General features: G+C 55.7%; 105 protein-coding genes, 2 tRNA genes and 1 riboswitch (1 of these 108 cut by a window edge). Of the genes, 58 read left to right on the top strand and 49 right to left on the bottom strand.

The window, feature by feature from the left end; translation table 11 throughout:
* Nucleotides 1–78 precede the first annotated feature (78 nt).
* From AC2TDA_RS06920 to AC2TDA_RS06890, 7 genes are all read left to right on the top strand, one after another.
* Nucleotides 79–528, top strand: coding sequence for a CopD family protein (locus tag AC2TDA_RS06920; RefSeq protein WP_480877721.1), 450 nt, complete (start codon nt 79–81; stop codon nt 526–528).
* A 125-nt stretch (nt 529–653) separates the two neighbouring features.
* Nucleotides 654–1,925, top strand: coding sequence for a transcription termination factor Rho (rho, locus tag AC2TDA_RS06915; protein WP_480845013.1), 1,272 nt, complete (start codon nt 654–656; stop codon nt 1,923–1,925).
* Nucleotides 1,926–1,955: 30 nt separating this feature from the next.
* Nucleotides 1,956–3,242, top strand: a complete 1,287-nt coding sequence (mnmE, locus tag AC2TDA_RS06910) for a tRNA uridine-5-carboxymethylaminomethyl(34) synthesis GTPase MnmE (RefSeq protein ID WP_480877723.1) — start codon at nt 1,956–1,958, stop codon at nt 3,240–3,242.
* Nucleotides 3,243–3,254: 12 nt separating this feature from the next.
* On the top strand, nt 3,255–5,123 hold the full coding sequence (mnmG, locus tag AC2TDA_RS06905) for a tRNA uridine-5-carboxymethylaminomethyl(34) synthesis enzyme MnmG (RefSeq protein ID WP_480877725.1): 1,869 nt from the start codon (nt 3,255–3,257) through the stop codon (nt 5,121–5,123).
* Nucleotides 5,120–5,743 carry a 16S rRNA (guanine(527)-N(7))-methyltransferase RsmG gene (gene rsmG / locus AC2TDA_RS06900; RefSeq protein ID WP_480845009.1) on the top strand — a complete coding sequence of 208 codons (624 nt, stop codon included), beginning with the start codon at nt 5,120–5,122 and terminating at the stop codon, nt 5,741–5,743. Before mnmG ends, rsmG begins: the two co-directional genes overlap by 4 nt.
* Nucleotides 5,736–6,539 carry a ParA family protein gene (locus tag AC2TDA_RS06895; protein WP_480845007.1) on the top strand — a complete coding sequence of 268 codons (804 nt, stop codon included), beginning with the start codon at nt 5,736–5,738 and terminating at the stop codon, nt 6,537–6,539. Before rsmG ends, AC2TDA_RS06895 begins: the two co-directional genes overlap by 8 nt.
* A 20-nt stretch (nt 6,540–6,559) precedes the next feature.
* Complete coding sequence (locus tag AC2TDA_RS06890) at nt 6,560–7,456, top strand: ParB/RepB/Spo0J family partition protein (protein WP_480845006.1); 897 nt, start codon at nt 6,560–6,562, stop codon at nt 7,454–7,456.
* Here AC2TDA_RS06890 and AC2TDA_RS06885 read toward each other — a convergent pair.
* The 4 genes from AC2TDA_RS06885 to rph are packed head-to-tail and all read right to left on the bottom strand — an operon-like array spanning nt 7,446 to nt 10,271.
* Entirely contained in the window at nt 7,446–7,799 is a 354-nt protein-coding gene (locus AC2TDA_RS06885) for a YbaN family protein (protein ID WP_480845005.1), read from the bottom strand. The genes AC2TDA_RS06890 and AC2TDA_RS06885 overlap by 11 nt on opposite strands.
* Nucleotides 7,800–7,802: 3 nt before the next feature.
* Complete coding sequence (gene hemW, locus AC2TDA_RS06880) at nt 7,803–8,957, bottom strand: radical SAM family heme chaperone HemW (protein ID WP_480877727.1); 1,155 nt, start codon at nt 8,955–8,957, stop codon at nt 7,803–7,805.
* Nucleotides 8,947–9,561 carry an RdgB/HAM1 family non-canonical purine NTP pyrophosphatase gene (gene rdgB, locus AC2TDA_RS06875; RefSeq protein WP_480877729.1) on the bottom strand — a complete coding sequence of 205 codons (615 nt, stop codon included), beginning with the start codon at nt 9,559–9,561 and terminating at the stop codon, nt 8,947–8,949. Before rdgB ends, hemW begins: the two co-directional genes overlap by 11 nt.
* Entirely contained in the window at nt 9,558–10,271 is a 714-nt protein-coding gene (rph, locus tag AC2TDA_RS06870; RefSeq protein WP_480845001.1) for a ribonuclease PH, read from the bottom strand. Before rph ends, rdgB begins: the two co-directional genes overlap by 4 nt.
* A 112-nt stretch (nt 10,272–10,383) precedes the next feature.
* Between rph and hrcA the strand changes: the two genes are divergently transcribed.
* Both hrcA and AC2TDA_RS06860 read left to right on the top strand, forming a co-directional pair.
* Nucleotides 10,384–11,448 (top strand): heat-inducible transcriptional repressor HrcA, encoded by a 1,065-nt coding sequence (hrcA, locus tag AC2TDA_RS06865; protein WP_480877731.1) that lies wholly within the window; start codon nt 10,384–10,386, stop codon nt 11,446–11,448.
* Nucleotides 11,449–11,458: 10 nt separating this feature from the next.
* A complete protein-coding gene (locus AC2TDA_RS06860; RefSeq protein ID WP_480877732.1) occupies nt 11,459–12,022 on the top strand; it encodes a nucleotide exchange factor GrpE in 564 nt (187 codons plus the stop codon).
* 31 nt (nt 12,023–12,053) lie between these two features.
* Here AC2TDA_RS06860 and mutS read toward each other — a convergent pair whose 3' ends face one another.
* Nucleotides 12,054–14,669, bottom strand: a complete 2,616-nt coding sequence (mutS, locus tag AC2TDA_RS06855; RefSeq protein WP_480878104.1) for a DNA mismatch repair protein MutS — start codon at nt 14,667–14,669, stop codon at nt 12,054–12,056.
* A gap of 163 nt (nt 14,670–14,832) precedes the next feature.
* On the opposite strand from mutS, the gene AC2TDA_RS06850 reads away from it, so the two are divergent.
* A complete protein-coding gene (locus AC2TDA_RS06850; RefSeq protein ID WP_480877733.1) occupies nt 14,833–17,088 on the top strand; it encodes an NADP-dependent malic enzyme in 2,256 nt (751 codons plus the stop codon).
* Nucleotides 17,089–17,091: 3 nt separating this feature from the next.
* Nucleotides 17,092–17,964 (top strand): ribokinase, encoded by an 873-nt coding sequence (locus AC2TDA_RS06845; protein WP_480877735.1) that lies wholly within the window; start codon nt 17,092–17,094, stop codon nt 17,962–17,964.
* On the opposite strand, the gene msrA is transcribed toward AC2TDA_RS06845, so the two are convergent.
* From msrA to AC2TDA_RS06825, 4 genes are all read right to left on the bottom strand, one after another.
* The gene (msrA, locus tag AC2TDA_RS06840) at nt 17,961–18,632 is read right to left on the bottom strand and encodes a peptide-methionine (S)-S-oxide reductase MsrA (RefSeq protein WP_480877736.1); all 672 of its coding nucleotides are present in this window, start codon (nt 18,630–18,632) and stop codon (nt 17,961–17,963) included. The genes AC2TDA_RS06845 and msrA overlap by 4 nt on opposite strands.
* Nucleotides 18,633–18,730: 98 nt before the next feature.
* Nucleotides 18,731–19,012, bottom strand: a complete 282-nt coding sequence (locus AC2TDA_RS06835; protein WP_480877738.1) for an SCP2 sterol-binding domain-containing protein — start codon at nt 19,010–19,012, stop codon at nt 18,731–18,733.
* A gap of 79 nt (nt 19,013–19,091) precedes the next feature.
* A complete protein-coding gene (locus tag AC2TDA_RS06830; protein WP_480878105.1) occupies nt 19,092–19,496 on the bottom strand; it encodes a DUF1810 domain-containing protein in 405 nt (134 codons plus the stop codon).
* Between the two features lie 32 nt (nt 19,497–19,528).
* Complete coding sequence (locus AC2TDA_RS06825; RefSeq protein WP_480877739.1) at nt 19,529–20,755, bottom strand: argininosuccinate synthase; 1,227 nt, start codon at nt 20,753–20,755, stop codon at nt 19,529–19,531.
* Nucleotides 20,756–20,892: 137 nt separating this feature from the next.
* Between AC2TDA_RS06825 and AC2TDA_RS06820 the strand changes: the two genes are divergently transcribed.
* Nucleotides 20,893–21,660: a hypothetical protein gene (locus tag AC2TDA_RS06820; protein WP_480877740.1), complete on the top strand. Its 768-nt coding sequence runs from the start codon at nt 20,893–20,895 to the stop codon at nt 21,658–21,660.
* 57 nt (nt 21,661–21,717) lie between these two features.
* Nucleotides 21,718–22,944 (top strand): threonine ammonia-lyase IlvA, encoded by a 1,227-nt coding sequence (gene ilvA / locus AC2TDA_RS06815; protein ID WP_480844992.1) that lies wholly within the window; start codon nt 21,718–21,720, stop codon nt 22,942–22,944.
* Here the strand turns inward: ilvA and AC2TDA_RS06810 are convergent.
* Nucleotides 22,941–23,270 carry an Hpt domain-containing protein gene (locus AC2TDA_RS06810; RefSeq protein WP_480877742.1) on the bottom strand — a complete coding sequence of 110 codons (330 nt, stop codon included), beginning with the start codon at nt 23,268–23,270 and terminating at the stop codon, nt 22,941–22,943. The two genes, ilvA and AC2TDA_RS06810, sit on opposite strands and share 4 nt — an antisense overlap.
* A gap of 148 nt (nt 23,271–23,418) precedes the next feature.
* On the opposite strand from AC2TDA_RS06810, the gene AC2TDA_RS06805 reads away from it, so the two are divergent.
* Complete coding sequence (locus AC2TDA_RS06805; protein WP_480844990.1) at nt 23,419–24,690, top strand: PP2C family protein-serine/threonine phosphatase; 1,272 nt, start codon at nt 23,419–23,421, stop codon at nt 24,688–24,690.
* A gap of 11 nt (nt 24,691–24,701) precedes the next feature.
* Here the strand turns inward: AC2TDA_RS06805 and AC2TDA_RS06800 are convergent, their stop codons facing one another.
* A complete protein-coding gene (locus AC2TDA_RS06800) occupies nt 24,702–25,148 on the bottom strand; it encodes an NUDIX hydrolase (RefSeq protein ID WP_480844988.1) in 447 nt (148 codons plus the stop codon).
* Nucleotides 25,149–25,224: 76 nt separating this feature from the next.
* On the opposite strand from AC2TDA_RS06800, the gene hslO reads away from it, so the two are divergent.
* The 8 genes from hslO (at nt 25,225) to AC2TDA_RS06760 (ending at nt 34,478) form a co-directional block, all read left to right on the top strand.
* On the top strand, nt 25,225–26,211 hold the full coding sequence (hslO, locus tag AC2TDA_RS06795) for an Hsp33 family molecular chaperone HslO (protein WP_480844987.1): 987 nt from the start codon (nt 25,225–25,227) through the stop codon (nt 26,209–26,211).
* Nucleotides 26,201–26,800, top strand: a complete 600-nt coding sequence (locus AC2TDA_RS06790) for a CoA pyrophosphatase (protein ID WP_480878107.1) — start codon at nt 26,201–26,203, stop codon at nt 26,798–26,800. The genes hslO and AC2TDA_RS06790 overlap by 11 nt, the downstream gene beginning before the upstream one ends.
* Complete coding sequence (locus AC2TDA_RS06785) at nt 26,797–27,951, top strand: CCA tRNA nucleotidyltransferase (RefSeq protein WP_480877744.1); 1,155 nt, start codon at nt 26,797–26,799, stop codon at nt 27,949–27,951. Before AC2TDA_RS06790 ends, AC2TDA_RS06785 begins: the two co-directional genes overlap by 4 nt.
* A 191-nt stretch (nt 27,952–28,142) precedes the next feature.
* The gene (locus AC2TDA_RS06780) at nt 28,143–29,993 is read left to right on the top strand and encodes an ABC transporter ATP-binding protein (protein ID WP_480877746.1); all 1,851 of its coding nucleotides are present in this window, start codon (nt 28,143–28,145) and stop codon (nt 29,991–29,993) included.
* Nucleotides 29,990–31,822, top strand: a complete 1,833-nt coding sequence (locus AC2TDA_RS06775; RefSeq protein ID WP_480877748.1) for an ABC transporter ATP-binding protein — start codon at nt 29,990–29,992, stop codon at nt 31,820–31,822. Before AC2TDA_RS06780 ends, AC2TDA_RS06775 begins: the two co-directional genes overlap by 4 nt.
* Nucleotides 31,823–31,861: 39 nt before the next feature.
* Nucleotides 31,862–33,091 carry a class I SAM-dependent RNA methyltransferase gene (locus AC2TDA_RS06770; protein WP_480877750.1) on the top strand — a complete coding sequence of 410 codons (1,230 nt, stop codon included), beginning with the start codon at nt 31,862–31,864 and terminating at the stop codon, nt 33,089–33,091.
* 21 nt (nt 33,092–33,112) lie between these two features.
* Entirely contained in the window at nt 33,113–33,898 is a 786-nt protein-coding gene (locus AC2TDA_RS06765) for an ion transporter (protein WP_480877752.1), read from the top strand.
* A gap of 61 nt (nt 33,899–33,959) precedes the next feature.
* Nucleotides 33,960–34,478 (top strand): L,D-transpeptidase family protein, encoded by a 519-nt coding sequence (locus AC2TDA_RS06760; protein ID WP_480844981.1) that lies wholly within the window; start codon nt 33,960–33,962, stop codon nt 34,476–34,478.
* A gap of 6 nt (nt 34,479–34,484) precedes the next feature.
* Here the strand turns inward: AC2TDA_RS06760 and AC2TDA_RS06755 are convergent, their stop codons facing one another.
* The 7 genes from AC2TDA_RS06755 to cysQ form a co-directional block, all read right to left on the bottom strand.
* Nucleotides 34,485–35,918 (bottom strand): nodulation protein NodH, encoded by a 1,434-nt coding sequence (locus tag AC2TDA_RS06755; protein WP_480877754.1) that lies wholly within the window; start codon nt 35,916–35,918, stop codon nt 34,485–34,487.
* Between the two features lie 6 nt (nt 35,919–35,924).
* On the bottom strand, nt 35,925–37,625 hold the full coding sequence (locus AC2TDA_RS06750) for a DUF5927 domain-containing protein (RefSeq protein ID WP_480877756.1): 1,701 nt from the start codon (nt 37,623–37,625) through the stop codon (nt 35,925–35,927).
* Nucleotides 37,622–38,608, bottom strand: a complete 987-nt coding sequence (locus AC2TDA_RS06745; protein ID WP_480878109.1) for a glycosyltransferase family 2 protein — start codon at nt 38,606–38,608, stop codon at nt 37,622–37,624. Before AC2TDA_RS06745 ends, AC2TDA_RS06750 begins: the two co-directional genes overlap by 4 nt.
* A 165-nt stretch (nt 38,609–38,773) precedes the next feature.
* Nucleotides 38,774–39,835 (bottom strand): glycosyltransferase family 2 protein, encoded by a 1,062-nt coding sequence (locus AC2TDA_RS06740; RefSeq protein WP_480877757.1) that lies wholly within the window; start codon nt 39,833–39,835, stop codon nt 38,774–38,776.
* A 7-nt stretch (nt 39,836–39,842) separates the two neighbouring features.
* On the bottom strand, nt 39,843–40,826 hold the full coding sequence (gene galE, locus AC2TDA_RS06735; protein WP_480877759.1) for a UDP-glucose 4-epimerase GalE: 984 nt from the start codon (nt 40,824–40,826) through the stop codon (nt 39,843–39,845).
* A complete protein-coding gene (locus tag AC2TDA_RS06730) occupies nt 40,823–41,623 on the bottom strand; it encodes a 3-deoxy-manno-octulosonate cytidylyltransferase (protein WP_480877761.1) in 801 nt (266 codons plus the stop codon). Before AC2TDA_RS06730 ends, galE begins: the two co-directional genes overlap by 4 nt.
* Nucleotides 41,623–42,420, bottom strand: a complete 798-nt coding sequence (gene cysQ / locus AC2TDA_RS06725; RefSeq protein ID WP_480878110.1) for a 3'(2'),5'-bisphosphate nucleotidase CysQ — start codon at nt 42,418–42,420, stop codon at nt 41,623–41,625. Before cysQ ends, AC2TDA_RS06730 begins: the two co-directional genes overlap by 1 nt.
* A 121-nt stretch (nt 42,421–42,541) precedes the next feature.
* Here cysQ and AC2TDA_RS06720 point away from each other — a divergent pair, with 121 nt between their 5' ends.
* Entirely contained in the window at nt 42,542–43,363 is an 822-nt protein-coding gene (locus tag AC2TDA_RS06720) for an ABC transporter permease (protein WP_480844973.1), read from the top strand.
* Here AC2TDA_RS06720 and AC2TDA_RS06715 read toward each other — a convergent pair.
* Nucleotides 43,360–43,962 carry an alpha-ketoglutarate-dependent dioxygenase AlkB family protein gene (locus AC2TDA_RS06715; RefSeq protein WP_480877762.1) on the bottom strand — a complete coding sequence of 201 codons (603 nt, stop codon included), beginning with the start codon at nt 43,960–43,962 and terminating at the stop codon, nt 43,360–43,362. The genes AC2TDA_RS06720 and AC2TDA_RS06715 overlap by 4 nt on opposite strands.
* A 214-nt stretch (nt 43,963–44,176) precedes the next feature.
* Here AC2TDA_RS06715 and dnaK point away from each other — a divergent pair, with 214 nt between their 5' ends.
* The 13 genes from dnaK (at nt 44,177) to radC (ending at nt 55,748) form a co-directional block, all read left to right on the top strand.
* Nucleotides 44,177–46,084: a molecular chaperone DnaK gene (gene dnaK / locus AC2TDA_RS06710; RefSeq protein WP_480844971.1), complete on the top strand. Its 1,908-nt coding sequence runs from the start codon at nt 44,177–44,179 to the stop codon at nt 46,082–46,084.
* A gap of 74 nt (nt 46,085–46,158) precedes the next feature.
* Nucleotides 46,159–47,310 (top strand): molecular chaperone DnaJ, encoded by a 1,152-nt coding sequence (gene dnaJ, locus AC2TDA_RS06705; RefSeq protein WP_480877764.1) that lies wholly within the window; start codon nt 46,159–46,161, stop codon nt 47,308–47,310.
* Between the two features lie 129 nt (nt 47,311–47,439).
* Nucleotides 47,440–47,545, top strand: a riboswitch (TPP riboswitch).
* 45 nt (nt 47,546–47,590) lie between these two features.
* Nucleotides 47,591–48,394 carry a bifunctional hydroxymethylpyrimidine kinase/phosphomethylpyrimidine kinase gene (gene thiD / locus AC2TDA_RS06700; RefSeq protein WP_480877765.1) on the top strand — a complete coding sequence of 268 codons (804 nt, stop codon included), beginning with the start codon at nt 47,591–47,593 and terminating at the stop codon, nt 48,392–48,394.
* Nucleotides 48,391–49,368: an FAD-dependent oxidoreductase gene (locus AC2TDA_RS06695; RefSeq protein ID WP_480877767.1), complete on the top strand. Its 978-nt coding sequence runs from the start codon at nt 48,391–48,393 to the stop codon at nt 49,366–49,368. The genes thiD and AC2TDA_RS06695 overlap by 4 nt, the downstream gene beginning before the upstream one ends.
* Nucleotides 49,352–49,546, top strand: a complete 195-nt coding sequence (thiS, locus tag AC2TDA_RS06690; RefSeq protein WP_480877769.1) for a sulfur carrier protein ThiS — start codon at nt 49,352–49,354, stop codon at nt 49,544–49,546. The genes AC2TDA_RS06695 and thiS overlap by 17 nt, the downstream gene beginning before the upstream one ends.
* 2 nt (nt 49,547–49,548) lie before the next feature.
* Entirely contained in the window at nt 49,549–50,313 is a 765-nt protein-coding gene (locus tag AC2TDA_RS06685; protein WP_480877771.1) for a thiazole synthase, read from the top strand.
* Nucleotides 50,310–50,906, top strand: coding sequence for a thiamine phosphate synthase (locus AC2TDA_RS06680; protein WP_480877773.1), 597 nt, complete (start codon nt 50,310–50,312; stop codon nt 50,904–50,906). Before AC2TDA_RS06685 ends, AC2TDA_RS06680 begins: the two co-directional genes overlap by 4 nt.
* Complete coding sequence (locus AC2TDA_RS06675; protein WP_480877775.1) at nt 50,903–51,868, top strand: HesA/MoeB/ThiF family protein; 966 nt, start codon at nt 50,903–50,905, stop codon at nt 51,866–51,868. Before AC2TDA_RS06680 ends, AC2TDA_RS06675 begins: the two co-directional genes overlap by 4 nt.
* 20 nt (nt 51,869–51,888) lie before the next feature.
* Entirely contained in the window at nt 51,889–52,824 is a 936-nt protein-coding gene (locus AC2TDA_RS06670; RefSeq protein WP_480877777.1) for an ABC transporter substrate-binding protein, read from the top strand.
* Nucleotides 52,821–53,501, top strand: coding sequence for a thiaminase II (gene tenA / locus AC2TDA_RS06665; RefSeq protein WP_480877779.1), 681 nt, complete (start codon nt 52,821–52,823; stop codon nt 53,499–53,501). Before AC2TDA_RS06670 ends, tenA begins: the two co-directional genes overlap by 4 nt.
* On the top strand, nt 53,498–54,226 hold the full coding sequence (locus AC2TDA_RS06660) for an ABC transporter ATP-binding protein (protein ID WP_480844959.1): 729 nt from the start codon (nt 53,498–53,500) through the stop codon (nt 54,224–54,226). Before tenA ends, AC2TDA_RS06660 begins: the two co-directional genes overlap by 4 nt.
* Entirely contained in the window at nt 54,223–54,957 is a 735-nt protein-coding gene (locus tag AC2TDA_RS06655) for an ABC transporter permease (RefSeq protein WP_480844958.1), read from the top strand. Before AC2TDA_RS06660 ends, AC2TDA_RS06655 begins: the two co-directional genes overlap by 4 nt.
* Before the next feature lie 35 nt (nt 54,958–54,992).
* Nucleotides 54,993–55,748, top strand: a complete 756-nt coding sequence (radC, locus tag AC2TDA_RS06650; protein WP_480877781.1) for a RadC family protein — start codon at nt 54,993–54,995, stop codon at nt 55,746–55,748.
* Between the two features lie 3 nt (nt 55,749–55,751).
* On the opposite strand, the gene AC2TDA_RS06645 is transcribed toward radC, so the two are convergent.
* The 3 genes from AC2TDA_RS06645 to secA form a co-directional block, all read right to left on the bottom strand.
* Complete coding sequence (locus AC2TDA_RS06645; protein WP_480877782.1) at nt 55,752–57,308, bottom strand: substrate-binding domain-containing protein; 1,557 nt, start codon at nt 57,306–57,308, stop codon at nt 55,752–55,754.
* 24 nt (nt 57,309–57,332) lie between these two features.
* Nucleotides 57,333–58,256: a hypothetical protein gene (locus tag AC2TDA_RS06640; RefSeq protein ID WP_480877783.1), complete on the bottom strand. Its 924-nt coding sequence runs from the start codon at nt 58,254–58,256 to the stop codon at nt 57,333–57,335.
* 100 nt (nt 58,257–58,356) lie between these two features.
* Entirely contained in the window at nt 58,357–61,074 is a 2,718-nt protein-coding gene (gene secA / locus AC2TDA_RS06635; protein ID WP_480844954.1) for a preprotein translocase subunit SecA, read from the bottom strand.
* Between the two features lie 176 nt (nt 61,075–61,250).
* Between secA and AC2TDA_RS06630 the strand changes: the two genes are divergently transcribed.
* From AC2TDA_RS06630 to AC2TDA_RS06565, 14 genes are all read left to right on the top strand, one after another.
* A complete protein-coding gene (locus tag AC2TDA_RS06630) occupies nt 61,251–62,099 on the top strand; it encodes a peptidylprolyl isomerase (protein ID WP_480877785.1) in 849 nt (282 codons plus the stop codon).
* A 6-nt stretch (nt 62,100–62,105) separates the two neighbouring features.
* Nucleotides 62,106–63,332 carry a bifunctional glutamate N-acetyltransferase/amino-acid acetyltransferase ArgJ gene (gene argJ / locus AC2TDA_RS06625; RefSeq protein ID WP_480877787.1) on the top strand — a complete coding sequence of 409 codons (1,227 nt, stop codon included), beginning with the start codon at nt 62,106–62,108 and terminating at the stop codon, nt 63,330–63,332.
* A complete protein-coding gene (gene mutT, locus AC2TDA_RS06620; protein WP_480877789.1) occupies nt 63,329–63,727 on the top strand; it encodes an 8-oxo-dGTP diphosphatase MutT in 399 nt (132 codons plus the stop codon). The genes argJ and mutT overlap by 4 nt, the downstream gene beginning before the upstream one ends.
* A 13-nt stretch (nt 63,728–63,740) precedes the next feature.
* Entirely contained in the window at nt 63,741–64,130 is a 390-nt protein-coding gene (locus AC2TDA_RS06615; RefSeq protein ID WP_480877790.1) for a hypothetical protein, read from the top strand.
* 241 nt (nt 64,131–64,371) lie between these two features.
* Nucleotides 64,372–66,345: an AMP-binding protein gene (locus tag AC2TDA_RS06610; RefSeq protein WP_480896852.1), complete on the top strand. Its 1,974-nt coding sequence runs from the start codon at nt 64,372–64,374 to the stop codon at nt 66,343–66,345.
* Nucleotides 66,346–66,423: 78 nt separating this feature from the next.
* Nucleotides 66,424–67,242 (top strand): ABC transporter ATP-binding protein, encoded by an 819-nt coding sequence (locus AC2TDA_RS06605; RefSeq protein WP_480877794.1) that lies wholly within the window; start codon nt 66,424–66,426, stop codon nt 67,240–67,242.
* A gap of 29 nt (nt 67,243–67,271) precedes the next feature.
* Nucleotides 67,272–68,258 carry a branched-chain amino acid ABC transporter permease gene (locus AC2TDA_RS06600; RefSeq protein WP_480844944.1) on the top strand — a complete coding sequence of 329 codons (987 nt, stop codon included), beginning with the start codon at nt 67,272–67,274 and terminating at the stop codon, nt 68,256–68,258.
* A gap of 3 nt (nt 68,259–68,261) precedes the next feature.
* Nucleotides 68,262–68,519, top strand: coding sequence for a hypothetical protein (locus AC2TDA_RS06595; RefSeq protein ID WP_480844943.1), 258 nt, complete (start codon nt 68,262–68,264; stop codon nt 68,517–68,519).
* Nucleotides 68,520–68,522: 3 nt separating this feature from the next.
* Nucleotides 68,523–69,599, top strand: coding sequence for a branched-chain amino acid ABC transporter permease (locus AC2TDA_RS06590; protein WP_480844942.1), 1,077 nt, complete (start codon nt 68,523–68,525; stop codon nt 69,597–69,599).
* A 77-nt stretch (nt 69,600–69,676) separates the two neighbouring features.
* Nucleotides 69,677–70,960 carry an ABC transporter substrate-binding protein gene (locus AC2TDA_RS06585; protein ID WP_480844941.1) on the top strand — a complete coding sequence of 428 codons (1,284 nt, stop codon included), beginning with the start codon at nt 69,677–69,679 and terminating at the stop codon, nt 70,958–70,960.
* A gap of 115 nt (nt 70,961–71,075) precedes the next feature.
* The gene (locus tag AC2TDA_RS06580) at nt 71,076–71,909 is read left to right on the top strand and encodes an ABC transporter ATP-binding protein (RefSeq protein ID WP_480844939.1); all 834 of its coding nucleotides are present in this window, start codon (nt 71,076–71,078) and stop codon (nt 71,907–71,909) included.
* Between the two features lie 19 nt (nt 71,910–71,928).
* Nucleotides 71,929–73,146, top strand: coding sequence for a phenylacetate--CoA ligase family protein (locus tag AC2TDA_RS06575; RefSeq protein WP_480844938.1), 1,218 nt, complete (start codon nt 71,929–71,931; stop codon nt 73,144–73,146).
* A 116-nt stretch (nt 73,147–73,262) separates the two neighbouring features.
* Nucleotides 73,263–74,927, top strand: a complete 1,665-nt coding sequence (locus AC2TDA_RS06570; protein WP_480877795.1) for an ABC transporter permease — start codon at nt 73,263–73,265, stop codon at nt 74,925–74,927.
* A gap of 72 nt (nt 74,928–74,999) precedes the next feature.
* Nucleotides 75,000–75,350: a DUF2794 domain-containing protein gene (locus tag AC2TDA_RS06565; RefSeq protein WP_480844935.1), complete on the top strand. Its 351-nt coding sequence runs from the start codon at nt 75,000–75,002 to the stop codon at nt 75,348–75,350.
* On the opposite strand, the gene AC2TDA_RS06560 is transcribed toward AC2TDA_RS06565, so the two are convergent.
* The 3 genes from AC2TDA_RS06560 to AC2TDA_RS06550 all read right to left on the bottom strand — a co-directional run bounded on the left by AC2TDA_RS06560 (nt 75,347) and on the right by AC2TDA_RS06550 (nt 77,915).
* The gene (locus tag AC2TDA_RS06560) at nt 75,347–76,084 is read right to left on the bottom strand and encodes a C40 family peptidase (RefSeq protein WP_480877797.1); all 738 of its coding nucleotides are present in this window, start codon (nt 76,082–76,084) and stop codon (nt 75,347–75,349) included. The genes AC2TDA_RS06565 and AC2TDA_RS06560 overlap by 4 nt on opposite strands.
* Nucleotides 76,081–77,463: a leucyl aminopeptidase family protein gene (locus tag AC2TDA_RS06555; protein WP_480877799.1), complete on the bottom strand. Its 1,383-nt coding sequence runs from the start codon at nt 77,461–77,463 to the stop codon at nt 76,081–76,083. The genes AC2TDA_RS06560 and AC2TDA_RS06555 overlap by 4 nt, the downstream gene beginning before the upstream one ends.
* A 62-nt stretch (nt 77,464–77,525) precedes the next feature.
* Entirely contained in the window at nt 77,526–77,915 is a 390-nt protein-coding gene (locus AC2TDA_RS06550) for a hypothetical protein (protein WP_480877801.1), read from the bottom strand.
* Nucleotides 77,916–78,059: 144 nt separating this feature from the next.
* Between AC2TDA_RS06550 and AC2TDA_RS06545 the strand changes: the two genes are divergently transcribed.
* Nucleotides 78,060–78,710: a carbonic anhydrase gene (locus tag AC2TDA_RS06545; RefSeq protein WP_480844930.1), complete on the top strand. Its 651-nt coding sequence runs from the start codon at nt 78,060–78,062 to the stop codon at nt 78,708–78,710.
* Nucleotides 78,711–78,792: 82 nt separating this feature from the next.
* A complete protein-coding gene (locus tag AC2TDA_RS06540) occupies nt 78,793–79,329 on the top strand; it encodes an SRPBCC family protein (RefSeq protein ID WP_480877803.1) in 537 nt (178 codons plus the stop codon).
* A 27-nt stretch (nt 79,330–79,356) separates the two neighbouring features.
* Here AC2TDA_RS06540 and AC2TDA_RS06535 read toward each other — a convergent pair whose 3' ends face one another.
* The 5 genes from AC2TDA_RS06535 to AC2TDA_RS06515 all read right to left on the bottom strand — a co-directional run bounded on the left by AC2TDA_RS06535 (nt 79,357) and on the right by AC2TDA_RS06515 (nt 85,935).
* A complete protein-coding gene (locus AC2TDA_RS06535) occupies nt 79,357–80,274 on the bottom strand; it encodes an endonuclease/exonuclease/phosphatase family protein (protein WP_480877805.1) in 918 nt (305 codons plus the stop codon).
* 847 nt (nt 80,275–81,121) lie between these two features.
* On the bottom strand, nt 81,122–82,276 hold the full coding sequence (locus AC2TDA_RS06530) for a hypothetical protein (protein WP_480877807.1): 1,155 nt from the start codon (nt 82,274–82,276) through the stop codon (nt 81,122–81,124).
* Between the two features lie 283 nt (nt 82,277–82,559).
* On the bottom strand, nt 82,560–83,582 hold the full coding sequence (locus AC2TDA_RS06525) for an aspartate-semialdehyde dehydrogenase (RefSeq protein WP_480844924.1): 1,023 nt from the start codon (nt 83,580–83,582) through the stop codon (nt 82,560–82,562).
* A gap of 113 nt (nt 83,583–83,695) precedes the next feature.
* Nucleotides 83,696–84,733: a glycosyltransferase family 4 protein gene (locus AC2TDA_RS06520; RefSeq protein WP_480877809.1), complete on the bottom strand. Its 1,038-nt coding sequence runs from the start codon at nt 84,731–84,733 to the stop codon at nt 83,696–83,698.
* A 29-nt stretch (nt 84,734–84,762) separates the two neighbouring features.
* Nucleotides 84,763–85,935: an MFS transporter gene (locus tag AC2TDA_RS06515; protein ID WP_480844921.1), complete on the bottom strand. Its 1,173-nt coding sequence runs from the start codon at nt 85,933–85,935 to the stop codon at nt 84,763–84,765.
* Nucleotides 85,936–86,064: 129 nt separating this feature from the next.
* On the opposite strand from AC2TDA_RS06515, the gene AC2TDA_RS06510 reads away from it, so the two are divergent.
* The 3 genes from AC2TDA_RS06510 (at nt 86,065) to AC2TDA_RS06500 (ending at nt 88,453) form a co-directional block, all read left to right on the top strand.
* A complete protein-coding gene (locus tag AC2TDA_RS06510) occupies nt 86,065–87,219 on the top strand; it encodes a DUF3095 domain-containing protein (protein ID WP_480877811.1) in 1,155 nt (384 codons plus the stop codon).
* Nucleotides 87,220–87,284: 65 nt separating this feature from the next.
* Nucleotides 87,285–87,719: a homoprotocatechuate degradation operon regulator HpaR gene (hpaR, locus tag AC2TDA_RS06505; RefSeq protein WP_480877813.1), complete on the top strand. Its 435-nt coding sequence runs from the start codon at nt 87,285–87,287 to the stop codon at nt 87,717–87,719.
* 353 nt (nt 87,720–88,072) lie between these two features.
* A complete protein-coding gene (locus AC2TDA_RS06500) occupies nt 88,073–88,453 on the top strand; it encodes a shikimate kinase (RefSeq protein WP_480877815.1) in 381 nt (126 codons plus the stop codon).
* 230 nt (nt 88,454–88,683) lie between these two features.
* On the opposite strand, the gene AC2TDA_RS06495 is transcribed toward AC2TDA_RS06500, so the two are convergent.
* Complete coding sequence (locus tag AC2TDA_RS06495) at nt 88,684–89,898, bottom strand: winged helix-turn-helix domain-containing protein (protein WP_480877816.1); 1,215 nt, start codon at nt 89,896–89,898, stop codon at nt 88,684–88,686.
* Between the two features lie 4 nt (nt 89,899–89,902).
* The gene (locus AC2TDA_RS06490; RefSeq protein ID WP_480877818.1) at nt 89,903–90,928 is read right to left on the bottom strand and encodes a LacI family DNA-binding transcriptional regulator; all 1,026 of its coding nucleotides are present in this window, start codon (nt 90,926–90,928) and stop codon (nt 89,903–89,905) included.
* 115 nt (nt 90,929–91,043) lie between these two features.
* Between AC2TDA_RS06490 and AC2TDA_RS06485 the strand changes: the two genes are divergently transcribed.
* From AC2TDA_RS06485 to AC2TDA_RS06475, 3 genes are all read left to right on the top strand, one after another.
* Nucleotides 91,044–91,120, top strand: a tRNA-Arg gene (locus AC2TDA_RS06485).
* 112 nt (nt 91,121–91,232) lie between these two features.
* A tRNA-Thr gene (locus AC2TDA_RS06480) sits at nt 91,233–91,308 on the top strand.
* Between the two features lie 468 nt (nt 91,309–91,776).
* Complete coding sequence (locus AC2TDA_RS06475) at nt 91,777–92,703, top strand: hypothetical protein (protein WP_480877819.1); 927 nt, start codon at nt 91,777–91,779, stop codon at nt 92,701–92,703.
* Between the two features lie 170 nt (nt 92,704–92,873).
* Here AC2TDA_RS06475 and AC2TDA_RS06470 read toward each other — a convergent pair whose 3' ends face one another.
* The 17 genes from AC2TDA_RS06470 to dxs all read right to left on the bottom strand — a co-directional run.
* Nucleotides 92,874–94,823 carry a hypothetical protein gene (locus tag AC2TDA_RS06470; RefSeq protein WP_480877820.1) on the bottom strand — a complete coding sequence of 650 codons (1,950 nt, stop codon included), beginning with the start codon at nt 94,821–94,823 and terminating at the stop codon, nt 92,874–92,876.
* 268 nt (nt 94,824–95,091) lie between these two features.
* Nucleotides 95,092–96,831 (bottom strand): M10 family metallopeptidase, encoded by a 1,740-nt coding sequence (locus AC2TDA_RS06465; protein ID WP_480877822.1) that lies wholly within the window; start codon nt 96,829–96,831, stop codon nt 95,092–95,094.
* A 528-nt stretch (nt 96,832–97,359) separates the two neighbouring features.
* Nucleotides 97,360–99,312, bottom strand: a complete 1,953-nt coding sequence (locus tag AC2TDA_RS06460; RefSeq protein WP_480844907.1) for an HAD family hydrolase — start codon at nt 99,310–99,312, stop codon at nt 97,360–97,362.
* The gene (locus AC2TDA_RS06455) at nt 99,309–101,069 is read right to left on the bottom strand and encodes a glycosyltransferase (RefSeq protein WP_480877823.1); all 1,761 of its coding nucleotides are present in this window, start codon (nt 101,067–101,069) and stop codon (nt 99,309–99,311) included. The genes AC2TDA_RS06460 and AC2TDA_RS06455 overlap by 4 nt, the downstream gene beginning before the upstream one ends.
* Nucleotides 101,070–101,432: 363 nt before the next feature.
* On the bottom strand, nt 101,433–103,202 hold the full coding sequence (locus tag AC2TDA_RS06450) for an ABC transporter ATP-binding protein (RefSeq protein ID WP_480844905.1): 1,770 nt from the start codon (nt 103,200–103,202) through the stop codon (nt 101,433–101,435).
* A gap of 350 nt (nt 103,203–103,552) precedes the next feature.
* Nucleotides 103,553–104,710: a UDP-galactopyranose mutase gene (gene glf, locus AC2TDA_RS06445; RefSeq protein ID WP_480877825.1), complete on the bottom strand. Its 1,158-nt coding sequence runs from the start codon at nt 104,708–104,710 to the stop codon at nt 103,553–103,555.
* Nucleotides 104,711–105,601 (bottom strand): hypothetical protein, encoded by an 891-nt coding sequence (locus AC2TDA_RS06440; protein WP_480877827.1) that lies wholly within the window; start codon nt 105,599–105,601, stop codon nt 104,711–104,713.
* A complete protein-coding gene (locus AC2TDA_RS06435) occupies nt 105,598–106,398 on the bottom strand; it encodes a glycosyltransferase family 25 protein (RefSeq protein ID WP_480844902.1) in 801 nt (266 codons plus the stop codon). Before AC2TDA_RS06435 ends, AC2TDA_RS06440 begins: the two co-directional genes overlap by 4 nt.
* Nucleotides 106,399–106,941: 543 nt before the next feature.
* Complete coding sequence (locus tag AC2TDA_RS06430) at nt 106,942–107,199, bottom strand: hypothetical protein (protein ID WP_480844901.1); 258 nt, start codon at nt 107,197–107,199, stop codon at nt 106,942–106,944.
* 14 nt (nt 107,200–107,213) lie between these two features.
* Nucleotides 107,214–107,915, bottom strand: coding sequence for a NapC/NirT family cytochrome c (locus tag AC2TDA_RS06425; protein ID WP_480844900.1), 702 nt, complete (start codon nt 107,913–107,915; stop codon nt 107,214–107,216).
* 27 nt (nt 107,916–107,942) lie between these two features.
* Nucleotides 107,943–108,377 (bottom strand): nitrate reductase cytochrome c-type subunit, encoded by a 435-nt coding sequence (locus AC2TDA_RS06420; protein WP_480844899.1) that lies wholly within the window; start codon nt 108,375–108,377, stop codon nt 107,943–107,945.
* Nucleotides 108,374–109,306: a quinol dehydrogenase ferredoxin subunit NapH gene (gene napH / locus AC2TDA_RS06415; protein WP_480877829.1), complete on the bottom strand. Its 933-nt coding sequence runs from the start codon at nt 109,304–109,306 to the stop codon at nt 108,374–108,376. Before napH ends, AC2TDA_RS06420 begins: the two co-directional genes overlap by 4 nt.
* Nucleotides 109,303–110,121, bottom strand: a complete 819-nt coding sequence (napG, locus tag AC2TDA_RS06410; RefSeq protein WP_480844896.1) for a ferredoxin-type protein NapG — start codon at nt 110,119–110,121, stop codon at nt 109,303–109,305. The genes napH and napG overlap by 4 nt, the downstream gene beginning before the upstream one ends.
* A gap of 27 nt (nt 110,122–110,148) precedes the next feature.
* Nucleotides 110,149–112,641, bottom strand: a complete 2,493-nt coding sequence (gene napA, locus AC2TDA_RS06405; RefSeq protein ID WP_480844894.1) for a nitrate reductase catalytic subunit NapA — start codon at nt 112,639–112,641, stop codon at nt 110,149–110,151.
* 17 nt (nt 112,642–112,658) lie between these two features.
* Nucleotides 112,659–112,931, bottom strand: coding sequence for a chaperone NapD (locus AC2TDA_RS06400; RefSeq protein ID WP_480877831.1), 273 nt, complete (start codon nt 112,929–112,931; stop codon nt 112,659–112,661).
* Nucleotides 112,928–113,398 carry a ferredoxin-type protein NapF gene (gene napF / locus AC2TDA_RS06395; protein ID WP_480845476.1) on the bottom strand — a complete coding sequence of 157 codons (471 nt, stop codon included), beginning with the start codon at nt 113,396–113,398 and terminating at the stop codon, nt 112,928–112,930. Before napF ends, AC2TDA_RS06400 begins: the two co-directional genes overlap by 4 nt.
* 220 nt (nt 113,399–113,618) lie before the next feature.
* A protein-coding gene (gene dxs / locus AC2TDA_RS06390; RefSeq protein ID WP_480877835.1) for a 1-deoxy-D-xylulose-5-phosphate synthase crosses the window boundary here: on the bottom strand, nt 113,619–115,343 show its 3' portion. 207 nt of this gene lie beyond the right edge of the window; the window shows 1,725 of its 1,932 coding nt (coding positions 208–1,932); its start codon lies off the right edge, out of view; it ends in the stop codon at nt 113,619–113,621.

The raw sequence follows: 115,343 nt of genomic DNA, 5'->3' as shown, positions 1-115,343 counted from the left end.
GCCTCTCTACAAAACCATCATCCTTTTTCTTTTCATATTTTTTTATTAGGGAAGATCAGATCCAAGCCGAGAGTCAGAATGACGGATTTACTTTTCACGCTGTATCCATGGGTGAAGTCCCTGCACATCATGGCGGTGATTTCGTGGATGGCAGGCCTGTTCTATCTGCCCAGACTGTTCGTCTACCACGTTGAGAAGGCACAAGCCGTCAATGGGGCGCAGGAAATCTTCTTTGAAATGGAAGACAAACTGCTGCGCGTGATCATGGGCCCTGCGATGATCGTGGCGTGGGTGTGCGGGCTGATCATGGTCTTTACGCCAGGTATCGTCGGATGGGACTGGACCTGGCCTTGGGTCAAAGGGGCAGCTGTGATCGGGATGACCTGGTTCCATCACTGGCTGATGGCACGGCGCAAGGATTTCCTGGAGGGCCGGAATAAGCTCACAGGACGCCAGTATCGCATGATGAACGAGGTCCCGACCGTTTTGATGATTGCCATCGTCCTAGCGGTCGTTCTGAAGTTCTGAGGGCTATTTGACTCCAGACCTGTTGATGCGTATGTAACGCATAACACGCCCGTCCGGGCGGCGTATCTTCCGTTCTGAAATTTCACTGAAGTGCCGCGATCCATGCGGCCAAGGTTCGTATCATCATGACAACTGAATCCCTGCATCTGGCCGAGCTAAAGGCCAAAAGCCCCAAAGACCTTCTGGCAATGGCCGAAGAGCTTGAGATCGAAAACGCCTCGACCATGCGGAAAGGCGAGATGATGTTCCAGATTCTGCGTGAACGCGCGGATGAGGGCTGGACCGTCGGCGGCGATGGCGTGCTTGAGGTACTGCAGGACGGGTTTGGTTTCCTGCGTTCGCCCGAGGCGAACTATCTGCCCGGTCCGGATGACATCTATGTCTCACCTGACATGATCCGCCTGCATTCGCTGCGGACCGGCGATACGGTCGAAGGGGATATCAAAGCCCCGGATGAGAACGAACGCTATTTTGCGCTGATCAAGGTCACGAAGATCAACTTTGAAGAGCCCGAAAAAGCCAAACACAAAATCCTGTTCGACAACCTGACGCCGTTGTACCCGGATGAGCGCCTGAAGATGGAGATCGAAGATCCCACCATCAAGGACAAGTCGGCCCGTGTAATCGACTTGGTGTCGCCTATTGGTAAAGGTCAGCGTTCGCTGATCGTGGCGCCGCCGCGGACCGGTAAGACGGTGATCTTGCAGAACATCGCGCATTCGATTGAACAGAACCACCCCGAGTGCTACCTGATCGTCTTGCTGATCGACGAACGCCCGGAAGAGGTGACCGATATGCAGCGCTCGGTGAAGGGTGAGGTTGTGTCCTCGACCTTCGACGAACCTGCGACGCGCCACGTAGCCGTGTCCGAAATGGTGATCGAGAAAGCCAAGCGTTTGGTCGAACATAAACGAGATGTTGTTATTCTTCTCGATTCGATCACAAGACTTGGTAGGGCCTTTAACACGGTCGTACCGTCCTCGGGTAAAGTTTTGACCGGTGGTGTTGACGCAAACGCCCTGCAACGGCCCAAGCGGTTCTTTGGTGCGGCGCGGAACATCGAAGAGGGTGGCTCGCTGACGATCATCGCAACGGCCTTGATTGATACCGGCAGCCGGATGGACGAAGTGATCTTTGAAGAATTCAAAGGCACCGGTAACTCGGAAATCGTTCTGGATCGCAAAATCGCAGACAAGCGCGTGTTCCCGGCGATCGACATCCTCAAGTCCGGCACCCGGAAAGAGGACCTTCTGGTCGACAAGGGCGACCTGGCCAAGACCTTTGTTCTGCGCCGGATCCTCAACCCGATGGGTACAACCGACGCGATTGAGTTCCTGTTGTCCAAGTTGAAACAGACCAAGACAAACGGTGAATTCTTCGACTCGATGAACACCTGACATAGGTCTTAACCCACGCGAGGCCTTCGAATGGATACGATATTCGCCTTGGCCAGCGCGCAAGGCAAAGCCGGCGTTGCGGTCATCCGCTTGTCGGGCCCACAGGCGCATACGGCCGCAAACGAAATTTCTGGTGGTGATCTGCCATCGCGCGGTATGCGAATGCGTAGTTTACGGGCCCAAGATGGGTCACCCTTGGATGATGGTCTGGTCCTAACCTTTGAGGCTCCGGCCAGCTTCACTGGCGAGGACGTGGTCGAGTTGCAAATCCATGGCAGCACCGCCTCGGTTAATGCGGTGCTGCGTTGCTTGTCCGAGTTTGAAGATCTTCGTCTGGCTGAACCGGGCGAATTCACCCGCCGCGCACTTGAGAACGGCAAGATGGATTTGGCCCAGGTCGAAGGGTTGGCTGATCTGATCGATGCGGAGACTGAAGCCCAGAGAACTCAGGCCCAAACGATTCTTGCAGGCGCGTTGGGCGCGTTGGCCGAACGCTGGCGCCGAGATTTGATCCGGGCGGCATCATTGTTGGAAGCAGTGATCGACTTTGCGGATGAAGAGGTTCCGACAGACGTCAGCCCCGAAGTTCGTGAGCTGATCGCTGGTGTCATGGCTGATCTCGAGCGTGAATCCCAGGGAGTGAAGATTGCTGAGCGAATTCGAACCGGGTTCGAGGTCGCTATTGTTGGACTGCCAAATGCGGGAAAATCCACACTTCTGAATGCACTGGCTGGGCGTGAGGCTGCTATTACGTCGGAATATGCAGGAACAACCCGCGATGTCATTGAAGTTCGGATGGATCTAGCGGGGCTGCCAGTGACATTGCTGGATACGGCAGGGCTGCGTCAAACAGATGATCATGTCGAAAACTTGGGTATCGAGCTGGCTCGTAAGCGCGCGATGTCTGCCGATTTGCGCGTTTTTCTGACGGATTCGCTGCAAGAGCTGGGTATTGATATTCAGGAGGGCGATATTCAGGTCTTCCCTAAATCTGACCTGAGGGACAGCTCGGTTGGCGGGATATCTGGTAAAACAGGGCAGGGTATTGACCAGTTGATATCCGATATTTCGCGGAAGCTTAGTGTTAAGACCACTAAATCTGGTATTGCGACGCGGGAACGCCACAGAGTGGCAATGCACAAGGCGATGCAGGCACTTGGTGCGGCGCAAACTGTTCTGGAATCGGGTCCGGACATGTATGATATCGCGGCGGAAGAGCTGAGAACAGCAATTCGAGCGCTTGAATCTCTGGTGGGCAGAATAGATGTAGAAACGCTTCTGGACGAAATTTTCGCCAGTTTCTGCCTTGGTAAGTAAGGAGTGTTTCACGTGAAACATTCGAAATTTGATGTCATAGTAATAGGTGCCGGCCATGCCGGAGCAGAAGCTGCACATGCGGCAGCTCGTATGGGAGCGAACACAGCGCTTGTGACATTGTCCGAGAAAGACATTGGAGTGATGTCGTGTAATCCGGCGATTGGCGGTCTAGGTAAAGGTCATCTGGTTCGTGAGATCGATGCTTTGGACGGCGTCATGGCTCGCGTAGCTGACGCGGCGGGGATTCAATTCCGCCTGTTGAACCGACGCAAAGGTCCGGCAGTTCAGGGGCCGCGCGCACAGGCGGACCGTGCTCTGTACCGCTCAGCCATGCAAAAGAGGACATCAGAGCAACCCGGCCTTACGGTTATCACCGGAGAGGTCGTGGATTTCCTCATGGGTGGTGGAAAGGTTTCGGGTGTCATTCTTGGCGACGGCTCAGAGATCCCGGCAAAAGCAGTCATCCTGACATCAGGGACTTTCCTACGTGGTGTCATCCATATTGGCGATGTCTCGCGATCTGGTGGTCGAATGGGTGATCGCCCATCCTTGAAATTGGCCGAACGACTGGATCAGTTCAACCTGCCCATAGGGCGGTTAAAAACAGGTACACCACCACGGTTGGATGGTCGGTCGATTGCCTGGGATATTCTCGAAAGGCAAGAAGGCGACGAAGAACCGGTGTTGTTCTCCTTCCTGTCCAAGGCGGTTACCGCGCCCCAAATCGCGTGTGGTATTACGCACACCAATTCGAGAACACATGAGATTATCGAAAAAAACCTGACGCGCTCTGCCATGTACGGTGGTCATATCGATGGGGTCGGTCCGCGATACTGCCCGTCGATCGAAGACAAGATTGTTCGTTTCGCTGACAAAGAATCTCATCAGATCTTTTTGGAGCCAGAAGGTGTGAATGATCACACCGTTTACCCCAACGGTATCTCTACGTCTTTGCCGCAGGATGTGCAGATTGAATATGTTCAATCAATCAAGGGGCTTGAACGCGCCGAAATCCTGCAACCAGGATACGCAATAGAATACGACTACATTGACCCACGTGTCCTGACTTCCTCATTGTCACTTCACGATGTACCGGGGCTATATCTTGCGGGGCAAATCAACGGAACCACAGGATATGAGGAAGCTGCAGCTCAAGGCCTTGTTGCCGGTCTAAATGCTGCATTGGCAGTACAAGGGCGGGAACCGGTTCATTTTACCAGAGCAGACAGCTATATCGGAGTGATGATAGACGATCTGACAACACGCGGAGTCGCAGAACCGTATCGCATGTTCACGTCCAGGGCCGAGTTTCGTCTTTCACTAAGAGCAGATAATGCGGACCAGCGACTGACACCAATAGGAGCTAGGCTGGGTTGTGTGGGTGAACGACGACGTCAGGTGTTTGAAGAAAAAATGGACAGGTTGAGTACAGTCAAATCTATATTAACCGGGCAAAGCTATACACCAAAAGAAATCCGCTCTGCAGGTATAAGCATAAATCAGGACGGAAATCGCAGAGATGGTATGGCGGTACTCGCGTTTCCAGATGTTTCATTCGAAGATCTAGTCCCCTTAGTTCCGGGCTTGAGTGGGACAGACAGTGACACACGCCGTCAGATAGAACGAGATGCTCTCTACGCCAATTACATAGCGCGTCAGCAAAGAGATGTGGATGCGATGAAACGCGACGAGTCCCACGCGATTCCGATGGACTTCGATTACTTTGCCTTGGATGGTCTTTCGTCAGAAATGAAACAAAAGCTATCCAAAGCCAGGCCGACCAATATTGCTCAGGCGAGTAGGGTTGAGGGCGTTACTCCGGCCGCATTGACTTTGGTTTTGGCGCGGCTAAGGCGTGATCAGAAAGTTCGCAAGGCATGAGTTCGGAAATTGGGCTGAATCCCGACGATTTGAATGTTTCACGTGAAACATTCGAGCGTTTGAAGTTATATGCCGAACTGGTGAAGCGATGGAATCCCAAGATCAATCTGGTTTCGCGTAACAGTCTTCAGGATTTGTGGACGCGGCATATACAGGATTCGATTCAAGTTTTTCGTTGTGCTGACCCCGCGGCCCACTGGGTCGACCTGGGCAGTGGCGGCGGGTTTCCGGGATTGGTATGCGCCATCATTGCAATTGAAGAGGCGCCGGAAACCAGATTTACCCTGGTTGAAAGCGATCAACGTAAATCGGCATTCTTGCGGAACGTGATCCGTGAATGCAAAGCAAATTCTACAGTGATTTCGAAGCGTATCGAGGCGGTTGAGCCATTGGAAGCCGACATTTTGTCTGCACGAGCGTTGGCGGACTTGAAAACACTAATCTCCTTTTGTGACAGACATTTAAGCCATTCCGGTGCGGCCTTGTTGCCCAAAGGCGCAAGCTGGGAAAAAGAGTTGTCGGACGCACGTGAAGAATGGCAATTTCAGGCGGAAGCAATTACAAGCATAACCGAGCCTCAGGCTGTTATTCTGAAGATCAAAGGAGTCACACGTGGTTGATCTGTCTCGTCCTTCTGGTCCCCGAATTATTGCGGTTGCCAATCAGAAAGGCGGGGTCGGGAAAACCACAACAGCAATCAATCTGGCGGCTGGTTTAGCTGAATCTGGATGTAAGGTTCTGGTGGTCGACTTGGATCCGCAAGGAAATGCTTCCACGGGATTGGGTGTCGATGATCGGGATTGGACAACTTACGATTTACTTCTGGATGATGCTCCACTGGAAGCCGTGGTGCAGGATACAGAGATCGAGAACTTACTGGTAGTTCCCGCGACCGTCGACCTTAGTTCGGCAGATATTGAGCTGATTTCAAACGAAAAACGCAGTTATCTGCTGCATGATGCATTGCGGCAGACGGCGATTGATGCGTTTGAATTAGATTTTGTGCTGATCGATTGCCCCCCATCTTTGAATCTGTTGACCGTAAACGCGATGGTTGCAGCGCATTCCGTCCTTGTTCCGTTGCAAAGTGAGTTCTTTGCTCTGGAAGGTCTTTCGCAATTGATGCTGACAATTCGCGAAGTAAGACAAACAGCAAATCCGGACCTAAGAATCGAAGGTGTTGTGTTGACTATGTATGACAACCGCAACAACTTGTCCCGTCAGGTTGAAAAAGACGCGCGTGACAATCTGGGAGAGATGGTATTTAAAACCAAGATACCCAGAAATGTGCGGGTCAGTGAGGCTCCGTCCTATTCCTTGCCCGTGTTGCAGTACGACTCTGGATCTTTGGGTGCGATGGCTTATCGGCATTTGGCACGAGAAGTCTTGCACAAGAATAACAAGGTAGCCGTCTAAACGGCCGTCAGGAGGGCGAAGTGAACGCCAAAAAAGGCAAACCCAGGGGATTGGGGCGGGGATTATCCGCATTGATGGCGGATGTTACGACCGAGGCAGACGGCCGGGTGACATCAGAACCGCGCCGACCAGATTTGAAAGTCCCAATTGAAAAATTGAGGGCAAACCCAGATCAGCCGCGCCGCACGTTCTCGCAGACGCAACTGGACGAGCTCGCTGCCTCGATCAAGGAAAAGGGCATCATTCAACCTTTGATCGTGCGCAGCATTAACGGTGGCGACTATGAAATCGTCGCGGGCGAACGTCGTTGGCGTGCAGCTCAGATGGCGCAACTTCATGACATTCCAGTTATCGTCCGAGACTTCGATGATACTGAAGTCCTTGAGGTGGCGATAATTGAAAACATCCAACGCGCTGACTTGAATGCTGTAGAAGAGGCGGCTGGGTATAGGCAGTTGATGGACCGTTTCGGCCATACGCAGGAAAAGATGGCTGAGGCGTTAGGTAAAAGCCGCAGTCACATTGCCAACCTGTTGCGTCTTTTGTCGCTACCGATGGATGTGCAGGCTTTGGTGGTCGAGGGTAAGCTGTCGGCGGGACACGCACGTGCGCTTATCACGGCTGAAGACCCGTCAGAACTTGCGAAAAAGATTGTTCGGGACGGCCTTTCTGTTCGCGCGACAGAGAATCTGGTTAAGAAGCAACAGCAGTCGGAATCGGACCGGCCTGCACCCAGATCTAGAAATCTGAATGCCGGGAAGGACGCTGATACGCGTGCGCTCGAGAAAGACCTGTCTGCAATTCTCGCGATGAAAGTTGCCATCAACCACAAGGCTGGCAGCGAATCCGGGCAAGTCGTATTAACCTATGAAAATCTTGATCAATTGGACGATCTTTGTGCCAAACTTAGCCGCTAGGGCGGGTCCAGATAAAGAGCATCACGCCGCTCAGAACCACGAACTGAATGATCAGTACATGAGTCGGTGCGGAAAACAGAACTGATAGAGCAAATACGGCGGTAACGGACAAAGTTGCCGCCTTTTTTGCGGCTGGTCGGATTGCGCCTGAGCTCTGCCAATCCAGGATCAAAGGGCCGAACGCGCGATGCGTTATCAGCCAGTTATGCAGCCTTGATGACGATCGGGCGAAGAAAAAGGTCGCCAATAGCAAAAACGGAACGGTGGGCAGTAAGGGCAATGCAATCCCAACCACTGCTAAACCCACACAGATTAGTCCCAAACTGGCCCACAGATAGTGCATCATCTACTCCAAAAGTTCTCGGATGACTGCATTCAGCACAGCACGACCGTCTGGCGTGGCAATTAATTGTCCGCCCTGGCATTGAATCATGCCCAGTTCACTCAGGTGTTGCAGTTTGTTTTGGGGCAGGGGGTGGTTTGCCAATTTCGTGTATCGATCAATATCTAGTCCATTAGAAACTCTCAACCCCATCATAAGGTATTCATTTGCCTGGTCCTTCGGGGGCAGCACGGTGCGCTCTTTTTCACCGTTGCCCTGAGAGGCTGCATCCAACCAGCGTTGCGGAGCGAGGTAGGTTTCGGTCGCGTATTTACGCCCGTTCAGCGTAATCCGCCCATGAGCGCCCGGTCCAATACCGACATAGTCACCGTACCGCCAATAAATCAGATTGTGCTGCGATTCCGCGCCGGGTCGTGCGTGATTGGAAACTTCATATGCGGGTAATCCGTGTGCCTCGCATATGTCCTGAGTCGCCAGATACATATCTGCTGCGTTGTCATCCTCAGGTAGGCCGCGCAATTTGCCGACGGCATAGCGATCCCCAAATGCGGTGCCGTCTTCGATTGTCAGTTGATAGAGGGACAGATGATCAACCGCCATAGAAAGCGCTTCGTTTAACTCCGCGCGCCACGCGTCCAGAGTTTGATGTTGCCGCGCATAGATCAAATCGAAGCTGACACGGTCAAAACAGGTGCGCGCAATGTCGAAGGCGGCGCGGGCCTCGGCCACAGTGTGGATGCGCCCAAGACGGCGCAGGTCTTCATCGTTCAGCGCCTGGACACCCATTGAAATGCGATTGACTCCGCCATCTCGGTAAGCAGCGAACCGGCCGGCCTCAACCGATCCAGGGTTGGCTTCCAGCGTGATCTCCATATCGTTGGCGGGTCGCCACAAGGCTCTGGCCTCGTTGATCACAGCGGCAACGGTTTCGGGCGCCATCAGCGAAGGCGTGCCGCCGCCAAAGAAAATGGTGTTCAAAACGCGGTCGGGTGTTTCCGCGGCGCTGCGGTGAAGTTCCTTCAGATACGCGTCAAGCCATTGTTTTTGATTGATATTTTTGGAAACATGGCTGTTGAAGTCGCAATAGGGGCACTTGGCCTCGCAAAAGGGCCAATGCACGTACAGGCCAAAGCCCCCGTTGCGCCAATCATCCGCCAAAGCAGCCTTTCACGAACATCTCCACCGCATGGCCGCGATGGCTGATCTTGTTCTTTTCCCAGCGATCCATCTCGGCAAAAGTAATGTCATAGCCGTCGGGGACAAACATTGGGTCATAGCCGAATCCGTCCTTGCCGCGGATCGGCCAGACCAGATGACCGGGGGCAATGCCCTCGAACACTTCGTCATGGCCATCGGGCCAGGCCAGAACCAGCGTACAACGGAATTGTGCGGTACGCGGATGGACGGCGTTTTTTGCCTCCAGCTCATCATGCGCGCGGGTCATCGCCATCAGGAAATCTCGGCCATTGCCGGTTTCGGCCCAATCGGCGGTGTACACCCCCGGTGCACCGTCCAGCGCGTCGATGGTGATGCCTGAATCGTCCGACAGTGCAGGCAGGCCGGTGGCCTGGGCGGCGGCGTGGGCCTTGATCCGGGCGTTGCCGACGAACGTGTCTTCGGTTTCTTCCGGTTCAGGCAGGTCCATCTCTCCCGCGCCAATGACCGTCACACCAAAGGGTTCGAGGAGATGTGCCATCTCCTCAAGCTTGCCTTTGTTGTGGGTGGCTACCAGCAGCCTGTCACTGTCGAACTTGCGGGTCATGCAGTGGCAGCCTTTTGGGCCGCAACCAACTCACCGACGCCTTTTTCGGCCAGATCCATCAGCTGGTTCATCTGGTTGCGATTGAAAACCGAGCCTTCGGCAGACATTTGCACTTCGATCAACTTGCCGGAGCCGGTCATGATGAAGTTTCCATCTACGCCTGCTTCGCTGTCCTCGGGGTAATCCAGATCCAGAACCGGTTGACCAGCGTAGATACCACAGGACACGGCGGCCACCGGATCGACCAGCGGATCGGAAATAACATCTCCGGTCTTCATCAGCTTGTTCACTGCCAGACGCAGTGCAACCCATCCGCCCGTAATCGAAGCGCAACGGGTGCCACCATCGGCCTGGATCACATCACAGTCGACGGTGATCTGACGCTCACCCAGTGCAACCCTGTCCACCCCAGCGCGCAGCGCACGCCCGATAAGACGCTGAATTTCCACGGTACGTCCGCCTTGCTTACCGCTGGCAGCCTCGCGCCGCATCCGCGTGTTGGTCGCGCGCGGAAGCATACCGTATTCGGCGGTGACCCAACCCAGGCCCGAGCCTTTGATGAAAGGCGGTACGCGATCCTCGATCGTGGCAGTGCACAATACATGGGTGTCGCCCATCTTGATCAGGCAGGAACCTTCGGCATGTTTAGTAAAGCCAGTTTCGATTGAAACCGGGCGCATTTCGTTTAGATCACGTCCTGAGGGTCGCATGGAAAATCCTTTGTTTACTGGCTTGGGGATAACTCCCAGTACCATGGTGATGCAACCCCGATTGACCTTTCTGATGCCTGCTATTTAATGACATGCCAGCAGGAGACCCGCGATGAGCGAAGCGAGCAAAATTCTGGATGAGATGAACGAGCGGTCGCGCGAAGTGTTCCGTTTGATCGTTGAGAGTTATCTGGACAGCGGCGAGCCCGTCGGCAGCCGCACACTGACGCGCACCTTGTCGGAAAAAGTCAGCGCCGCAACTGTGCGTAACGTGATGCAGGATCTGGAGTTTCTTGGCCTACTCGACAGCCCACATGTTAGCGCGGGGCGGATTCCGACGCAGCAAGGTTTGCGTATGTTTGTGGACGGGCTGCTGGAAGTTGGCGATTTGGGTGCGGATGACCGACAGAAGCTGGACGAGACATTAGGCTCTAACGCTGGCGATGTTGGGGGGATGTTGGACCGGGTCGGCTCGGCCTTGTCACATGTGACACATGGCGCCTCATTGGTTCTGACGCCCAAGCATGAGACGGAAATCAAGCATATCGAGTTCGTGTCGCTGGCCCATGACCGGGCGCTGGTGGTTCTGGTATTCTCTGACGGGCAGGTCGAAAACCGCCTTTTCACGCCGCCACCCGGGCAGACGCCAAGTTCGATGCGCGAGGCGGCGAATTTCCTGAATGCACTGATCGAGGGGCGAACGCTAAGCGAGGTGCGTCGTCAGATGCAAAGCCAGATCGCGGCGCGGCGGCAGGAAATCGACGCGTTGGCACGCGAGATGGTGGAAAGCGGTATGGCGGCCTGGGACGGTGACGGGACGGATTCGGCCCGTCTGATCGTGCGCGGCCGGGCGAATCTGTTGGGCGAACCCGGTGAAGCCGAGGAACTTGACCGCATTCGCACCCTGTTCGACGATCTGGAACGCAAGCGGGACATCGCCGAATTCCTTGAATTGACCGAAGATGGCGAGGGTGTGCGCATTTTTATCGGGTCTGAGAACAAACTTTTCTCACTTTCGGGTTCCTCTTTGGTGGTGTCTCCATATATGAACGCTGATCGAAAGATTATCGGTGCGGTCGGGGTCATCGGGCCCACGCGTCTGAATTATGGACGGATCGTGCCGATCGTGGATTATACGGCGCAACTGGTCGGCAAGCTGATATCCGACCGGAGCTAGAGGGTAAGAGATGGCAGAGCCCAAGAACGAAGATTTTCTGGACGATATCGCAACCGCCGAAGCGGAAGAGCTTGCGGACGAATTGGCTGAATTCAGCGAGGAAGTGCTGGAGCTGGACGCATTGCGAGCTGAGCGGGATGAATACAAAGACAGATTCATGCGTGCGCTGGCCGATGCGGAAAACGCACGGAAACGCGGTGACAAGGCTCGCCGGGATGCCGAGCAATACGGTGGCTCGAAACTGGCGCGCGACATGCTACCCGTCTATGACAACATGAAGCGCGCGCTTGAGGCCGCGACCGATGAGCAGAAAGAGGTCGCTGCCGGTCTTATCGAAGGCGTCGAACTGACCATGCGTGCGCTGAAGGATGTATTTCAGAAGCATGGCATCGAGGTGATCACCCCGGAAGTTGGCGACCGATTTGACCCGAACGTGCACGAGGCGATGTTTGAGGCTCCGGTCCCTGGAACCAAGGCAGGTGATATCATTCAAGTGTCTGCCGAAGGCTTCATGCTGCATGACCGCCTGCTGCGCCCGGCACAAGTCGGCGTGTCGTCGATGCCTGCAAACTAAACGGATTCTGAATAAATTGGTATTGAGGCGGTCAGGATCTGGCCGCCTCTTTCAATTTGTAGATCAGATTCAATGCCTCGCGCGGGGTCAGTTCATCCGGCAGGATATCGTCAAGCATATCGTTGACAGGCGACGCCTTGGGGGTTGGAGGCGGCGGCGGTGGAGCGGCCGAAAACAGAGGAAGATCGTCGATCAGGGCCTTCTGCTTACCGCCCTCGCGTTCGGTTTTTTCCAGTTGATCCAATACAACGCGGGCGCGCTCGACCACTGACGCCGGCAGTCCGGCCAGCTGTGCCACCTGTACCCCGTAAGAGCGGTCGGCAGCGCCTTTATGAACTTCGTGGAGGAAGATCACCGCACCTTCCCATTCCTTGACCGCGACGGTGGCGTTGTCGACGCCCTCCAGATTGCCTGCCAAGGCCGTCAATTCGTGGTAATGAGTGGCAAACAGGGCGCGGCATTGGTTGGCGGCGTGAAGGTGTTCCAACGTGGCCCAGGCGATCGACAAACCATCATAAGTCGCTGTACCTCGGCCGATTTCGTCGAGAATGACCAGCGCACGGTCATCGGCTTGATTGAGGATTGCGGCGGTTTCGACCATTTCAACCATGAAGGTCGAGCGGCCTCGGGCCAGATCATCTGAGGCGCCAACGCGGCTGAACAACTGGCTGACTACTCCGATATGTGCTTGTTCGGCTGGAACGTAGCTGCCCATTTGAGCCAGTAGTGCGATCAGCGCGTTTTGGCGCAAGAAGGTCGATTTACCGGCCATGTTGGGACCGGTTAGCAGCCAGATCGCGGCTCCTTTCTCAGCACTCAGGTCGCAATCATTCGCAATGAACGCATCCCCGCTCTGTTGGCGCAAAGCATGTTCCACGACCGGATGGCGGCCTCCCTGCACGTCGAATGCGCGAGATGTGTCAACTTGCGGACGGCACCAGTTTTCTCCGCGGGCAAGATCAGCGAGGGCGGTGGTCAAATCCAGTTCGGCCAGCCCTCGGGCGGCTTGGTTCAGACGGGCGGCGAGGTTCAAAATCTCGCCAGAAAGCCTTTGATAGAGCCGCTTTTCAATCTCCAACGCCAGATTTCCCGCATTCAGAATTCGTGTCTCGATTTCGGACAGCTCGACCGTTGTGAAGCGTACCTGATTGGCGGTGGTCTGGCGGTGGATATAGGTTTCGCTGAAGGGTGGGTTCAGCATTTTCTGGGCATGAGTGGCCGTAGTTTCGATAAAATAGCCCAGCACATTGTTGTGCTTGATCTTTAGCGATGTGATCCCGGTGTGCTCCGCGTATTTCTGCTGGAACCCTGCGATAACAGACCGGCCTTCGTCTCGCAGGGTGCGCGCTTCGTCCAGTTCGGAGTCGAAACCGGGAGCGATGAACCCTCCGTCGCGGGCCAGAAGGGGCGGTTCAGCGACAAGAGCCTCGTCGAGCAGGTTCAGCAGGTCGTCAAAACCAACAAGGTTTTGCAAGGCGGTGGCTAGCAGGACTGGCAAATCTTGGCCATCGCAGATCTCTGCAATAGCAGCTGCTTGCGAAAGACCATTACGAATGGCTGCCAAGTCCCGGGGGCCGCCACGGTCCAGAGACAGGCGCGACAGGGCTCGGTCCAGATCTGGCGTTTTCCGCAACGCCTCGCGCAGGTCAGAGGCGGTCAGACTGTCTTCGGCAGCAAAACTCACCGCATCCAATCGCGAGTGGACTACATCCAGATTGCGCGAGGGGCTTGAGAGGCGTTGTTCCAGAAGCCGCGCACCGCCCGGCGTGACGGTCCGGTCCACAACAGACAAAAGCGATCCGGCGCGGCCGCCGGACAGTGAACGCGTCAGTTCCAGATTGCGCCGTGTGGCGGCGTCGATCTGAACGACCCGGTCTTCTGCTTCTTTCAATGGCGTCTGCAGCAGGGGCAGTTTCCCTTTTTGCGTGATCTCCAAATAGTCGATCAGCGCGCCCATGGCCGAAATTTCAGCGCGTCCAAAACTCCCGAACGCGTCCAACGCCCCGACATGGAACAGACCGCAGATGCGCTTTTCCGCCGCAGTGCTGTCAAAACTGGCGCGCCCAATCGGCGTCAGTGAAATACCCAGATCGCGGGCTGGCTCATTTAATTTCTGTTCTACCCCGTCCGCCACGATCAGTTCCGAAGGCGCTAGCCGTGCAAGTTCCGGGCTCAGCCTGACCGAAGTCAAAGGCATCACATGAAACGCACCGGTTGAGATATCGGCCCATGCCAGGGCGGACTCATCCCGCACCTCGGAATAAGCGGCCAGAAAATTGTGACGACGGGCCTCAAGCAAAGCGTCCTCTGTTAGCGTGCCGGGGGTAACCAAACGCACAACATCGCGCTTTACGACCGATTTAGAGCCTCTTTTCTTCGCTTCGGCCGGGCTTTCCATCTGTTCACACACGGCCACGCGGAACCCTTTTCTGATCAGAGTCAGCAGGTAGCCTTCGGCCGCGTGTACTGGCACGCCGCACATCGGAATGTCGGTGTCGTTGTGTTTGCCGCGCTTGGTCAGGGCGATGTCCAGCGCCTCGGCGGCGTTTACGGCATCCTGAAAAAACATCTCGTAAAAATCGCCCATGCGGTAGAACAGCAGGGCGTCGGCATGGGCCTCTTTGATCTCAAGATATTGCGCCATCATCGGCGTGACTGTGGACAAAGGCGGCCCCCTTCTGGCGTATTCCGGTCGCGACCTTACAAATCCCCCATCAGCTGCGAAAGGTGAAAACGTATTGTCGTTGAGGCGCGCATCTGCCTGCGCTATGAGGCAAAGGCCCCGCAGTTGCAAAGAAACGACATATCCGATGCCCAAAGCGAAAATCACCAAAGAAGAGGCGCTGGCCTTTCACCTGGACCCAACCCCCGGAAAGTGGGAGGTGCAGGCCACCGTTCCCATGACCACGCAGCGCGATCTGTCGCTAGCGTACAGCCCCGGCGTTGCAGTTCCGTGTGAAGCCATCGCCGAAACGCCGGAAACGGCATACGATTATACCAACAAGGGTAACCTGGTTGCGGTAATCTCGAACGGGACAGCTGTTCTTGGTCTTGGTAATCTGGGCGCGCTGGGCTCAAAACCGGTGATGGAAGGGAAATCGGTCCTGTTCAAACGGTTCGCTGACGTGAATTCGATCGATATCGAACTGGATACAGAAGATCCGGACGAATTCTGTCGCGCCGTGCGTCTGATGGGGCCGACTTTCGGCGGTATCAACCTCGAAGACATCAAGGCGCCCGAGTGTTTCATCATCGAGCAGCGACTGAAGGAAGAGATGGACATCCCTGTATTCCATGATGATCAGCACGGCACAGCGGTGATCTGCGCGGCGGGGCTACTGAATGCGCTGCATATTTCGGGAAAGAAAATTGAAGATGTGAAGATCGTCCTGAACGGGGCCGGGGCCGCTGGGATTGCGTGCATCGAACTGCTCAAGGCGATGGGCGCGCGGCACGAGAATTGCATCGTCTGTGACACCAAGGGCGTGATCTATCAGGGCCGGACCGAGGGCATGAACCAATGGAAATCGGCCCATGCAATCACGACTGAATTGCGTACACTGGAAGAGGCCATGGAAGGTGCTGACGTGTTCCTTGGCGTATCGGTCAAAGGGGCCGTGACGCAAGCTATGGTGGCGTCGATGGCGGATAATCCGGTTATTTTCGCCATGGCAAACCCGGATCCGGAAATCACTCCGGAAGAAGCGCATGAGGTCCGCGTCGACGCGATCGTTGCCACAGGTCGCAGCGACTATCCCAATCAGGTGAACAACGTGTTGGGCTTCCCGTATCTGTTCCGCGGTGCGCTGGATATTCATGCTCGTGCCATCAACGATGAGATGAAAATCGCCTGTGCCCACGCATTGGCCCGTCTGGCGCGTGAAGATGTGCCCGATGAGGTGGCGCTGGCCTATGGCAAGACCCTGACCTTTGGTCGCGACTACATCATCCCGACGCCGTTCGATCCGCGCCTGATCCACCGCATTCCGCCCGCCGTTGCAAAAGCGGGTATGGATACCGGCGCGGCGCGGCGTCCGATCATCGATATGGAGGCTTATGAGCTGAGCCTGAAATCTCGTATGGACCCGACGGCCAGCATTCTGCGCGGCCTGAACGCCCGCGCCCGCGCTGCGCAAGGCCGGATGATCTTTGCCGAGGGCGACGATCCTCGCGTGCTGCGTGCCGCCGTAATGTATCAGCGCTCTGGTTTCGGCAAAGCGCTGGTTGTCGGTCGGCCAGATGACGTGAAGCAAAAGCTGGAGGAAGCTGGCCTCGGCGACGCCGTGCGCGAACTGGAAGTGGTGAATGCCGCCAATACCACGCATCTCGAGACGTACAAGGATTTCCTGTACAAACGTTTGCAGCGTAAAGGGTTTGATTCCAAGGATATTCACCGGCTGGCGGCGCGGGACAGGCACGTGTTTTCGTCTTTGATGCTGGCTCATGGGCATGGTGACGGCCTTGTGACCGGTGCAACGCGTAAATCCGCACATGTGCTGGATCGGATCGACCACGTATTTGACGCCGATGCGACCCATGGCGCAGCGGGTGTGACCGCGCTGCTGCACAAAGGCCGAATCGTGCTGATTGGCGATACGTTGGTGCATGAATGGCCGGATGAGAATGATCTGGCGAATATCGCCGAACGCTCTGCCGCTGTCGCCCGGCATATGGGTCTGGATCCCCGTGTCGCGTTCGTCAGTTTTTCCACCTTTGGCTACCCGGTTTCTGAGCGTGCAGAAAAGATGCACCGCGCGCCTGCTGTTCTGGACCAACGCGGCGTCGACTTCGAATACGAAGGTGAAATGACCGTGGATGTTGCCTTAAATGTTGATCAGCAGGCAAGCTATCCGTTTTCTCGCCTGACCGGTCCTGCCAATATCCTGATTGTTCCGGCACGTCACTCGGCCAGTATTTCGACCAAACTGATGCAGGAAATGGGTGGTGCGACTGTCATTGGCCCGATCCTGTCCGGTATAAATAAACCGATTCAGATTTGTTCGACAGTTTCAACGGCCAACGACATTCTGAACATGGCGATCCTCGCCTCCTGCGATATCGGATAAACCATGACGATCTGGAACCTCGGCTCGATCAACGCGGACATGATCTATGACGTGCCGCACTTACCCGGGCCGGGAGAAACCCTTTCGGCCAATCGTTTGGACCGGTTTTTGGGCGGCAAAGGCGCAAATATGTCCGTCGCAGCATCCCGCGCCGGTGCGCGCGTCGCGCATATCGGAGCCGTAGGATCGGACGGGCGCTGGGCCCGGGATCGCTTGACGGAATATGGCGTCGATACACGGTTCATTGCCGAGGCAGATGTGCCTACAGGCCACGCAATCATCGCTGTCGATGCCCAAGGTGAGAACAACATCATCCTGTTTCAGGGCGCCAATCACGCCATCGCCAGCGATCAAGTAGGACAGGCCCTTACGGCGGCGGTATCGGGCGATCTGTTGGTGATGCAGAACGAAACCAACATGCAAGTTGAAACGGCAGAGATGGGGCGTGAACTGGGTTTAACAGTATGCTACGCCGCCGCCCCGTTTCAGGCTGAGGCCGTGAAGGACGTTTTGCCCTATCTGGATTTCCTGATCCTTAATCAGATCGAAGCCGACCAACTGCGGCAAGCCACCGGCATCGCGCCCTCGGACTTGCCGGTAGAGCATGTGATTGTAACGCTTGGTGCCGATGGCGCGCGTTATTACCAGCAAGGCAGTGAGCCGGTTGATTTTGCGGCCCATAATGTTGAGCCAGTGGACACGACCGGTGCTGGTGACACCTTTACCGGGTATGTCCTGGCCGGAATGGATCGCGGCATGCTGATGGCGCAAGCAATTGTGCAAGCAAACCGCGCCGCAGCCTTGATGGTCACGCGTCACGGAACGGCAGATGTTATTCCTGATCTGAAAGAAGTGCGCGAGGCGCGGCTCGACTAGGATCCGGAAAACGGCGCGTCGCTGCCCCAAAGCTGTTTGACGCGTGCATCGCGGCCACAGGCTTTGCGGTACGCTTTATACGCGTTCTGCTGCCGTTTGGGGCCAAAGCGTGTAAATACCAGCTTGTTCCCCTTGTAGTAGTCCTGGTGGTACGCCTCGGCCGGATAAAATGTAGATTGGTTCAGGATCGGCGTTACGACCGCCTGACCCAAAGCGCGTTGAGCTTCATCTTTTGCTGATTGCGCAAGCGCCTTTTCCCCTGCGTTAGAGACAAATATCGCCGTACGATAGCTTTCGCCGCGGTCACAGAACTGTCCTCCTGCATCGGTAGGATCGACCGAGCGGAAGAACAGGTTCAGTAGCGTTTGGCGAGATACGCGGGCCGGGTCAAAAGTGATCTGAACGGCCTCGTAGTGGCCTGAGCCGCCTTTGGATACCTGATCATAGGTGGGATTGGTCGTTGCTCCTCCGGTGTATCCGGATACCGCGCCGATGACACCTGGGACGGATTCGAAATCGGATTCTACGCACCAGAAACACCCTCCTGCAACCGTCAGCGTTTCGGTTCCCGCAGCCGGGGCAGGCAAAGCGCGCAGCAACGCAACAAGTGTAATCAGTGTAAACAGTAGGACGGGCTTGAGACAGTCGAGAGTTGCAATCCTGATCATGGCAGGCCTCCTTCCGAGACGAGGCTGCCTTGTCTTTTCGACTGTGGCAATCCGCTGACATGGTTTGTCACACGCTGGTGATGTGAGTTTATCAGGCCTCAGCCCAGTAGCTGACCCAGCTTCATGGCCACGCCCATATTGCCCGATATTTTAAGTTTGCCCAGTGCCACGCCGGTCATGGGGTTCAGCTTTCCTGTCAGAAGTTTGGTCAGGTTCTCCTGAGATATTCGGATGGTACAATCGGCCTCTTGATCCTGCGTTGTAGCCTGATTGTTCGCCAGGACGATGACGCCGTCGTCGCCGCAATCGAATTTCAGCGAGCCGTCAAAAGTCTTACCGTTCAGACCTTTCTGAATCCCGTCGGCGATGTCTTGAAGCATCCGAATTCCTTTCACAATTTTCGATTGCGTAAAGGTCGAGATGGCAAACAGGCAAGGGTGACCTCACGGGAACCTGTGTCTACGCGCCGTCCAAAAACTGCATGGTTAGGTCGCAGGGCTTTCCGTTATAAAAGGTGTCTAGAACAGCTTGAAACTCAGCCGGCGCATCAGGGACAGACGAAAACAGCGTCATGGACGAGCGCAGTTTCTTGGCGTCAATCCCGCCAAGAATATCGCTGGCATCAAGCCCTTTGTGCGAAAGCATCAGCCGGGAAGCTTCAATCAGGCGGCGGCGCAGTTCGGGATGGGCGAGATAAGCCGCAGCCTCGTCCAAGTCCTCTATCCCATAAAGCTGCGCCATATGGGATCGGCCAAGCTCGGCCAATTGAGGAAAAACGAACCACATCCAGTGGCTGGTTTTCTGCCCTTGTTCAAGCTCACGCAGGACATCGGCCCAGACCGTGTCCTGCGCTTCGATGAACATATCGAGTTCGTCGTTTATGCCGTCGTCTTCGCTCACTTGGACAAGCGCTTGTCGCGCGCGGCCAGCAGTTTCAGACGCAATGCGTTCAACTGGATGAAGCCCGCTGCATCTTTCTGATCATAGGCGCCAGCGTCTTCCTCAAAGGTCACATGCGCCTCGGAATACAGCGAGTGGTCCGACCAGCGACCGACGGTTGAGGCCAGCCCTTTGTACAGTTTCACGCGGACGGTACCGGTGACGTGTTCCTGAGACTTGTCGATAGCGGCCTGCAGCATTTCCCGCTCGGGCGAGTACCAGAAACCGTTATAGATCAGCTCGGCATATTGCGGCATCAGCTGGTCTTTCAGATGCATCGCGCCGCGATCCATCGTGATAGATTCGATGCCACGGTGCGCTTCCAGCAGGACTGTACCGCCAGGTGTCTCGTAGATACCGCGCGATTTCATACCGACGAACCGGCCTTCGACCAGGTCCAAACGGCCAATGCCGTGCTTGCTGCCGTATTCGTTCAGCTTGGTCAGGATGGTGGCCGGGCTCATCGCCTCGCCATTGATGCTGACCGCGTCACCTTTTTCAAAACCGATCTCGATGAATTCCGGCTCATTTGGCGCGTCCTCAGGGTGGACGGTGCGCTGATAGACGTAATCAGGTGCCATATCGGCGGGGTCTTCCAGGACCTTACCTTCAGACGAGGTGTGCAGCAGGTTGGCGTCGACCGAGAAGGGTGCCTCGCCGCGCTTGTCCTTGGCAATCGGGATCTGGTTCGCTTCGGCAAATTCCAGCAGCTTGGTGCGGCTGCTCAGATCCCACTCACGCCATGGGGCGATAACTTTGATGTCGGGGTTCAGCGCATAGGCAGCCAGTTCAAAACGCACCTGATCGTTGCCCTTGCCGGTGGCGCCGTGGGCGACAGCGTCAGCACCGGTTGCTTCGGCAATCTCGACCAAACGCTTCGAGATCAGCGGACGCGCGATCGAGGTGCCCAGCAAGTACAGGCCTTCATAAACGGCATTGGCGCGGAACATGGGAAAGACAAAGTCGCGGACAAATTCTTCGCGCACATCTTCGATGAAGATGTTTTCGGGCTTAATGCCCAGCAGCTCGGCCTTCTTGCGGGCGGGCTCCAATTCCTCACCCTGACCCAGATCGGCAGTGAAGGTCACGACTTCACATCCATACTCGGTCTGCAGCCATTTCAGGATGATCGAGGTATCAAGGCCACCGGAATAGGCCAGAACAACTTTCTTGGGCGCGGACATCTGACTTCCCCTTATTCGTAAGACGATTGGCCCCTAGCGGGTTTTGGCACCGGGGGCAAGTTATGAGCGTTGACGCAGGGCGGGAATTGGGGTGAAACAGTTAATAAATAACAAGGTTTGGTTGAAGGGCAGGAATTATGCTGGGATTGGAGATATTCGTTCATTCTGTGAAGATGGTCCTGAGGAACCTCACCCAAGCGTTGCAGATTTCTGTTGTGCCTGCGCTGATTGGCGGCTTTCTGGTGTTTGGGTTGTTCTATCTTTTTGATATTCCCTTTGAAGAGTTCGATAGCGAGGCGACCGGGCTCCCCGAAGGTGTGACCTTGGGTTCCTTCGCCGGGTTCGTGTTGGCCCTCATCGCTGTTGTATTTGCCGTCATGCTTTGGATTGTCGTTTCCTGGCACAGGTTTGTGCTGCTTGAGGAGTATCCGACCGGGGTGGTTCCGCCATTCAGGTTCGACCGGGTATTGGCATATTTTGGGCGGCTATTGATGCTGGGGTTGTTGGCCGTTGTTATATTTATTCCGGCGGGGCTCATCATGAGCGTTTTGGCCCAGGCCTCCGTGGTGATGGGGATACTCTTTTGGGTAGCTTTGGTGATCTTTCTTACGATCGGATTCTACCGGGTTTCGCCGATCCTGCCAGGCGCTGCCATCGGGAAATCGGTCACGCTATCCGAAGCATGGCAGGCCACTTCCGGGGCAAGCGGTGCAATTGTACTGTTGGTCATTCTGTCAATGCTGTTCCAGATACTTCTTCAATTGCTGGCTTCACTGCTTTTGTTCATCCCGATCATAGGGGTTTTGATCGTCGTATTTGCGGGAATGTTGGTTGTGCCATTGATCAATGTTAGCATCCTGACAACAATCTACGGCATCTTCATTGAAAAACGCGAACTCGCCTGAACCCGTACACATATGTATTCCTTGCCCTTGTCGCACTGATGCGGCAGTGAAACGGTCATGAGTGATTTCATGACCCGCGCCCGCGCCGCCGAACAGGCGATGCGCTCTGTGTTCCCGGCAACTCCTTTGCAACGGAACGCACACCTGTCCGAACGCTATGGGGCCGATATCTGGCTCAAGCGTGAGGACCTCAGTCCGGTGCGGTCCTACAAGATCCGTGGTGCCTTCAACGCCATGCGCAAGCAGCAGGGGCAGGACCTGTTCGTTTGCGCCAGTGCGGGCAACCATGCTCAGGGTGTTGCGTTCATGTGCAAACATCTGAACGTGCGTGGTGTGATTTTCATGCCGGTCACGACACCGCAGCAGAAAATCCAGAAGACGCGTATCTTTGGTGGTGACAATATCGAAATCCATCTGACCGGTGACTATTTCGACGATACGCTGGCCGCAGCGCAAGCTTGGTGCGCCGAGCAAGGTGGGCACTTCCTGTCTCCGTTTGATGATGAGGATGTAATTGAAGGTCAGGCCTCATTAGCCGTTGAAATCGAAGCGCAGCTGGGCGGTGTTCCTGATCACGTGGTGTTGCCTGTGGGCGGCGGCGGCATGTCCTCGGGTGTGGCGACATGGTTCGGGGATCGCACCCATTGCCTGTTTGTTGAACCGTCGGGCGGCGCCTGCTTGCGCGCAGCACTGGCCGCTGGACACCCTGTGGCGCTGGATCATGTGGACACGTTTGTCGATGGTGCTGCTGTAGGGCGAATTGGCGAGAAACCTTTTGAGTTGCTGCGTTCACGCCATCTCTCGGATGTTCTGGTCCTGTCCGAGGACCGCATCTGTACCACCATGATTGAAATGCTGAATGTCGAAGGCATTGTTCTGGAGCCCGCCGGTGCTTTGGCGGTCGAAGCGGTTGGCGATATTCAAAGCTTTGTCCGCGGCAAGACCGTCGTCTGCGTCACATCGGGCGGCAACTTCGATTTCGAGCGCTTGCCCGAGGTCAAGGAACGCGCGCAACGCTATTCCGGCGTCAAGAAATACTTCATCCTGCGCCTGCCGCAGCGGCCCGGTGCATTGAAGGAATTTTTGAACATCCTCGGCCCCGAGGATGATATCGCCCGGTTCGAGTATATGAAGAAATCGGCCCGAAATTTCGGCTCGGTTTTAATCGGGATCGAAACCCGCAAGCCCGAGAATTTCATGCGTCTGTTCGCGCATTTGGATGAGGCGGGATTCACCTATACGGATATCACCGAGGACGAGACGCTGGCACAATTCGTGATCTAGCAAAGGTTTTCGGCCAACCCGGCTTCGAATTCTTGTTTCGATTGCTCAAAGACCGCGATGATCTCAGGCAAGTCGACCTCCATCCCTTCGCCCGCGGCGGCGCGCCGTTCTCCGTCCTGACATAGTTTCGAGAACTGGTCGAATCCCAGACTCAGCGCGCTGCCCTTCAGGAAATGCAGGTTCTGTTCCACATGTCGTCGTGCGATATCCTGATGCAGACGAGTGATCGCTTCCTGCACCTCTTCCAGAAAGATCTGGACAACCTCATCGAATTCATCTGCGCCGACTTCGTCACGCAATTGTATAACCCTGGGCCAGTGAATCATGGCCGCCCTCCGTATCTGACCGCGCAGGGGAATTTGTAGCGCAGGCCGGTAAAGGGCAGGTTAAGGCTTTCATCCAGCCCGGTTTTCACCGGATGTTAAGTGTCGCCTGCCTAGCGTTGGGCCGTTGAGGCCACACAGGGAATCTAGGGTGTCAGGAACCAGTCAAGCCGAGGTCAGGGTCGAACTGGACTTTGGCGCGATCCAGAAAGTGCTGATTGTGGACGATAGCCGTCTGCAGCGGCGTATTCTGGCGGCTTCGCTCAAGAAATGGGGTTTTGAGGTGATCCAAGCCGACAACGGCGAAGAGGCGATTGCCCTGTGTCAGGCTAACCAGCCCGATCTGGTTCTCAGCGACTGGATCATGCCGGGGATGAGCGGGCTTGAGTTCTGTCATGCCTTCCGCGCGCTGGGCAACGATCAGTACAGCTATTTCATCCTTTTGACATCAAAAAGCGAAAAACAGGAAGTCGCGCGGGGGTTGGACGCCGGGGCGGATGACTTTCTGATCAAACCTCTTGAAGCGGACGAATTGCGCGCGCGTATCTCGGCTGGGGCTCGCATACTGGACATGCAACGCGAGCTGTCTGAAAAGAACCGCATGATCGAAACGGCGCTGGATGAGTTGAAGCTGGCCCATGATGCCATCGACAAGGATCTGATACAGGCCCGAAAGATTCAGGAATCGCTTGTACCCGAGTTGACCGGTACCTTTGGTGCATCACAGGTCAGCCTGCTTTTAAAACCCTGTGGTCACATCGGCGGAGATCTGGTCGGGATGTTTTCACCAGGCGTCAATCGATTGGGATTCTACAGCATTGACGTTTCTGGTCACGGTATCACTTCGGCAATGATGACTGCGCGGCTGGGCGGCTACCTGTCCAGTAAGCATTTCGATCAGAATATTGCGATGGAGCGACGCTTCAACAAGTTTTATGCGCTGCTTCCGCCCGAGGAAGTCGCGGCGCTTCTTAATTCTCGCCTGATGGCCGACGCGGGGATCGAGGAGTATTTTACGATGATCTACGCCATTATCGATCTGCGAAACGGGCATCTTAAGATGGTGCAGGCGGGTCATCCCCATCCTCTGTTGCTGAGGCAGGACGGCAGCGCGGAATATCTGGGCGATGGCGGCCTGCCGATTGGCTTGTTGCCCGACGTCCCGTTTCATCAAACCGAAACTTATATGCAACCGGGGGACAAACTGCTCTTGTACTCGGATGGGTTCACCGAATGCCGACTTGAAGATGGCAGCCTTCTGGACGAAGAGGGACTGAAGCGAATGGCGACAGATAGTATTGCGGAAAGAACCGGGCGTGAGTTTCTGGATGACATGTTTTGGCGCCTTACACAGGTCATGTCGCCGGACACTGGCATGGAAGATGACGTTTCAGCAGTATTCTTCGAGTTCAACGGATCCTGAGGATCGGTGGGTCAAAACCCCTGCAAATGAAGGTTGGTGAAATGGCGGTCACCCTCGTTGCCCAGTAGCCCCACCGCATCGGTGATGTCCATCCACCGGGCTTCGTGGAACGCTTCGGTCGGCGGTCCCATACGGCGCACTGGCTGGGCGCGGTAGATGGTACAGACCTTCTCGGCCCAAAGATCGTATTCCGGCATGAAAGTGAACCGACGAAAAGCACCAACGCGGCGAGGTGAGGCGATCAGCCAGCCGGTTTCCTCAAAAACTTCGCGATGCAAGGCGGTGAGAGGGGATTCGCCAGGATCAATGCCCCCTCCTGGCAGCTGCAGTTCCGGGTTTATGCCATCGTCGTACCAAGTCACCAGCAGTGAGCGTCCCCGTGGTAGCAAAACATATACGCCTGGGCGCCGGATGTACCTCCGCCCCGGCTCTGGGGTTTCACCAAACCGTCGGATCATGTATGGCCCCTTTCAACCCGGATTATTGGACTTATATGGTGGCGGTATGCCAACCTGTGGCGTGTAAGGAAACCCCATGTCTATTGGAACGAAAATCGCGTGGGACGATACTGTCCTGCCCTTTCAACTTGATGTCTCGGATATGCGTGGCCGTGTGGCGCGGTTGGACGGGGTGCTGGATGGCATCCTGAAACAGCACGACTATCCTCCTCAAGTCGAAGCGCTGGTGGCCGAAATGGCTTTGCTGACCGCTTTGATCGGCCAGACTGTTGCGTTGCGCTGGAAACTGTCGTTGCAGGTTCAGTCCAAAGGTGCAGTGCGAATGATCGCCACTGATTATTATGCGCCTAAGCAAGACGGCCAGCCCGCAAAGATTCGCGCCTATGCCAGTTTTGACCGGGATCGGCTGACGGACAGTGCGCCCTTTGATCAGGTGGGTGAGGGGTACTTTGCCATCATGATCGACCAAGGCGAGGGCACGCAGCCTTATCAGGGAATTACTCCTTTGGCTGGTGGTTCGCTCAGAGCCTGTGCCGAAGCCTATTTTGCACAGTCAGAACAATTGCCGACACGTTTTTCGCTGAGCTTCGGCAAGTCGACCGAACCCGGCGTCGGAGAGCATTGGCGCGCGGGCGGAGTTATGTTGCAACATATGCCCAAGGCTTCACCCTTTGCAGCGTCCAGCGAAGGCAGCGGTGACATCCTGAGCGCCGCTGATCTGGTCGACGGAGAAGAGGGTGAAAACTGGGGTCGTGTGAATATCCTGCTTGATACGGTCGAGGATCTAGAGCTGATCGGGCCATCGGTTGCTCCTACGGATCTGCTGATCCGCCTGTTTCACGAGGAACAACCGCGTGTTTACGATGCACAGATGGTACAATTCGGCTGTACCTGCTCGGAAGACCGCGTGCGGCAAAGCCTATCGATCTACTCGGCACTGGATATCGCCAAAATGACGACGGATGAAGGTACGGTGACGGCCGATTGCCAGTTCTGTGGCGCCCATTATGTGCTGGACCCTCGCACGGTGGGCTTCGATGCCGAAGACACGGATGGCGCGTGACCCCATTAAGCAGCTGACGGCGGCCTTACGTCGCCCCGGTACCGGGTCCAGTGATTTTGATCTGAACCCTGATGTCGTTCTGCCGGCTGGTCGCAAACTGCGGCCTGCTGGCGTTTTAGTGTCTGTATCACTGGTTCACGAAGTCCCCCGTTTAATCCTGACCAAACGCTCCTCGGCGCTGAAACACCACCCCGGCCAAATCGCGTTTCCGGGGGGCAAGCAGGATGAAAGTGATGCGGACGTCACGGCCGCCGCTCTGCGCGAGGCGCGCGAGGAAATCGGCCTGCCTTCGGCCATGCCTCGAATTCTGGGCCATCTTCCGATTCATGAAACCGTGACGTCTTTCTCGGTCACTCCGGTTGTAGCGGTACTCGAACAGGGATTTGATCCGATCCCGGAGCCGGGTGAAGTGGAAGAAGTCTTCTCGGTCCCCCTTGCGCATGTGCTGGACCCGGCAAATTATGTAATCGAATCGCGCCGTTGGCGTGGTCAGAAACGCTATTACTTTGCGGTGCCCTACGGCCCCTATTACATCTGGGGCGCTACGGCGCGAATTTTGCGGGGGTTGGCAGCGCGAGTGAGTGAATGAAGCAGATCACCGAAGACTGGATCAAAGCCGAGCCGACGCAAAAGGTGTGCGCTGCGCTGACGGAAGCCGGTGCGCAAGCTCTGTTTGTGGGCGGTTGCGTACGCAATGCTTTGCTGCGGGCACCGGTTTCGGACATCGACATCGCAACCGATGCGCGCCCAGAACAGGTGATGGAGCTGGCGCAAAAAGCAGGGCTGAAGCCCATTCCGACCGGTATAGACCACGGTACAATCACCATTGTCAGCGGCGGTATTCCCCACGAGGTCACCACCTTTCGCCGGGATGTCGAAACTGACGGGCGGCGTGCCGTCGTCGCGTATTCGGACAAAGTTGAAGAGGACGCAGCGCGCCGCGACTTCACGATGAATGCGCTTTATGCCCGCGCGGATGGAACGATTCTGGATCCGCTGGGTGGGTTGCCGGACCTGCAAGCGCGCCGTGTGCGGTTCATTGGTCAGGCCGAGGATCGCATTCGCGAGGATTATCTGCGATCGCTGCGGTATTTCCGCTTTCACGCTTGGTACGGGGATGTTGAAGCCGGGTTTGATGCAGATGCGCTGGCTGCCATCGCCGCCAACCTTGATGGGTTGGCGGGATTATCGCGAGAACGTGTCGGAGCTGAGCTTTTGAAACTGCTTGGCGCGCCGGATCCTGCGCCGTCGGTTGCAGCCATGCGCACTGCTGGCGTAATGGCGCACCTCCTGGCTGGGGCGGACGACCGGCCCCTGCCCGTATTGATCAAGATCGAGCACGACGCAAACGCCGCACCGGAACCGGTGCGCCGCCTGGCCGCGATCACACCGCCAGAGGTGGCTGCGACCCTGCGCCTGAGCCGGGCACAATTGCAACGCCTGACTCGTATGCGAACCGAGGCTACGGGACCGGCCAGTATTGCCGAGCTGGGGTATCGCAACGGGGCCGAAGGTGGGCTGAACGAAGCCTTGCTGCGTTGCGCATTTTTGGAACTGCCCTGGACCGCAGATTTGGCGGAAGAGTTGAAACACGGTGCTGCGGCCAGTTTTCCCATCAAGGCAGAAGACCTGATCCCCGCATTCACAGGTGCGGCGCTGGGCAAGAAACTGGCCCAACTTGAGGCCTGCTGGATCGCCTCTGATTTTGCGATGACCCGCAAGGAATTGCTGTCCAAGTGAATTCAAGTCTCAAAAGGGGATGACAAGCGTTACCGTTTTTGGCTAGGGTGCGCCTGTCACATGGATGGAGGAATGCGGATGTATTACGGGATCTGGTTCGGCTAAAGCCGGGACGCTCGACCCGTTGGGGTGGTGTTCTGGCGCCATCTTTCTTCGCATGACCTATTTTCTGCTCAATCGGAGCACTTTCCATGTTTCGCTATTTCGAAAACCTCGTAGACCCTTTTGTTGCCTATAACGAAGTCGACACGCCGCCAACGCGGCTGTGGCCTTTTATGCTGGACTATTCGCGGCCCTTCTTTCGCGTCTTTGTCTGGACCGCGCTGATTTCGGTGATCGTTGCCGGCGTTGAAATCGGGCTGATCTACTATATGGGCCGCGTTGTCGACCTGCTGGGAAGCTCTCCCACCGAGGTCTGGCAGGAGCACGGGACCGAGCTTTTGCTGATGGCGGCATTTGTTCTGCTGCTGCGGCCGATATTGCATGTCGTTGACGTGTTGCTGCTCAACAACGCCATCCTGCCCAACTTCGGCACGCTGATCCGCTGGCGGGCGCACAAACACGTGTTGCGCCAATCGGTTGGCTGGTTCGAAAACGATTTTGCCGGGCGTATCGCAAACCGCATTATGCAAACCCCGCCCGCCGCAGGAGAGGTCGTCTTTCAGGTTTTTGACGCGATTTCCTTTTCTATTGCCTACCTGATCGGGGCTGCAATTTTGTTGATGGCCGCTGATCCGCGCCTGCTGATCCCGTTGCTGATCTGGTTCGTCTTTTACGGCTTTTTGGTGCGCTGGACGGTTAAGCGGGTCGGCCCGGCGTCGCAGGCTGCGTCGGACGCGCGGTCGACGGTCACGGGGCGCGTGGTGGACAGTTATACAAACATTCACTCGGTCAAGATGTTCGCCCATGCAGACCAAGAGCTGGATTACGCACGCGAAGCTATCGAGAAAACCCGCCGGACGTTCCAGGTCGAGATGCGCATCTTCACTATCATGGATGCTGTTCTGGTTACGTTGAACGGACTTCTGATCGTTGGGGTGGTCGGCTGGGCGATTGCCTTGTGGATGCAAGGCAGCGCATCGGTGGGTGTTGTTGCGGCGGCAACGGCGCTGACGCTGCGGCTGAACGCAATGACCGGCTGGATCATGTGGGCGCTGACAAGCTTCTTCCGTCAGCTAGGTGTTGTGGCCGAAGGAATGGAGACCATCGCGCAGCCTGTAGATCTGTTGGATGCACCGGAATCCACACCACTGCAATTGACAAACGGACGGGTTGAAGTTCGTGACTTGTCGCATCACTACGGGCGAAAAACAGGTGGTCTTGATCATATCAACCTGACCATCCAACCGGGTGAAAAGATTGGTCTGATCGGACGTTCGGGCGCTGGAAAATCGACCCTAGTTAAGCTGCTTTTACGGTTTTATGACGTGGAGCAAGGGGCGATCCTGATCGACGATCAGAATATTGCGCGGGTCACACAGGACAGCTTGCGCAGTCATATCGGCATGGTTCAGCAGGACAGCGCTTTGCTACACCGCTCGGTGCGCGACAACATTCTATACGGAAGACCTGACGCAACCGAGGAACAAATGATCGCTGCGGCCAAACAAGCTGAGGCGCATGAGTTCATCCTCGACCTGCAGGACCCGCAAGGCCGCACGGGCTATGACGCGCATGTTGGGGAACGTGGGGTCAAGCTCAGCGGCGGTCAGCGTCAGCGTGTGACCTTGGCCCGAGTGATCCTGAAGAACGCGCCGATATTGTTGTTGGACGAGGCGACATCCGCCCTAGATTCCGAGGTCGAAGCTTCGATTCAGGAGACCCTCTACGGCATGATGCAAGGTAAAACCGTGATTGCCATCGCCCACAGGCTAAGCACCATCGCACAGATGGACCGCATTTTGGTGATGGATGGCGGTCGGATCGTTGAGGAAGGTGCTCATGCAGACCTTCTGGTGAAGGGCGGGCTTTACGCGCAGTTCTGGGCAAGGCAGTCTGGCGGTTTCATGAATCCCGAAGCCGCAGAAGAGGCAGCAGAATGAGAATTGCCGATCTGATCCAGCCGTTCAGGACAACCGAAACGCCCCCGCCACAAACACTGGGGGCGTTCATTCATTGGTGCCTGTCGGGCGCATGGCCGATGCTGTTCCTGGCGGCTTTCTTTTCGGCTGCCGCGGGCGCGATGGAGGCCGGAACCGCTTGGATTCTGGGCCTTGTCGTTGACACAGCCACCGCCAGCGGGCCGGAGGGTTTTCTGACCACGGGGAATATGTGGATGATCGCAGGCGCGGTCGCGTTCTTCATGTTGCTGCGTCCTGCCTTGTTCGGCTTGTCGTCGCTGTCGAACAACTACATCGTAATGCCGAACTTGCCGCCGCTCGTTTTGGCCAGGCTGAACCGCTGGACGCTGGGTCAGTCGGTGACCTATTTCGATGATGATTTTGCCGGTCGTATTGCGCAGAAACAGATGCAGACGTCGACGGCTCTGACCTCGGTCGTGTCTGAAACGATCAGTGCCATTGTCTTTGCGCTGGCCTCGCTTTTGGGCTCTTTGCTTTTATTAGGGTCTATTCACCCACTAGTCATGTTGCCTTTTGCAGCCTGGCTGGTGGTCTATTTCTTGCTGATCCGCTGGTATCTGCCGCGTATTCGCAAGCGTTCGGCCGCACGGGCCGGTGCGCGGGCGATGGTGACAGGGCAGGTGGTTGATACGATCACCAACATCAAAACGGTCAAGTTGTTCGCGCATTCCGCCTTCGAAGATCAGGCCGCGCGGAACTCAATGGTTGAATTGCGGGAAAAATCGCTGGATTTCGGCAAGCTTTCCGCCAGCTTCCGTTTTGTCCTGATGACGCTGGCCGGAGTTCTGCCCGTTCTGCTGTTGGGGGCGACCCTGTTGCTTTGGCAGGCGGGGGCTGCGACCGCGGGTGATATTGTGGCTGCAGGTGCCGTTTCCATTCGAATTGCGCAGATGACCGGCTGGGTCAGTTTCACGCTGATGGGGCTTTATGCCAATGTTGGTGAAATCGAAAATGGCATGAATACCCTGACCAAGCGGGATCGGGTCGAGGATGCACCCAATGCCCAAGAGCTGCACGTCACAGATGGTCAGATTGATTTTCAGGATGTCAGTTTTGCATATGGTCGTGACGTTGGCGGAGTTTCCCACCTGAATCTGACCATAAACCCGGGTGAGAAGTTGGGAATTGTGGGCGCATCCGGTGCGGGCAAGTCCACCCTCGTTTCGCTTCTGCTCAGGCTGTATGACAGTGAAAGTGGCGCAGTATTGATTGATGCTCAGGACATTGCAGCAGTCACACAAGACAGTCTGCGACACCACATCGGGATGGTTACGCAGGAAACTTCCATGTTCAACCGCTCGGCCCGAGACAATATCCTGTACGGCAACCCAACTGCGTCCGAAGAGGCCCTGATTGCCGCTGCCCAAAAGGCTGAAGCACATGAATTCATCCTTAGCCTGCAGGACGCACAGGGGCGTACGGGTTACGAAGCGCATCTGGGTGAACGGGGCGTCAAGTTGAGCGGCGGTCAGCGACAGAGGATCGCGCTGGCGCGCGCGATCCTGAAAGATGCGCCGATTCTGGTGTTGGATGAGGCGACGTCGGCGTTGGATTCCGAAGTCGAGGCCTCGATCCAGACGGCTTTGCACCGGGTGATGGAGGGCAAAACTGTTCTTGCTATCGCCCACAGGCTGTCCACCCTCAGCGAGATGGACAGGATCATTGTTTTGGATCACGGACGGATTGTCGAAAATGGCACCCACGAAACTCTGCTGGCGCAAAACGGGCTATACGCTCGGTTCTGGCATCGCCAATCTGGCGGATTCATTCAGACCGAAGCTGCAGAATAAGGGTTTTTTTGCGGACCCGGCCCGGCTATCAGGCCATTCATGACACAGGACTACACAATTCTCCGCCTTGGCCACCAGGGGGACGGTATAGCCGAAGGCCCCGTTTATGCCCCACGCACTCTGCCGGGCGAGGTGGTGAGTGGCGTTTTGGCTGATAATGCGCTGACGGAAATTCGTGTCCTGACACCGTCGAACCATCGTGTGAAAGCCCCCTGCCGGCATTACAAGTCTTGCGGTGGGTGTCAGTTGCAGCATGCCGCAGATGAATTTGTCGCTCATTGGAAAGTCGATATCGTCCAAAATGCGTTGTCCGCGCAGGGTTTGTCCGCCCCGATGCGCCCGATCCATACCTCGCCAGAGCGTTCGCGCCGTCGCGCCACGATAGCCGTGAGGCGTACGAAGAAGGGGACATTGGCAGGTTTTCACGGCCGTGCGTCCGACACCATCACGGAAATCCCCGATTGCCATCTGTTGGACCCGGCCCTGATTTCTGCCATTCCAGTGGCCGAAACGCTTGCCGTTCTGGGCGGTAGTCGCAAAGCAGTTTTGGCGGTGACACTTACGGTATCCGAGGCCGGGCTGGATGTCTCGGTCAAGGGCGGCAAACCACTGGATGGCCCGCTGGAACTGGTACTTGCGCAAGCCACCGAGAAACATGGTCTTGCCCGCCTGAGCTGGGACGGCGAAGTGATTGCCATGGTGCGGCCACCGACACAGCGGTTTGGAACAGCCGTGGTTGTTCCGCCGCCCGGCGCGTTTCTTCAGGCAACTGCAGACGGAGAACAGGCTCTATTACAGGCGGTTTTGGAAGCGACAACCGGTGCAAGACGGATCGCCGATCTGTTTGCGGGATGCGGAACGTTCTCATTACCTTTGGCGCAAAACGCCGAAATCCACGCGGTTGAAGGTGAGGCTGAAATGACCCGGGCAATGGATTTGGGCTGGCGCAAGGCGCAGGGGCTCAAGCGGGTTTCGACCGAAGCGCGCGATCTGTTCCGCCGCCCGTTGATGCCGGATGAGCTGAAATCCTTTGACGCTGTTGTTTTGGACCCACCCCGCGCTGGGGCTGAAGCGCAGGTAAACGAACTGACACAGGCCAAGCCCGCAGTTATTGCCTACGTATCTTGTAACCCGGTGACATTTGCCCGAGACGCAAAAAACCTGACTAATGCTGGATACACCCTTGAATGGGTTCAGGTGGTTGACCAATTTCGATGGTCGTCGCACACGGAACTTGCCGCGCGGTTTACTCTGAACCCCGCAAAGTGATCAGACAGGAGACCGCCGGACATGGGGACCACCCAGCGTTTGCAGACCATCATCGAAGCTCCGGCCTTTGGTCGTTTCATCACTGGCGTGATCATCTTTAACGCGGTGTTGCTGGGGATGGAGACGTCGCCCTCCCTGATGGAACATGCAGGGCCGTTGATTGTCACTCTGGACACAATCTGCCTGTCGATATTCGTGGCCGAGATCGCGATGAAGCTGGTCGCCACCGGGCGCCGGTTCTTTCAGAGCGGTTGGAATATTTTTGATTTCCTGATCGTCGGTATCGCGCTGGTACCCGGAGCTGCGGGGTTGTCCGTGTTGCGAGCCCTGCGGATTTTGCGGGTACTGCGGGTCATCTCGGTTGCGCCGCGCCTGCGTCGCGTGGTCGAAGGCTTCATTTCGGCTTTGCCGGGCATGGCCAGTGTATTCCTGCTGATGGCGATTCTGTTCTATATCGGTTCGGTGATTGCGACGAAGCTGTTCTCGCAATCCTTCCCTGATTGGTTCGGTGACCTGGGTTTGTCCGCCTATACGTTGTTCCAGATCATGACGCTGGAAAGCTGGTCGATGGGCATCGTCCGCCCGGTGATGGAAGTTTATCCCTACGCCTGGGTCTTCTTTGTACCCTTTATCATGGTCACCACGTTTGCTGTAGTGAACCTGTTGGTGGGTCTGATCGTGAACTCGATGCAGGACGCGCACCATGCTGAGGATGAAGTCAGAACCGATGCTTACCGGGATGAGGTGCTGGAGCGTCTGGAGAACATTGAACGCCGCCTGGCTGAGCAATCAAACATCAAAAAGTGATTTCAGTTTTCACGGAATTTGGCATAATGGCTTTAAAAAAGAGCAGTAGGCAGTGAAAACAATGGATCGTCGAGCATTTGGAATGGGTGCGATGGCAACGCTGAGCCTTTCAGCATGCGCATCAGCCAACCCCAGAATTCTTACCTATGACGGGCCCGAAGTGACCGCACTGGTCATAAACAAAGGCGCGCGAAAACTCTATCTTTTGCACAATGAGAAGATTCTGAAGGAATACAAAGTCGATCTGGGCTTTGCTCCGGATGGAACCAAAACCAAACGTGGTGATGGCCGTACGCCCGAAGGAACTTACCTGATCGATCGCCGTAACCCAAAGAGCCGGTACCACCTCTCGTTGGGCATCTCGTACCCGAACTCGAATGACAGAGCGCAGGCCAAGGCCGCTGGTCTCGATCCCGGGGGCGACATTTTCATTCATGGTGAGCCTAACAAGCGATCCGAACGCAAGCGCGCGAAAAAGACCTCGGATTGGACAGCGGGCTGCATTGCGGTCAAGAACGAAGAGATCGAAGAGATCTATGCCATGGTCAATGAAGGCACGGTCATCACATTGCGCCCTTGATCCGGCCTACAGTGGTTTCCAGTCCTTGAACCCGAATTGCAGATAATCGCGCTTGTAAACGTCGGCTGCCTTCGCCTCTAGCTCGGCGTCGTAAATTTGGGACAAGGCAAACGGCGCGTCCGGCTCTGGCGTCTTTGGTACAGGTGGGTTTGGGTGCCCGACATGCCGTGCCAGATCAGGCAGAGCCGTCGCAAGTTCATCTTCGCGCAGGATCAGATCAGGCATTGCAAAGGTGGCAATCCCTTCCAGCGTTTGCGCCTGACTACACCATAGCCCGTCCACACGGATCGGGGTTTGACCGGCCAGGATGTGGCCTAGCATGGTCAGAAATCCTGAAAAAGCCGCATGGTGCTGGTCTTTCGAGTAAGCCCCGGCCTCGTTTTTTGGTGGCAAGGGCAACTTGTAGCGGTTGCGCAGCATGTTGCGGATACTGACATAAGCCCCCGGGCCGGTGCTGAGGATGCGCTCGCAAAATACAGTATGGGCTCGGGCCAGTGGATGCCGAAGCACGGTAAACTTGCGGTGATCCGGATTGGATTGCATCCACTGACGCATCTGCTTTTGATTGCGACCGGTTATCAGGTCTTCAGGTTTTATTTTATCCAGATTGGCCAACCACTGCGCCACCTCAGTCTCCGGCCCGCCGCGTACAGGTAAATACAACAAAGGCGTGTTTGGCGCGGCCACATAGCGCGACACCGCAGGGCCGCGCCGCGGCTCAAAGTTTGGGGTGCGATGCAGGTTGAAGAGGTCCAACCGGGAAACGGCTCGCTCCATCTCGTCCGGGTTCGTCACTTTGGACAAAGCCCCTGCAGGGTTCTGCCGTTTCAGATGGTCGTTTGGCCCGTCCAGTCGCGCACTGACCCCCAGCCATTTTGCAAGACCGTTCAGAACGTCGACATCGTTCAAGTCGTCATAGCCGATGTAAAACGCGCTCTGGCCAGTCTTTTGTAGGTGATTGAGCGCTGTTTGGTAGAAGGCTTGCCGTTGTTCCAGCTGGTCAGCAAATTCTTCGGCGTCGAAGGAAATCTGTGTTTCACGCCGCTGTTTGATGTTCACCAGTTTCCATTGCTTGGTCGCTATGGCGATTTTCCACGAGATATAGCTGTCCAGCGGATTGCGCGTCAGAATGATCTTGGCACAGCGCGGGTCGTCCAGAGCAGATTCCAAGGCGCGCGGATCGTGGTCGCTGAAAAACCGAAATCCATTTATTTCGCCCGGGGCCGACCGGATGGCGTCCAGCAGGGCCAATGGATCGCGGTCGCGTTTTTCGACTGTGAAGCCCAACAATTCGGTAAGTTTGGGAAGGCCAGCAAAATATGGATTGAACGCCTCACCGTGGCAACTAACACCGTCTAACGCATTCAACTGCGATTCCAGCAGGTTGGACCCGGTGCGCATATCGGCCAGCACAATGAAATAGTCGAACTTTGGTGACATCTCTGTCTATTGCACCAGATAGGGTTTGCGATATGGCTTGGTCTGCGTGCCAAAAACGTCATCGACCGGAAAGTCCCCCATCAGGTAGGGGTGCATCCCCTGGTTCTTGAGGTTTTGCAGGAACTTTCCAAAACCGGTCAAGTCCACCATCTGTGGGGCCTCGGACAGGTGGCTGGGTTGCTGAATTGCGATCTCATCCAGCACTGTTTGCAAGGGTTCCATCGGTGCTTCTACGAAATCTGCCATCGACCAGACCCGAGTTCGCGATGCGGCCCCGACGGCCTCAAGCGTCTTGAGTTGTTGCGTTTCGATCTGTTGCAGGCGTGCGGCCTCAGCCCGGATGTCTGCAAAATTCAAGTTGGAGCGAAATAGAGGAACAGCCCAAGCACCGGTTATGATCGAGATCTGGGCATTCTTGTCCCGCGCCAGAAACTCGTTGATCTTCTGCCTGTCTGCGGGACCGTGCTGAAAACACTGCCGTTCGCCCCTGGTGTTCCAGATCAGGTTCGTCAGAAATGCCGTGGGGTTGTAATCTCGCATGGTGGCGCAATCCGTAAGCGCGCCATTCATCAAGCTCTCATTGTTTGCAAATTGGGCCCGGTCCGGGTGGTACAGATGCCCGTGCACCCGCGCCCCGGTCGCGTTGCTCAACCACGAGCCGAAGTCTTCGAATACTTCGGCAAAGCCTTGAAATACGGAATAGGGAAAGGCAGTCAGGCCATAATCGTTTCCATGCCGGGGAAAGCGGCTTGCCATGTAAAGCCCGTCGCGCCCCCGAACGCGGCGCTCTACCGCTTTGGCGAATACGCGATCGATTTTACCCGGGTTGGGTTCAGCTGGTTTCAGTGCACTGGTCTGATCGGTGAGGAAGGTCTGAAAAAGACGATCTGCTTGAGGCCATATTTTGCGTGCGACAAAGCAATCGGATCGGCGCAGCAGTTGCAGGTGGTCGTCGTAGAAAACATGTGGTCGACCTTGGTAGTCGAACTTTGACAATGTGAGCGAGCGGCTTTCGATATGAGTGGAATAAAGCCTTGTTAGGGTCTGAAAATAGCTTTCATCTGGTATCCAGACCCGTCGAAAATAACGGTCATAGACCCCACGCCTGGGGTCTTGAAGGATCGCCGACAGAGTTTGTCGCGTCAGGCACCACCACTGGCTGCCCATGTGGGGCACCAAACCATCCGGGATCTTGCGGCGCAGATTCAGCCGCCGTTGCAGATGCACGTAAAAATCAAATAGCTTGCGCTGTTTTCGCCAAGAAAACGGGAACCGCAATGTAAACCGCTCAAGATCCAGGCCTCCAACGGTCCACGTCACGTCGCCTGTCGTGGCGCTTTCGATGAAATCGACGCGGGGGCGGTCGGCCAGATAATCGATCAACTCGTCCACTGGGCGCAGAGGCAAGCAGGCACCGGAAGACAGGAAAACGTGTCGGACGTCAGGAAAACGTTCAAGCATCAGGGTTGCGGCGGATTGCGACGCCGCAACGATGCCCCATCCGCCCCATTCGCACACGTGGCGGTCGGAAAACAGGATCAGCGGATCATCGGAGCAGGACGAGACAAATTCTGAATAGACCGTGTCGCTGACTTTGCGGTCCACATGAATGACAACCGGGCAATGCGATGCCGTCCAATGACGGGCCACCTGTTCGGCCCGGTCCAGTGCGGTATGCACCAGCATGACTATGCCGAGACCGCTCATGCCCAATTGCCCTTGGACATTAGGCCCAAAATCTCAAGCTGACGCCAGTTCAGGTATTTTTCGGACCATTCATTCCGGAAAACGGGTTTATCTTCCAGCTGTTCGGCATAAGCCCGATACTCACCCGAAGCGCGGTAATGCTCACCGCGTTGCAGCTCCTCGTTGGCTTTTTTGCCCAAAGTGTCGATCAGCTTGGCGTGCAACAGGGCGCCGCTTGCTTTTTCTCCACCTCGTTCATCATAAACCTGATTCAAGCCGCGGGGCAGCAGGGAGTGGGTCGAGCTGACATAGACATAGCGTTTGTTCCACTTGACCAGTGGAATTTTGTTAAGCGCGGGTGCTTTCGCGGGGTTGTCTCGAAAGAAAACCCGGGCGCGGGGGCCGCCTTGAATCCACAGATTGCCGTAGGTCGGGTTCCGCGTGATCATATAGTTACCGGGGTCAAACCAGGGCGCGATTTCGAACGGGTTCTGACCAGATTGGTATGTTGCGTCCTCAATCGGGCCTTCAGGATACATATCGACCAGCATCGTGCCAAAACTGCGAATGCCGGACCCATCCAACCAATCGGTCAACGCGCGGATTGGTCGTGTATCGCAGAAAGGGTATATGAAGAACTCGTCCGGATCGACTGTCAGAACCCAGTGCCCGTGTGCATAGGTGCGCAGCAGATAGTTGGACCAATCCACCCCGAACGTGGAGTTCTTATAGCTGGTATTGGCGCGCCAAACCGAGACATCGGGCTGGTTCGACAAATACTCGCGGGTGCCATCGTCACTATTGTTTTCAACAAACAGGAAATGATTGACGCCCAGTTTTCGGTAATAGGCCAAGAAATACGGCAGCCGGATCATTTCGTTCCGTACGACGCTGACCAACAGCACATCATTGGATTGAATGGTCGAGGTATTGTCGCGGACCGGCTTCAACTCGCGCCGTTTTCGAAGGCACCGCAACAGGCGACGCTTGCGCCGCAATCTCATGCGATAGGAATCCAAAAGGCTCACGCGACTGCCCAACCTTTATTATACGCGAGCATGCCCGGGGCGGCCGAGGCCAGAGTGGTGCCGGACAATTGCCGCATTATGACATTTTAGAACTTTGTCAGGCAACGTATTTATATGTCGTTAGGAAGAAACGGTTTTTCCTCATGAAGTATTCCCCGTACCGCCCCATCCGCCGGAATTCATCAACCCGAGGCGCTCCAATTGCGTCCAGTTTTCGTACCGTTCAGACTGATCCGTCCACAGATCCGGGCCACTGATCACGCCATCGTAATAGGCGCCAAACTCGTTCGGGTCGTGAAAATGCTGCCCCCTCTGCTTCTCGATGCGAGACTTCTCAACGACCTCGGGCAGAAATTTTGTATGCAGCAGAACGCCCGACGGGGCATCGGTTCCAGGCCCATCGTAGCCGAAGTTCAGTTGCCTCGGCAGGGCGGAATGGCTGGAGTTGACATAGGCATAGCGTCGCGACCACCGTATCAGCGGGATCTTGTTCAAAGTGGGTGACCGTTGGGGTCGGTCAAAAAAGAACGCTCGTTCGCGCACTCCGCCCTGAACCCACAGATTGCTCATCGGGGACTGACGTTCGGAGCGGTAGGGGCCGGGATCAAACCAGCACAGCGGATCGCAGGGATCGGATTCCGGATCATAACGCTGATCCCCCAAAGGCCCTTTGGGATAGAGGTCCAACATCAAAGTGCCAAATACCTGACGATTCTGATCCTCCAGCCACTTGGTCAGGTCGTGCAACGAACTGGTGTCGTGATGGGCGTAGATCAACAGCTCGTCCGCATCCACCATCAGGGTCCAGTGGCCGTGCCCATACCGCATTTGCAGCCAGCTCAGCCAGTCCACCCCGAAGCGCGAGGCGCGATAGCTGGACCGGGTCTGCCAAAGCGAAACATCAGGTTGGTCCAGAAGGAACTCCACCGTCCCATCGTCGCTGCCGTTATCGACCATCAGAAAGTGATCGGCGCCCAGGGCGCGATAGTGGCGAAAGAACCAGGGCAATCGGGTGATTTCATTACGCACCGTGGTTAAGGCCAGAATGCTATCAGGTGCGATCAACCGGGTTTTGTCTGACAAACTGTTCAGATCGTGCCGGCTGCGAAAAGAGCGCCACAGAAGGCGTCTGCGTTTCAGACGCAGGCGGTAATTTTGCAACCAGCCGAGGGTCGGCTGCATCTGTTCACCGCTTGCCGTCATGGATCGCTCATTTCTCGTAGTGACCGTTTTGGTGCCAGCGCCAGGCATCGGCAATCATCGTCTCTAACGTTGACCTTTTGGCCTTCCAGCCCAGCTCGGATTCGGCCCGTACGGAGCCGGACACCAGCTTGGTGCAGTCTCCCGCTCGGCGGGCGCCGATCGAATAGGGAACGGGCCGGTTGGTGACGGATTTGGAATGTTCGATCACCTCCATTACGGAAAACCCTGAGCCTGTGCCCAGGTTGAAGACCCGGCTGTCCTTGCCTTGTTCCAGCCATTCAAGGCCCAGAACATGCGCATCCACCAGATCGCAGACATGAACGTAGTCGCGAATGCAGGTTCCGTCGGGCGTGTCATAATCAGTGCCGAACACCGTCAGCCCGTCGCGCTTTCCATCGATAGCATCCAACATCAGCGGGACAAGATGCGTTTCGGGGCGGTGAAATTCACCGATTTCTCCGTCGGGATCGGCGCCGGCAACGTTGAAATAGCGAAAAATCACGTGGTTCAGCCCGTGCGCGGCCTGAAAGTCGCGCAGAATGTCCTCGATCGCACGTTTCGAGGCACCATAAGCGTTGAGAGGAAGTTGCAGAGAGTCTTCGTCCAGAACCACATTGTCCTGATCGCCGTAAGTTGCGCAGGTGGAGGAAAACACAAAGCTCCTGCATCCGGATGCCACGGTTGCCTCGATCAGATTCAAAGATCCTGTGACGTTGTTTGACCAGTATCTTCCGGGTTCGGACATTGCCTCGCCCACCTGACTGAGTGCTGCGAAATGCATTACGGCGGCAGGTTGGTATTTGGCAAAAACCTCATTGAGACGTTCACGGTCCATCAGGTCGCCTTGCTCGAATGGACCGAACTTCACCGCGTCCTGCCAGCCTGTGTTCAGGTTGTCAAAAGTAACCGGTACGTAGCCCGCGCGCGCCAAAGCTTTGCAGGCGTGGGATCCGATATATCCAGCCCCGCCAGTAACAAGTATGTTCGTCATTCCAGCCCCATCGCGGTCATCATCTCTTCGATCTTTGCCACGTCCTGCGGGTTATTAAGCTCCCAGAACTGACGTCCTTTGGCCTCAACCTCGACACACAGAACTTTGCGACCATTTTCCATGAAGCGCAGTTGTTCCAGCCCTTCGAGTGTTTCCAGAGGCCCAGTTGGCCAGCCGGGATAGGCCGCCAGGGCATCCGGTCGGTAAGCATAGACCCCAACATGGTGGAAAACGGGTGTTTGTTCGGCGCTGGAATAGGTTTCGGAAGTGAACGGGATTACTTCCTTCGAGAAGTAAAGCGCGCTGTTGTCTGTTCCGAATACAGCAGTTGTGCCACCGACGCGGCCGTGGCGCCGATCATTCAGAAGGCCGTTCAGGGCGTCGCCGTCACAGCGCAAGACAGGGGTGGCAATTTCGGCACTTGGTGAAGCGCGCAGGCCATTGATGAGGTCCTCGACAAACCAATGCGGCGTCAGCGGGGCATCGCCTTGCAGATTGACTACGATGTCATACCCGCTACCCAATACCGCATGCGCCTCGGCGCAGCGTTCAGTGCCGTTGGCACAGGATTCCGAGGTCATAACGACTTCGGCCCCGAACCCTTCCGCAACGTCGCGAATACGGTCGTCATCGGTCGCCACCACCACACGATCGACGCCTGCGACCGATTTCGCGGCACGCCAGCTGCGTTCGATCAGGGTCATTGAGGTCCCCTTGGCGCCAGTCAACGGAACCAGAGGTTTTCCAGGGTAGCGGGATGAAGCATAGCGGGCTGGAATAGCGATCAGTACAGACATCAGGCTTCCTTCAGTTCAACGCCCGGAGCATAGGCAATGAAGAACGGGTTGGCGTAATCGTCTTTGCCGTAGGTAAGCGGGTTGTGATCGTCGAACCGCACTACTTTGCCACCCGCTCCGGTCAGCACTGCGTGACCAGCGGCCGTATCCCATTCCATCGTGCGGCCTACACGAGGATAAAGATCGGCTTCTCCGGTGGCGACCAGACAAAATTTGAGCGACGAACCCGCGCTCTTGCTGTCACGAACATTGTATTTGTTGATGTAGTCTTCAGTTGCCTGATCCCGGTGCGACTTCGAAGCGACGATCAGCAGCGCGGAATTGTCAGGATTAGAAACTGAAATTGGGGTTACTTCCCCTGGCGTTTCTTTATCCAATGTTCCGGTTTCTTCGACCGACTGTCCATCGGCCTGCGTATAGAACATACGTCCCTTGGCGGGCGCATAGACGACGCCTCGGGTGGGAACTCCGTTTTCAACCAGCGCAATGTTCACTGTGAAATCGCCCCGTCGATTGATAAATTCCTTGGTACCGTCCAGAGGATCGACAATCAGGAACGTTTCACCCTTTTTGGTATGCGAGGCCGCCTGTTCTTCGGTTACCAGAAGAATGTCCGGGAAAGCCGCGCGAAGCCCGGCTGAGATCAAAGCGTCTGCGGCCTCGTCCGCTTCGGTCACCGGGCTGGAGTCGGATTTGACCTTTACGTCGAAATCGTCTGCCTCATAGATCTGCATGATCTTGTCTCCGGCCTCCAGGGCAAGGCGCCGGATTACCGGGATAAGGGCGTCATAGGTCACAAAATGCTCCGTCTTCATGGTTTGTTGATCCGAAATCGTGACGGTCTTATGCTTTGGTGGATACGGAACGGCAAGAATTTCGTGCCAGATTACTGGTGTCACAGCAGGAAAGAACGTTCGAGTGTTTCACTACAAGCGCAATCAGACGATGCTGGGCGGTGCCTTCACCACTGCCGAACTGGTTTTTCATGCGGTGGTGCGCAGCGTACGCGCGCAGCATTCCAATGCTGTTGTGGCGATCGTGATAAACATCGTTCAGGTGATATTGGTGGCCACCGTGTTCTACCTGATCTTGTCGCTAATGGGTGCACGGGTGGCCAAAATCCGCGGAGAATTTATTCTATACATCCTCTCCGGAGTGTTCCTGTTCATAACACATATCAAGTCAGTGGGTGCGATCGCAGGGGTCGGGAGCGGAAACAACCCGATGATGCTGCATTCGCCGATGAACATGATGGTGATGCTGTTGGCATCGGGGTTCGGCGCGCTCTACACGCAACTAGTGTCCATACTGGTTATTCTGTTTGTTTACAGCGTAGCCGTCACTCCATTGGAGATTCAGGAGCCCGGTGGGGCCTTCGCGATGCTGGTTCTGGCATGGTTTACGGGTTGTTCAGTTGGGATGATCCTATTGGCACTGACACCCTGGTTCCCCAGATTGGCCACCATCCTCTCGAACATCTACCGAAGGATGAACATGGTGTTTTCGGGAAAGATGTTTGTCGGCAATGCGCTGGGCGGTTTCATGTTAGGCATGTTCGCGTGGAATCCCTTGTTTCACGTGATTGATCAATGCCGGGGATTTGTCTTTCGAAACTACTTTCCACGCAATTCAAGCTGGGAATACGCGCTTTGGGTCGGGATTGTTCTGTTGATGATCGGATTGCTGGCCGAGTTTTATACCCGCAAGCAAGTCTCGCAGAGCTGGGATGCGCGTCGCTAAGACGCCACACGCAGTGTTAGGTTGATCCGCCCACCCTTCGGCAACAGCCGGGACGAACCAAATCGGATACGGTCTACCCCGTGATACGCCAGCCGGGCGGGACCGCCCATGATCACCACATCCCCTGAGTTTAGCCAGACCGACTCGGTCTTGCCGCCCCTCGTAGTGTTGCCGATGCGGAACAAGGCATCGTCGCCCAACGAAACCGACACCACAGGCCACGAGAAATCTTCTTCGTCCTTGTCCTGATGCATCCCCATCCGGGCGTCTTCACCATAATAATTGATCAAGCAGCAATCCGGCGCACGTTTCGCGCCCGTCACATCCTGCCAGATGTTCAAGATTTCATTGGGGATTTCGGGCCACGCCATGCCCTTTGGGTGGTTGGCCTGATATCGGTAGCCGCCGCGGTCGGACACCCATCCCAGCTGCCCTGCTGATGTCATTCGCACCGACATTTGTTTGCCCGAGGACGTTGATGGCCGAAACAACGGAGCGGATTTCAGAATCGGTCGCAAGGCTTCGATCAGGGAGTTTTGCGCAGCGATGTCCAGATACCCTTTTCTGATGTCGAAGCCCCGCAATATCAGCCGTGTCATCCCGGAATCCCCATTCCTTACCAATTCATTGCGAAAAAAGGCCTCAGATTCCCGAAAACCTGCATTTCTGAACGCTTGCAGGCCTCCGGTCCCGCCCTTATATACGCCTCGACGCGCGATGGTGTAGTGCTGTCGCGCACATCAGATCGGGGACGGGATGCCAAAACGGGTCCGGCCCTCGGGACATCGCCTTGAAGAGAAAGGGATTGCAAAAATGGGAAAAGTAATCGGGATTGACCTCGGGACCACCAACTCATGTGTGGCCATCATGGATGGCTCGCAGCCGAAGGTCATCGAAAACGCCGAAGGGGCGCGGACCACGCCCTCGATTGTCGCCTTCACCGAAGATGAGCGTTTGGTCGGTCAGCCTGCGAAACGTCAGGCGGTCACCAACCCCGACAACACGATCTTTGGTGTCAAGCGCCTCATCGGCCGTCGTGTGGATGATGCCGAAGTCGAAAAAGACAAGAAAATGGTGCCGTACGCCATCGTAAATGGCGGCAACGGTGACGCGTGGGTTGAGGCCCGCGGTGAAAAGTACTCCCCAAGCCAGATCTCGGCCTTCACTCTGGGTAAGATGAAGGAAACCGCCGAGAGCTATCTGGGTGAGGAAGTCACGCAGGCGGTTATTACCGTTCCGGCATACTTCAACGACGCTCAGCGCCAGGCCACCAAAGACGCCGGTAAAATCGCCGGTCTGGAAGTGCTGCGGATCATCAACGAACCGACAGCCGCCGCGCTGGCCTATGGTCTGGACAAGGAAGAAACCCAAACCATCGCGGTTTATGACCTTGGCGGCGGTACCTTCGACGTGACCATTCTGGAAATCGACGATGGTCTGTTCGAGGTCAAATCGACCAACGGCGACACCTTCCTGGGTGGCGAAGACTTTGACATGCGCATCGTCAACTACCTGGCGGATGAGTTCAAAAAAGAACACGGTGTCGATCTGTCCAGCGACAAAATGGCCCTGCAGCGTCTGAAAGAAGCCGCTGAGAAAGCCAAGATCGAGCTGTCTTCGACCTCGCAGACCGAGATTAACCAGCCGTTCATCTCGATGGGTGCAAACGGCCAGCCGCTGCACATGGTCATGAAGCTGACCCGTGCCAAGCTGGAATCGCTGGTTGGCGATCTGATCAAGAAGTCGATGAAGCCCTGTCAGGCCGCTCTGAAAGACGCAGGCTTGTCGGCTGGCGACATCGATGAGGTTGTTCTGGTCGGTGGTATGACCCGGATGCCGAAAGTCATCGAAGAGGTCACAAAATTCTTCGGTAAAGAGCCGCACAAGGGTGTGAACCCGGATGAAGTTGTTGCCATGGGCGCCGCCATTCAGGCCGGTGTTCTGCAGGGCGACGTCAAAGACGTGGTTCTGCTGGACGTGACCCCGCTGTCGCTGGGTATTGAAACGCTGGGCGGCGTGTTCACCCGCCTGATCGACCGCAACACCACGATCCCAACGAAAAAGTCTCAGGTCTTCTCGACCGCCGAGGATAACCAGAACGCCGTGACCATCCGTTGTTTCCAGGGTGAACGCGAGATGGCTGCGGACAACAAGATCCTGGGTCAGTTCAACCTCGAGGAAATCCCGCCGGCACCGCGCGGTATGCCTCAGATCGAGGTGACTTTTGACATCGACGCCAACGGCATTGTCTCGGTTTCGGCCAAGGACAAGGGCACCGGAAAAGAGCAGAAGATCACCATCCAGGCTTCTGGTGGCTTGTCCGATGAGGACATCGAAAAGATGGTCAAGGACGCCGAGGACAACGCCGAGGCGGACAAGGAACGTCGCGAGCTGATCGAGGCAAAGAACCAGGCGGAAAGCCTGATTCACTCGACCGAAAAGTCTGTCGAGGAACATTCGGACAAAGTCGATCCGACAACCGTCGAAGCCATCGAACTGGCCATCGCGGCGCTGAAAGACGAGCTGGAAACCGAGAATGCCGACAAGATCAAGTCGGGCATCCAGAACGTCACCGAAGCTGCGATGAAGCTGGGTGAAGCCATCTACAAGGCACAGGCTGAAGAAGGCGAAGAAGAGCCTGCAGCAGCCGATGCCGCGCCAGGTGAGGACGACATCGTCGATGCCGAGTTCGAAGATCTGGACGACGACAAGCGTAACTAACGGGTAACCGGGCCAATGCGGGCCGGTCCGGTTGCCGGGCCGGCCCGATTACGTTGAGACATAAGGAACTACTGATGTCAAAACGCGACTATTACGATGTGCTCGGCGTGTCCAAGGGCGCATCGGCGGATGAGATCAAGAAAGGCTTTCGCGCGAAGGCCAAGGAATTGCATCCCGACCGTAACAAGGACAATCCGGATTCCGAGGCTCAGTTCAAGGAAGCGAACGAAGCCTACGACGTGCTGCGCGACGCCGAGAAAAAGGCCGCTTACGATCGATTCGGCCACGCTGCTTTTGAGAACGGCATGGGTGGCGGTGGACGTCCCGGCGGTGGTTTTGGCGGGCAGGGTGATTTCTCCAGCGCCTTCTCGGATGTTTTCGACGATCTGTTCGGCGACTTCATGGGTGGCCAACGTGGGGGTGGCGGCGGGCGCCGCGCTGCGCGTGGGTCTGACTTGCGTTATAACCTGCGAGTGTCGCTGGAAGAGGCTTATGCTGGTTTGCAGAAAACCATCAATGTGCCCACGGCAGTGGCCTGTTCCTCATGCGAAGGAACGGGCGCCGAAGGCGGTGTGGAACCCACAGCATGCCCGACCTGTTCTGGTATGGGTAAGGTTCGGGCGCAACAGGGCTTTTTCACTGTAGAGCGTACTTGCCCAACCTGTTCCGGTCTTGGGCAGATCATCAAGAACCCGTGCAAATCCTGTAAAGGCGCAGGGCGTGTCGAGAAAGACCGAGCGCTGTCCGTAAATATTCCCGCCGGTGTCGAAACCGGGACTCGTATTCGCCTTGCGGGCGAAGGTGAGGCCGGAATGCGCGGCGGCCCTCCGGGTGATCTGTATATCTTTGTCGAAGTGTCGGATCACAAGTTGTTCGAGCGTGACAGCGTGAACCTCTATTGCCGTGTACCGGTCAGTATGGCCAAGGCAGCGCTGGGCGGTTCGATCGAGGTTCCGACCATCGACGGCGGCCGCGGTCGTGTTCAGATTCCGGCCGGCAGCCAGTCCGGTCGCCAGATGCGCCTGCGCAGCAAGGGCATGCCTGCCCTGCGTGGTGGCGGTGTCGGTGATATGTTCATAGAGCTGGCAGTGGAAACTCCGGTCAATCTGACCAGCCGTCAGAAAGAGCTTCTGCGCGAGTTTGACGATTTGGGCGAAGACAATCATCCTGAATCCAAAAGCTTTTTCTCATCCGTGAAGTCTTTTTGGGATGGGATGAAGGGCTGAAGCCAAATTTATTCGAAACCAGAAGGACCGGTTCCGTTGAACCGGTCCTTTTTGTTTCATAAGTCCAGTTTGACCGCGAGCCGGGCCTAATTGGCCCTTGATTCCCGTCCAAACCCCTGAGATTGTCCGCGCCAACCGTTGGGGTGCCCTGTCCTGGGGCTGAGAGGCGTGAATGCGCTAACCCATCGAACCTGATCCGGGCAATTCCGGCGTAGGGAACGGTCTCGCAGTTTACAGACGTTTTCCATGCCCGTTGCCCAAGAAAAGTTGGAGCAACAACATGGCGCCTATTGCGTTGACAATTGCAGGATCGGACAGCGGCGGAGGCGCCGGGATTCAGGCCGACCTCAAAGCGATGTCCGCTTTAGGGGTTTATGGTGCCAGTGTCATCACCGCAGTAACGGCTCAGAACACGCAGGCGGTGACCGCTGTTCACGGTATTCCGCTGGGAGTGATCGCAGATCAGATATCGGCTGTTCTAAGCGATCTGGACGTGCGCGCAATAAAGATCGGGATGCTTGCCACGCCCGAGATCATCAGGACTGTCACGGATGGCCTGGCGGACTTCTCGGGTCCGATCGTACTGGACCCGGTGATGATTGCCAAATCCGGCGATGCCTTGCTGGCCGAGGTAGCTGTTTCGACGTTGCGCGAGGTGTTGCTGCCCCGGGCCACTGTCCTGACACCAAACTTGCCCGAGGCTGCGCGCTTGCTGGATTGCCAGCCATCCGAGTCTGTGGCGGAGATGGTCGATCAAGGGTTGGCACTATGCGGACTGGGGCCTCAGTCCGTTCTTATGAAAGGCGGGCATGGCGCAGGAGATGTTTGCCACGATCTTCTGATCGGCAAGTCCGGATTGGTGGCCGAATACCAAGCGCCTCGCAATGCAACCAAGAACACGCACGGCACTGGCTGTACCCTGTCATCATCCATCGCGGCAGGGCTTGCTAAAGGGCTAAGCCTCACTGAGGCCGTCGCGGATGCGCATGCGTATTTGCAAGCGGCCATCGCGCGTGCTGACGAGTTGCAGGTGGGGCAAGGTCATGGGCCGGTTCACCATTTCCATCAGGTTTGGCCGGCGTGACGGTCTGGTCGGTCATAGGGTCCGGTGTTGCCGGTCTGGCCGTGGCGTCCGAGTTGGTTTCACGTGGCGCCAAAGTTCAGATGTTTGATCCCGGAGGGCCTCCGGGGGCGCACGGGTGTTCGTGGTGGGCCGGGGGTATGCTGGCTCCGTGGTGTGAATATGAGAATGCCGAAGAACCCGTATTGCGGTTGGGTCAGACGGCGATCGACTGGTGGGCATCCCGTACGCACGTGCACCGACGTGGCACTTTGGTGGTCGCCAACTCCCGTGATCTGCCAGAATTGCGCCGGTTTGCGCGGCGCACGGAAGCATTTACCGAGGTTGAACAGGCGAAAATCACTGAATTAGAGCCTGATCTGCATGGATTCAGCAAAGGGTTGCATTTTGGGGGTGAGGCGCACCTTGATCCGCGGCAGGCCCTTCAGGATCTCTATCGTCAGCTTCAGATCGACGGGGTCACCTTTCACCGCAAACTCGCACCAGCGCGGTTGGAGAACGCCATTGATTGCCGTGGATTGCACGCGCGCGAAATTCTTTACGATCTGCGTGGTGTTAAGGGCGAGATGCTGGTGATCCGATGCAAGGACGTGACGCTGACCCGTCCGGTTCGCTTGTTGCATCCGCGCATGCCTCTTTACATCGTGCCTCGTGGGGACAGCGTTTATATGCTCGGTGCGACGATGATCGAAGCCGAGGACAGCGGCCGCATAACAGCCCGGTCGATGCTGGAACTGCTCAGTGCTGCCTATGCGCTCAATCCCGCCTTCGGCGAGGCAGAAGTGTTGGAAATTGGCGTCGACCTTCGCCCTGCTTTCCCCGACAACCTGCCACGTATCCGGCGATTGGGGCGGACAATCTATGCAAACGGGCTCTATCGCCATGGCTACCTGCTCGCGCCTGCGCTGGCGCAAGGCGTGGCCGACCTGGCCCTTGAAAACAAACAATCGGAGTTGGTCGATGAAGATCGTGCTTAACGGTGAAACCCGAGATGTTCAGGCCGAAACACTTTCGGATTTGCTGACGGAATGCGGTTTTTCCGGCCGTGTGGCAACAGCAGTGAATGAAGAGTTCGTGCCGTCCAGTCTGCGCATTGCACTCAAGCTCGGCGATGGGGATCGGGTTGAGATCGTCGCGCCGATGCAGGGAGGTTGAGGATGAAATCCTTTTACGGTGTTGATCTGCCCAACCCGCTGATGCTGGGCACCGCGCAGTATCCCAGCCCCGCGATCCTTGAACGCGCGTTTCGCGAAAGCAAGGCGGCCGTCGCGACCGTGTCGCTGCGCCGGGAATCGGGTGGTGGCCAGACATTCTGGCAGATAGTCCGAGAACTGGGAGTTCGCATTCTACCGAATACGGCCGGTTGCCACACGGTGAAAGAAGCCGTGACCACCGCCCAGATGGCGCGTGAAGTTTTCGAGACACCGTGGATCAAACTCGAACTGATCGGTCACACCGACAGCTTGCAGCCGGATGTGTTCCAACTGGTCGAAGCGGCACGCATCCTGACCGAGGACGGATTTCAGGTGTTTCCCTATACGACCGATGATTTGATCGTGGGCGAGCGTCTGCTTGAAGTCGGGTGTGAAGTTCTGATGCCTTGGGGTGCGCCGATTGGCTCCGGGCGTGGATTGAACAATGAATACGCACTACGTGCGATGCGGGCGGAATTTCCGGACACACCGCTGGTTATCGACGCGGGAATCGGCCTGCCCAGCCACGCCGCTCAGGCGATGGAGCTGGGTTATGATGCGGTTCTCCTGAACACGGCGGTGGCACGGGCAGGCGATCCGGAGGTGATGGCCAAAGCGATGGCACTGGCGATCGAGGCCGGGCAACTGGCGCATCACGCCGACCCGATCGAAGCCCGTGATATGGCGGAGCCCTCGACCCCAGTGATCGGAAAGGCGTTTCTGTCATGACTCTTGACCGTTTTTACCCGATCTTCGACCACTCGGACTGGCTGCGGCGGATGCTACCTTTGGGTGTCAAACTGGTGCAGTTGCGGATCAAGGATCAGGCAGACGCCGTGGTGCGCCAGGAGATTTCCATCGCGCAGGCAATGTGCCGGGATCACGATGCCGTTCTCGTGGTCAACGACTACTGGCAGGCCGCTATCGATTTGGGCTGCGACTGGATTCACCTGGGGCAAGAAGATCTGGACGATGCCGATCTGAAGTCGATCCGAAAAGCGGGTCTAAAACTGGGCGTTTCCACTCATGACGATGATGAGCTGGAGAGAGTTCTGTCTATGGCACCGGACTATGTTGCGCTGGGGCCCGTCTATCCGACCATCTTGAAAAAGATGAAATGGCACCAGCAGGGCTTGCCGCGCGTGACTGAATGGAAAGCGCGTGTCGGAAGTATTCCCCTGGTCGGCATCGGAGGTATGAGTGTCGAGCGCGCGCTGGGTGTGCTCGAAGCCGGGGCGGATATCGTTTCGGCCGTCACCGATATCACACTGAACACGGACCCGGAGACGCGTGTGAGTCAATGGATCGAGGCCACAAGATGAGTCGGTACCACCGCCAAACGGTGTTGCCCGAAGTGGGGGCTGTGGGGCAGGCGCGTCTGTCCTCTGCCCGTGTATTGGTGGTGGGTGCGGGTGGCCTTGCCGCTCCGGTTCTGCCTTTACTGGCAGGGGCCGGGACAGGGCGGATCACGATTGTGGATGGCGACACTGTCGATTTATCGAACCTGCACCGCCAGACATTGTTTTCCGAGGCAGATTGCGGGCGTTACAAGGTTGATGCCGCTGCTGACCGCTGCCGTGCATTGAATGGCGAGATTGAGGTTTTCAGCCAAAAGCTGGCTTTGACAAGTGAAAATGCGGCCGCTTTCGTCGCGCAGTCGGATGTGATCCTCGATTGTGCGGATAGCTATGCCGCCAGCTATATCCTCTCGGATACCTGTCTGGCGCAGGGAAAGCCGTTGATCAGCGCATCGGTGCTTGGATTGTCAGGCTATGTGGGTGGCTTTTGCGGCGGCGCACCATCGTTACGAGCGCTTTTCCCGGATGCGCCGGACAGCGGTGCCAGCTGCGCCACCGCTGGTGTACTGGGTCCTGTCGTAGGATTGCTCGGCGCGATGCAGGCGCAGATGACGCTGAATCTGATATTGGGGGTGGGGCCATCGCCTCTGGGTCAGATGGTGCAATACGATGCCCGAACTTTGCGCAGTAATGGCTTCCGGTTCGACGAAGCGCCAGAGCCAAACAACTGTTTCCACTTCCTGTCTGCCAGCCAACTGACCAAGGAAGATCAGATTATCGAGCTGCGCGGAACAGAAGAAGTGGAAATCCCGATCCACCCGGATGCGAAGCGAATATCGCTGAATGACTTGCATCGAATCGACCCTAATCAAGGGAAAAGATTGGCTTTGTGCTGTGCCACCGGGCTACGTGCCTGGCGTGCTGCCGAACAAATTCAACCAGATTGGCCCGGCGAGATTGTTCTTGTCGCGGCCTCAACCTCGTGAATGAAAAGGAAACGCGAGATATGAAGAAACTGATCACAGCTATCGCCGTGCTGGCCGCCGCGCCAGCCTGGGCCGAGGACAAGATGACCGTGCTGCTGGACTGGTTCATCAACCCCGACCACGGTCCGATCATCGTGGCGCAGGAAAACGGATATTTCGCCGAGCAAGGGCTTGAAGTCGAAATCGTTCCGCCCGCCGATCCCTCTGCACCGCCGCGTCTTGTGGCGGCTGGTCAGGCCGATCTGGCCGTGTCCTATCAACCGCAACTGCACTTGCAGATTCATGAAGGCCTGCCCTTGAAGCGAGTTGGTACCCTGGTCGCTACGCCCCTGAACTGCCTGCTGGTTCTTGAAGACGGTCCAATCAAATCACCTGCCGACCTTAAGGGCAAGAAAATCGGCTTTTCGGTCGCCGGCGTGGAAGAGGCCGTCTTGGGCACGGTTCTGGGCAAATATGACGTAACTCTGGACGAAGTCGAATTGATCAACGTAAACTTCTCGCTTTCGCCGTCACTGATGACCGGTCAAGTGGATGCAGTAATCGGCGCCTACCGCAATTTTGAACTGAACCAAATGGACATCGAAGGCGTCCCGGGCCATTGCTTCTATATCGAAGAAGAAGGCGTGCCGCCCTATGACGAACTGATCTACGTGGCCAACCCCGAGATCATGGATACCGACAAGGTCGCGCGTTTCCTTGCTGCTACTGAAAAGGCCACCCAGTTCATCGTAAACAATCCGGAAAAAAGCTGGGAAGTCTTCTCGTCCACGTCGCCCGAACTTCAAGACGAGCTGAACGCCCGCGCTTGGGTCGATACGCTCCCCCGTTTTGCGCTTCGTCCTGCGGGCCTTGAAGCTGGTCGTTACGCCCGGTTTGAATCGTTTCTCAAAGACAGCGGCATGATTGACAGCGTCAATCCTGTCAGCGACATCGCAATCGATGTGACGGCGCAATGAGCAGCCCGAACTTTGGCCGCGCCTTCACGCTGATGCGCGACGCGGCACAGCGGCCGTGGCGGGAATATACCCGCCACGCTTTTGTCGAAAGGCTAAAGGACGGTACTCTGCCGCGCGAAGCTTTCCTGCATTATCTGCGGCAGGACTATGTGTTCTTGACGCATTTCTCGCGCGCCTGGGCGCTGGCAGTGGTCAAGGCGCAAACTCATGATGAGATGCAGATTGCTGCCGCCACGGTGAACGGTCTGATGCATGAAGAGATGATGCTGCATGTTGGTGTGTGCGCCGAGGCAGGCATTTCCCGGGACGATCTGTTTGCAACGCCTGAAAGGCCGGAAAACCTGGCCTATACCCGCTTCGTCCTCGAGGCGGGCTATTCGGGCGATTACCTGAGCCTGCTTGCTGCATTGCTGCCCTGCGTTATCGGCTATGCCGAGATCGGTTCGCGGCTGGCTCAAGAGGCGACATCGGAGACCTATCGCCCCTGGATTGATACCTATGCCGGCGACCAGTACCAAAGCTACTGCCGTGATATTGGTGCGTTGATGGACAGCGCGGTCATACGAAGGTTGGGCAAGGGCTACGACGAACTTCCGGTTTGGGCTGATCTCTGCAAGACCTTTGAGACCGCAACCGTCTTAGAAGTCAATTTCTGGCAGATGGGTTTGACGCCATGACCCCAGCGCCCGATCTGACAATCAGCGGCAAAGCCAGCATCGACGGTGCGCCTTTGTTCGCGCCGCTGTCTCTGTGCCTTGGTGCAGGGCAATGGACTTGTTTGCTGGGCGGATCGGGCGTTGGTAAAACAACCGTATTGCGTCTTATTGCCGGTTTGGAAACCGGCGCACAGTTCACCGGAGAGATCGCCGCCAGCGATGGCCAGCCGGTAGCTGAACGCGTCGCTTATATGGCGCAGGACGATCTGCTGCTGCCTTGGGCGACTGTCGCGCAGAATGTCTCGCTTGGCGCGCGTCTGCGGGGTGATGCGGTCGACCTCGAGCGGCGGGACCGATTGATCGGCCGGATGCGTTTGCATGATCACATGAACAAGAAACCGGCCGAGCTTTCGGGTGGACAGCGTCAGCGCGTGGCCCTTGCACGCACATTGATGGAAGACCGTCCCATTGTTCTGCTGGATGAGCCATTCTCGGCCCTCGATGCCCGCACCCGGGCGGACATGCAGGATCTGGCGGCCGAGGCGTTGCGGGGCCGTACCGTCTTGCTTGTGACCCATGATCCCGGCGAAGCGGCACGGCTGGGACAGACCATCGTTGTCATGACGCCGGGCGGGTTGACCCCTTGCCAGCCACCGCACGCACCGGCGCCGCGCAATGTGGACGATCTCGAGACGCTGGAAACGCAAGGATCGCTTTTGAAACTGTTGCGGGAGACGGCGGTATGAAAGTCTTCTCGGCCGTTGTTGCAACGTTGTTTGCCCTTGCTGTCTGGCAAGCGATCGTCACCCTGACCGGGTTGCCCAAATTCATCCTTCCGGGGCCGGCGGTGGTGGCAGAGACCTGGTGGCAATATCGTTGGGTTATTGCCGAACACACATGGATCACAGCGATCGAAGTGGTGATTGGTCTTGCCTGCGGCACGATTCTTGGCGTGGTCACTGCCCTGCAACTTGCCAATTCAAGGGCAGCGCGGGTGCTGGTTCAGCCGATGCTGGTATTCACGCAAGCCCTTCCGGTGTTTGCGCTTGCGCCGTTGTTGACGCTTTGGCTGGGTTATGGATTGTGGTCCAAGGTCGCGATGGCCGTGTTGATCATTTATTTCCCCATCACTTCGTCCTTCTTCGACGGCTTGATGCGGACGCCGTCAGGCTATCTTGACCTGGCGCGCACCATGCAAGCCAGCCGCCGCGCGATATTGTGGCACATTCGTATTCCTGCAGCGTTGCCGTCGTTGGCCTCGGGGATGCGATTGGCCGCGGTTTATGCACCTATCGGGGCCGTGATCGGCGAATGGGTCGGGTCGTCGCAAGGTCTGGGCTATCTGATGCTGCTGGCCAATGGCCGTGCCAAGACCGACCTGATGTTTGCTGCAATGTTAACGCTGGGCGTGTTTTCAATACTGCTGCATATGGTTGTCCGACGCGCGACGGCGCGCATGGCAGGTGAGACGCGTTAACCATTCAGAAACCGATTCTGCGTCAGGGTGGTCCCATGACACAGGACGCCTTTGCCGAAACCCCAATGCTGTTCGATACGGACGAAGCACCGGCGCAGCCGCTGCCGTCGGGTCGGTTACCCTCCTACATCAAAGATCACCGGCGGCGGCTGCGCGAAAGGTTCATGTCCGGCGGATCTGCGGCGATGCCGGACTACGAATTGCTGGAGCTGGTTCTGTTCCGCTCGATCCCACGTCAGGATGTGAAACCGCTGGCGCGGGCCTTGATGGACACGTTCGGTGATTTTAATCGCGTTCTTACCGCGCCCGAGGAAAGGCTGCACCAGATCAAAGGTATCGGTGATTCAGTTGTCACCGACCTGAAAATACTCGAAGCCTGCGCCCATCGAATGGCCCGCGCACGGGTGATGCAGCGGCACGTGATTTCGGGCTGGGACGCGCTGCTGGATTATTGCCACACGACCATGGCGCATCGTGAGACAGAACAGTTCCGCGTATTCTATCTGGATCGAAAGAACGTGCTGATTGCGGACGAGGAACAGGCCAAAGGAACTGTGGATCACGTTCCTGTTTACCCGCGTGAAGTCGCGAAACGGGCGCTGGAGCTGAACGCCTCCGCCTTGATACTGGTGCATAACCACCCGTCGGGTGATCCGACACCGTCACAGTCGGATATCGACATGACCAGCCGCATTCAGGATGCCTGTGCGGCGCTGGGATTAACGTTGCACGATCACCTGATCATCGGAAAATCGACCGAGCTCAGCTTTCGATCACAAGGGTATCTGTGATCGTTACTTTACCCAGACTTCGACCCTGCGATTGGCTTTCCGGCCCCATTCCGTGTCATCGCAGGCCATTGGCATGGCCTCGCCAAACCCTTCCACGGCGATCTCGACAGTTTCGGGAATAGAGGTTTCTATCGCTGCCAGAACTGCGTTGCGCACTGTTTTCGCGCGGAGTTGGGCGATACGCTGGTTCGCAGTGGCGGCACCGTGTCCGTCGCTGAAGCCGACAAAGGTCAGTGTGTGCGCATCAAAAGCACCAGATTCCAGTGCTTGCGCCAGTTGCAGGATGTTCGACCGAGATTGCGCGTCAGGTCGTGAAGAGCCGGGCTCAAATCGGAAAGACAAGGACAAACGCGCCATGGGCCGCAGCAACTCAATCATGCGCTGCAATTCCTCAAGTCCTACTTCAGGCCCGCCGGATGCGATGGCGTTGGCCAAACGATCCCCCTGCACTCCAAGACCCACGGTTTCCGGCGCCTGATCGACAAATCCAGCCTGACGAATGACCGATTGCGCCGGAGAGCTCTGTACATAAGCCAGAAACTGCCGCGCGATCCGGGGCAGGCGACGGGCAGGCAGATACAGAAACATTGGGGAGGTCAGGGGATAGTCCTCGGTTTTGACCGACTGTCGTGTCGCCGCCAAAGCATGTCCGCACCCGCCGGTCAGAGGCAGAGCGCGCGCGTCACCGATGTTGGACCGGCTGGCAATGCCGATGCCAAAAGAATCTTCGGCGACACTGCGCACCAGCACGCCGTTTCGTTCATAACGCGTAGCGGTTTCGGTCAGCGTACTTTCCGCTGGAACCAAAAGCTGAGTCTCAATTCCCTGTGCCATTCCGGACCGTGCGTTTGGCACATACAGATTAATCGGCGCATCCGGCCCGCCCAGTTCTGTCCAGTTAGTGACCTCGCCCGAAAGGACCCGTGCCAGATCGATCAACGAAATCTGCCGGACGGGATTATCCGCCGCCACAATCGGCACCATGGCGTCCAGAGCCACCACGCGCGACCGGCGCGCCTGACGCAGGTCGCCAAGGCCGGCCGCATGCGCTGCCTCGCTCTCTTCCGGCCGAATCTCACGCAATGCCATTGCGATGTCGGCCTCGTTTGCAATCAGATCGGCAAAACCCTGATCCGTGTTACCGACACGAAAACGCAGGCGTGCCAATGGGGCTTCCCGGTCAGGCCGGTGCAATTCATATACAAATCCCGAAGGCGCTTCGTGGATCGGAACAGCCGTCAGTCCTTCCTGGCGCGCGAAGCCAACGACCAACGCGGGCAGAATGGTTTCGGCCATGACTGATGATCCGGATAAGGTGACCTCGGCCACGAAGTCGGTCAGGTTTGGGCAGGCAAGGCCATCGCACGTGACGCCCGAACCATCCACGGTCAACTCTCCGAATTGGGTGTCCACGCGGTAGAATTCACCATCATATCCCAGAAGATTGCCGGTCACCTCGACCTTGCCATCATGCGAGGTCAGGGTGATATCCTGCGCTTGCGCGCCACTTGCAAAGGCGACGCAATACAGCGCAGCTGCCGCCACACGGGAAAATGCCATTGGAATGCCGAGCCTGCCTGCCGTTTATTTGGACGCGATTGTCAGGTCTTCGAGCAGATTATTCAACACCAGAAACTCACCTGCGCGGGAACATTCCGGCAGTGTCAGCGACAGGTCACGCGATCTGAGTGGGCTGTTGCCATGCAATTCCAGCGCTTGCACGCTCAGATCGCGGCCACAATTGGCTTCGGTAACTTCGGCCTCGACGCTTAATTCGATTGTGCCAGAGTATTCCGAGGATTTCTTTGGGAAGGAATAAACCTGCACATTCCGGGCTTTGGCAATTTCGGTCTGACCCAATTGAACCATTGTTCCCGCCCCGCTGGCGTCGGGGTTCGCCCAGACATGGCCGTCCTGGCCATAGCTTGCGCCGAATTCCAGCGCGTGCAGCTGAAGATCGGTCTGGCCTTGCCATTGCAGCGCGACACGGTCGTATTCCCCAATATCGGGGACGTGAGTGGTGGCGACAGTGCCGCGCTTGTTTTCAAAAGAAATCAGAAAAATTGCGTATTCGGACAGGGCCGGGACGGTTAGATCCACGGCGCCGTGCGCGTTGGTCATAGCGGTGAAGGTCAGGCCGCTGTGATGAATCTCGATCTCTGATGTATCATGGCAGGGGGCTTTGATCTGCAAGCGTGCATTGGCACCCGGCAGGGCCGTCGCCCGTGCGCTGAGGCTGCAATCGGTTCGGAATTGCGGCTGTGCGCGGGATGGTTTGCCGGACGCCTTCGGTAGATCAATTGCGGTTGTGTTTGCGCTCGGGGAAGAGGTTAGCACAATAGCTTCTATCCCAGCCAAGACTGACGCTTGTCCAGTGACACTTGCCACTTGTTCGGACCCTTGCGCAGCATTGCGCTGCGACGCGGGGCCGTATTGCATCAAATATCCGATGGCCAGGGCGCAGGCAACGGTACCGCCCATGGTCACGTAGTTTCTTACGACAAACAAAACACCCTCCCCAGTTGAAGGAGCGAGTCGGACTGTCGTTAACAATCGCGGCTTAATTGTGGCGGGCCAGCGGAGTCATTGTGTTCCAATACTGGCCGCCTCAGGTCAGGCGGCCATGACAATGCTTGAATTTCTTGCCCGACCCACAGGGGCACTTGTCATTGCGCGAAGGATTACCCCAGGTTTCGGGATCGTCCTCGACAAATCCGGGAAGCGGGTCGCCGGATGCTTCGGCCTCGGCCAGTGCTTCGGCCCGGTTCGTGGCCTGATCCACTGCCTGTTGTGTCTGCGCTTGCTGCGCGGCCATCTGAGCCAGCATCTCTTTCTGTTCCTCCTCAGTCAGAGGACGCACACGGGAAAGCTGCTGCGTGACCGTTTCGCGCAGGCTGTCCAGCATGGATTCGAACAGCTGGAAGCTTTCGTTCTTGTATTCGTTCAGAGGATCGCGCTGGGCATAGCCGCGGAATCCGACAACCGAGCGCAGATGTTCCAGTGTCAGCAGATGCTCGCGCCATTTTCCGTCGATGGTCTGCAGCAGCACCTGCTTTTCAATATTGCGCATGTTTTCGGGGCCGAACGCGACGGCTTTCTGAGCCATCATTTCATCCGCAGACTTGACCAATCTCTCGCGAACCTGTTCGTCATCGACGCCTTCTTCGGCGGCCCAATCCTGAACCGGGGCGTCAATGGTCAACTTTTCCTTGATGGCTTCGTGCAGACCGTCTGTATCCCATTGATCGGCATAGGACTTCGGAGGCATGTATTCGTCGATCAAATCGTCGATTACCTGCTCTCGCATGTCCGACACGATTTCCGACAGATCTTGCGTCGACATGATCTCGCGCCGCTGGCTAAAGATCACCCGACGCTGATCGTTCATAACATCGTCGAACTTCAGGACGTTCTTGCGCATATCAAAGTTGCGGCCTTCGACTTTGGACTGCGCCCGTTCCAGCGATTTGTTTACCCAGGGGTGAATGATCGCCTCGCCTTCTTTCATGCCCAGCGTGGTCAGCACCTTGTCCAGCCGTTCCGAACCGAAAATGCGCATCAAGTCATCTTCGAGGCTCAGATAGAACACAGTGCGGCCTGGGTCACCCTGACGACCCGAGCGGCCACGCAGCTGGTTATCGATGCGGCGGCTTTCATGGCGTTCCGAAGCCATGACGTAGAGGCCACCAGCCTCAATCACTTTCTGCTTTTCTTCGGCGTGGCGTGCCTCTTCTTCGGTGCGTAGCTGGGTAGGATCGGCTTCGGGGTTCTCGGCCAGTGCTTTCAGAACCTTCATCTCGACATTGCCGCCCAGCTGAATGTCGGTTCCGCGACCGGCCATGTTGGTTGCAATGGTCACAGCGCCAAGCCTACCTGCATCGGCAACGATCTGTGCCTCTTGTTCATGCTGACGGGCGTTCAGAACATTGTGTTCGATACCTTCCTTGGTCAGCATCTGGCTCAGCAATTCGGACTTTTCGATGGAGGTGGTGCCCAGCAGGACCGGCTGACCCTTTTCAGTAGCTTTCTTTGTCTCCGTGATCATCGCGCCGTATTTTTCAAGTGCGGTGCGATAAACCTGATCGTCTTTGTCAACGCGGGCAATCGGCATGTTGGTCGGTACTTCAACCACACCCAGACCATAGATTTCGGCAAATTCCTCGGCCTCGGTCAGTGCGGTACCAGTCATACCACCCAGCTTGTCATAGAGGCGGAAGTAGTTCTGGAAAGTCACGCTGGCCAGCGTCACGTTCTCCGGCTGGATCTGTACGCCTTCCTTGGCCTCGATAGCCTGATGCAGCCCTTCGGACAAACGGCGGCCCGGCATCATACGACCTGTGAATTCGTCGATCAGAACCACATTGCCGTCGCGCACGATGTAATCCTTGTCGCGCTGGAACAGCTTATGCGCCCGCAGGCCCTGGTTCACGTGGTGCACGACCGTTGTGCTTTCTGGGTCATACAGCGAATGCCCTTCGGGGATCAGCCCCGCGGCCAGTAGCTGCTGTTCCAGAAATTCGTTGCCTTCGTCGGTAAAAGTCACGCTTCGGGATTTTTCGTCCATCGCGTAGTGATCATCGCTCAGGGAGGGGATCAGCCCATCAATGGCGGTGTACAGGTCCGACCTGTCTTGCGATGGTCCCGAGATGATCAAAGGCGTCCGCGCCTCGTCAATCAGGATCGAGTCCACCTCGTCCACAATCGCGAAATTGTGGTGCTTTTGATAGATTTCGGCAAGATCGGCTTTCATGTTGTCGCGAAGATAGTCGAAGCCCAACTCGTTGTTGGTGGCATAAGTGATGTCGCAGGCGTAGGCGGCCTTTTTCTCGGCATCCGGCTGACCTGACCAGATCACACCTGTGGTCATGCCCACGGCGGCAAACACCTTGCCCATCCATTCCGAGTCGCGTTTGGCCAGGTACTCGTTCACCGTGACAACATGCACACCCTTGCCGGTCAGCGCATTCAGGTAAGCCGGGAAAGTGGCGACCAGGGTCTTACCCTCGCCCGTTTTCATTTCCGAGATGTTACCCTGGTGCAGGAACACACCACCCATCAGCTGCACGTCAAAGGCGCGCAGTCCCAGCGCGCGCTTGGCGCCCTCGCGAACGTTGGCAAAAGCCTCGGGCAGCAGGCCATCAAGGCTTTCGCCATCCAGCGCGCGTTTGCGCAGCTCGGCGGTCTTTTCGATCAGACCTTCATCCGACAGTTTTTCGAACTCCGGCTCCAGCGCATTGATCTTTTCGACCAGCGGGCGGGTCGCCTTGATCTTGCGGTCGTTCGGTGTTCCGAACACCTTTTTGGCGAGCGTTCCGAGTCCCAGCATGTTCACTCCAGCGGATCTGTTCTTGTCTTGGTTGCGACAGGCTTGCCCACCTTGCGCGCAACCCATAGATACGGGGGGTGAAAGGCGGCCCTGTCCAAGGCTTCAAAGCGATGTAAGCGGCAGGTCCCAGAGTGTCAACGCTGCGCCCTGTCGCGGCAAAGAAATAGGATAATTCCATGCCCAAAGGCCTCACATTTCTGCCATCACTGGCTCTGGCTGCTGTGATGGCGCTGCCGTTGGCCGCCGAAACCAAGCCTGATGCCAGCACAGTGATCGCGCGCGTGAACGGAGATGAGATCACATTGGGTCACGTTATTGCCACTGTTGCAGCCCTGCCGGCGCAGTATCAGCAATTGGAAGACGACGTATTGTACGACTTCATTGTGGAACAGCTTGTAAATCAGCAATTGCTGAGCCAGGAGCAGGAAAATCTGTCTTCGCTGAACACCCTGACGCTGGAAAACGAGACCCGGTCTTTGCGGGCGGTGCAGACGATCAATGCGATCGCAGACGCGCAAGTTACCGAAGATGCCATCCAGGCGGCGTATGATGCGCAGTTCGCCAATTTCGAAGGCGAAGACGAGTTCAACGCCAGCCATATTCTCGTCGAAACCGAAGACGAGGCCAAAGCCATCAAGGCGCAGCTGGACGATGGTGCGGATTTTGCCGAGCTGGCCAAAGAGAAATCAACCGGACCCTCCGGTCCGAATGGCGGTGCGCTGGGATGGTTCGGTAAAGGTCGCATGGTGCCGGAATTCGAAGCAGCCGTGCTTGAGCTGGAAAAAGAGCAGATTTCCGAGCCGGTCCAGACTCAGTTCGGCTGGCATGTCCTCATTTTGAACGACAAGCGAAAAACTGAAGCCCCCGAATTGGAGGCAGTGCGTGGTGAACTGGCTCAGACGCTTCAGCAGGACGCCATTCAGGCGCGGATTGATGAGTTGACCCAGCAGGCCCAGATCGATCGCCCGGCGCTGGATGGCGTTGGCCCTGAAGTCATCCGTCAACTGGACATGGTTCAGGAGTAATACGTCGTGGCCAATATTACCAAGGTATCCCCGCTGGCCCCGGCGGCCTTTCCGGATTTGCCCGCGATAGACGGCGTACGCTTTGCCACGGTCGAGGCTGGTGTGCGCTATCAGGGCCGAACCGACGTCATGTTGGCAGTGTTGGATCCCGGTACCTCGGTGGCGGGTGTCTTTACCCGTTCGGCTACGCGCGCCGCGCCGGTTCTGGACTGTCAGGAAAAAGTTGGAGGTCCGAGTGACGGCCCGGCGGCAATCCTTGTGAATTCGGGCAATGCCAATGCGTTCACCGGTCACTATGGACAAACTTCGGTGGCCGAGATTACTCAGGCTGTTTCGACAGCAACCAGAGTGCCGGTTGAGCGTGTTTTCACATCCTCTACCGGGGTCATTGGCGAGCCACTGCCCCACGATCGAATCGTGACGCAGCTTGAGACACTGAAAACGGGGCTGAGCATGCACGCGCTGGAAGATGCAGCGCGCGCGATCATGACTACGGATACTTTTCCCAAAGGGGCGAGTGCCCAGGTCGAGATTGACGGTAAAACAGTCTCTATTTCAGGGATTGCCAAGGGTTCTGGCATGATTGCGCCCGACATGGCGACGATGCTGGTTTACATCTTTACCGATGCTCAGATTGAACAATCGGCGTTACAACGGATGCTTGGCGCGCAGACGGATCGTACGTTTAACTGCATCACTGTGGACAGCGATACTTCGACCTCTGACACGCTGCTGCTCTGCGCAACAGGCGCGTCGGGTGTGGATGTAACCGGCAACACCGCCTTTGCAGACGCTCTGGAAAGCGTGATGCTGGATCTGGCGCAGCAGGTGGTGCGCGACGGTGAGGGTGCCACGAAGTTCGTGGAAATCCGTGTAACCGGCGCGGCATCGGACGCAGATGCCAAAGTGCATGGTTTGGCTATCGCCAACTCTCCGCTGGTCAAAACGGCTATTGCCGGTGAAGACCCCAATTGGGGCCGCGTGGTAATGGCAATCGGCAAATCCGGCGCAGCAGCGGATCGCGATCTGTTGAGCATCTCTTTTGGCGACATTCTGGTGGCGGAAAAAGGGTGGGTCAGCCCTGATTACCGTGAAGAGGACGCCGCCGCCTATATGAAGGGTCAGGATTTGGTCGTTGCTGTTGATCTGGGGCTGGGTGAGGGCCAATCCACTGTGTGGACCTGCGACCTGACCCACGGCTATATCGAGATCAACGCGGATTATCGCTCGTGAAAACAGTATTAGTGTCTGCAGTTGCCCTGATCGACATCGAGGGCCGCGTGCTGCTGGCTCAACGCCCGGAAGGCAAATCCATGGCCGGTCTGTGGGAATTCCCCGGCGGTAAGATCGAACCCGGTGAAACCCCCGAGGCCGCATTGATCCGCGAGTTGCACGAGGAACTGGGCATCGACACCTGGGCCTCTTGCCTTGCGCCGCTGACCTTTGCCAGCCACAGCTATGGCGATTTCCACCTGCTGATGCCGCTGTTCGCCTGCCGTAAATGGGAGGGCATTCCGCAGTCAAAGGAAGGGCAGGCGCTGAAATGGGTGCGCGCGAACGAATTGCGGAGTTATCCGATGCCTGCGGCGGATGTGCCGCTGATTCCGATTTTGAGGGATTGGCTATAGAATGAGGATCGACATGTTGAAGAAATTTACGCCTCTGAGCGTCCTCATAGTTTTAGGTTTCACTGCTCCTGCTTTGGCTGATGAGATCGAACTTGATTGGAATTCGGTGGAATTGGGTTTCTTTGAGAATGTGAGTGATGCAGGCGAGGTTAAAAACGGCTTAGCGGTGTACGTACCCGGTAGTCGGATCGCTACCACTGATGACTTTTACACGGTCATTCCTGAATTTTGCAGTTCAAGACTTGAGGGTATGTTGGAGTTCGCCAAGCAGATCGAAGACGCGCCAGAAGTCTCTTTGCTAAAGTTGCAAATCGACTTCTATGGTTCAAAGCTAGGTGAAAACGAGACATATGTTGCTCGTTCAGCGATCATAGATTTAACAGATCGTAAATGCTCGCTGTAGTTAGAATCTGTCGGCGGACATTTAAGAAATACTGAGGATTTTGCGTTCCGAACATCACGTACAATCCGAAAGGTCACTCCGCCCCCACCCCCTGTTACAATTCGTAAGAATTGAGAAAACATCAGGAAAAAGTTGACGCTGATCTTCCAGATGTCCCTTATCGGGGCGTTGGCGTTCGGGAACTATCCCGGACCCGCCATTTCCGGCCCGGAGGAGGGGTCGGATGGGGAGGAGAAAGAGATTGGCTCAGACGCAGTCGGGCGCTGAAGGGTTGCATTCCCTTCCGGCGCTTTTACACCGCAATGTGACGCAGTTCGGGGATGCCCCGGCCTATCGTGAGAAAGAATTCGGTATCTGGCAGTGCTGGACCTGGGCCGAGGCTGCCAGTGAAATCCGTTCGATTGCGCTCGGCTTTCTGGAACTGGGTGTCGAAAAGGGCGATCATATCGCAGTGATAGGACGCAATCGACCGGCGCATTACTGGACAATGAGTGCAGCCAATATGGTCGGTGCGGTTCCCGTCCCGCTCTATCAGGACGCCGTTGCCGAAGAGATGGCTTATGTGCTGGAGCATTGCGGCGCAAAATATGTCGTCTGCGGTGATCAGGAGCAGGTCGACAAGGTCATCGAGATTCAGGAAAACCTGCATCAGGTCAAGCATATCCTCTACACCGACAAGCGCGGGATGCGGAAATACGATCACAGTCAGATGAACGCGCTCGAGGACATCATGGCCGAAGGCAGCGCCGGTCATTTCCGTTTTGACGCCGAGCTGGACCAACGCATTTCCGAGATCACTTATGACGATACTTGCGTGATGCTCTATACCTCGGGCACCACGGGCAAGCCAAAGGGTGTGGTGCTGTCGAACCGCAATGTGATCGAAAGTGCGAAGAACTCGGCTGCCTTCGACCACCTGACCCGCGACGAAGATATTCTGTCCTATCTGCCGATGGCCTGGGTGGGTGATTTCATCTTTTCGGTCGGTCAGGCCTATTGGTGCGGATTCTGCGTGAATTGCCCTGAAAGCGCGGACACGATGATGACCGACCTGCGCGAGATCGGGCCAACCTATTTCTTCGCTCCGCCGCGCGTGTTTGAAACGCAGCTGACCAACGTGATGATCCGTATGGAGGATGCGAGCAAACTGAAGCGGAACATGTTCCACCATTTCATGGCGCATGCCAAGAAAGTCGGCGGTCTGCTGCTGGATGGCAAACCGGTTGGTATTGGGGATCGACTAAAGTACGCGCTGGGCAATCTGCTGGTTTACGGACCGCTGAAAGACACGTTAGGGTATGGCCGTTTTCGTGTCGGCTATACTGCAGGCGAGGCCATCGGACCCGAAATCTTTGATTTCTATCGGTCTTTGGGCATCAACCTGAAGCAACTTTACGGTCAGACCGAAGCCACGGTATTCATCACTGTGCAGCCGGATGGAGAGGTGCGGGCGGACACCGTTGGCGTTCCAGCGCCGGATGTAGAATTGAAGATCGACGACACGGGTGAGATTCACTATCGCTCGCCAGGTGTGTTCGTTGAGTATTTCAAGAATCCGGATTCAACAGCTTCGACCAAAGACGCCGAGGGTTGGGTCGCCACGGGCGACGCCGGGTTCATTGAGGAAAGCAGCGGCCATCTGCGCATTATCGACCGCGCCAAAGATGTAGGCAAGATGGCCGATGGGTCGATGTTCGCGCCAAAATATGTCGAGAACAAACTGAAATTTTATCCCGATATATTAGAAGTCGTTCTGTTCGGAAATGGCAAGGACCGCTGCGTGGCCTTCATCAACATCGACCTGACGGCGGTGGGCAACTGGGCGGAACGCAACAACGTGGCCTATGCGTCATATCAGGAGCTCGCGGGGCATCCCCGTGTGTTAGAGACGATAAAGTCGCACGTGGAAGAGGTGAACAAGTCTGTTGCCGCCGACGAAATGTTGTCGGGTTGTCAGGTGCACCGTTTCGTCGTTCTACACAAGGAACTGGATGCGGATGACGGCGAGATGACCCGTACGCGGAAGGTGCGGCGCGGGTTTGTCGAAGACAAGTTCAGCGACATCATTGCCGCGCTTTATGACGGATCCGAGACTGTCTCGACCACGACCGAAGTAACCTATGAAGACGGCCGCAAGGGATCGATCAGCGCAACGCTCGAGATCGTCGATGCGCCGGTTGTTCCGGTCGCGCAGCACAAGGTAGCGGCGGAATGAGGGCCGCACGAGCGCCGCTCGACCTGCGGTCTTCGCCCCGCCCGCCGTCCCGTTATTGCGAAAGTCAGGGAGTGACTGATGCTGGATAACTCCGAAGGATATGTCACCGAGGATGGCCGCAAAATCGGCGGTGTGGTGATGGAGATGAAAAACATCACCCTGCGCTTTGGCGGCGTGGTGGCGATCAAGGATATCTCGTTCGACATTCGTGAGGGCGAGATCCGCGCGATCATCGGGCCGAACGGGGCGGGCAAGTCCTCGATGCTGAACGTGATCTCGGGGTTTTATGTGCCGCAAGAGGGCGAGGTCTGGTTCCATGGCGCCAAACGCCCGCCGATGCGTCCGTATGAGGTGGCACGGCAGGGTATCGCCCGGACGTTCCAGAACATCGCCTTGTTCGAGGGTATGAGTGTTTTGGATAACGTCATGACCGGGCGGCTGAATTACATGAAAACCAATATTTTTCAGCAGGCGCTCTGGAAGGGTAAAGCCGAAGCGGAAGAGGTTGAAAACCGTGAGGCGGTCGAGAAGATCATCGACTTCCTTGAGATTCAACATATCCGCAAGACACCGGTATCGCGCCTGCCTTATGGCCTGAAAAAACGTGTCGAACTGGCCCGCGCATTGGCGGCAGAGCCCAAGCTTCTTCTGCTGGACGAACCGATGGCCGGGATGAACGTCGAAGAGAAAGAGGACATGAGCCGATTTATCCTCGACGTGAATGACGAATTCGGCACCACCATCGCGCTGATCGAACATGACATGGGCGTGGTGATGGACCTGAGCGACCGTGTGGTCGTTATGGATTACGGCAAGAAAATTGGCGACGGCACACCAGACGAGGTGCGCAACAATCAGGAAGTCATCGACGCCTATCTGGGGGTCAGTCATGACTGAGCACCGGACAGAATTGGAGGGGGGCTGGCATGCCTGAACAACTCGTATTTGCGATGGAGGTCATCCTCAACGGTCTGATGGCTGGGGTGCTATATGCGCTGGTCGCGCTGGGCTTTGTGCTGATCTACAAGGCTTCTGGGATTTTCAATTATGCCCAAGGGGTTATGGCCCTGTTTGCGGCGATGACGCTGGTGGGGATCATGAATGGGCAGGTGCCGTTTGCGCATCTGATCAACGCCACCTTCGGCACGCATATCCACTATTTTGGCTGGAATGTCCCGGCCTTGCTGGCCATCATCCTGACCATGGGTGTAATGGTGCTGCTGGCCTGGGCAGTGCAGCGGTTCGTGATGCGGCATCTGGTGGGACAGGAGCCGATCATCTTGTTCATGGCGACAATCGGTCTGGCGTATTTCCTTGAGGGCGTGGCCGACCTGATGTGGGGGTCCGAGATCAAGACGCTGGATGTGGGTCTGCCGCAGGGTATCAACCTGTGGATCGATGAGACGACCTTCAACATCTTCGATTACGGCTTCTTCATCGACAATCTGGACATCGTGGCGACGATCATTGCGGCGCTGTTGGTTGCTGCTCTGGTGGCATTCAGCCAGTACACCAAGCAAGGCCGCGCGATGCGTGCGGTGGCAGATGACCATCAGGCGGCGCTGTCCGTTGGCATCTCGCTGAACTTCATCTGGGTCATGGTCTGGTCGGTTGCAGGCTTCGTGGCGTTGGTTGCCGGCATCATGTGGGGCACCAAGTCGGGCGTGCAGTTCTCGCTGTCGCTGATCGCGCTCAAGGCGCTGCCGGTGCTGATGCTGGGCGGGTTTACCTCGATCCCCGGAGCTATTGTCGGCGGACTGATCATCGGTGTGGGCGAGAAGCTCTTTGAATTCTCAATCGGTCCGCTGGTGGGCGGCGCAACCGAGAACTGGTTTGCTTATGTACTGGCGCTGATCTTCCTGGTGTTCCGGCCGCAGGGCCTGTTCGGCGAGAAAATCATCGAGAGGGTGTAGGGCGTGAGCAAGCTGATTGCCATCATAAATGTGATCGCTTGGGCAGGGTTTTGGGCCTTTGGGTACCTCGCGCTCACGGCGGAGGGTTTGACCAAAGGCCAACTGACGGTTGCTGCGATCCTGGCCTTTGCCGGCCTGGTGACGGGGGTCGTAGCCTACATGAAGCTGGTGCGGGTAACCGAACAGAGCGGTTATGCCAAATCGTCGAAACAACTGGATGCGGCGACCCGCAACCGGGCGCAGGAAGAATGGGGAAGGTAAAACATGTTCTATCGTGAGGCCGGAGATTTCAAAGTCTCTTACGTAGATGACAGCCAGACTTTCCCGATCAAGTTTGACCGGTACCGGTACTATGTCGTGCTGGCGGTGGCATTCGGGATCATCCCGTTCATCATCAATGATTACTGGGCGAATGCGCTGCTGTTGCCCTTCCTTATTTACGCCATCGCAGCGATCGGGCTGAATATCCTTGTGGGCTATTGTGGGCAGGTCTCGCTGGGGACCGGCGGTTTCATGGCTGTGGGGGCCTACGCCTGCTACAAACTGATGACCGCGTTCCCGGATGTCAGCATGTTTATCCACGTGCTGCTGGCAGGTGGTATCACAGCGGTTGTAGGCGTTCTGTTCGGATTGCCGAGCTTGCGGATCAAAGGTTTTTATCTGGCGGTGGCGACGCTGGCGGCGCAGTTCTTTCTGGTCTGGCTCTTCAACCGGGTGCCGTGGTTCTACAATTACTCCGCTTCGGGGCAGATCAATGCGCCCGAGCGTGATGTGTTCGGCATCATTATTACCGGGCCGAACGCGCCGGCCTGGGCAACCTATCTGTTCTGCCTGATTTTCCTGACCGTCTGCGCCATCATTGCGCGCAACCTCACCCGTGGCACAACGGGTCGGACGTGGATGGCGATCCGCGACATGGATATCGCCGCCGAGATCATCGGGGTGAACCCACTGAAGGCGAAACTGACCGCCTTCGCAGTCAGTTCATTCTTTGTCGGCATCGCTGGAGCATTGTTCTTTGCCGTCTATCTGGGAGCGGTCGAAGTGGGCGAGGTGTTTGGCATCCAGAAGTCGTTCTTGGTGCTGTTTATGGTCATTATCGGCGGATTAGGGTCTATTTTTGGTTCTTTTGCCGGGGCTGCGTTCCTGGTCCTACTGCCGGTAGTTCTGAAAGTTGTCGGCGTCGATGTACTGGGCTGGCCCACGGATATTGTGGCGCATCTTCAGCTTGTGATCGTAGGGGCCCTGATCATCATGTTCCTGATCCTGGAACCACATGGCCTGGCGCAACTGTGGCGTGTGGCAAAGGAAAAACTCAGACTCTGGCCGTTCCCACACTAGGCGGGGCCGGCCCAATCAAAAAAGACGGGTGCAAAGCCCGAATTCAACATCGGATCAATCAAGGGAGGAAACACCCGATGAACAAGAAAATAGCAACCATGGCGCTGGGCGCCCTTATGGCTGCGGGGCCGGCACTGGCGGATCTTGTAATCCCGGATCTGAGCTACCGAACCGGCCCATATGCAGCCGGCGGGATCCCGTTCTCGGATGGCTACAATGACTACTTCACTCTGCTGAACGAGCGCGATGGTGGCATTGGTGGCGTTCCGGTCCGAGTGATCGAATGCGAGACCGGATACAACACCGAAAAGGGTGTGGAATGTTATGAGTCCACCAAAGGCGAAGGCGCGCTGGTTTATCAACCACTGTCGACCGGGATTACCTATCAGTTGATCCCAAAAGTGACCGCAGACGGCATTCCGCTGCACACGATGGGCTATGGCCGCACATCGGCTGCCAACGGCAAGGTGTTCAGCAACGTGTTCAACTATCCCGCCAACTACTGGAACGGGGCGTCGGGCGCGATCAACTATCTGCTGGACGAAAATGGCGGCGACCTGAGCGGCAAGAAAATCGCACTGGTCTACCATAATTCGGCCTATGGCAAGGAACCGATCCGCACCTTGGAAACTCTGGCCGAAAAGCATGGCTACGAACTGACCTTGCTGCCAGTGGACCATCCGGGTCAGGAACAGAAATCGCAGTGGTTGCAAATCCGTCGTGAAAAGCCGGATTACGTGGTCATGTGGGGCTGGGGCGTGATGAACCAGGTTGCGGTACAAGAAGCGGCCAACATCCGATTCCCAATGGAGAACTTCATCGGCGTTTGGTGGTCCGGTGCGGAATTCGACGTTGAACCTGCGGGTGACAAGGCCACTGGCTACAAGGCACTGACTTTCACCGGACTGGGAGATGACTATCCGGTCTATGACGATTTGCGGAAGCATGTCGTTGACGCGGGCAAGGCCGCGGGTGCAGGCGATCAGCTGGGCGCGGTGCAGTATAACCGCGGTCTCTACGCGGCGATGCTGGCCTCTGAGGCGATCAAGACCGCGCAAGAGATGCATGGCGTGGCGGATATCGACGCATCGATGATGCGTGATGGCATGGAAGCACTGGAAATGACCAACGCCAAAATGGACGCGCTGGGCATGACCGGATTTGGTCCTGAATTCTCGGTGAGCTGCGAAAACCACGGTGGTCCGGGTTTGGTGGGCGTCGTCCAGTGGGATGCATCGACAGGCACCTGGAACAAAATCCAGGACTTCAAGCCGACCGACGCTGAAGTGATCGGTGCGCTGATCGCAGAAGACTCGGCGGCCTATGCGTCCGAGAACAACATTTCGCCACGCTGCGAATGATACAGGGTTGCCCCGGAAACAATCCGGGGCGCCGACAAATCCCGAGCGGCGGTACCGCTGCCGCTCGAACCCCAAAAGGCCCGGTTTTCCGGGACAGGCATGAGGACACGCGCTGATGCTGGATGCGGCACAAACCACTGACGTGCAGGCGGAAACCCTGCTTGAGGTCAACAATATCGAGGTGATCTACAATCACGTGATCCTCGTGCTGAAAGGCGTCAGCCTGTCTGTGCCCAAAGGTGGGATCACGGCGCTGCTGGGCGGTAATGGCGCGGGCAAGACGACCACGCTCAAAGCGGTCTCGAACCTGCTGCATTCCGAGCGCGGCGAAGTCACCAAGGGTTCGATTAAATATCGCGGCGAGAGTGTTCATGAAAGCGACCCGGCTGTTCTGGTCGAAAAGGGCGTCATCCAGGTGATGGAAGGCCGTCATTGCTTTGAACACCTGACGGTCGAGGAAAACCTATTGACCGGCGCCTATACTCGCAAAGATGGTAAGGGCGCGATCCAGCAGGATCTTGAACTGGTTTACAATTATTTCCCCCGTCTCAAGGAACGCCGCCGCTCTCAGGCAGGCTACACCTCTGGCGGTGAGCAGCAGATGGTTGCAATGGGCCGCGCGCTGATGTCCCGGCCCGAGACGATCCTGCTGGACGAACCCTCGATGGGTTTGGCACCGCAGCTGGTCGAAGAGATCTTCGGCATCGTGAGGGACTTGAACGAACAGGAAGGCGTGTCTTTCCTGTTGGCTGAACAGAACACAAATGTGGCTCTAAGGTTCGCGCATTACGGTTATATTCTGGAATCGGGTCGTGTGGTGATGGACGGCCCCGCCGCCGACCTGCGTGAGAATCCGGACGTCAAGGAATTCTACCTCGGTATGTCCGAAGAAGGCCGCAAGAGTTTCCGCGACGTACGCTCCTATCGCCGCCGCAAGAGGTGGCTGTGAGCGGATGGAGGATCAGGTGATGACATATTTCGACGCCCTCGAAACGCGCTCCGCGGACCAGCGTGCATCCGATCAGGCGCAGGCGCTGCGCATTCAGATCGAACGGGCAAAGTCCGCGCCTGGGTTCGTTGCCCATTTGGCGGATGTGGATATTGATGCGGTTACCTCGGTTACCGATCTGCCAGTGCTGCCGGTACTGCGGAAATCCGATCTGACACAAGCACAGGCGACGCGACCTCCGTTTGGCGGCTTTACCGTGAAACCGGCGCGACATTTCCACCATGTGTTCCAGTCGCCGGGGCCGATCTACGAACCGGGCAGCACCGATCACGACTGGTGGCGGATGGGGCGGTTCGTCCATGCAGCAGGCGTCGGCCCCGGTGATATCGTCCACAACTGCTTTGGTTATCATCTGACACCAGCCGGCATGATCTTTGAAAACGGAGCCCGCGCGGTAGGCGCTGCGGTCCTTCCCGCCGGGACTGGTCAGACAGAATTGCAGGTTACAGCTGCGCGTGACGTCGGGTGTACCGCTTATGCAGGTACTCCAGATTACCTGAAGGTCATTCTGGACAAGGCTGAAGAGATGGGCGTAGGCCTGAATTTCTCAAAGGCTGTTGTTGGTGGCGGGGCGCTGTTTCCCAGCCTGCGTCAGGATTATGCCGATCGCGGGATTTCTTGTCTGCAATGCTACGCCACGGCTGACTTAGGTAACATCGCCTATGAAAGCCCAGCGATGGAGGGGATGATCATCGATGAACACGTTATCGTGGAAATCGTAACCCCCGGCACTGGCACTCCGGTCGCACCGGGTGACGTGGGCGAAGTTGTGGTTACCTCGCTCAATCCTGACTATCCGCTGATCCGATTTGCCACTGGTGACCTGTCCGCTATCATGCCGGGTGTTTCACCGTGCGGTCGCACCAATTTGCGCATCAAAGGCTGGATGGGCCGCGCGGACCAGACCACTAAAATCAAAGGCATGTTTGTCCGCCCCGAACAGGTGGCTGCGCTGGTCGAAAAACATGATGAGATCGTCAAAGCCCGTGTCATCGCCGCGCGACAAGGTGAGATGGACACGATGACAGTTCAGATTGAAAGCCCCAGTAGCAACGGCGACGCCTATGCCAAGTCTGTGGTCGAAGTCCTGAAGCTGAAGGGAGCAATAGAGGTTGTCGCCCCCGGGTCACTGCCTAAGGACGGGTTGGTGATCGAGGATCAGCGCGTCTACGAATAAGGTGTCTGGCAGTATCTGCGGCAGTATGTGCCGCAGATTTATTGGTCGCCCCACTGGCGTTTCCGAGCATTTTGGTCGATTAAAGGCAGAACCTTCGGGACCGTCAGTCACAAGCCATGGCCGAAATCGAATATTCAGAACACGGAGCACGCAATCGAGGTGTGCTGGGCACCCGACTTGTCGGCGGGATCGCTTATACCGTCGCTGCGGCGTGCCTTTTGCCGATGTTGGCCGTGATTCTGGCCGCAGTGACCGGTGGAACGGAAACGATATCGCATTTGTTAGAGACTGTTTTGCCTGGGTACATGATGACCACGGCAATACTTGTGGTGCTGGTGGCCATCGGTACATTCTCAATCGGCGTGGGTGCCGCGTGGCTGGTTACCATGACTCGCTTTCCCGGTGTTCGGGTTCTGGAAGTTGCACTTGTGCTGCCCTTGGCTTTTCCGGCTTATGTGCTGGCCTATGCCTACACGTTCATCCTGGATCACCCCGGCATCGTGCAAACGACTCTGCGAGATGTAACCGGGTGGGGACCACGGGATTACTGGTTCCCCGAGATCCGCTCGACCGAGGGCGCAGCCGTGATGCTTGTTCTCGTTCTTTACCCCTACGTCTACCTGCTGGCCCGTGCCGCGTTCCTGCAACAAAGCGCCACAGCCTTTCTGGCAGCGCGGGCATTGGGTAATGGCCCGTGGTCAGCCTTTTGGCGCGTCTCACTACCGATGGCGCGTCCTGCAATTGCGGGCGGCGTGCTACTGGCCGTGATGGAGACAATCGCTGACTTTGGTACCGTGGCCTATTTTGGTGTGCAGACCTTTGCGACAGGGATTTACACAAGCTGGTTCTCGATGGCCGACAGGGCAGCCGCCGCGCAGCTGGCATTATGCCTGCTGGCTTTTGCTCTTGTCATGGCCGTCAGCGAACGAACGCAGCGTGGCAAGGCAAAATACTATCAGGCCGGGAAGCGCCATTCGGGTCTGCCTGCCGCTCAGCTGAAGGGGTGGCAATCTCTTGCAGCGTTCCTGCTATGCGCAATCCCAGTCCTTTTCGGGTTTCTGCTGCCTGTGGTGATCCTTGTGCAAATGGGGTTGGAATCCGAGCAAAACCTCATGTCACGCCGCTATGTCGGATTCATTCGTAATTCACTGACTCTGGCTGGAACGGCGGCCGTTCTAACCGTTTGCGCGGCCGTATCAATTGGGTTCTATCAACGCCTTAGACCTGGGCGGGGTTCAGCCACTACAGCCTATTTGGCGCGTCTGGGCTATGCCGTTCCGGGCGGAGTGATCGCCGTGGGACTGATTGTGCCATTCGCAGGCTTCGACAACGCACTGGATGCATGGATGCGCCAGACTTTCGGTATCTCGACTGGCTTGCTAGTTACGGGTTCGATCTGGCTGCTGGTTGCGGCATACATGATACGGTTTCTGGCCGCCGCGTTGAGTGCCTATGAGGGTGGGCAAAGCACGGTACACGCCAACATGGACGCGGCCGCGCGATCGCTGGGTCAGACTCCGCTGGGAACATTGCGACGGGTTCACCTGCCGATTCTGACGCCTTCCCTGCTGACCGCGCTGTTGATCGTGTTTGTCGATGTCATGAAGGAATTACCCGCAACATTGATCATGCGGCCCTTCAACTTTGACACATTGGCGGTACAGGCTTTCAGGCTTGCCTCGGACGAACGGCTTGAGGGCGCGGCGGTGCCCTCGCTGGTTATTCTGGCCGTGGGATTGTTGCCGGTTATTCTGATCTGTCACCAGGTTGGGCGCCGTTAATGGTGCTTCAAAAGTACCACACTGATTTCCACCGGGCTTGATTCAAATGCAATTTCCGGCAAGGCTGGTCATATGAACATGCAGCCTCCAAGCCGGTTTCCCTCACAATCGGCGCAGATGCCGGTGGCTTTTGACCGGCGAGAGATGTCTCAGATCCTGTCCGTCTATGGCCGGATGGTTGCCGCGGGGGAATGGCGAGACTACGGGATTTCAAACCTGCGAGAGACGGCGGTATTTTCGATTTTTCGAAGATCTGCGGAACATCCCATCTATCGCGTGGAAAAGCACCCTCGTTCGCGCATGAGACAAGGGATGTACTCGGTCGTGGGTATGGATGGGCGAATTCTGAAGCGCGGGCATGACCTGCGTTCGGTTCTGCGTGTGCTGGAACGCAAGTTAATTCGATCAGTTGATCCGGATTAGAGCCTTTTATGGGCGGTAACCGGCCCGTCCCCCTGAGCTTTGATGCGGGCGATCGCCTGATCTAAAGGTTCCAGTGCCACCGCCATATGATAAGCATTTGAATGCAGCAGCAGATTGTCTGCGGCGACCCAGGCGACATGCCCTTTCCAGAAAAGCAGATCGCCACGTTTGGCAGGAGTGCCGGCAGGCACGGCCGTTCCCAACGCACGCTCCTGCTCACTGCTGTCGCCTGGACATGGAATGCCACAGGCCAGCAGACAGGCTTGCACCAGGCCGGAACAGTCCAGCCCAAACCGGCTGTTGCCGCCCCAAAGGTAAGGTGTGCCTAGAAACAGTTCGGCTGCAGCCACCGGATCATTCAGGCGGGAATAGGTGGGCACAGCATGAACAGCGGGAATAAACCCCAATGAGGTCTCCAGAAATCCGTCCTGCTCGGACAGCGCCCGTATTTTACTGCCAAAGCTCAACGAGGTTTGATCGGGACTTTTCAGATCCGGCTCTGCGTAGGCGTGTGTCGCGCCCGCAACGATCCAATGCGTCTGCGGCTCAATCTGCCCCAAATGCTCTGAGACGACCCAGCCGGAGTAGCCATCCTTTTCCGCTGTGACCCTGCTATACGCCTCATCTTCTTCGGCCACCGACACCATTTCTCCGTACAGCAATTGCCGATCCCGGGGGCCATCGGGGCTGCGCAGCAGGTCGACGACGGGTTGGATTACGCGCATTTGGGTCATAGGCTAAGAATCTCCGGCAAGGCGGTCAGCAAGGTACGCGGTCCTTGTCCAAAGCCCCCTTTGCTGCGTCCGGGTTCTTTGCTGCGTTGCCACGAATAGATGTCAAAGTGCATATAGCGGCTGTTGCCTACAAAACGCCTCAGGAACAGGGCGGCGGTAATTGATCCGGCGAACCCGCCGGAAGGCGCATTGTCCAAGTCAGCGATACCCGGTTCGATCAGCGCCTCGTAAGGGTCATGAAAAGGCATCCGCCAGACTGGATCTGCTGCTTGTTGAGCAGCGTTCACCAGAATGCCCGCAGCGAGTTCGTCATCCGTGTAAAACGGAGCCAGATCCGCCCCTACGGCAACCCGCGCAGCACCCGTCAAGGTTGCCATCGAGATCATCAGATCCGGATTGCCTTCCTGCGCCAAAGCCAACGCATCTGCTAGAACCAGACGCCCCTCAGCGTCGGTGTTGTTAATCTCAACTGTCAGGCCGTTACGCGCGGTCAGGATATCTCCGGGGCGAAAGGCGTTGCCGGCGACGGCATTCTCGACCGCAGGTATCAGCACCCGTAATCGCAGCGGCAGGCCCAGCGCCATGATCATCCGGGCGAGGCCCAGCACATTGGCTGCTCCGCCCATGTCCTTTTTCATCAACCCCATCGCCGCGGCCGGCTTCAGGTCTAAACCGCCGGTATCGAAGCAAACACCTTTGCCGACCAGAGTCAGCTTTGGCCCGGTGTTGCCCCAGTTCATCTCGATCAGACGGGGCACTTGTTCCGCAGCCCGGCCTACAGCGTGGATCATGGGAAAGTTCTGCTGCAAGAGCCCCTCATCAATGACCACATCACAAGACGCGCCGAATTCCTGTGCCAACGCTTCGGACGCTGCCTGCAATTGCGCAGGCCCCATGTCCGAGGCGGGCGTGTTGACCAGATCGCGAGTCAGTGCTTCGGCGCTTGCCATGGCCTCGATGCGGGCGGCGTCAATCCCTTCAGGGGCAATCAGCCGCGCTTTGGCTGGCGATTGCGAGGCATAGCGGTCAAACGCGTAACCCGTCAGGAGCCAACCAAGGCATTCCGTCTGCGCGACTGCCTTGGGCAACCCAGAAGCAATGCGGTATGTGCCCTCGGGTAAAGCTTCGGCAGCAGCGGCCAACGGAAACCGCTTGCGTGCGCGTTTCGCCTCGGTGCCGTAGCCCGCCAACGCGAAACCCGGTGATCCGTTTGCCTCGGGAACCAGCAAGACCTGGCCCATTGCGCCGGTAAACCCGTTGGATACAACCCAGGACTTCACCATTTCCGGCTGGTCTTTGAGCCAGCCTTCCAGATCGGGCTGGGCAACAAGGTGCAGGGCAAGGGCTGGATCGGCGGGCGAAGCGAAGGACAGGGTCATGGGCGTCTCGGCTGGTTCGGTCGCGCCCAGACTATCCGTCCACACCCCGCCCGCAACCCCCGTCAGACCGAAAGATCCTGTTGATCCCAAACGGCGGTCAACGAACGTTCACCTACGCGGATCAACCGGTTGAGCGTGGCCCCGGTGGCTACAGCGTCTCCGGCATCGACCGTGTGCACAACGTCACCCGCCACCCGGGCCAGCGCAGTCATCCCAACCTGATCCGAGATCGCGACCAGCGACTTGGCGCATTTGCGAAGACCTGCCCAGTCGCGCTGCCGCCAGAAGCGTTCGCAATTGGACAGGCGCAGCGCCAGCTCCTCGATGGTTCTGCACAATACGTCCATCGTGTTGGCATCGCCGAGCGAACCGCAAAGCCCACTCAGGCGGTCCGGATCCAGACGCACGGATTCCTTTTGTTCAAGTGTGATTATCTTATCCACCACATTCACCCCATTCGTTACGCCCCCACGGCGTGCGCCGATACTGACGTGAAATCCCTTTGCAAATCGTTGCCTGCAATTTGGATAATGTCTCGAATTTTGTGCGAATTCAGGTTACATCATCCAGCAAACGTAAAGACAGGGACATGAAGAATGGACTTTGCCAAACCTCTGCCGAATTACTTGGTGAAACGGTATCATGGCTGGAAAGCCACGACCTATGCCGAAAACCAGGTGTGGTACAAGCGGCTGGCGACAGAAGGTCAGCGACCGCGAGCAATGGTGATTTCGTGCTGCGACAGCAGGGTGCATGTAACATCAATGTTTGGCGCAGATCAGGGTGACTTCTTTATTCACCGCAATATCGCCAACCTTGTGCCACCCTATTTGCCGGACGGAGATCACCACGGCACCAGTGCTGCCATTGAATACGCCGTTACGGCGCTGAAAGTGGCGCACCTTATCGTGTTGGGTCATTCCCAATGCGGCGGGGTGCAGGGGTGTATAGATATGTGCAAGGGAAAAGCGCCCCAGCTTGAAGCAAAGGACAGTTTTGTCGGGCGCTGGATGGACATCCTCAAGCCGAAATATGATCTGGTCGCCGATGTAGAGGATAGTGTTGATCAGGCGCGGCAGTTCGAACGATATGCGGTCGTAGCCTCGCTTGAGAATCTGATGACCTTCCCTTTTGTCGCCTCAGCCGTTGAAGAGGGCGCGCTGAGCCTGCATGGGCTATGGACCGATATCGGTGAGGGCGGTCTGCAATGCTATGATCCGAAGGAAAAGGTCTTCACTGTGGTCTGAAGAGAGCAGCGCGGAACAATTCTCTGACTTCGCGCTACTTTTCGGTAGGCTGGTCGTATCCAAATTGGATTCGGAGCCTGCCATGAGATTGATTAAACGAATTTTCGGGACCTTGTTGGTTATTGTTCTGGCGTTGGTTGGCGTGTCCTACCTGCTGCCAAGTAAGGCACAAGTATCCCGCAGTATTACAATCAATGCGCCTGCCGAGAAAATCTTTCCATTCGTGAATTCGATGCAAGAGACCGAGAAATGGTCCCCCTGGCTGTCCCGAGATCCGGAAACCAAGCTGGCCTATAGCGGTCCTGAGGCGGGGGTCGGAAATACCTTGAACTGGAGTTCTGATCACCCACAGGTGGGAACCGGATCGCAGGAGATCGTGGAGAGCATCGATAATCAGGTGGTGAAAACCGCGCTGGATTTCGGTCAGATGGGAACGGCGTCCGCTACTTTTGTACTGCAGCCCGAGGGTTCGGAAACACAGGTCACATGGGGGTTTGAATCCAATCTGGGCTTGAATCCCATGGCACGCTGGATGGGGCTTATGATGGATAAATGGGTTGGTGGAGATTATGAACGCGGGTTGGAAAACCTGAAGGCCCTGGTCGAAAATGCGACCTAGTAATCAGTCACTTTCTGCGCTTCTGCGCTATTGCAGCTGAAACCGTGCCAGTTTACCCAGATGGTCCGACCCCAAATAAGGACGCATTTCAACTGTCCCCGTCGTGCCTTTTGGGAACAGAAGATTGTCGATCGACAATGGCAATGTCCAGCTGCCGAAGTAATGCGTGTTTTCGGTTGTCCCAAAAATTTCATTGCCTGCCGCTGCACCAATCCGTTTCACACTGGCGCCCCACGGCACCATGTTGAAATCGCCGCCAATCAGTACCGGACCATCCAGTTCTGCGATGCGCTCGGCGATCTTGCGACTTTGCTCGGATTGCTCGAAAGGGAATGGCCAATACAGATGCAACGATACCGCCCAAACTGGATCACCGTCAGGCGTCTCGACCTGTAACCCGGCCAGCCCATAGCCAGACATACAGAATTCAGACCCTTCGACGACCGGCAAACTTGTCAAAACGGCCACCTCTTGATGGGGGCGAAATCTGCAGAAAAGTTTGTTCGGATAGTGCTCGTACATGTTTGCCATGTATTTGCGGTTGTGGCTGGACACTTCTTGCAATGTCACGATGTCTGCATTCGACGCAATGATGTCGTCGGCCAGTGAATAGCGTGGCCAGGCCCTGCTCAGCAGGTTCTTCTGGTACAGCGTCAGGCATGATCCGTTGCAGTCTTTCGCGGGCGCGGTAAACCCCATTGCGATCGAACCGATTGCGATGATGGCTGCCACCAAGGCGGTCAGCGCCAGGTACTTGGCGCGCATGAAAAAAAGAATGACTGCAAATACTGCGAGCAAGACACCGGTCTGCGGACGTAGCAGAGCAATGGAATCCCCGGCCGCGAAGTAGCTTCCGGTAAACCCGAATATCACCAGCCCGATCAGGATGGCCGAGCATCCTCTGATCAGGGTTCGCCCAAGCCTTTTGTTGGTCAGAACTTGCATTCGCTGCCTCAACTGCCGCGTCGGGGATAACGAGAGCGGCTTCGCTGTTCCACGCCCCGTTGGAATTGCCTGACGATCAGGTGGCAAGGACCATCGGGTTTGTCAACATCGGGAAGAAGAAGGATTTAAACCGTTATCGTCAACCAACCCCGATGCAGAATCGGTTAATTAGCCGGCCTCCGGGTAGATTAAGAAGCCGATAGCTCTTCCAGTCTGCTAGGCGTTCAGCCAAAATGGGTGACCGGGGGTAGGATCAACCTCTTAAGTCAAAATTCCCTGATTGTGGTCTCCTTTCCGACGGATTGGCTTGCGCCGGCCGAGAAACAGTTGAGCCATTTTGTTCGGAAAACGAATCTCATTCCAAATGCGGAGCGCCCCGGGTTAGCTAGAAAACTGTCCATACAGATTCGCGCACGCTCAACATCTTTAAGGAACACGAAATCAGACAGGCACCGCCGCGGTTTCGAGTCAGTACATGACAATTTGCGGCCGACCCTTGGAATAGTTCTGCTATCGGGTCAGTTAAAACGCTGGCCATTAGGGCGGATCATGGGAGGGCAGGAGAGTATCGAATGTTTTGAGAGCCGGACAGACAGAACCATGCTGTATTTTCGGTTAGGTGGTTATAGCACAACATTTTTTGTCTTTCGGCCCAACGGAAGCCGGATTCCGGTCACTTCCTGTCTGAGGCCTCTCTCAGCATAGCCCGATTTTGCGCAATAAAGAGCTGATAGTGAGCATCTGAGGCTGCAGAGGCTTCGAACCCGAAACCGCGCGCCTCACGTGCTGCTCGAGGGGCAGGGGTGGGTAGCCGATAATTGTAACGAAAGGTTGGTCTTCTCCCGATTCAACGCCGTCGAACAAACCGATGGATGTGTTTCCAAGGATAGCGAATAACACTACGCAGTTCCTTTAAGTGTTCGTCCACTTTAGCCCGCGCTTCATCTCTTTCTTTACGCAATTTTACTGCGTCGGTCGCGGTCAAATCATCGATGTCGCGCTTTAGCAAACTTGTGGTTGTCAGCAGAACCCGAAGCATGGTTTGATACTCATCCTCTATCGGGATTGGTGTCTTGGGCTGCCCTATACCAATTTCTGTTCCGTCGACGACTTGATTGACTTTTTCAAGAGAGTTCTCGAAGTTTTCCCGTATGGCTGAAATTTCTTCTTCATTGGGACCTTCGGTTTTTAAGCCGGGCGACGAGGCCTCGAAACTGTTCCACAATTGGTTGCCCGCGTCCTTACCCGACAGCCTGTTCACCATCAATAGTGCATCGGCTTCACGACGTGTAAGTGATCTATTGACGCGAGTGAAAGTGCCGACTGGATGGTTTTCAGCTTTTTGGCCCAATAGCGCGTTCAGAAAAAAGCCAATAATGTCTCCTTTGGCGTCTTTATAGTTTAATGCGGAATAAGAAAAACTGGAATTGCTTATACCTTCAATAGAATCCACGACTTCTAGGGGGTCGTTTCTGCATTGAGAGACAAAAGTTCTAAAGTCCCGTTTCTCGCCGTGAACTTTTAAGCATTGCAGGTAAATGGAATAAAAGTACTCGGAGAAATCCCGGAAAAGCCAAATAAAGTGCGTATTATAGCCCTTTTTGCGAAAGAGCTCCGTGATATCATTTAGTGTTTCGCTGTCGCTTAATGTAAATACCTCGCTTGAAATCAGGATGTGTTTGGAATTCGTTTCGAAGATATATTCCAAACCTGCTAAAATTTCTTTTCGAGAATGCCTCCGATCCTTTGCATCGGCAATATTTTTGCACTCCCCCAACTGCTTAGCAATTCTACCTACGTTTCCAAGCGTTACGTTGCCCTTTACTGCCCAATGGGTACCCTGCGTTGGGTAGTGAATTCCATTAGAGTTCAGGTAGTCGGAGTGCTCTGCAAAGTAACTCTGGAGTGTTGAGCTTCCCGTCTTGAATAGGCCGGCATGCACAAACACCGTTGGTTCGTCATAAAAGTGCTCCGCAATCGGGGTGGTCGCTGTGTTGCCCATCTGCTTCCTTCTTCTATTCTTACTTCTATTCTTAGACAAAGAACTATTGGCGTTCTATTCTTTGCCTTGTCAGACCGTAAGCCCTCAACGTTTTCTTGCTGTGCAGTATGTTAAACTGGGTAATATGCCAATAGCCCTATGGTTTCGGTGGAATTGCCAGTTCCTGTTTGGTGACCGAAACCATAGGGTGCAGGAGAACAAATCTCATTTCAAACTGTTTTCGCTGGCTACTGGTTCCCAAGAGACGACTTATCCAACCACTGTCATCGTCTGCTTCTCCGACTTAACCTTTCTTCAGTACCTCACGGCCCAGAAGCTCGGCGATCTGTACCGCATTCAGCGCGGCACCTTTGCGCAGGTTGTCGGACACGCACCAGAGGTTCAGGCCGTTCTCGACGGTCGAGTCCTGACGGATGCGGCTGATGAAGGTGGCGAAATCACCGACGCATTCGGTGGGCGAGACGTAGCCACCAGCTTCGCGCTTGTCGATCACCATGATGCCCGGTGCTTCGCGCAGGATGTCGCGGGCTTCGTCTTCGTCCAGGAATTCCTCGAACTCGATGTTCACAGCCTCTGAATGTCCGACGAAAACCGGCACGCGGACACAGGTGGCCGTGACCTTGATCGACGGATCAACGATCTTTTTGGTCTCGACGACCATCTTCCACTCTTCCTTGGTCGAGCCGTCTTCCATGAAGACGTCGATCTGCGGAATGACATTGAAGGCGATCTGCTTCTGGAATTTCTTCGGTTCAACCTCTGTGGTGGGATTGTAGACCGCTTTGGTCTGATCCCACAGCTCGTCCATGCCCTCTTTGCCTGCGCCCGACACTGACTGATAGGTCGAGACGACAACGCGCTTGATTTTGGCGCGGTCATGCAGCGGCTTCAGCGCCACTACCATTTGCGCGGTCGAGCAGTTGGGATTGGCGATGATGTTCTTCTTGGAGTAATCGTGGATCGCATTTGGATTGCACTCGGGCACGATCAACGGGATGTCGGGATCATAGCGATAGAGCGACGAGTTATCGATTACCACACAGCCAACTGCGGCTGCTTTTGGCGCGTAGACTTTAGTCGCTTCAGAACCGACGGCAAACAGCGCCATGTCCCAGCCGGTGAAATCGAATGTGTCGAGATCCATGGTAGTGAGTGTCTTGTCGCCAAAGCTGACTTCGGTGCCCAGCGAACGACGGCTTGCCAGAACAGCAAGTTCATCGACAGGGAACTGGCGTTCAGCCAGGATGTTCAGCATTTCGCGGCCCACGTTACCCGTGGCGCCAACGACAACGACGCGATAGCCCATATCATGTCTCCAAAGTTAAGGACGCGCGTTCATAGCCGCGTTGCAGCAAAGAAAAAAGGGGATTCTCGGTAATATTCTTAGGACGGCAGCGAATAGAGGTAATTTCCTGACGCTTAGCTTTGGCCCAGTAGGGATCGATAGACCTTAACGATTTCTTCGGCCTCGCGTTCGATTCGAAAGTTCTCTTCGACATGCTTTCGGGCTGCGGTGCCTGCTGCGGCCATTTTGTTGGGGTCGCTCAGCATGTCGTTCAGGGCCGCGGCGAGAGCACTTGCGTTGTCTTTTTCCACTAGGCGGCCCGTTATCCCGTCCTGAATCTGCGCGCTGAACGCACCTACACCGTGGCATGCAATGGCCGGTACGCCTGAAGCCATCGCTTCAAGCGGTGTCAGCCCGAAACCTTCGTGGCGTGCCGGTGCAACAAACAGGTCCAGCGCACGGTAGATTTCCACAATTTCTTCCCAAGGGCGTTCGCCAAGAAACCTGACCCGGTCTGTCAGACCCGCCTGTTCCAGCTTTTCTTCCTGTTCACGCTGAAAGGATTCGAACTCTTTCGTAGCGTTGCCCGTAAAGATAATCTTGGCGTCCGGGTAGGACGGAAGCACCTCAATCGCGGCATCCACCAGAAGATCGACACCTTTTTGCGGACGGATGCGCCCGAAACATCCAATCAGCGTCCCGGAGGGCAAACCAAGATTGGTACGCAACGCCTCTTTGTCATTGGTTGGGTGGAAGATCTGGGAATTCACGCCATGCATGATCACTTTGGAAGGGCGTTCAAGGAATGACGCAGCCTGAGGCGTTGTCGCGATCAGCGCGTCCATCTTAGCGATCAGGTTTTTCGTAAAACCTGAGTGATTGCGCTGGGCAGCTGATGTAAAAAGAAGCTTGTAGTTCCGCCTAAACACAGTTTTCAGGAACAGGCCCATCAGCATTTCCGTGTTCCGGCGGGCGTGCCAGACAATGGGTTTCCGGTTCGACAGAAACAGTGTCTTCCAAAGGCGAATATGCGGGATGTCTCTCGGAAGACCCGGGCCAGTCGCGCGAATACCAATCATCTTCGCCTGAATTGGCAAAAGCCGGATAACCGTAGTCGTCACACCAGAGAGGCTGTGTTTCAAATTCGGCGCGATAACCTCGATATCCCGCATTGCGCTCTCCTATCAGATTCTGACGAAAGTCAGTCTATGCTGTCGCGGCTGAACAGGTAGATTACACAGCCAATACCCAGAGTTACGGCAAAAAAGCCGAATATGGCTGTGTAGGGTGCGGTCGGGCCTATGTCCACCGTGGCCGCATGAATGCGCCCGGTCGCGAATTGCGCGAGCCCAACCCCACCGATACCAAACAGGTTCAACAAGGTCACACCGCGTCCGACCAGGTGCGGAGGGATGAATGCGCGACCATGGGCCATGATGACCGGGAAAGAGGCGCCGGTGAAGCCGATCACGGCCAGCAACAGAACCGAAATCCAACCTGCTTCGCTGATCCACAGGCACAGCATCACCAACGCCAGAACACCAAGTGCATTACCGCCGAAGATGACCCATTTGCGCGTTCTCAGAAAGCGATCCAATGGACCGTAGGCAAAAGTTCCCGCAATCATCGCGGCGCCCATAACCAGCGTGGCCTTACCAATCTGAGAGGTATCGAGCGAAAAAACGTCCCCGAGATAAGGGCCGGCCCATAATCCGCGCAGTGCGCCTGACGGGGCGTAAGCGACGAACATCAGGGGCAGGATCGTCCACAGCGCTGGCTCTTTCAACAAGTCCAGAAGCGATCCCTTGTGTTCGGTCTCAACCCGTTTGGGGTCGTGCACCGTGAACCAGATACCAACGGAAACGCTGGCCGAGATAATAGCCAACCCCATCAGTGTGGCTCGCCAGCCGATCCATTCGACGGCAAGCGCTGTGGGATATGACGCGACCAGATTGCCCACCGAACCGACGCCCAGCATCACTGCCGCCAACGTGGCGAATTTTTTCGGCGGAAACTCACGCGCGAAGATGAAATACGATGCCATCAATACAGGCGAACAGCCGATTCCGATCAAGGCCATGGCAAGACTGATATGGGCGGGGCTTGTTGCTACCGCGAATAGGCCGGCGCCTCCTGCGCCGCCGATCAGTAGCAGTACAGCTGCGCTGCGCCGCGGTCCGACTCGGTCCAGTGCCCAGCCCACCGGGATCTGCATGGCAGCAAACACCAGAAACCAAAGGCCCGAAGCAAAAGCCAGGTCTTCGGGTGTGGCGCCGATATCGCGACCCAAATCAGCCGTCAGAACTGCGAGGAACGCGCGAAAAAACTGGCTGAGGACATACGCCAGGCACAAAATCACCAAACCTGCCTGCATCGCTTTCCTCCTCGGCGGAATGCTTGGCACGTCCCGATGGCACATACAAGCGTGCGTGATATGTTGCATGGGCGGAAACTATTTACGATTGGACTATCTCTTCTGCAGATCAAATATTTTGGGGGGGCAATGACCACCGCCGTTAATGACTTTTATGCCTCTGTTCCAGTTTTGGACGATTTCCTTCGCCTGAGTGATCCAGCAAAGTTTACTGCATTGCCAGACGATTGGGTGGTCGGAGTAGCCGACATCGTCGACTCGACTGGCGAGATCGCGCGGGGCCGCTATAAAACCGTAAATATGGTCGGTGCAGCCGTGATCTCGGGTATGATCAACGCATTGGGCGGCCGTTCTTTTCCCTATGTCTTTGGCGGCGATGGCGCCGCCTTTGCCGTTCCCGCGGCAGATTCTGAACGGGCTCGCGAAACACTTGCGCAGTTGCGCAGCTGGGCCGAGGCTGAATTCGCGATGCCTTTGCGCGCTGCCTTGGTTTCTGTTTCCGAAATCCGTGCCGCAAGACGCGATCTGCGTGTTGCGCGTTATGCGCCGTCATCCGGAGTGGATTATGCTATGTTTTCCGGAGGCGGGTTAGCCTGGGCTGAAGCTGAGATGAAGGCCGGTCAGTTCGTCGTGCCACCCGCTGGATCCGATGCGCAACCGGACCTGACAGGGTTGTCATGCCGCTGGTCGAACAGCCCGGCCCAGCATGGTCAGATCGTATCTCTGGTCATACAACCTGCATTAGACTCTGATGAGAAGGCCTTTGCAGAATTATCCCAGTCGATACTGACGATGTCAGAAGCGCTTGACCGGGCGGGACATCCCGTGCCCGCCAATGGTCCTCCGATCTCGTGGCCGCCGCCGGGTGTCGGGATCGACGCACATGTTTCGCGGGCGGGGCGCAATCTGTTGGTGCATAAATTGCGTTTGTTGGGTGAGAACCTTTTGATCGGTTTACTATTCTGGACCGGACTGCGTTTGGGGAAGTTCGAACCAGAACACTACAGACGTATGGTCAGCCGAAACGCGGATTTCCGCAAATTCGATGATGGGCTCAAGATGACGCTGGATTGCGATCCGGTGACACTAGCTCAGATCAAGCGGATGCTTGAAGCGGCCCAGGATGATGGAAGTATCCGGTACGGCTTGCACGCTCAGCAAGAGGCGATGATGACGTGTTTTGTGCCTTCGGCCATGCAGGACGACCATGTTCATTTTGTCGACGGCGCCTCGGGTGGGTATGCGCGGGCCGCCGCGATGATGCGGGGTCGGGTCAAGCACTGAGCCGAAAATGCAGAGTACATTCAACGACTGGTTGCAAGGTTCGGGAAATTCGGCAAAAGTTCAGTATGACCGACGAACTTCCTTTAATGTCCCGATCTTTACCGATCGCCTTGTTGCGCGGACGGGAAAAGGTCATGGGGCCCATTCGGGCCATGTTGGCTGATGCTGGCGTCACTGAACAACAGTGGCGTGTGCTGCGCGTGTTAATTGAAAACGGGCCGCAAGAACCCACGCAGATTGCTGATAAAGCCTGCCTTTTGCTACCCAGCCTGACGCGTATTCTGAAAAAGCTCGAAGAAAAAGACCTGATTGCTCGGCGTTCGGACACTGAAGATCGCCGACGGCAAATTGTTGAAATCAATGACAAGGGCCGTCAGATCATCGAGGCCAACCTGTCCGCCAGTATTCAACAAGCTGAACGTATCCGAGTGCAGATGGGCGCCGAGCGTCATGAGATGTTGCTGGACCTTCTGGGCGATCTGTACAAGCTGGACATTTAGGTCGGGCCCGTCAGTCTCTCAGCACACTCGGTCCCGACGACACGTATTGTTTGTGCGACCGTAGTGCCGAACTTTGTGCACTATAATACACGCTCGGATCAAAGTTATTGTTGCGTCGGTCGAACCGTCTGAATCAAAACAGCTGCGGAGTGGGAAAAATCCGCCAAATACCCCTGTTCAGAGTCTGGGTAAGCGGGTTGGCGCGCGTGTGCGCAAAACGCAGCAGACATGCGGTATGTTCCGCAGAGTTCTCTCTGAAAAGTCTGGAATTTAGCCCCGTTACCTTGCTCAGTTGGAGACCGGAGAGGGTAATATTTCGATCGGATTGCTGCAACGCGTAGTGCATCTTAGAATTGTACCGTTGTGCCGACGAAGACGTAAAGAAAACTGCACGAAACCTTCTGCATTCAAGTTCAATCAATGACGTTCGAACTGGGCGCATTTGCCTGATCGGTCTGCGTGGCGCCGGGAAATCGACACTGAGCGCGTGGCTGAGCACTAAACTGAAGCTTCCCTTTGTTGAATTGACCGACGTGATCGAAGAGATGGCCGGGATGCCCCTGTCCGAGATTATGGCCTTCTATGGTCAGGATGGGTATCGCAGACTTGAATCGCAAACCCTAGACAGAGTCATTGCGACCCATGGTCAACTGATTTTGGCAGTAGCGGGAGGGATCGTGGCCGAGCCAGCGACATATGATACTCTGCTCTGTCAGTTTCACACGATCTGGTAACGCGCGTCTCCGGCTGAGCATATGTCACGGGTCCGGGCGCGGGGGGATGAGCGACCCATGGCCGGAAATCCCGCAGCACTGGCACAATTGAAATCGATCTTGACCAGTCGCGAGGCCATGTATGGTCGCGCCACTGCGCGGCTGGATAGTTCTGTCAGTCCCTTGAGAGTTCTTTGCGGCAGGCGCAGGAATTGATCAGAAACCTAAAATTATTACCGCTAAGATAGAGTCTATTTCGGTAGTTTCTGCCAGTTGTCTTCAAAAATAACGTTTTCCAGTCCAGTGAACTTCCTGACTCTTTCCAGTTCAGATTCCAATCGTCTGGTCCGAGCATCGGACCAACGAACAGAGCTTTCGGGCCACAGGGCTTTCACGCGCAGCTCGCCGCAATCGCGATGTGCTTTCATGTCAATCCGTCCCACCAAACGGTCGCCTTCCAGCAATGGAAAGACGTAGTATCCGTAAGTTCGTTTGGGTGCGGGAACAAAGACCTCGATGCGGTAATGAAACCCGAACAGGCGCTCGGCCCTTTGTCGATCGCGCAGCATAGGATCAAATGGGCTCAGCACCCTGATCCGACCGGGTGCAGCCGGTAAGGTTTCGGCCTCAGCTGCGAGTCCCGGTCGTGCAAGCAGTTTCCGGAATCGGCCATCCGCGCATTCGATACATATCTCCTCCAATTCTCCTCGTGTTAGAGCCGTATTGCACCAAGACCTGGCCTCTGCCGGGCTGACAGTATCCCAGAAGGAAGCTAATTCGCCCGAGGTCGCAAAGCCGAGGCGATCCATTGCCGCGTTGCACAGCCAATCCAAAGTTTCAGCCGGGTTGCAAGGCTGGTTGCCTGGGCAAAGGTGGTGTTCAATCACACGTTCCGTAAGATCATACCGTTTTTGAAAACCCTCCCGCCCGATTACGGTCAGAGCACCCGAACGCCACAGATATTCCAAAGCTGTCTTCGAGGGATGCCAATCCCACCAACCGCCTGAACCTTTCCGTTCATCCTTACCGACATCAGACGAGCTTACTGGCCCATGGTCACGAATGTGTTGGAGTACGGCTTCGAATTGTTTTTCATACCCATCCCGCCGCCAGTTCTTCCATCTGGCCCTCAACACATCCGCGTCGCGGCGAAAACGCAGATGCCAATGGGGATAGAACTCCATCGGAATGACGGCTGCATCATGGGTCCAGTGCTCGAACAACGCTTTGTCGCGCTCGTACAGTCGTTTCAGGTTGCTGGCGCGATAGGAGGGCCTGCGCGAATACAGGATCATGTCATGGGCACGCGCGACGGTATTGATGCTGTCCAGTTGCACAAAGCCCAAACGGTGGATCAGATCCAGTAGATCCGCGTTTTTTGCACCCCCGGACGGAGGTTCCAGCAATGCGTGACGCTGCATGAACACGGCGCGCGCAGCACGATTGTTCAGCTTCGGCAACGACAAAGGGTCAGCGCCGTTTCAGCGTGTCACCGTAGCTGATCTTGGGGGTCAGAGTGACGCGCGTATCAACCTCGGTATCCGGGTCTTGCAGTTGTGCAGCGATGATCTCGGCCGCTTTGCGCCCGATCTCAAGCCGACAGGCATCCATCGTGGCCAATTTACGTGGCAGCCCCTGCAACAGCTCGACATTGTTAAAACCTGCTAGACCGATTTGGCCGGGCACATCAATGCCCTGGTCCAACAGATACAGTAAGCCGCCAGCGCCAATCATGTCATTGGAATAATAAAGAAAATCCAATTCAGGCGAACGATCCAGCATCGCCTTCGTCATCTCGCGGCCCTTGGCGAGCGCAGAGCCGCCCGAGTAAAACTCGCGGTCTTCGATCTCGACCCCGTGCTTGCCCAGCACTTCAGTAAAGCCCTCGAACCGCTTTCGCGCGCGGTGATCCAAAGGCATCTTGGTGCCCATAAAGCCGATATGCTCGTATCCGGCTTTGAGTATAGCCTGAGCCATCTCGCGCCCTGCGCGACGGTGAGAAATACCGACCATCGCATCCACAGGCTTGCCATCTGCATCCATGATTTCGACCACCGGAATGCCAGCTGAATCGAGCATCGCACGCGCGGCGTCCGTATGCTCCAGCCCCGCGATGATGACACCTGATGGGCGCCACGAGAGCATCTCGTACAGAACCTTCTCTTCTTTCTCGGGCAGGTAATCGGTGACACCGACCACGGGCTGCAACTCCGTATCCTCCAGCACCTGGTTGACGCCGGTTAGGACCTCGGGAAACACCATGTTCGACAGGGAAGGGATGATGACCGCAACCAGGTTTACCCTGCTGGATGCCAGCGCCCCTGCGATCTTGTTCGGCACGTAGCCAAGTTCCTTGGCAGCGGCCAGCACCCGGGTCCGCGTTGCGTCTGAAACGTCGCCCCGGTTTCGCAGTACACGGCTGACAGTCATTTCCGACACTCCGGATGCTTCCGAGACATCACGAAGGGTAAGTGGGCGTTTTGTTTCTGTTGTCACCGGGAATACCTGCGTTGTTGTTTTGCCTGATGGTAGCGTGAACAGGGCAATCTTTACAACTGTTGTGCAAAGGCAATGACAAGCCCAGAAAACCCGTTTACAGAAGGCGGCGCGCGGCCCCGTGGCTCAACTGGATAGAGCAGCCCCCTCCTAAGGGGCAGGTTGCAGGTTCGAATCCTGCCGGGGTCGCCAACTCTGGCGCACCGGACACTTGCGCGCGGCTGCCCAACCGTCTAAACGACCTATCGCGTCGTCGCGTCACCGGGCTTGTGCTCTGGCAGGACACATAGCCGCGACAAAGGGTGCCTCAATAGCTCAGCTGGTAGAGCAGGTCCTTCGTAAGGACAAGGTCGGGGGTTCGAGTCCCTCTTGAGGCACCATTTCGTCAGACGTGTAGAGGAACTTCAACTTCTTGAAGGTTAAGGTTGTTCCTCAGCTCGAAATCCTTCGTTCGTACAAATTTTCAACGGCAGAAAGCACTAGTCGCCGGACTAGGCCTTTCATCCCACAAGTTTTTCTAAGTATTGTGAGGGCTTGTGAGAAACGACATTGAAAGCTTGGACGTATTATCGAACTATCCTTCGTTAACGATCAGATTGGCGATCTTGTCTTCCAGCTTTGCTGCTTTCGAGCGCAGTTCGGGGATTTGGCCTTCGCTTGCTAGTTCAAATTCCTTCCGAATGGCTCGCGGCGAGTTGTTTGAAAGTGAGTCCACTTCTGTATCAATGCCTCAGTCTAAGTTGATGCCGACGGGCCACTTGGTGGGGCATCGAACGATGTTTACCTGATATGAACACTGCGCTATGTAGCGGCGGTCAAAATTCTCCAAAACTGATCGGGAAAATGCCATGGCTTTCAGTCTTCGTTCCCCTTTCCTTTCCACATGGCGATCCAGAAAACCCCGGCGAGCAATAGTACATTGTGGGTTGCATAAAACCGGCAGCACTTTTTTGCAGGCTGCATGCAGAACGCACGCGACGGAGATGTCAGGCAAAGGTGTTCATTTCGAAGTTGTCACGCCTTATCCTGCGCACCACAGTCTGGCATGGTCGATTTTGCGCTGGGAGTATGACGGCCTGAAAGAAGCAGTTGATGGGATGCCAGGACACTGTACAGACCTATTTATTTCTTCTGAGGAATTCGAAAACCTGCTATGTGATTTGGAGTCCGCAAAACGTTTGGATGAAAAACTCTTCAGTCTGGGGTTTGACGAAGTGGAATACCTATTCGTGTTGCGAGAGGCTGGGGTGCGCTTTGCGTCTGTTATGGCCGAGATGTGCAAACACGGCGTGTACCTTGATTGGTTTCAGTCTTTTTCTTCGGTTATGCAGGCGGGATATTTATTTGTTCCAAGGTCAGGGAGCCAAACTGATGGGATTCCAAAAGGATGGAACTTTATTTTTGACTACAACTCGCATATTTCGGTGTTTTCCGAGTATACGAAAGGGAAGACCCGGGTAATCCCTTTTAACGGAGGTGGGGCCTTTCCTGGTGCAGAAATTATTCAGCAATTAGTTGGGGCGGAAACTGGCAAGTGGATTGATGAAGGCAGCGATATTGAAAAATGGAGAAACGCAAGCAAAGATGCCGCCTTTCAAGAAAGAGCTTACAAAGAAAACCTTAACTCCTTGATTGCTGCTGAATCATTTGTTTCAAAAGAAATGACGCGCTCGATAGATGCGAGATTCCCAAATCATCATGTCCGACGGGAGCTTTGCGAGAAAATTCGACTCCGCTTTCCAATAAATGATGCGATTTTTTCGAACTACCGGTAGCAGGGGCGCTGAATCGGATTTGTTTGTGTACGCAATGAGCTCGCCAGCCGATGCGAAAGTATTCCCAGCTTACCGCGAGCAGACGGAAGCACACTGATGCTTGGGTTGAGGTCTGATATGTGCTTATGACGAGCGCACAATTGACTATTGCGCACAAATCTAAGCAGGGTTCAGATTTCGGGTAAGTTCTTTCGTCTTCTGAAGAAATTCACTCGCGCCCGCCCGAGTTTTCCAAGTGTGGTTACGTAAGCCTCCGGCCATGAGCTACGCTTCAGGTTATTGTAGTGAGAGCTTCGTTCGCCAATCATTGTCAGGCTTTCGCCGATATCATCCCCAACTCCCGAAAAGACCCGGATGTTGCGGAATCGGTGCGCATCCTGCTTCGATGGGTTCTCCATGAAATCCCAGAAATCACCGGCATCATATTTTTTGCTTAGCTCTCTGATTTCTTCGTACGGCAGTTTTTCCAAGAGTCCTTCGATCGCACGATAAGCCCCGTTTTGTATGTGTCGAGCTAAATCCATTGTGGTGCGTTCCGAGGCAGATATTTCATACTTGAGCCAAGTGAACTGGTCTTCTTTAGGAGAAACGGAGTATAAGCTGCCGTGGTCGGCTGAAAAAAGAAACTCTATCAGATCCCGGTAGCGGTCCAGCATTTTCGCTTGATATGTATTCAACCCATTTCGACACAAAAAGGCCTCGTGCTTGCGTTCCTTACACTCGAGGATGTCAATTGCGTCCTCGCTTGTTCCGACGTAGAAACCAATGACATTTTGGTTCCCCATCAAGCATTTTTCGATTGAGTCTTGAAGACTACCGCGCCACCCCAAGTCGATCAGACCGTTTAATTGTTCAGACGGGAAAGTTTCGTCATAATAGTCCTTAATGGTTTGCAACTCGGGAAGAAAACTGCGTTGAAGAGGTTCAGAGCTTTCTGAAAGGGCGCGAAGAAACGCTTTCCGTGTATTTCGAGTGAGGGTTGCGTTGAGGTCAAATCCCAAGTCTTGAAAATGAGTCTTTAATGATTGGGACGTCCTCGACTTGAAAAGAAACTCGGAGATTGTCTTTGAGCCTTCCAGTGTCCTATGAAAAAAGTTCGCTATTGTCCTAGAATCCAAAGCAGTGGAGGGCAACGTTGTCATGCGTCGCGATGCCGCCACGTATGTCGTTGACCAACCATGTGGGTGCAAAAGGTCGAACACTCTTTTTATGAATTTCCCATCTCGTGCCAGGAAAGCGAGATGTTGGATATTATGTCTGCTCGCATTGTCGGACAGCCAAACACAAAAAGCGGTTACAAATGGTGCGAGGACAGTAGCTCCAATTGCTTCAAAATACTTATCTTCACTAAAGTGGCTGATGTCGGCGCTTTCGAGATCTGAGCACTCCTCTTCTAGGAATTGCGCCGCGAATGCCTGTGTCAAGGGATGTTTCCCATGCCGAAGGAACGTTCCTTCAACTGCAGCTTTTTTGCGGTCTTGGGTGCATTCTCTCGGTATAACGTAATGGGTTGCGTAGTTCATGCGTCCAGGTATTTGAATGTCATCACGCCAATTGCTCCCGATGTGCATAATTTCGGCTGGTCGTGCCTTGAAATGACTTACAGCGAGGTCAAAGGCATTTCCCTGGCGTTTGGTTTTTTGTGTCTCGCTGGAAAGAAACAGCTTTTCGTACCCTGTGACACCGGCGTTGTTAAGGAGCTCCTCTATGACCGTTGCGGGAAGGTAGGTGTCAGATGTGATGACATAACGCCCGCCGGTCGATTCGACGTGGTCCAAGAAATTGCGCCCGAAAACCGACAGTTTTGTCGCGCGTTTCTCAGCGGCGACTTCCTTGCTCATGAGTAATTTTTTTTCTGCCTCGCTGCAGCGCACCAACAGACGGAAATTGTCGTAGATTTCGTTCAGGGTGATTTCGTCCCTACCGGCGTTGGCGGCAAGGCGCCTGGCGAGTTTTTCGGCTTGAATACGGTAATCCGCAAAGTCCTCAGTGATCTTGCCCACATCTGAATCGCCCTCCATGCCGACAAAAACATCGGTCGGTGTTTTTGTGAGCCGAAAGACAAGTGTTCCAAAAACATCCACTGAAAAATGAGTGATTTGGGGGTGGGGCGGGAACAATGAGGTATGACCTTTTGTGGAACCGGGGATGGGATGTTCTCTATCCCACAAAAGGTTCAATTATCCAATGAATTTAGGATCAAAGCTATTACGACCGTCTTGATCCGCCCAGTTGCGCTGAACCAGATGTGCGCCATAACGCGACCGGCTGGTAACAAATCAAGCCCGGCCCGGATACCGGACAAGGCTTGAACTCCGAGTTCAGTTGCACCTGATAGATCAGCCCGGCGGGAAACCTGACCGTGCAATGTAGGTCTATCGCGGGTAACTAGATGAACTGGATGTCGTCCAACGTGATATCCAGTGCTGAAATTCCATCCAAATGAATTGTTCCAGATCCGGTGTCTATCAAAGCGCCCGTAGCTGTCGAGCTGATTTGAAGCTCTGCGAAATCCTGAACAATACCGTCCAATCGGATAATGTCTTCTCCTAGCGTGAAATCAGTGATGTGATCAGTTCCGAAATTATCTGCGAAGACGAACGTATCGGCACCAAACCCGCCGGACAGATTGTCATTTCCTAGACCCCCGACCAGAACGTCGTTGCCGGCTTCACCGTAAAGGAAGTCGTTTCCGTCACCCCCCTGCAAGATGTCATTGTCGGCACCGCCCCATATCCGGTCTGACCCTGTCCCTCCTGACAGAAAATCGTTTCCGTCACCTCCAACAACCCTATCGTTACCGTGATCCCCGTACGCGGTATCCTTGCCTTTGCCTCCGACGAGAAGGTCGTTGTTTTGGCCACCGCGCAGATTGTCGTCTCCGTCGTCACCCCAAATCTTATCGGATCCTGTCCATCCGCGCAGAAAGTCTTTGCCGACTCCTCCAATCAGAAGGTCAGCCCCGCCATCACCGAACAGGGTGTCATTTCCGTTTCCACCTTTGAGAATATCGTTATCATGGCCTCCGCGTAGAGTGTCATTTCCCGCATCACCCCAAAGAACATCATTGCCGTTCCCGCCCCACAGTTTGTCTGTCCCACTACCACCCGCCAGGGTATCGGTGCCTTGATTTCCGAACAGGTCGTCGTTGCCAAGACCGCCGACAACAGTATCGTTCCCGGTGCCGCCGTGTAAGGCGTCGTTGCCGGTCAATCCAAAAACCTTGTCGTGGCCCCCGCTGCCGCGGATATAGTTATTCTGACTGTTGCCATAAACAGTGTCATTTCCCTGCCCGGCAATGTAATTCTCAATGTCTGTTCCGCGCATGATGGCCATGTTTCCGATCAGACCAAAAACATCGGAATAGCTTTCACCCTTCAGATCAACGCGTTGGTTTGAGTGGTCGTAGTAAAAGTCGATCGTATCCACGCCGCCATCGTCAACGATAGTAAATGCGACCTGGCCTCCGACGGCCGTGATCTTGTCATAAACACCCCCGGCGTTGGAGTCGTACCCGTATCTTGTATTATTGGTACGGATGTCGTTGGGCTCTCCATAGAGTTGCCAAACCGCAAGGATATCGGCGATCATTGGGGTAATGACATAAGCGTGTGACGCGTTCACACTCGTATTTTCGTATTGTGAGAAATACGACATGATGGAGGCTTGCCAACTATCGTTCTCATAGTGGTTGTCAACACCATATGTCGCGACGATGTTGTAGTCTCCTGCGTGCCAAAGCCCAATGGCGTGGCCAATTTCGTGCAGATAAGTTTGGTGAGAATAGCTATCGTATCCAGTTCCGTAGTACGCAATCCAATCTTTGCCGACATTTACGTCTTGTGCTGAATAGTACCAAGTCGACGCGTTCCCTGACCCATAATAAGGCTGCGCATAGGCGCCGTCGTCGTTATCATCGAACGTGATTTGTGCCGATGAGCCTACATTGTAAAAGTTCAGACCGGAAACGCTCGACCATGTGTCGAGCGCCATTGACACAAGGTGTTTCACATGTGGCGCGACACCATCGAAATTGACAGAGATGTTCGTAGATCCCCATTTCCTCTCAACGCCCCTTGTGTCATAGATCAAAAAATCGGCAATCTGATCGTTGGTGTAGACAACCACAGTCGTTACGTCCTTATTTGTTAATAAGTCTCATGAGAGACAAAATTTGCCCTTCGTTCAGACCATCCACGCAAATAGACGTCATTATCTTTTGAAAATTTTCGATTCTGTCTTCAGCGTCACGGTCCAATTTCCACTTGCCTATCAGTCGTATCAAACTGATAACAAGTAACTTTCTGAAGTGCCGGCACAATTTGTCCAAAGTTTGTCGAACTTGAGCAACACTCTGGATTTTTGCCGTTCCGTCATCTTTTTTGGGCTGCGCTGACCATGGGCGCCGGCCCGGATCCGCCATACGGCTCCACGCCATAGCACAGCTGAAACCAGTTGCAAAATACGGCGACTGACGAGTTGATTTGGTGGTTGAGTTTCGAAAGCTCTAACTAGGCTCGTGAGTTTTCTCGGCGGCCAGTGTGGCGCAGTCGATAGGCCTGCGTAGAAAAAAACGCTTCAAATTGGGACTTCGCAATTGATTCAAGGCACTGCTGGGCAAATCATGCTTTGGCGCAGCAATTTGGCCGAATGCAATCAGGAGTTCCTGATGTCAAATGCAGCCTTCCAATACGCCTGTTCTCGGGCTCTGTTTCTTTTTCTTCTGTTGCGTGCATCAGCCACGGGTAGCTTAGGCGCAAGTACAATCCGATCAACATTGCCACCCGGCGAGTCAGAATGAGTAATCTCCGCGAGGTGCTCTATTTGCTCCGCCGACGGGTTCATGGTCATCTCCAGGAAAAACTCTGCCCATATCGGTGTTGAGAGCGTGGCGGGCGAGAACATCTCCAGCAGGAAGCGGTAGTCCTCGACGAACTTGATCACGCCGGCTTGCGCCTTTGCCGCCATGCGCTGATGCTCCTGCTCCTGTTCTCCCTGGGTCTCAAATACAGGCGAAACCTGATCCCCTTCTCGCTTCAGATCGATTGTAGACCCGTGATCAGCCGTCAGTACAAATTCCATCAACTCGACCCCGCCCGAAAGCAGTGCCGTGTTGAATTCGTCATATCGGCCAGAACCGTTCAGCCACCCTTGCATTGGCAATCCCAAGTTTTGATTTGGGTGCACAAAATCCCGATGCAAGCTTACGTAGAAACCTTCGACTCTTTCATATGCTGTCGGGTCGGACAAAGAGTGGGAAAAGCACCTCTGCAGATTGCCGACCCAACCAATATCGATCAGCGCGATACGATCAGAATCTTTTAAAGGGCGATCATAATAGCATCCATAGCTGGCGCGCGTTTCCACGGATTTTCTCAACACATCGGAATGCAGCTCATTCAATATATTAAACAAGCTTTCACGCTGACTGGTGTTTAGTGGTTCCTTGAGGTCGGAAATCCCGCGATCTTTCAGCATTGCCTGGTAGTCACGCGGATTCAGGTTCGCTGCGAAAAAGGCACGTTCAGCGTTCTGGTCTGTCTTACCGCCGATATAGTTCCACGCCCGAACTGGATCCCAATCACGCGTCCCTGTCTTGTACCCAGTTTTGCGTGACATAAAGAAATACTCTGATTCAACGCCAGGCACGGCCGATACTTCGTTGCACATTTCATAGAGCCGCTTCATCAGCCAACCATCCCGCGCCACAAAGAGTGCCCGGTCGATGTTCTTTTCCTTCAACTGCGTCATTAGCCAGCATACGTAGCCAAACAGCATTGGTCCCCAGACCAAATAGCCGATCCGTTCAAGTGGATCTTGCGGCAAGCGTCGGGTTGCCTGAGGCAGCGACAAACCTTCGATGAGAGAGTAGATGAAGTCGCCAGAAAATTCCTGACAGCGTTCGGTGCGAATGTTGTTTACGCTCGGCCAGGTCGCATGAAGTGCGTTTAACCCTGATGCGCGTGCTTGCTTAACATCGGCATGACGATTGTCACCAACATGCAGCCAGCTTGAGTCACGTGACCAACCCTCGGCCTCGGCAACGTGCGTATAGAGTGCACCCGAGTGTTTTGACAGACGTACTTCGCCAGAAACGTAGATTGGATGTGTTTTTGCCTGCTCGTACCCCAAGTCAACCAGCCTGTCCGTAAGCCAGTCGGAAGGAAGATACATGTCGCTTAGGAACGCAATTTTCTTTCCTTCGGACAAAGCCTTTGAATACAGTTCCAGGCCCTCTGCGGAGACATAAAAAACGCGTCTTTCGCAATCAAGTTCCAGCGCCTTTAGCCATTCCGCGATCTCTTGAGGTGCTTCGTTGTCTCGAACCCATTGCTCATAGATCTCGTCAAAGGTGATTTCGCCTTCGCCGCCATGTTTTTGTATCCGGTGATGTCGCGCGTCACTCTCGGCTTGCCAGCGCGATATTGCGAAATTATCAAGCAGATCATGGTGGTACAGACTTCGCTCGTCCTCGAACGCGCGCAGTCTCACCATTTCGAACACGTCAACTGGTGCCTTGGTCAGCCTGTGCAACAGCGTATCGAAGATATCAAAAGAAACGACACTCGATCCCGCGGGAAAATCCTGTGTTGTTCCAGAGTTCGTCACTGTTTGAACCTCAGTGCTTTTCTTCGATAATTCAGATCCGAAAGAAACTTGGCCAAGCCGGTTTTCTTCTTCTTGGGCTCATCAAAATTTCTTACAGATGGTGCTGCGTCCGATGTTCCCATCGGGCGCATTTCCATCTTGTCAAATTCAAGGCCCTGTTCTCTCAACAGAATTGCAAGCGGGGCCTGCACGTTTTGATCCTGCGCGGCTTCCCTTAGCCAGCGGTTGCGGAGGTAAGTATTGTAGAGGAGGTGTTTGGATCTGCCGGCTATGACAGTATTACCCAGAGCTCCGGTGGCATTTTGGCGATGATGATAGAACGCCAACGCTTCTGGGTGGACCCAAACGTCATATGCCATGCAAAAACGCTGATGGAAATCCCAGTCGCCTAGCACCGGAAGAGTTTCGTCGAACATTCCAAGTTCCCGACAAACCTGTAGATCGAAAATGAAGCCAATGGGCGGATACTGGTTTTTAACCAGCATACGGGACAAGTCGATCAATCCCTCCTGAAGTTCATCCTTATCACCTCGTTGCCAGGGCTTAATGTCTTCGATTCTGACGTGATTACCCACCACGGTTTCGCGAACCCAGTTTATGCGCGATACAACGCCCCTTACGGTCGGGAACATGGTGTTCTGCTTCCGCAGGACACCAATTGCCACGGTCAGCATATCAGGCGCCCAGCTGTCATCATCGTCGTGGATCACCGCCAAATCGGTATCCAACCTCAGCAGGCCAGCGTTGCTCGCAGCTTCCATACCCTTGGAGGTTTCGTGATGCAAAACTTGAACGCGCTCATCGTCACCCAGAATGGCTGCGACCAACTCGTTGACTGGTTCGGGCGCGCCTCCGTCGTTAACAACAACCAGTTGCCAATTCGGATATGTCTGGTTCTTTACACTTTCCAGTGCGCGTCGCAACAAAACCGCGCGATCCTTCGTTCGCGTGACGATGCCGACCGAGCAATTCTTGCCATAGATTGAAGTCGGCTTTTCTGCCCGCTTCGCTTTGGTTGCCTTCGCGGGTGAGGTAATTGTTGCCCTGTCCACGAAGACTAGATTGATATCGGTGCGGGCCGCCAAGATATATCTCTGACTGGCCATAAATTCGATCATGGCGTCGGATGTACCTGCCACGTGGTGGTCGGAGGGTTCGACCTGAACAACCACTGGGCGCCATCTGTTCCAGTCAAAATCCTGCAATATCTGTAGATCCAGACCCTCGACGTCAATTGCTAGAAATACCGGAGCCTCGTCTTCAAAGTGCTGTTCGACAAGTGTGTTGACGCGCATAGCCGGAACAATACGTACATCGGCTATCCCAACCTTGCCATCTTGCCATTCTTCGACAAAACGCCGATCCAGTGAACTCAGCTCGGATTGATTGGAGATATAGAACTCAATTTTGTCACGATCTTCCGGGGTGATCGCGCAATGAACAATAGTATCGTTGGGCCTTGCGGTGCGCAGAGGCCCGATCAGGTCGTCATTTGCTTCGACGATGACGCCGTGCATCCTTTGCTTACGGCTTAGAAGAAATGTTGCGCTTGTCGCAAAAGGATGATTTCCGCCGATCTCAAGGTATCTCAGTGACTTCAGGTTCGATCCGGTGCGCACGGCCCAAGCTGACAGGAGTGAATCTACAATCACGTCTTCGGCTAGCTGCCCGTATTGTTCGCGCAGTGGAACGTCTATGTCCGGCTTGGGAACCCCCTCTGTCTGGATCAACTCATACAAAAAAGGGTTCAGATGCATTTCTCAACTCCGTGAATATGAACGGACTTCAACTGAGAGCAATCCTGACTAAGGAATATTTCACGCAAACTATTGCTCAATTCAGGGGGACTTTTCCGGTCTGGTAGGGCAATAGTCAACCCCTATTAGTTGCGTCATTCTGGTGTCGTCGACCGTTAACCTTGAGCTACTTCGCGGGTACTATAAAGCTTGCCGCCTCAAGTGTTTCTTTGGTCTCAAATTATTCGACTTTACCAGCGAAACCTGGGTGTCCGGGTAGAAACGATTCACCGTATACTCGCCCGATGGGAGAAATTGCGGAATACCTGGTCAAGAACGGCAGTCTGTGAACTTTGAGATTGTAGCCCGACCTGAAGCGCTGCACTATCCCGTTTCGTGGGTCTTGAATTGTTGGTCGAACAGTTTTTTGAAATTGCCGCCACTTTCCAAAAGTTCGTTTAAATTTCCTTGCTCGACAACTGCGCCGTCCTGAATAACCACGATTTTATCCGCCTCCAACACGGTGGAGAGGCGATGAGCTATCACAAGTACGGTCATCTCTTTGGTCAATGCGTCCAGTGCTTCTTTTACCAAAGATTCAGATTCCGCATCGAGGGCGCTGGTCGCTTCATCCAGCAAAAGAATCTCGGCCTTGCGCAGGATGGCCCGGGCGATTGCCACCCGTTGTTTTTGCCCTCCGGACAAAAATATTCCGTTCTCACCTACCTGTGTCTCATACCCATTAGGTAACTCACTAATGAATCCGTGTGCGTGAGCAGCTTTTGCCGCTGCTATGACTTCTTCGTCAGTGGCGTCCGGTGCGGAACAACGCAGGTTATCCATTACAGAGGTCGAAAACAGAAACGTGTCTTGTCCGACATAGGAAATCTTGCGGCGTAACGATGAAAAACTGACCCCCCTGAGGTCCTGGCCGTCAATTTCGACACTCCCCCGGTCAGGATCGTAGAATCGCATGATCAATCCAAAAATGGTAGATTTTCCACCGCCGGATTGCCCCACCAATGCCGTAGTTTTACCCGCCTCAAAGGTCACGTTCATATCTTCGATCACAGATATGGAACCTTGATATCCAAAGCTGAGATTGCGCAGTTTGATCTCGCCCGGACCTTCAAGCAGATCATGAGAGTCGGGACTTTCCTGCATAGTGTCTTCTTCGTCCAGCAGACCGAATAACAGGCTGACGCCAACCATGAATGTTTCGATCTGAACGCGCATCCGAGAAAGCCGTTTTGCGGGTTCGTACGCCATCAGCAAAGCCGTAATGAACGACATCAACTGTCCAGCTGTTGGTTGCTCGGAGCCCGCTACTCCAATGGTGCTAATGACCAGAACTCCGGCAACAGCCAGCCCCGCCAGAAACTCCATCAAAGGGCTGGCGATTGATTGCAACTTCGCAATATCGTTCGAGCGCTGCTCAACCTTGTGGATAGCCGTATCCATGCGTGTGATCATCCGGTCTTCAAGCGAAAACACCTTGATCACCTTTATTCCCGCCGATGTTTCCTGCAGCACCCGGATGATTTCGGCCAGGGACTTAAACTCGGCCTGCATGATTGAGCGCACTCTTTTCAGAAGTTGGCGAACCCCAAGCATAGCAATCGGCCCAACAACAAAGAACATTACGGACAAAACCGGCTGCTGGTACACCATAACAATGACAAGCCCCACAAGTGTCAGTGCATCGCGAATAAAGCCCGTAACAAGTACGTCGATCAGCCCCCGCGCGGCCTGCGCTCCGTGCGTTGTGCGCATCAAGAGGTTAGAGGATTCATTTTTGCTAAAAAAAGCAATGCCGTGTCTGAGCAGCTTGCGATACAGTTTCTCTTGCTGGGCAGCAACGATCCGGTTGCCAGCGCGGGCAAGAAATACGGCCTGAATGTAAGACGCCACCGCTTTGAGAAAGAACAGTCCAACCACACTTAGGGAAATGACCTTGGCCCAGCCTCGCATTTCGGGGCTGGTCATGGCGTCGACAATATACTCCATCATATAGGCCGAACCGGCGGTAGTTGCCGCAACAACAATCATCGCAACAATTGCGACAAAGTATAACCCGCCCTGAGCGCGAAAGCTTTCACTGACAAGACGGCCCATATAGCCGCTTCGCCATTTGTCCCAGGCAGATTTGATCATCTCTTATCTCCAGAAAAAATCCAGCGCTCGGTCAAGAAGCCCATTTTCGAGTTGGCGTAAAGAACAGATGTCGAGTGCGGCGATTTGATTGCGTCTTCCGAGAAGCCAGGTCATGTATCTCAGCCAATAGACGATGGAATTGATAACAGCAAACAGATGGGAGAAGGCATTGTAATATCTGTCGTGCATGGTGATTATGTTGAATCCGAGAGAACATTAAATCTACACCAGTGCAGCGCGGCTAACGCCGCTTCCTGTGCCAGTCTGTTGTGGCCCAAGTTCAAAAAGATTTCTCATCAGTGCTCTCATTGCATAACTCTTTCGAATAGACGACTGACAAGAGATGCATCTTAAAGGACGGATACAGCGAACGGCTTGAGGGGTTGCTGTTGAGCCAGCGCTGCCAAGGACGTGTGCGCGGTGTCCAATGCCTCGCGAATTGTTACGTCCATATCGAGATAACGGTATGTTCCCAAACGTCCAACAAAGGTAACGTTCCGGGTCTTGTCGGCCAATTTGACATAGTCACTAAGCAGCGCTTTTTCTTCTACCTGACGGATAGGATAATATGAAATATCGTTAGGACCAGCCGCGCGGGAATACTCTCGATAACACACCGAGCCTTCATGAGATTCCCAAGGCGCAAAATGTTTGTGCTCGGTGATGCGCGTATATGGCACCTTTTCCTCACCATAATTCATGACCGCGCAGCCTTGATAATCTCCTTCATAGGTGAAGCGTTCGAAATCAAGGGTACGGTAACCCAGGCGACCCAACTCGTAGTCAAAATAGCCATCCAGCGGACCAGAGTAGAATACATGGTCGAAGGAAGCGCCCATACTACGATCAAAAACGGTATTCAGTTCTACTGTGATCGCCGGATGATCGAGAATTCCGGCGATCATTTCAGTGTAACCGTTTTCTGGCATACCCTGGAATCTGTGGAAAAAGTAGTTGTCATCGTAGTTGAAACGCAGTGGAAGCCGCTTGAGGATCGATGCAGGCAGCTCAGAGGGATGGCAGCCCCACTGCTTAATCGTGTAGCCTTTGAAGAACGCTTCGTACAAATCACGCCCGACAAAGCGCAATGCTTGCTCTTCAAAGCTTTGTGGATTTGTTATGGATGTGTCGGCCTGCTCTCGTGTGATGAATTCGAATGCTTCATCGGGGCGCATGGTCTTGCCGAAAAACTGATTGATGGTGTGAAGGTTGACAGGTAGCGAAAATACCTGCCCCTGAGACGTGGTTTTGACCCTGTTCTTGTATGGAAGGAAGTTGGCATAACGGTTCACGTACTGCCAAACTTCTTCATCATCCGTATGGAAGATATGGGGCCCGTAGACGTGCACCATGACTCCGGTTTCGGCATCGCGTTTCGTGTGGCAGTTTCCGCCGACATGGTCGCGGCGATCCACAATGGTTATTTCGTGCCCTTGCTCTGCGAGCTCGCGACCGATTACGGCACCGGACAATCCAGCGCCGACCATTAAGAACCGGCTCGCTTTCATTCAGGCACCTTCTCGTTTCAGAGAAATCGTCGTCATGTCCAAAGGCTTGCTCAATTGACGGCGGGCGATCTTGAATATCCCGGCCCGTGCCTCGCTGGCGCTACGAAAGCTGGATAACATGGATAACCATGCACGGCACATGCGCCAACCCACCTGAACCCGACCTGAGACTGGCTGCCCGCCCTTCATAATTGCGGCAAATACCAAAGGTACAGTACGCCGCGATAGATCGAACAATTCCTTGATCACCGCCTCTTCGTCTTCTGAGCTGATATTTCCCGCTTCAGACATGGCCACCTTCAGGTTTTTCCCAACCGGCCGGGTATGGTGCATGGCGATCTCATCCAGAATGGCAGCTCGAAACGCACCGGCCTCCGCCCAGCGGCACCAAATGTAGTCCAAACCATATCCACTCATTGTACTCCGAAACAACGGCAATGCGGTTTTAAGGATATCACGGTGCATACATGGGGCCATGATTTCGATGTAATTCGTGAACCTTAACACAAATCCCGGGCACTGACTGAATACGAAATGAGAGAAAAAACTGTCTGGAGTGAGCGACGGCTGTGCAATTCGCAATCCGTAAACGCGCATGGCCTTGAACAAAGCGTTCACGTCTTGTGCACTGATATCGAGGTCATCGTCTGGAAGCCAAAAATACTCATACCGGGTCAGGTCTCGACCCGCGAGGGTTTCAAATAGCCCGTCCCATTTGCCGCCTTTGATCAATACGGCTTCGACGCCGGTTTCGGGCACAAAATTCGCAAATGCTTCTTCGGAGAAGTAGCTTATCAGAAGATCGTAATTACGATCTTCATACGCGATCTCCTGCCACCGGTGATGTAATGACCTGCTACCGGCGCGTACAACCACAAGGTTCTTTTTCATGGCAGATTCCGAATAGGTTTCTTGCCCCTCAACAATGGCCTCAGACCATCGATCATGTCCGGATTCAAGGGGTGGCTCAAGCGACCGAAATTGTACTTGGCTTGGAAGGCTAAATTCCGAAGGAACCTGCGCAATGGTGAGCCAGGTTTGTTCTTCTGACGCACACTTTCTATGTTGCTGCCGAGCGCCTCGTTTTCCGCAATCATCTGTTCCCGGAGGGTCAAGATGGGCACCTTGTGTTCCCAGTAGAACTTTAGGTCAACATCGATGGGACGCGAAATAGGGGCCTCGAGCTTTGCCAACTTCGCCGCGGCACGTCGGCCAATGGTATACCCAGTCGTTCTGGGCGGAAGATGGTCGGACAGTACGAGAGTTTGGTCAACGAAGGAGGTAAGTGTCTGTTTGTTCTTGCGCGACACGCCATCCAGTTTGACTATGACGTTTTCGAAATCTTCCGAGCACTTGGAAATCGCGGTGAGAAAAGGTCTGGGATCCTTAACAAAGGTCGCGTCATCTTCCAGAACCAGCGTCAGGTGGTCGTTTGAATCGGCTATTTTCTTCCAAATCCGACGATGCCCTAGAAAACAGGCGACTTCATTGCGACTCAGGGGGCGCTTGAATCTCTTGCGGTTAAGTTCGGGGTCGTAGACTCTTTGAAATTCAGAATCTTCAAGCTGCTCTCCGGAAATCGCATCGACAAACTCATGCTGTAACCCGAAGCGCGCAATTTCACCTTCACATGAACGCCTGCGCTCAACGTCGCTCGGCAGGCTCAGGATGATGATTTTTATGGGCATTTTTTCACGTGCAGAGCTAATTTTGAGTACAGAATAGGTGCGTCATAATGCGAGAAACACCAAATCACAATGCAATACCGCCGGCAACATTAGCGGTACTGTCAACAAGGTGCCCAGCCAGTCATTTCCAAACTTTATCCTATAGGCGCAGCTATTTTGTTTATGGTATTTCTACAACCTATAGATTACCAGTTATTCAGGCGACATTTTGCCGGTACAATCGTCTCAATGACCTAATGCATCAAGTCTGGTGTGGCAGCGAGATAATCACGTTAGATGCACATGGCTATGTATATCTTGTGAATATCTCCATTGGTCTTTGGCTCGCTCGCCAAGCCTATACTGCCATTTCAGTTGTTGGTGATTGCTGCACTATGTATGGCGGGCTGATAAAGCGCCCAGTTCCAATACTAACACGCCGTGATTGCATTCATTTTTGTCTGCACGAGTACGGCGGATGTAAAGCGGTTTATTGCAGTTGGTCGCCAGAGCTAAACGCCCCGGCGCCGCCGCAGTTGCGCTCCACATGTAGCACTCTCGCCCTCACACCGTTGTACCCTTGCGGCGAATGGCCGTGCCGAGGCTTCCCGCACAGACGCCAACGACAACGGCAATGAACAGCTCCACGAGTTCGACATGGGAGAATTGCCAGCCCGCAAAGACCAGTGTCTCAAACACTCCCATGAGACCGCCCATCGCAGCGCCCAGCCATAGCCGGCGTGTCATCATTCCCAGTGCAAGGCCAAGAATCCCGGGCAGGCTCAGGACGTTGCCGCCGATGGTTCCGAGTAGATCCAGCATATCAAACCCCCACCTTAATTACTGCTGTTGTTCAGGAATGTGCGGATATCGTCACCTGATGCCGCTGCATGTTCTTGTAGTCTTTCGCCAGACTGCCCATTCAGTGCTTCGGTTACGTTTTGATATTCCTCCAGATAACCGGGCGGCAGGCTGTGGGCGATCCCCTGATGGCAATCAATACAAGTCATGTTCTCATCGATTGCACGCTGGTGCTCGGACGCAGCACGGGCTTCTTGAGTGGTAAAGTCCATGTAGTCGAAGTTGTGGCAGTTGCGGCACTCACGGCTGTCCGATGCCTTCATCTTTTTCCAGACGGCCGATGCCATGCTCAGACGGTGTGCTTCGTATTTCTCGGGCGTGCTGATCGTGCCGGCCATTTCGTGATAGATGTCTTTGACCGCCATGATCTTGGCCTTGATCTTGTGGTTCCATTCATGCGGCACGTGACAGTCGGAACAGATTGCACGCACACCTGAGTGGTTGTTGTAGTGAATGGTTTCACGATATTCGCCCAGATTGGTTTCCATCGTGTGGCACGAGGTGCAGAATTCCTCGGTATTGGTCATTTCCAGGGTCCAGTGAAACCCGCCCCAGAACAGGATGCCTGCCAGAAAACCAGCAAGCAGAGTAAAACCGACGCTCAGGGCGGCTAAAGGGCTCCAGAACCAGTCCCAGAGGCGACGGATCGGTCCACGTTTTTCTTGGGAGTCGGCCATGTCGCGTGCTCCTTTTCAGATCTGAGTTCAGTTTCCGGAGGAAGGTTCAAAGATGTTTTCCACCAGCGGCGGCGCGTCAGCCTGCGGGACGTGACACTGGTTACAGAAGTACCGTGTGCCAGCGATATGATCCAGCTCAACACCGTCCCGATCCAGATAATGGGTCATCGAAAGTGTCGGTGCGTTGCGTTCACCTGCTTTGGTCCAGTCGTGGCACGACAGGCACTGGTTGGTGCGCGTATCGATCTGATATTGCTCGATCGAGTGCGGGACCAGCGGCGGCTGCTGGCGATAGTTGCGCTGCATCCGGCCTTCGACAGTGCGGGGGATCTGATCGAGGATGACGGGCTCGTCAACCTCGGCGCCACGCAGTGTGGTAACGCCGGTGGATTGCGCTAAGGCCAGGCCACCGAGGAGCAGCGGCGGGATCAGGGCAAGGCCCATCAGGATCGACTTTTTCATCTTCTCACTCCTTCAAAAAGGTCTTGAGGCGCCAGCTCGGGCGCGGCGGTTGGTTCGGTTGGCGCGACAGGAAGAGTGTCGAACCGATGGGTGAATTTGAATACGTCTACGGCGCAGACGTCTATGCAGCGACCGCAATTGGTGCAGTCGGGCGAAAGAATCAACGGAGTACTGTCCGGTTTGCCCTTCAAAGCCGGTGAGATCACCTGGTTTTCCGGACAGACCGCATAGCAGTCCATGCAATCGTCGCAGGCAGTTCGATTGGCGGCACTGACGCGCAGCAGGCTTTTGGTGCCAACCAGTCCGTAAAAGGCCCCAACCGGGCACAGGTGTCCGCACCAGCCGTGCCGGGAAACGAACACATCGAATAGGAAAATCGCACCGACCATGGCCCAGACGAAGCCCATACCGAAGATCAGGCCTCGGTGCAGCATGGTGATCGGGTTGACCAGTTCCCACACGATCGCGCCGGTCAGGCCCGAAACGATCAGAACGGTGGCCATGATCCACAGTCGCGTGCTGCGTTTGGGTTGCCAGCCTTTTTGCAATCCCAGCTTCTCATGCAGCCAGTGCGCCGCATCCGTTACCGGATTGATAGGGCAAACCCAGGAGCAATAGACCCGGCCTCCGATCAGCGCATAGGCAACCAGCACGATTGCTGCACCAATGGCGGCCGTCAGTTCAGGCCAGTGCCCGGCGACCAGACTTTGAAGAAACACGAAGGGATCGGTCAGCGGTAACACGCCAAGGGTCAGCGACCCGGCCAATGTCCCTTGCACGATCCAGAACCCAAACCACGGGCCAGTCAGGAACAGGGCCAGAAAGAACAACTGGCTGGCGCGCCGCAACAGCAGATAGCGATGGGCGCCGATCCAACCTTTTGCTTCGATGGCCTCATGCCCTATCGGCAAATGCGTCCGGGTGGTCATTGGGTGACCTCCGGTAACTTGAATGTGGGCTCGAATCCGCCGGGGGCCGCCAGATTGTCCGTACCCGGACCCGGCAGGCGATCGGGCAGGTCGATGATGCCTTCGACAACAGGCGAACCTTTGGCTTCTTTCTCTTCCCAGCCTTTAAGGTAGTGATCCGCCGCGCTGCCTCGGGCCAGACGGTTGGGAAGAACCTTGATGGCGGCGTCGGGCAGCACACAGCTTTTTTCACACATTCCGCAGCCCGTGCAGCGATCAGCATGAACGGTCGGGATGAATACCGCATGACTGCCTGAACGTGCGTTATGTGCAACTTCCAGCGTGATTGCTTCGTCAATGACAGGGCAAACGCGGTAGCAAACATCGCAGCGCAGGCCGAGGAAGTTCAGGCAGTTCTCCTGATCGACCAGAACGGCCACACCCATCTTTGCGTCATCGATATTGTCCAGCGAGGGGTCCAGTGCACCTGTTGGGCAGGCGGCGACACATGGGATGTCGTCACACATCTCACAGGGAATGTCGCGCGCGGTGAAGTAAGGGGTGCCAGTGGCTGCGGCATCCACCCCAAGCTCGGCCAGTTTCAACGTGTCATAGGGACAATCCCGCACGCATAAACCACAGCGGATGCACGCGGACAGAAAATCCTTTTCAGGCAAGGCACCTGGTGGACGCAAAGCCTCGGCCGGCAACGCCCTTGCATCGCGGGCCAGCCAGGCCAGCAATGACCCGGCTGCTACGCAGCCGCCCGCCACGCGCGCCGTATCCTGCAGGAAACGGCGTCGTTGCGGCGAAAGAGGTGTGCCGACAAGAGACATGGGTCTTACCTTTGCCTTGCCTGTCCGTTACGCCCGTTCAACCTTGCAGGCGCATTTTTTGAAGTCGGTTTCTTTCGACAGCGGGCAGGTTGCATCCAAAGTCAGCTTGTTGGTCAACTGGCCTTCGTCGAACCATGGCATGAAGACAAGACCGCGTGGCACTTTGTTCCGACCCCGGGTTTCGACTCGGCTGACCACTTCGCCGCGGCGGGTGGACAACACGATCTCCTGCCCGCGGCGAACGCCGCGACTTCTGGCGTCTTCGGGGTGCATGTAGACCACGGCGGTCGGATAGGCGCGGTGCAACTCCGGCACGCGGCGGGTCATTGAGCCCGAGTGCCAGTGCTCCAGAACCCGGCCTGTGCAGAGCCACAGATCGTATTCTTCATCAGGCTCTTCTGCGGCAGGTTCATAGGGGGCAAAGATGATATTCGCCTTGCTGTCCTTCTTGCCATAGAACGCCACGTCGGCGCCTTCTGGCACATATGGGTCATACCCTTCGCGGAAACGATAGAGCGTTTCCTTGCCATCCACGACAGGCCAGCGCAGGCCGCGCGCCTGATGGTAGGTTTCGAACGGTGCCAGATCGTGGGCGTGCCCGCGACCAAATTCGGCATATTCCTCGAACAGACCCTTCTGGACGTAGAAGCCGAAATGCTCGGATTCGTCGTTGTCGAACCCTTCGGGGGTTTCCGAAAGAGGGTACTGGTCCACTTTGCCGTTAGCAAAGAGCACGTCATACATGGTCTTGCCGCGATGTTCGGGCATGGTCGCCAGCAGCTCTTCGCCCCAGACCTCTTCGACCGTGAAGCGTTTCGAGAATTCCATCACCTGCCACAGGTCGGACTTGGCCTCACCCGGTGCTTTTACCTGTTGGCGCCAGAACTGGGTGCGACGTTCGGCGTTACCATAGGCGCCTTCTTTCTCGACCCACATGGCAGTGGGCAGGATCAGGTCGGCAGACATGGTGGTAACGGTGGGATACGGGTCCGACACCGCGATAAAGTTCTCCGGGTTGCGATAACCGGGATAGCCTTCTTCGTTGATGTTGGGCGCGGCCTGCATGTTGTTGTTGCACTGCACCCAATAGGCGTTCAGGTCACCATCCTTAAGTTTGCGGTTCTGCAGCACGGCGTGGAAACCGGGCTTTGCCGGAATGGTGCCGGCGGGCACGTTCCATGCGGTTTCGCAAATCTCGCGGTGCTTGTCGTTCATTACGACCATGTCGGCGGGCAGACGGTGGGCGAATGTGCCAACTTCACGTGCCGTACCACAGGCCGAAGGCTGACCGGTCAGCGAGAAGGGCGAGTTGCCCGGTTCCGAAATCTTACCCACCAGCAGGTGAACGTTGTACATCAGCGAGTTTACCCACGATCCGCGGGTGTGCTGGTTAAAGCCCATGGTCCACAGGCTCATCACTTTGCGGTTGGGGTCGGCATATTGCTTGGCAAGCTTCTCCAGCTTGTCGGCGGGCACACCGGACAGTTCCGCTGTGTATTCCAGAGTGTATTTCGAGACTGCTTCGGCATATTCGTCAAAGCTGATGGTTTCCAGCTTGCCGGAATTCGGGTTCTCGGCCTCTTGCTGCAGCTGATTTTCGTCGCGCAGGCCATAGCCGATATCGGTGTCAGTCTTGGTGATGTTGACGTGGTTCTTTACGAACTCTTCGTTCACCGCGCCATTTTGAATGATGTAGTTGGCGATGTAATTCAGGATCGCCAAGTCAGTTTGGGGTGCAAAAATCATGCCATTGTCGGCCAGCTCGAACGAACGGTGTTCGAAGGTCGACAGTACATGCACTTCGCATCCCGGTTTGGTCAGGCGCGTGTCCGTCAGGCGCGACCACAGGATCGGGTGCATCTCGGCCATGTTCGAGCCCCACAGCACGAAGGTATCCGCGTGCTCGAGGTCGTCATAACAGCCCATCGGCTCGTCAATGCCGAAGGTACGGATAAAGCCGACCACAGCTGAAGCCATGCAATGCCGCGCGTTAGGGTCGATATTGTTGGATCGGAACCCGGCCTTCATCATCTTGGCGGCGGCATAGCCTTCCCAGACTGTCCACTGACCGGATCCGAACATGCCGACGCTGGTAGGGCCCTTCTTGGCCAGTGCCTCTTTCCATTTGGCGGCCATGACGTCAAAAGCTTCGTCCCAGCTGACGGGCTCGAATTCTCCGTTCTTGTCATATTCGCCGTTTGTCTTGCGCAGCAGCGGCGTGGTCAGGCGGTCCTGACCGTACATGATCTTGGACAGGAAATAACCCTTGATGCAGTTCAGGCCCCGGTTCACCGGAGCGTCCGGGTCGCCTTGCGTGGCAACAACACGGCCCGCTTTGGTGCCGACAAGCACCGAACAACCGGTGCCGCAGAACCGGCAGGGTGCTTTGTCCCAGCGAATATCAGGGGAGCCGGCCTGCGCGTTCGCCTGGCCTGTGGCCAGCGGCAAGCCCGCTGCCGACGCAGTCGCAGCGGCAGCAGTGGATTTCAGGAAGGTCCGGCGGGATTCAGAGATGGTCATGACATGGGTCTCCGGCTTTATATCTTGCGAGTAGCGTTAAGGTGCGGACGGCTCTCCGCGAGGTCTTCGAAATGGTGGTAGGTCAGCGACAAGGAAATTACGCCCGGGATCTGGTGCAGATCCATGATGGTTTCTGACGCAAGTCGATCCGCTGTATCTTCCACGACGACAACCAGGCGGCCATCCTCGGAGGTTGCGTGGACTTCGGCACCGTCCACGCTCTGGATCGTTTCCTGAGCGCGCAGTGCGGCGTCAGGCATAACATGGACTAGACAGCCGCAAATGTTCATTCGGCAACCTCCGGATTGGGTGTGGTAGGGCGTGCAAAGCTGACAGCGTCGGCCGGGCAGGCCCCGGCGCACGCACCGCATCCGGTGCAGGCGTCTGTTTCAAGTGTGGGCTCCGAGCGTCCGCCAAGTTGCAACCTGAACCTGATGGCATCTTCCTCGCAGGTGTCCTGACAGACGCGGCAAGTGACTCCGTTCTTCGACAGACATGTCGAAGAAAAGGTCGCGCGCCAAGGCCAGTTGGTAACCTGTGCGGGCTGCAGGGCACCTGTGGGGCAAGCCTGGGCGCAGTCGCCACAGAACGTGCAGGGTCCACTGTCAAATTTAACGACAGGCCACCCCTGTGCATCAAAGGATATGATGTTTTCGGGGCAGGCCCGAACACAGTGATCGCACTGCTCACACAAGTTGTAAAAGCCGCGCTCATCCGCGCCAGGCGGCCGGATGGCATGCCTGTCTTGTCGCAGCACTCGGCCGCTAAGAAATGCGCGTCGGTTGGCGAGCTGATTCACGTGCTTGCTACCCTAGAGGAATCGGACACAGCAGATGCCTGCCCTTACACACGCTCATAGTCTAGCATGAAGATTCTGAATTTGACCTAGATCATTTATTAAGTATCTAAACCCCAATCTTCGCACGAAAATCGCGTAAATTTGATTCCAAAATGCAAATTTTCCGGGAAGGCGCATATCAGGCACGTTTTTCGCCAATCGTTGCGACACCCAGAATCGAAAGCACCTTGGCCTCGATCTGTTCGGCGTTCATACCCGCAACTGCGTACATATCGTCCGGACTTGCCTGATCAATGAACGTATCGGGCAGCACCATTGACCGGTATTTCAGCCCTTGGTCGAAAATCCCTTCTTCGGCCAGAAGATTCGCAACATGGCTGCCAAATCCGCCTATGGCACCCTCTTCGATCGTAATCAGCGCCTCGTGATTTTCAGCCAGTTCCAATATCAGTTCGCGGTCCAGCGGTTTGGCAAAGCGAGCATCTGCGATTGTTGGCGTGATGCCCCGGGCCGCGAGTGCTTCGGCTGCCTTCTGAACCTCTGCCAATCGCGTGCCAAAGGACAAAAGGGCCACCCGTGCACCTGACTGGATCATTCGGCCTTTGCCGATCTCCAACACCTCGCCACATTCGGGTAGTTCAACACCCACGCCTTCGCCGCGCGGATAGCGGAAAGCGATCGGGCCTTCATCATGTGCCGCGGCAGTGGCTACCATATGTACCAGCTCAGCCTCATCTGCAGCGGCCATTACGACCATTCCTGGCAGGTTTGCCATAAAAGCAATGTCGAAAGATCCCGCATGGGTTGCGCCATCTGCGCCAACAAGCCCCGCGCGGTCGATGGCAAAACGAACGGGCAAGCGCTGGATTGCCACATCATGCACGACCTGATCATAGCCGCGCTGCAAGAATGTTGAGTACATTGCACAGAAGGGTTTCATCCCTCCCGCAGCCAGTGCAGCCGAAAACGTAACGCCATGCTGCTCGGCAATTGCCACATCGAAACAACGCGACGGGTAGCGTTCCGCAAACAGGCTCAGACCAGTTCCATCCGGCATCGCTGCGGTCACGGCTACGATCTTGTCATCCCGCGCGGCCTCATCCACCAGCGCCTTGCCGAATATGGAGGTATAGGAGGGCGCGTTTGACGGGGTCTTTTTTTGCTCACCCGTCACCACGTCGAATTTTGCAGTCGCGTGACCTCTGTCGCGAGCCTGTTCCGCCGGGGCGTATCCCTTGCCTTTTTTCGTTAGCACGTGGATCAGAATCGGACCCGTGGCCCGTGCCTTTACAGTGCGCAGAACCGGCAACAGCTGATCCATGTCGTGACCGTCGATCGGGCCGATATAGGAAAAGCCCAACTCTTCGAACAACGTTCCGCCAACGGCCATGCCTTTCAGCATTTCCTTTGCACGTTTGGCGCCCTCGCGAAACGGTTCCGGCAGTAGCGAGACTGCGCCTTTGGCGGCTGCTTTCAGATCGTGAAAGGGTTCTTCCGCGTAAATGCGCGAAAGATAGGTCGATAGCGCGCCAACGGGTGGAGCGATGCTCATCTCGTTGTCGTTCAGGATGACGATCAGCCGCTTTTTCAGATGGCCCGCGTTGTTCATGGCTTCAAACGCCATGCCAGCCGACATCGACCCGTCGCCGATCACGGCAATCGCGTCGCCCAGCCCCTCGGGAGTCACGCCGCCCAGATCACGGGCGACGGCAAAGCCCAGCGCCGCGCTGATCGAAGTTGAACTATGTGCCGCGCCAAACGGGTCATAGGGGCTTTCGCTGCGCTTGGTGAAACCGCTGAGACCTTCTTTCTGACGCAGGGTGCGAATTCGGTCGCGCCGTTCAGTCAGGATCTTATGAGGATAGCATTGGTGGCCAACGTCCCAAATAATCTTGTCGCGCGG

It is taken from the genome of Ruegeria sp. HKCCD6426 (assembly GCF_057221115.1).
This window is presented reverse-complemented; position numbering and strand designations above follow the sequence as displayed.

Excerpts from the sequence above, each read along its gene's own strand:
- AC2TDA_RS06670 (WP_480877777.1), top strand. The coding sequence starts at position 51,889 with ATGAAGAAACTGATCACAGCTATCGCCGTGCTGGCCGCCGCGCCAGCC.
- AC2TDA_RS06455 (WP_480877823.1), bottom strand. The coding sequence starts at position 101,069 with ATGCATCTGAACCCTTTTTTGTATGAGTTGATCCAGACAGAGGGGGTT.
- AC2TDA_RS06555 (WP_480877799.1), bottom strand. The coding sequence starts at position 77,463 with ATGACCCTGTCCTTCGCTTCGCCCGCCGATCCAGCCCTTGCCCTGCAC.
- tenA (WP_480877779.1), top strand. The coding sequence starts at position 52,821 with ATGAGCAGCCCGAACTTTGGCCGCGCCTTCACGCTGATGCGCGACGCG.
- mutS (WP_480878104.1), bottom strand. The coding sequence starts at position 14,669 with ATGATGGCGCAATATCTTGAGATCAAAGAGGCCCATGCCGACGCCCTG.
- AC2TDA_RS06755 (WP_480877754.1), bottom strand. The coding sequence starts at position 35,918 with ATGTCACCAAAGTTCGACTATTTCATTGTGCTGGCCGATATGCGCACC.
- AC2TDA_RS06580 (WP_480844939.1), top strand. The coding sequence starts at position 71,076 with ATGCTGGATGCGGCACAAACCACTGACGTGCAGGCGGAAACCCTGCTT.
- AC2TDA_RS06645 (WP_480877782.1), bottom strand. The coding sequence starts at position 57,308 with ATGGCATTTTCCCGTGTGGCGGCAGCTGCGCTGTATTGCGTCGCCTTT.
- AC2TDA_RS06510 (WP_480877811.1), top strand. The coding sequence starts at position 86,065 with ATGACCACCGCCGTTAATGACTTTTATGCCTCTGTTCCAGTTTTGGAC.
- msrA (WP_480877736.1), bottom strand. The coding sequence starts at position 18,632 with ATGATCAGGATTGCAACTCTCGACTGTCTCAAGCCCGTCCTACTGTTT.
- AC2TDA_RS06525 (WP_480844924.1), bottom strand. The coding sequence starts at position 83,582 with ATGGGCTATCGCGTCGTTGTCGTTGGCGCCACGGGTAACGTGGGCCGC.
- AC2TDA_RS06655 (WP_480844958.1), top strand. The coding sequence starts at position 54,223 with ATGAAAGTCTTCTCGGCCGTTGTTGCAACGTTGTTTGCCCTTGCTGTC.
- AC2TDA_RS06785 (WP_480877744.1), top strand. The coding sequence starts at position 26,797 with ATGAAGCAGATCACCGAAGACTGGATCAAAGCCGAGCCGACGCAAAAG.
- hslO (WP_480844987.1), top strand. The coding sequence starts at position 25,225 with ATGTCTATTGGAACGAAAATCGCGTGGGACGATACTGTCCTGCCCTTT.
- radC (WP_480877781.1), top strand. The coding sequence starts at position 54,993 with ATGACACAGGACGCCTTTGCCGAAACCCCAATGCTGTTCGATACGGAC.
- hrcA (WP_480877731.1), top strand. The coding sequence starts at position 10,384 with ATGAGCGAAGCGAGCAAAATTCTGGATGAGATGAACGAGCGGTCGCGC.
- napG (WP_480844896.1), bottom strand. The coding sequence starts at position 110,121 with ATGTCTCTTGTCGGCACACCTCTTTCGCCGCAACGACGCCGTTTCCTG.
- hpaR (WP_480877813.1), top strand. The coding sequence starts at position 87,285 with ATGACCGACGAACTTCCTTTAATGTCCCGATCTTTACCGATCGCCTTG.
- mnmE (WP_480877723.1), top strand. The coding sequence starts at position 1,956 with ATGGATACGATATTCGCCTTGGCCAGCGCGCAAGGCAAAGCCGGCGTT.
- AC2TDA_RS06850 (WP_480877733.1), top strand. The coding sequence starts at position 14,833 with ATGCCCAAAGCGAAAATCACCAAAGAAGAGGCGCTGGCCTTTCACCTG.
- AC2TDA_RS06430 (WP_480844901.1), bottom strand. The coding sequence starts at position 107,199 with ATGCTGGATCTACTCGGAACCATCGGCGGCAACGTCCTGAGCCTGCCC.
- napA (WP_480844894.1), bottom strand. The coding sequence starts at position 112,641 with ATGACCATCTCTGAATCCCGCCGGACCTTCCTGAAATCCACTGCTGCC.
- AC2TDA_RS06530 (WP_480877807.1), bottom strand. The coding sequence starts at position 82,276 with ATGGGCAACACAGCGACCACCCCGATTGCGGAGCACTTTTATGACGAA.
- AC2TDA_RS06615 (WP_480877790.1), top strand. The coding sequence starts at position 63,741 with ATGTTGAAGAAATTTACGCCTCTGAGCGTCCTCATAGTTTTAGGTTTC.
- AC2TDA_RS06440 (WP_480877827.1), bottom strand. The coding sequence starts at position 105,601 with ATGAAAAAGAACCTTGTGGTTGTACGCGCCGGTAGCAGGTCATTACAT.
- AC2TDA_RS06675 (WP_480877775.1), top strand. The coding sequence starts at position 50,903 with ATGAGTCGGTACCACCGCCAAACGGTGTTGCCCGAAGTGGGGGCTGTG.
- AC2TDA_RS06600 (WP_480844944.1), top strand. The coding sequence starts at position 67,272 with ATGCCTGAACAACTCGTATTTGCGATGGAGGTCATCCTCAACGGTCTG.
- AC2TDA_RS06545 (WP_480844930.1), top strand. The coding sequence starts at position 78,060 with ATGGACTTTGCCAAACCTCTGCCGAATTACTTGGTGAAACGGTATCAT.
- AC2TDA_RS06680 (WP_480877773.1), top strand. The coding sequence starts at position 50,310 with ATGACTCTTGACCGTTTTTACCCGATCTTCGACCACTCGGACTGGCTG.
- rsmG (WP_480845009.1), top strand. The coding sequence starts at position 5,120 with ATGAGTTCGGAAATTGGGCTGAATCCCGACGATTTGAATGTTTCACGT.
- AC2TDA_RS06780 (WP_480877746.1), top strand. The coding sequence starts at position 28,143 with ATGTTTCGCTATTTCGAAAACCTCGTAGACCCTTTTGTTGCCTATAAC.
- AC2TDA_RS06400 (WP_480877831.1), bottom strand. The coding sequence starts at position 112,931 with ATGAACATTTGCGGCTGTCTAGTCCATGTTATGCCTGACGCCGCACTG.
- AC2TDA_RS06585 (WP_480844941.1), top strand. The coding sequence starts at position 69,677 with ATGAACAAGAAAATAGCAACCATGGCGCTGGGCGCCCTTATGGCTGCG.
- AC2TDA_RS06715 (WP_480877762.1), bottom strand. The coding sequence starts at position 43,962 with ATGACACGGCTGATATTGCGGGGCTTCGACATCAGAAAAGGGTATCTG.
- ilvA (WP_480844992.1), top strand. The coding sequence starts at position 21,718 with ATGAGTGATTTCATGACCCGCGCCCGCGCCGCCGAACAGGCGATGCGC.
- rho (WP_480845013.1), top strand. The coding sequence starts at position 654 with ATGACAACTGAATCCCTGCATCTGGCCGAGCTAAAGGCCAAAAGCCCC.
- dnaJ (WP_480877764.1), top strand. The coding sequence starts at position 46,159 with ATGTCAAAACGCGACTATTACGATGTGCTCGGCGTGTCCAAGGGCGCA.
- AC2TDA_RS06570 (WP_480877795.1), top strand. The coding sequence starts at position 73,263 with ATGGCCGAAATCGAATATTCAGAACACGGAGCACGCAATCGAGGTGTG.
- AC2TDA_RS06920 (WP_480877721.1), top strand. The coding sequence starts at position 79 with ATGACGGATTTACTTTTCACGCTGTATCCATGGGTGAAGTCCCTGCAC.
- AC2TDA_RS06770 (WP_480877750.1), top strand. The coding sequence starts at position 31,862 with ATGACACAGGACTACACAATTCTCCGCCTTGGCCACCAGGGGGACGGT.
- AC2TDA_RS06590 (WP_480844942.1), top strand. The coding sequence starts at position 68,523 with ATGTTCTATCGTGAGGCCGGAGATTTCAAAGTCTCTTACGTAGATGAC.
- AC2TDA_RS06535 (WP_480877805.1), bottom strand. The coding sequence starts at position 80,274 with ATGCAAGTTCTGACCAACAAAAGGCTTGGGCGAACCCTGATCAGAGGA.
- AC2TDA_RS06820 (WP_480877740.1), top strand. The coding sequence starts at position 20,893 with ATGCTGGGATTGGAGATATTCGTTCATTCTGTGAAGATGGTCCTGAGG.
- AC2TDA_RS06565 (WP_480844935.1), top strand. The coding sequence starts at position 75,000 with ATGAACATGCAGCCTCCAAGCCGGTTTCCCTCACAATCGGCGCAGATG.
- AC2TDA_RS06860 (WP_480877732.1), top strand. The coding sequence starts at position 11,459 with ATGGCAGAGCCCAAGAACGAAGATTTTCTGGACGATATCGCAACCGCC.
- AC2TDA_RS06775 (WP_480877748.1), top strand. The coding sequence starts at position 29,990 with ATGAGAATTGCCGATCTGATCCAGCCGTTCAGGACAACCGAAACGCCC.
- napH (WP_480877829.1), bottom strand. The coding sequence starts at position 109,306 with ATGACCACCCGGACGCATTTGCCGATAGGGCATGAGGCCATCGAAGCA.
- AC2TDA_RS06520 (WP_480877809.1), bottom strand. The coding sequence starts at position 84,733 with ATGCGGGATATCGAGGTTATCGCGCCGAATTTGAAACACAGCCTCTCT.
- AC2TDA_RS06800 (WP_480844988.1), bottom strand. The coding sequence starts at position 25,148 with ATGATCCGACGGTTTGGTGAAACCCCAGAGCCGGGGCGGAGGTACATC.
- AC2TDA_RS06760 (WP_480844981.1), top strand. The coding sequence starts at position 33,960 with ATGGATCGTCGAGCATTTGGAATGGGTGCGATGGCAACGCTGAGCCTT.
- AC2TDA_RS06630 (WP_480877785.1), top strand. The coding sequence starts at position 61,251 with ATGCCCAAAGGCCTCACATTTCTGCCATCACTGGCTCTGGCTGCTGTG.
- AC2TDA_RS06790 (WP_480878107.1), top strand. The coding sequence starts at position 26,201 with ATGGCGCGTGACCCCATTAAGCAGCTGACGGCGGCCTTACGTCGCCCC.
- AC2TDA_RS06730 (WP_480877761.1), bottom strand. The coding sequence starts at position 41,623 with ATGTCTGTACTGATCGCTATTCCAGCCCGCTATGCTTCATCCCGCTAC.
- AC2TDA_RS06750 (WP_480877756.1), bottom strand. The coding sequence starts at position 37,625 with ATGAGCGGTCTCGGCATAGTCATGCTGGTGCATACCGCACTGGACCGG.
- AC2TDA_RS06475 (WP_480877819.1), top strand. The coding sequence starts at position 91,777 with ATGGCTTTCAGTCTTCGTTCCCCTTTCCTTTCCACATGGCGATCCAGA.
- AC2TDA_RS06450 (WP_480844905.1), bottom strand. The coding sequence starts at position 103,202 with ATGATCAAATCTGCCTGGGACAAATGGCGAAGCGGCTATATGGGCCGT.
- AC2TDA_RS06685 (WP_480877771.1), top strand. The coding sequence starts at position 49,549 with ATGAAATCCTTTTACGGTGTTGATCTGCCCAACCCGCTGATGCTGGGC.
- AC2TDA_RS06560 (WP_480877797.1), bottom strand. The coding sequence starts at position 76,084 with ATGACCCAAATGCGCGTAATCCAACCCGTCGTCGACCTGCTGCGCAGC.
- AC2TDA_RS06515 (WP_480844921.1), bottom strand. The coding sequence starts at position 85,935 with ATGCAGGCAGGTTTGGTGATTTTGTGCCTGGCGTATGTCCTCAGCCAG.
- secA (WP_480844954.1), bottom strand. The coding sequence starts at position 61,074 with ATGCTGGGACTCGGAACGCTCGCCAAAAAGGTGTTCGGAACACCGAAC.
- AC2TDA_RS06540 (WP_480877803.1), top strand. The coding sequence starts at position 78,793 with ATGAGATTGATTAAACGAATTTTCGGGACCTTGTTGGTTATTGTTCTG.
- thiS (WP_480877769.1), top strand. The coding sequence starts at position 49,352 with ATGAAGATCGTGCTTAACGGTGAAACCCGAGATGTTCAGGCCGAAACA.
- AC2TDA_RS06845 (WP_480877735.1), top strand. The coding sequence starts at position 17,092 with ATGACGATCTGGAACCTCGGCTCGATCAACGCGGACATGATCTATGAC.
- AC2TDA_RS06435 (WP_480844902.1), bottom strand. The coding sequence starts at position 106,398 with ATGCCCATAAAAATCATCATCCTGAGCCTGCCGAGCGACGTTGAGCGC.
- AC2TDA_RS06420 (WP_480844899.1), bottom strand. The coding sequence starts at position 108,377 with ATGAAAAAGTCGATCCTGATGGGCCTTGCCCTGATCCCGCCGCTGCTC.
- AC2TDA_RS06660 (WP_480844959.1), top strand. The coding sequence starts at position 53,498 with ATGACCCCAGCGCCCGATCTGACAATCAGCGGCAAAGCCAGCATCGAC.
- rph (WP_480845001.1), bottom strand. The coding sequence starts at position 10,271 with ATGCGACCCTCAGGACGTGATCTAAACGAAATGCGCCCGGTTTCAATC.
- thiD (WP_480877765.1), top strand. The coding sequence starts at position 47,591 with ATGGCGCCTATTGCGTTGACAATTGCAGGATCGGACAGCGGCGGAGGC.
- AC2TDA_RS06425 (WP_480844900.1), bottom strand. The coding sequence starts at position 107,915 with ATGGCCGACTCCCAAGAAAAACGTGGACCGATCCGTCGCCTCTGGGAC.
- AC2TDA_RS06575 (WP_480844938.1), top strand. The coding sequence starts at position 71,929 with ATGACATATTTCGACGCCCTCGAAACGCGCTCCGCGGACCAGCGTGCA.
- rdgB (WP_480877729.1), bottom strand. The coding sequence starts at position 9,561 with ATGACCCGCAAGTTCGACAGTGACAGGCTGCTGGTAGCCACCCACAAC.
- AC2TDA_RS06825 (WP_480877739.1), bottom strand. The coding sequence starts at position 20,755 with ATGTCCGCGCCCAAGAAAGTTGTTCTGGCCTATTCCGGTGGCCTTGAT.
- galE (WP_480877759.1), bottom strand. The coding sequence starts at position 40,826 with ATGACGAACATACTTGTTACTGGCGGGGCTGGATATATCGGATCCCAC.
- AC2TDA_RS06830 (WP_480878105.1), bottom strand. The coding sequence starts at position 19,496 with ATGTTCATCGAAGCGCAGGACACGGTCTGGGCCGATGTCCTGCGTGAG.
- AC2TDA_RS06835 (WP_480877738.1), bottom strand. The coding sequence starts at position 19,012 with ATGCTTCAAGACATCGCCGACGGGATTCAGAAAGGTCTGAACGGTAAG.
- AC2TDA_RS06885 (WP_480845005.1), bottom strand. The coding sequence starts at position 7,799 with ATGCACTATCTGTGGGCCAGTTTGGGACTAATCTGTGTGGGTTTAGCA.
- AC2TDA_RS06605 (WP_480877794.1), top strand. The coding sequence starts at position 66,424 with ATGCTGGATAACTCCGAAGGATATGTCACCGAGGATGGCCGCAAAATC.
- AC2TDA_RS06765 (WP_480877752.1), top strand. The coding sequence starts at position 33,113 with ATGGGGACCACCCAGCGTTTGCAGACCATCATCGAAGCTCCGGCCTTT.
- AC2TDA_RS06810 (WP_480877742.1), bottom strand. The coding sequence starts at position 23,270 with ATGATTCACTGGCCCAGGGTTATACAATTGCGTGACGAAGTCGGCGCA.
- AC2TDA_RS06740 (WP_480877757.1), bottom strand. The coding sequence starts at position 39,835 with ATGACGGCAAGCGGTGAACAGATGCAGCCGACCCTCGGCTGGTTGCAA.
- glf (WP_480877825.1), bottom strand. The coding sequence starts at position 104,710 with ATGAAAGCGAGCCGGTTCTTAATGGTCGGCGCTGGATTGTCCGGTGCC.
- AC2TDA_RS06745 (WP_480878109.1), bottom strand. The coding sequence starts at position 38,608 with ATGAGATTGCGGCGCAAGCGTCGCCTGTTGCGGTGCCTTCGAAAACGG.
- dnaK (WP_480844971.1), top strand. The coding sequence starts at position 44,177 with ATGGGAAAAGTAATCGGGATTGACCTCGGGACCACCAACTCATGTGTG.